100 protein-coding genes and 2 pseudogenes are annotated in these 106041 nt (G+C 67.3%); 48 read left to right on the forward strand and 54 right to left on the reverse strand.

Annotated elements, in window-relative coordinates; translation table 11 throughout:
• Positions 1 to 131: 131 nt before the first annotated feature.
• From msrA to msrB, 3 genes are read right to left on the reverse strand one after another with little or no spacing between them, the layout of a single operon-like run.
• Positions 132 to 881, reverse strand: coding sequence for a peptide-methionine (S)-S-oxide reductase MsrA (gene msrA / locus A9976_RS12580; protein WP_183019288.1), 750 nt, complete (start codon positions 879 to 881; stop codon positions 132 to 134).
• Positions 882 to 915: 34 nt separating this feature from the next.
• Positions 916 to 2745: a cytochrome c biogenesis protein DipZ gene (locus A9976_RS12585; protein WP_183019289.1), complete on the reverse strand. Its 1830-nt coding sequence runs from the start codon at positions 2743 to 2745 to the stop codon at positions 916 to 918.
• Between the two features lie 16 nt (positions 2746 to 2761).
• On the reverse strand, positions 2762 to 3262 hold the full coding sequence (gene msrB / locus A9976_RS12590; protein ID WP_183019290.1) for a peptide-methionine (R)-S-oxide reductase MsrB: 501 nt from the start codon (positions 3260 to 3262) through the stop codon (positions 2762 to 2764).
• 168 nt (positions 3263 to 3430) lie between these two features.
• Here msrB and A9976_RS12595 point away from each other — a divergent pair, with 168 nt between their 5' ends.
• The 6 genes from A9976_RS12595 (at position 3431) to A9976_RS12620 (ending at position 9852) form a co-directional block, all read left to right on the forward strand.
• Positions 3431 to 4147, forward strand: coding sequence for a response regulator transcription factor (locus A9976_RS12595; RefSeq protein WP_012204915.1), 717 nt, complete (start codon positions 3431 to 3433; stop codon positions 4145 to 4147).
• Positions 4148 to 4149: 2 nt separating this feature from the next.
• Positions 4150 to 5655, forward strand: coding sequence for a HAMP domain-containing sensor histidine kinase (locus A9976_RS12600; RefSeq protein WP_183019363.1), 1506 nt, complete (start codon positions 4150 to 4152; stop codon positions 5653 to 5655).
• 87 nt (positions 5656 to 5742) lie between these two features.
• Entirely contained in the window at positions 5743 to 7461 is a 1719-nt protein-coding gene (locus tag A9976_RS12605; RefSeq protein WP_183019291.1) for an FMN-binding glutamate synthase family protein, read from the forward strand.
• 111 nt (positions 7462 to 7572) lie between these two features.
• Positions 7573 to 7851: a hypothetical protein gene (locus tag A9976_RS12610; protein ID WP_016448165.1), complete on the forward strand. Its 279-nt coding sequence runs from the start codon at positions 7573 to 7575 to the stop codon at positions 7849 to 7851.
• A 17-nt stretch (positions 7852 to 7868) separates the two neighbouring features.
• A complete protein-coding gene (locus A9976_RS12615; RefSeq protein WP_183019292.1) occupies positions 7869 to 9542 on the forward strand; it encodes a PepSY domain-containing protein in 1674 nt (557 codons plus the stop codon).
• Positions 9535 to 9852 (forward strand): DUF3325 domain-containing protein, encoded by a 318-nt coding sequence (locus A9976_RS12620; protein WP_183019293.1) that lies wholly within the window; start codon positions 9535 to 9537, stop codon positions 9850 to 9852. The genes A9976_RS12615 and A9976_RS12620 overlap by 8 nt, the downstream gene beginning before the upstream one ends.
• A gap of 34 nt (positions 9853 to 9886) precedes the next feature.
• Here A9976_RS12620 and A9976_RS12625 read toward each other — a convergent pair whose 3' ends face one another.
• The gene (locus tag A9976_RS12625; protein WP_259649197.1) at positions 9887 to 12076 is read right to left on the reverse strand and encodes an Ig-like domain-containing protein; all 2190 of its coding nucleotides are present in this window, start codon (positions 12074 to 12076) and stop codon (positions 9887 to 9889) included.
• 510 nt (positions 12077 to 12586) lie between these two features.
• Between A9976_RS12625 and A9976_RS12630 the strand changes: the two genes are divergently transcribed.
• The 6 genes from A9976_RS12630 to A9976_RS12655 all read left to right on the forward strand — a co-directional run bounded on the left by A9976_RS12630 (position 12587) and on the right by A9976_RS12655 (position 23270).
• Complete coding sequence (locus A9976_RS12630) at positions 12587 to 14932, forward strand: ATP-binding protein (protein ID WP_259649198.1); 2346 nt, start codon at positions 12587 to 12589, stop codon at positions 14930 to 14932.
• A 4-nt stretch (positions 14933 to 14936) separates the two neighbouring features.
• Positions 14937 to 16148, forward strand: a complete 1212-nt coding sequence (locus tag A9976_RS12635; protein ID WP_183019294.1) for an EAL domain-containing protein — start codon at positions 14937 to 14939, stop codon at positions 16146 to 16148.
• A gap of 20 nt (positions 16149 to 16168) precedes the next feature.
• Positions 16169 to 19417, forward strand: a complete 3249-nt coding sequence (locus tag A9976_RS12640) for a hybrid sensor histidine kinase/response regulator (protein ID WP_183019295.1) — start codon at positions 16169 to 16171, stop codon at positions 19415 to 19417.
• An 18-nt stretch (positions 19418 to 19435) separates the two neighbouring features.
• Positions 19436 to 20089: a response regulator transcription factor gene (locus A9976_RS12645; protein WP_183019296.1), complete on the forward strand. Its 654-nt coding sequence runs from the start codon at positions 19436 to 19438 to the stop codon at positions 20087 to 20089.
• Between the two features lie 621 nt (positions 20090 to 20710).
• A complete protein-coding gene (locus A9976_RS12650) occupies positions 20711 to 22870 on the forward strand; it encodes a methyl-accepting chemotaxis protein (protein ID WP_183019297.1) in 2160 nt (719 codons plus the stop codon).
• 115 nt (positions 22871 to 22985) lie between these two features.
• Positions 22986 to 23270 (forward strand): immunity protein Tsi6 family protein, encoded by a 285-nt coding sequence (locus A9976_RS12655; protein WP_063326468.1) that lies wholly within the window; start codon positions 22986 to 22988, stop codon positions 23268 to 23270.
• Between the two features lie 39 nt (positions 23271 to 23309).
• Here A9976_RS12655 and A9976_RS12660 read toward each other — a convergent pair whose 3' ends face one another.
• A complete protein-coding gene (locus A9976_RS12660) occupies positions 23310 to 23969 on the reverse strand; it encodes a hypothetical protein (RefSeq protein WP_183019298.1) in 660 nt (219 codons plus the stop codon).
• A 195-nt stretch (positions 23970 to 24164) separates the two neighbouring features.
• Positions 24165 to 24428, reverse strand: coding sequence for a hypothetical protein (locus tag A9976_RS12665; RefSeq protein ID WP_232245862.1), 264 nt, complete (start codon positions 24426 to 24428; stop codon positions 24165 to 24167).
• A 695-nt stretch (positions 24429 to 25123) separates the two neighbouring features.
• On the opposite strand from A9976_RS12665, the gene A9976_RS12670 reads away from it, so the two are divergent.
• A complete protein-coding gene (locus A9976_RS12670; protein WP_183019299.1) occupies positions 25124 to 25729 on the forward strand; it encodes a hypothetical protein in 606 nt (201 codons plus the stop codon).
• Positions 25730 to 26001: 272 nt separating this feature from the next.
• Here A9976_RS12670 and A9976_RS12675 read toward each other — a convergent pair whose 3' ends face one another.
• Both A9976_RS12675 and A9976_RS31875 read right to left on the reverse strand, forming a co-directional pair.
• Positions 26002 to 26589, reverse strand: a complete 588-nt coding sequence (locus tag A9976_RS12675; RefSeq protein WP_183019300.1) for a midcut-by-XrtH protein — start codon at positions 26587 to 26589, stop codon at positions 26002 to 26004.
• A gap of 108 nt (positions 26590 to 26697) precedes the next feature.
• Positions 26698 to 26937 (reverse strand): hypothetical protein, encoded by a 240-nt coding sequence (locus tag A9976_RS31875; RefSeq protein WP_197956646.1) that lies wholly within the window; start codon positions 26935 to 26937, stop codon positions 26698 to 26700.
• Between the two features lie 75 nt (positions 26938 to 27012).
• Here A9976_RS31875 and A9976_RS31880 point away from each other — a divergent pair, with 75 nt between their 5' ends.
• Positions 27013 to 27204 (forward strand): hypothetical protein, encoded by a 192-nt coding sequence (locus tag A9976_RS31880; RefSeq protein ID WP_220808637.1) that lies wholly within the window; start codon positions 27013 to 27015, stop codon positions 27202 to 27204.
• A gap of 285 nt (positions 27205 to 27489) precedes the next feature.
• Here A9976_RS31880 and A9976_RS12685 read toward each other — a convergent pair whose 3' ends face one another.
• The 7 genes from A9976_RS12685 to A9976_RS12715 all read right to left on the reverse strand — a co-directional run bounded on the left by A9976_RS12685 (position 27490) and on the right by A9976_RS12715 (position 34913).
• Complete coding sequence (locus A9976_RS12685; protein WP_183019302.1) at positions 27490 to 28257, reverse strand: IPTL-CTERM sorting domain-containing protein; 768 nt, start codon at positions 28255 to 28257, stop codon at positions 27490 to 27492.
• Between the two features lie 39 nt (positions 28258 to 28296).
• On the reverse strand, positions 28297 to 30771 hold the full coding sequence (locus A9976_RS12690) for an IPTL-CTERM sorting domain-containing protein (RefSeq protein ID WP_183019303.1): 2475 nt from the start codon (positions 30769 to 30771) through the stop codon (positions 28297 to 28299).
• Positions 30772 to 30816: 45 nt separating this feature from the next.
• Positions 30817 to 32100 carry an InlB B-repeat-containing protein gene (locus tag A9976_RS12695; RefSeq protein WP_183019304.1) on the reverse strand — a complete coding sequence of 428 codons (1284 nt, stop codon included), beginning with the start codon at positions 32098 to 32100 and terminating at the stop codon, positions 30817 to 30819.
• A gap of 191 nt (positions 32101 to 32291) precedes the next feature.
• On the reverse strand, positions 32292 to 32474 hold the full coding sequence (locus tag A9976_RS12700; protein ID WP_183019305.1) for a hypothetical protein: 183 nt from the start codon (positions 32472 to 32474) through the stop codon (positions 32292 to 32294).
• A 247-nt stretch (positions 32475 to 32721) separates the two neighbouring features.
• Positions 32722 to 33159 carry an AraC family transcriptional regulator gene (locus A9976_RS12705; protein WP_310889389.1) on the reverse strand — a complete coding sequence of 146 codons (438 nt, stop codon included), beginning with the start codon at positions 33157 to 33159 and terminating at the stop codon, positions 32722 to 32724.
• A gap of 358 nt (positions 33160 to 33517) precedes the next feature.
• Positions 33518 to 34498: a GyrI-like domain-containing protein gene (locus tag A9976_RS12710; protein ID WP_183019306.1), complete on the reverse strand. Its 981-nt coding sequence runs from the start codon at positions 34496 to 34498 to the stop codon at positions 33518 to 33520.
• 91 nt (positions 34499 to 34589) lie between these two features.
• Positions 34590 to 34913 carry a helix-turn-helix domain-containing protein gene (locus tag A9976_RS12715; RefSeq protein ID WP_013802924.1) on the reverse strand — a complete coding sequence of 108 codons (324 nt, stop codon included), beginning with the start codon at positions 34911 to 34913 and terminating at the stop codon, positions 34590 to 34592.
• A 150-nt stretch (positions 34914 to 35063) separates the two neighbouring features.
• On the opposite strand from A9976_RS12715, the gene gstA reads away from it, so the two are divergent.
• A complete protein-coding gene (gene gstA, locus A9976_RS12720) occupies positions 35064 to 35696 on the forward strand; it encodes a glutathione transferase GstA (RefSeq protein WP_183019307.1) in 633 nt (210 codons plus the stop codon).
• A gap of 73 nt (positions 35697 to 35769) precedes the next feature.
• On the opposite strand, the gene A9976_RS12725 is transcribed toward gstA, so the two are convergent.
• Positions 35770 to 36312 (reverse strand): MarR family winged helix-turn-helix transcriptional regulator, encoded by a 543-nt coding sequence (locus A9976_RS12725; protein ID WP_183019308.1) that lies wholly within the window; start codon positions 36310 to 36312, stop codon positions 35770 to 35772.
• Between the two features lie 109 nt (positions 36313 to 36421).
• Between A9976_RS12725 and A9976_RS12730 the strand changes: the two genes are divergently transcribed.
• From A9976_RS12730 to A9976_RS12740, 3 genes are all read left to right on the forward strand, one after another.
• Positions 36422 to 37273, forward strand: a complete 852-nt coding sequence (locus A9976_RS12730; RefSeq protein WP_183019366.1) for an EamA family transporter — start codon at positions 36422 to 36424, stop codon at positions 37271 to 37273.
• A gap of 74 nt (positions 37274 to 37347) precedes the next feature.
• Positions 37348 to 37956: a dihydrofolate reductase family protein gene (locus A9976_RS12735; RefSeq protein ID WP_183019309.1), complete on the forward strand. Its 609-nt coding sequence runs from the start codon at positions 37348 to 37350 to the stop codon at positions 37954 to 37956.
• The gene (locus tag A9976_RS12740; protein WP_183019310.1) at positions 37949 to 38545 is read left to right on the forward strand and encodes a TetR/AcrR family transcriptional regulator; all 597 of its coding nucleotides are present in this window, start codon (positions 37949 to 37951) and stop codon (positions 38543 to 38545) included. The genes A9976_RS12735 and A9976_RS12740 overlap by 8 nt, the downstream gene beginning before the upstream one ends.
• On the opposite strand, the gene A9976_RS12745 is transcribed toward A9976_RS12740, so the two are convergent.
• Positions 38542 to 39213: a metalloregulator ArsR/SmtB family transcription factor gene (locus A9976_RS12745; protein WP_063326451.1), complete on the reverse strand. Its 672-nt coding sequence runs from the start codon at positions 39211 to 39213 to the stop codon at positions 38542 to 38544. The genes A9976_RS12740 and A9976_RS12745 overlap by 4 nt on opposite strands.
• A 114-nt stretch (positions 39214 to 39327) precedes the next feature.
• Between A9976_RS12745 and A9976_RS12750 the strand changes: the two genes are divergently transcribed.
• Entirely contained in the window at positions 39328 to 39828 is a 501-nt protein-coding gene (locus A9976_RS12750) for a DUF2938 domain-containing protein (protein ID WP_013802911.1), read from the forward strand.
• A gap of 19 nt (positions 39829 to 39847) precedes the next feature.
• On the opposite strand, the gene A9976_RS12755 is transcribed toward A9976_RS12750, so the two are convergent.
• Positions 39848 to 40735: a LysR family transcriptional regulator gene (locus A9976_RS12755; protein ID WP_310889392.1), complete on the reverse strand. Its 888-nt coding sequence runs from the start codon at positions 40733 to 40735 to the stop codon at positions 39848 to 39850.
• Positions 40736 to 40874: 139 nt separating this feature from the next.
• On the opposite strand from A9976_RS12755, the gene A9976_RS12760 reads away from it, so the two are divergent.
• Complete coding sequence (locus A9976_RS12760) at positions 40875 to 42428, forward strand: MFS transporter (protein WP_183019312.1); 1554 nt, start codon at positions 40875 to 40877, stop codon at positions 42426 to 42428.
• On the opposite strand, the gene A9976_RS12765 is transcribed toward A9976_RS12760, so the two are convergent.
• Entirely contained in the window at positions 42421 to 42780 is a 360-nt protein-coding gene (locus tag A9976_RS12765) for a hypothetical protein (RefSeq protein ID WP_183019313.1), read from the reverse strand. The genes A9976_RS12760 and A9976_RS12765 overlap by 8 nt on opposite strands.
• Before the next feature lie 247 nt (positions 42781 to 43027).
• On the opposite strand from A9976_RS12765, the gene nikR reads away from it, so the two are divergent.
• The 3 genes from nikR (at position 43028) to A9976_RS12780 (ending at position 46395) form a co-directional block, all read left to right on the forward strand.
• Positions 43028 to 43516, forward strand: a complete 489-nt coding sequence (gene nikR, locus A9976_RS12770) for a nickel-responsive transcriptional regulator NikR (RefSeq protein WP_183019314.1) — start codon at positions 43028 to 43030, stop codon at positions 43514 to 43516.
• 88 nt (positions 43517 to 43604) lie between these two features.
• Positions 43605 to 45668, forward strand: coding sequence for a TonB-dependent receptor (locus A9976_RS12775; RefSeq protein WP_183019315.1), 2064 nt, complete (start codon positions 43605 to 43607; stop codon positions 45666 to 45668).
• A 10-nt stretch (positions 45669 to 45678) separates the two neighbouring features.
• Complete coding sequence (locus A9976_RS12780; RefSeq protein ID WP_183019316.1) at positions 45679 to 46395, forward strand: DUF4198 domain-containing protein; 717 nt, start codon at positions 45679 to 45681, stop codon at positions 46393 to 46395.
• Positions 46396 to 46453: 58 nt separating this feature from the next.
• Here A9976_RS12780 and A9976_RS12785 read toward each other — a convergent pair whose 3' ends face one another.
• The gene (locus tag A9976_RS12785; protein WP_183019317.1) at positions 46454 to 47476 is read right to left on the reverse strand and encodes a tripartite tricarboxylate transporter substrate binding protein; all 1023 of its coding nucleotides are present in this window, start codon (positions 47474 to 47476) and stop codon (positions 46454 to 46456) included.
• Positions 47473 to 48795 (reverse strand): arylsulfatase, encoded by a 1323-nt coding sequence (locus A9976_RS12790; RefSeq protein ID WP_183019318.1) that lies wholly within the window; start codon positions 48793 to 48795, stop codon positions 47473 to 47475. The genes A9976_RS12785 and A9976_RS12790 overlap by 4 nt, the downstream gene beginning before the upstream one ends.
• 142 nt (positions 48796 to 48937) lie before the next feature.
• Between A9976_RS12790 and A9976_RS12795 the strand changes: the two genes are divergently transcribed.
• The gene (locus A9976_RS12795; protein WP_183019319.1) at positions 48938 to 49834 is read left to right on the forward strand and encodes a LysR family transcriptional regulator; all 897 of its coding nucleotides are present in this window, start codon (positions 48938 to 48940) and stop codon (positions 49832 to 49834) included.
• Between the two features lie 57 nt (positions 49835 to 49891).
• On the opposite strand, the gene A9976_RS12800 is transcribed toward A9976_RS12795, so the two are convergent.
• Positions 49892 to 51190, reverse strand: a complete 1299-nt coding sequence (locus A9976_RS12800) for a D-amino acid dehydrogenase (RefSeq protein WP_183019320.1) — start codon at positions 51188 to 51190, stop codon at positions 49892 to 49894.
• 114 nt (positions 51191 to 51304) lie between these two features.
• Between A9976_RS12800 and A9976_RS12805 the strand changes: the two genes are divergently transcribed.
• Together A9976_RS12805 and A9976_RS12810 are read left to right on the forward strand one after the other, a co-directional pair.
• Positions 51305 to 51790: a winged helix-turn-helix transcriptional regulator gene (locus A9976_RS12805; RefSeq protein WP_183019321.1), complete on the forward strand. Its 486-nt coding sequence runs from the start codon at positions 51305 to 51307 to the stop codon at positions 51788 to 51790.
• Positions 51791 to 51854: 64 nt separating this feature from the next.
• Positions 51855 to 52340: a hypothetical protein gene (locus tag A9976_RS12810; protein WP_183019322.1), complete on the forward strand. Its 486-nt coding sequence runs from the start codon at positions 51855 to 51857 to the stop codon at positions 52338 to 52340.
• Positions 52341 to 52447: 107 nt separating this feature from the next.
• Here the strand turns inward: A9976_RS12810 and A9976_RS12815 are convergent, their stop codons facing one another.
• From A9976_RS12815 to A9976_RS12845, 7 genes are all read right to left on the reverse strand, one after another.
• Positions 52448 to 53047 carry an HD family hydrolase gene (locus tag A9976_RS12815; RefSeq protein ID WP_183019323.1) on the reverse strand — a complete coding sequence of 200 codons (600 nt, stop codon included), beginning with the start codon at positions 53045 to 53047 and terminating at the stop codon, positions 52448 to 52450.
• A gap of 48 nt (positions 53048 to 53095) precedes the next feature.
• Positions 53096 to 53956: a phosphodiesterase gene (locus A9976_RS12820; RefSeq protein ID WP_183019324.1), complete on the reverse strand. Its 861-nt coding sequence runs from the start codon at positions 53954 to 53956 to the stop codon at positions 53096 to 53098.
• Positions 53943 to 55004 (reverse strand): ABC transporter ATP-binding protein, encoded by a 1062-nt coding sequence (locus tag A9976_RS12825; protein WP_183019325.1) that lies wholly within the window; start codon positions 55002 to 55004, stop codon positions 53943 to 53945. Before A9976_RS12825 ends, A9976_RS12820 begins: the two co-directional genes overlap by 14 nt.
• Positions 54994 to 55761 (reverse strand): ABC transporter permease, encoded by a 768-nt coding sequence (locus A9976_RS12830; RefSeq protein WP_183019367.1) that lies wholly within the window; start codon positions 55759 to 55761, stop codon positions 54994 to 54996. Before A9976_RS12830 ends, A9976_RS12825 begins: the two co-directional genes overlap by 11 nt.
• A 119-nt stretch (positions 55762 to 55880) precedes the next feature.
• Positions 55881 to 56738 (reverse strand): ABC transporter permease, encoded by an 858-nt coding sequence (locus A9976_RS12835; RefSeq protein WP_183019326.1) that lies wholly within the window; start codon positions 56736 to 56738, stop codon positions 55881 to 55883.
• Positions 56735 to 57772, reverse strand: coding sequence for an ABC transporter substrate-binding protein (locus A9976_RS12840; RefSeq protein WP_183019327.1), 1038 nt, complete (start codon positions 57770 to 57772; stop codon positions 56735 to 56737). The genes A9976_RS12835 and A9976_RS12840 overlap by 4 nt, the downstream gene beginning before the upstream one ends.
• A 79-nt stretch (positions 57773 to 57851) precedes the next feature.
• On the reverse strand, positions 57852 to 58841 hold the full coding sequence (locus tag A9976_RS12845; RefSeq protein WP_183019328.1) for a LacI family DNA-binding transcriptional regulator: 990 nt from the start codon (positions 58839 to 58841) through the stop codon (positions 57852 to 57854).
• Positions 58842 to 59159: 318 nt separating this feature from the next.
• Here A9976_RS12845 and A9976_RS12850 point away from each other — a divergent pair, with 318 nt between their 5' ends.
• The gene (locus A9976_RS12850; protein ID WP_183019329.1) at positions 59160 to 60548 is read left to right on the forward strand and encodes a GntP family permease; all 1389 of its coding nucleotides are present in this window, start codon (positions 59160 to 59162) and stop codon (positions 60546 to 60548) included.
• A 500-nt stretch (positions 60549 to 61048) separates the two neighbouring features.
• Positions 61049 to 61312, forward strand: coding sequence for a translation initiation factor IF-1 (gene infA, locus A9976_RS12855; protein WP_012204971.1), 264 nt, complete (start codon positions 61049 to 61051; stop codon positions 61310 to 61312).
• A 161-nt stretch (positions 61313 to 61473) separates the two neighbouring features.
• Here the strand turns inward: infA and A9976_RS12860 are convergent, their stop codons facing one another.
• The 3 genes from A9976_RS12860 to A9976_RS12870 form a co-directional block, all read right to left on the reverse strand.
• Complete coding sequence (locus tag A9976_RS12860; RefSeq protein ID WP_183019330.1) at positions 61474 to 61773, reverse strand: pentapeptide MXKDX repeat protein; 300 nt, start codon at positions 61771 to 61773, stop codon at positions 61474 to 61476.
• Positions 61774 to 61878: 105 nt separating this feature from the next.
• Positions 61879 to 62670, reverse strand: a complete 792-nt coding sequence (locus A9976_RS12865; protein ID WP_183019331.1) for a molybdopterin-dependent oxidoreductase — start codon at positions 62668 to 62670, stop codon at positions 61879 to 61881.
• The gene (locus A9976_RS12870) at positions 62667 to 63320 is read right to left on the reverse strand and encodes a cytochrome b/b6 domain-containing protein (protein ID WP_380105228.1); all 654 of its coding nucleotides are present in this window, start codon (positions 63318 to 63320) and stop codon (positions 62667 to 62669) included. The genes A9976_RS12865 and A9976_RS12870 overlap by 4 nt, the downstream gene beginning before the upstream one ends.
• Before the next feature lie 200 nt (positions 63321 to 63520).
• Between A9976_RS12870 and A9976_RS31885 the strand changes: the two genes are divergently transcribed.
• The gene (locus A9976_RS31885; protein ID WP_374618332.1) at positions 63521 to 63733 is read left to right on the forward strand and encodes a hypothetical protein; all 213 of its coding nucleotides are present in this window, start codon (positions 63521 to 63523) and stop codon (positions 63731 to 63733) included.
• Here A9976_RS31885 and A9976_RS12880 read toward each other — a convergent pair.
• Positions 63708 to 64151, reverse strand: coding sequence for a hypothetical protein (locus A9976_RS12880; protein ID WP_183019333.1), 444 nt, complete (start codon positions 64149 to 64151; stop codon positions 63708 to 63710). The two genes, A9976_RS31885 and A9976_RS12880, sit on opposite strands and share 26 nt — an antisense overlap.
• 103 nt (positions 64152 to 64254) lie before the next feature.
• Here A9976_RS12880 and A9976_RS12885 point away from each other — a divergent pair, with 103 nt between their 5' ends.
• From A9976_RS12885 to A9976_RS12895, 3 genes are all read left to right on the forward strand, one after another.
• The gene (locus A9976_RS12885) at positions 64255 to 64554 is read left to right on the forward strand and encodes a hypothetical protein (RefSeq protein ID WP_183019334.1); all 300 of its coding nucleotides are present in this window, start codon (positions 64255 to 64257) and stop codon (positions 64552 to 64554) included.
• A gap of 71 nt (positions 64555 to 64625) precedes the next feature.
• On the forward strand, positions 64626 to 66275 hold the full coding sequence (locus A9976_RS12890) for an ATP-binding protein (RefSeq protein ID WP_183019335.1): 1650 nt from the start codon (positions 64626 to 64628) through the stop codon (positions 66273 to 66275).
• Positions 66272 to 66967: a response regulator gene (locus A9976_RS12895; RefSeq protein WP_183019336.1), complete on the forward strand. Its 696-nt coding sequence runs from the start codon at positions 66272 to 66274 to the stop codon at positions 66965 to 66967. Before A9976_RS12890 ends, A9976_RS12895 begins: the two co-directional genes overlap by 4 nt.
• Positions 66968 to 66994: 27 nt before the next feature.
• On the opposite strand, the gene A9976_RS12900 is transcribed toward A9976_RS12895, so the two are convergent.
• Positions 66995 to 68305 carry an NtaA/DmoA family FMN-dependent monooxygenase gene (locus A9976_RS12900; protein ID WP_183019337.1) on the reverse strand — a complete coding sequence of 437 codons (1311 nt, stop codon included), beginning with the start codon at positions 68303 to 68305 and terminating at the stop codon, positions 66995 to 66997.
• Positions 68306 to 68324: 19 nt separating this feature from the next.
• Positions 68325 to 70274 (reverse strand): TonB-dependent receptor domain-containing protein, encoded by a 1950-nt coding sequence (locus tag A9976_RS12905; RefSeq protein ID WP_310889390.1) that lies wholly within the window; start codon positions 70272 to 70274, stop codon positions 68325 to 68327.
• 357 nt (positions 70275 to 70631) lie between these two features.
• Between A9976_RS12905 and A9976_RS12910 the strand changes: the two genes are divergently transcribed.
• Positions 70632 to 71423 (forward strand): IclR family transcriptional regulator, encoded by a 792-nt coding sequence (locus A9976_RS12910; RefSeq protein WP_183019339.1) that lies wholly within the window; start codon positions 70632 to 70634, stop codon positions 71421 to 71423.
• A gap of 30 nt (positions 71424 to 71453) precedes the next feature.
• Here the strand turns inward: A9976_RS12910 and A9976_RS12915 are convergent, their stop codons facing one another.
• On the reverse strand, positions 71454 to 72269 hold the full coding sequence (locus A9976_RS12915; protein ID WP_183019340.1) for an ABC transporter ATP-binding protein: 816 nt from the start codon (positions 72267 to 72269) through the stop codon (positions 71454 to 71456).
• 119 nt (positions 72270 to 72388) lie between these two features.
• On the opposite strand from A9976_RS12915, the gene fepB reads away from it, so the two are divergent.
• The 3 genes from fepB to A9976_RS12930 are packed head-to-tail and all read left to right on the forward strand — an operon-like array spanning position 72389 to position 75483.
• The gene (gene fepB, locus A9976_RS12920; protein WP_183019341.1) at positions 72389 to 73372 is read left to right on the forward strand and encodes a Fe2+-enterobactin ABC transporter substrate-binding protein; all 984 of its coding nucleotides are present in this window, start codon (positions 72389 to 72391) and stop codon (positions 73370 to 73372) included.
• Positions 73373 to 73375: 3 nt separating this feature from the next.
• A complete protein-coding gene (locus tag A9976_RS12925) occupies positions 73376 to 74446 on the forward strand; it encodes an iron ABC transporter permease (protein ID WP_183019342.1) in 1071 nt (356 codons plus the stop codon).
• Complete coding sequence (locus A9976_RS12930; protein WP_183019343.1) at positions 74443 to 75483, forward strand: iron chelate uptake ABC transporter family permease subunit; 1041 nt, start codon at positions 74443 to 74445, stop codon at positions 75481 to 75483. Before A9976_RS12925 ends, A9976_RS12930 begins: the two co-directional genes overlap by 4 nt.
• A gap of 46 nt (positions 75484 to 75529) precedes the next feature.
• Here A9976_RS12930 and A9976_RS31415 read toward each other — a convergent pair whose 3' ends face one another.
• The gene (locus tag A9976_RS31415; RefSeq protein WP_259649200.1) at positions 75530 to 75652 is read right to left on the reverse strand and encodes a hypothetical protein; all 123 of its coding nucleotides are present in this window, start codon (positions 75650 to 75652) and stop codon (positions 75530 to 75532) included.
• Positions 75653 to 75834: 182 nt separating this feature from the next.
• Between A9976_RS31415 and A9976_RS12940 the strand changes: the two genes are divergently transcribed.
• Complete coding sequence (locus A9976_RS12940) at positions 75835 to 76812, forward strand: AraC family transcriptional regulator (protein ID WP_183019344.1); 978 nt, start codon at positions 75835 to 75837, stop codon at positions 76810 to 76812.
• 117 nt (positions 76813 to 76929) lie between these two features.
• Positions 76930 to 78114, forward strand: coding sequence for an FAD-dependent oxidoreductase (locus tag A9976_RS12945; protein ID WP_183019345.1), 1185 nt, complete (start codon positions 76930 to 76932; stop codon positions 78112 to 78114).
• A 32-nt stretch (positions 78115 to 78146) separates the two neighbouring features.
• Here A9976_RS12945 and A9976_RS12950 read toward each other — a convergent pair whose 3' ends face one another.
• Positions 78147 to 78548 carry a hypothetical protein gene (locus A9976_RS12950; protein ID WP_183019368.1) on the reverse strand — a complete coding sequence of 134 codons (402 nt, stop codon included), beginning with the start codon at positions 78546 to 78548 and terminating at the stop codon, positions 78147 to 78149.
• A 355-nt stretch (positions 78549 to 78903) separates the two neighbouring features.
• Positions 78904 to 79839, reverse strand: a complete 936-nt coding sequence (locus tag A9976_RS12955) for a LysR family transcriptional regulator (protein WP_183019346.1) — start codon at positions 79837 to 79839, stop codon at positions 78904 to 78906.
• A 132-nt stretch (positions 79840 to 79971) separates the two neighbouring features.
• Here A9976_RS12955 and A9976_RS12960 point away from each other — a divergent pair, with 132 nt between their 5' ends.
• The 3 genes from A9976_RS12960 to A9976_RS12970 all read left to right on the forward strand — a co-directional run bounded on the left by A9976_RS12960 (position 79972) and on the right by A9976_RS12970 (position 83059).
• Positions 79972 to 80931, forward strand: a complete 960-nt coding sequence (locus A9976_RS12960; RefSeq protein ID WP_183019347.1) for an alpha/beta fold hydrolase — start codon at positions 79972 to 79974, stop codon at positions 80929 to 80931.
• A gap of 46 nt (positions 80932 to 80977) precedes the next feature.
• Positions 80978 to 81982, forward strand: coding sequence for a tripartite tricarboxylate transporter substrate binding protein BugE (locus A9976_RS12965; protein ID WP_183019348.1), 1005 nt, complete (start codon positions 80978 to 80980; stop codon positions 81980 to 81982).
• A 162-nt stretch (positions 81983 to 82144) separates the two neighbouring features.
• Complete coding sequence (locus A9976_RS12970; protein WP_183019349.1) at positions 82145 to 83059, forward strand: LysR family transcriptional regulator; 915 nt, start codon at positions 82145 to 82147, stop codon at positions 83057 to 83059.
• Positions 83060 to 83090: 31 nt separating this feature from the next.
• On the opposite strand, the gene A9976_RS12975 is transcribed toward A9976_RS12970, so the two are convergent.
• The 6 genes from A9976_RS12975 to A9976_RS13000 all read right to left on the reverse strand — a co-directional run bounded on the left by A9976_RS12975 (position 83091) and on the right by A9976_RS13000 (position 91697).
• Positions 83091 to 84068 carry a tripartite tricarboxylate transporter substrate binding protein gene (locus A9976_RS12975; RefSeq protein WP_183019350.1) on the reverse strand — a complete coding sequence of 326 codons (978 nt, stop codon included), beginning with the start codon at positions 84066 to 84068 and terminating at the stop codon, positions 83091 to 83093.
• A gap of 52 nt (positions 84069 to 84120) precedes the next feature.
• Complete coding sequence (locus A9976_RS12980; protein WP_183019351.1) at positions 84121 to 85626, reverse strand: acyl-CoA synthetase; 1506 nt, start codon at positions 85624 to 85626, stop codon at positions 84121 to 84123.
• Complete coding sequence (locus A9976_RS12985; protein ID WP_183019352.1) at positions 85623 to 86528, reverse strand: SDR family oxidoreductase; 906 nt, start codon at positions 86526 to 86528, stop codon at positions 85623 to 85625. The genes A9976_RS12980 and A9976_RS12985 overlap by 4 nt, the downstream gene beginning before the upstream one ends.
• Positions 86529 to 86749: 221 nt before the next feature.
• On the reverse strand, positions 86750 to 88186 hold the full coding sequence (locus A9976_RS12990) for a cytochrome c (protein WP_183019353.1): 1437 nt from the start codon (positions 88184 to 88186) through the stop codon (positions 86750 to 86752).
• Between the two features lie 5 nt (positions 88187 to 88191).
• Entirely contained in the window at positions 88192 to 88779 is a 588-nt protein-coding gene (locus tag A9976_RS12995) for a (2Fe-2S)-binding protein (protein ID WP_183019354.1), read from the reverse strand.
• Positions 88776 to 91697 (reverse strand): xanthine dehydrogenase family protein molybdopterin-binding subunit, encoded by a 2922-nt coding sequence (locus A9976_RS13000; protein WP_183019355.1) that lies wholly within the window; start codon positions 91695 to 91697, stop codon positions 88776 to 88778. Before A9976_RS13000 ends, A9976_RS12995 begins: the two co-directional genes overlap by 4 nt.
• A 432-nt stretch (positions 91698 to 92129) precedes the next feature.
• Here A9976_RS13000 and A9976_RS13005 point away from each other — a divergent pair, with 432 nt between their 5' ends.
• From A9976_RS13005 to A9976_RS13025, 5 genes are all read left to right on the forward strand, one after another.
• Positions 92130 to 93176: a methionine ABC transporter ATP-binding protein gene (locus A9976_RS13005; protein WP_012205010.1), complete on the forward strand. Its 1047-nt coding sequence runs from the start codon at positions 92130 to 92132 to the stop codon at positions 93174 to 93176.
• Between the two features lie 3 nt (positions 93177 to 93179).
• Positions 93180 to 93845: a methionine ABC transporter permease gene (locus tag A9976_RS13010; RefSeq protein ID WP_012205011.1), complete on the forward strand. Its 666-nt coding sequence runs from the start codon at positions 93180 to 93182 to the stop codon at positions 93843 to 93845.
• A 70-nt stretch (positions 93846 to 93915) separates the two neighbouring features.
• Positions 93916 to 94725, forward strand: a complete 810-nt coding sequence (locus A9976_RS13015; protein ID WP_141833261.1) for a MetQ/NlpA family ABC transporter substrate-binding protein — start codon at positions 93916 to 93918, stop codon at positions 94723 to 94725.
• Between the two features lie 4 nt (positions 94726 to 94729).
• On the forward strand, positions 94730 to 95260 hold the full coding sequence (locus tag A9976_RS13020) for a cupin domain-containing protein (RefSeq protein WP_183019356.1): 531 nt from the start codon (positions 94730 to 94732) through the stop codon (positions 95258 to 95260).
• The gene (locus A9976_RS13025) at positions 95257 to 96357 is read left to right on the forward strand and encodes a DUF6817 domain-containing protein (RefSeq protein ID WP_183019357.1); all 1101 of its coding nucleotides are present in this window, start codon (positions 95257 to 95259) and stop codon (positions 96355 to 96357) included. Before A9976_RS13020 ends, A9976_RS13025 begins: the two co-directional genes overlap by 4 nt.
• A gap of 59 nt (positions 96358 to 96416) precedes the next feature.
• On the opposite strand, the gene A9976_RS13030 is transcribed toward A9976_RS13025, so the two are convergent.
• Positions 96417 to 97460, reverse strand: coding sequence for a bile acid:sodium symporter family protein (locus A9976_RS13030; protein WP_016448085.1), 1044 nt, complete (start codon positions 97458 to 97460; stop codon positions 96417 to 96419).
• Positions 97461 to 97578: 118 nt separating this feature from the next.
• Here A9976_RS13030 and A9976_RS13035 point away from each other — a divergent pair, with 118 nt between their 5' ends.
• Entirely contained in the window at positions 97579 to 98496 is a 918-nt protein-coding gene (locus tag A9976_RS13035) for a LysR family transcriptional regulator (RefSeq protein ID WP_183019358.1), read from the forward strand.
• A gap of 18 nt (positions 98497 to 98514) precedes the next feature.
• On the opposite strand, the gene A9976_RS13040 is transcribed toward A9976_RS13035, so the two are convergent.
• The 4 genes from A9976_RS13040 to A9976_RS13055 all read right to left on the reverse strand — a co-directional run bounded on the left by A9976_RS13040 (position 98515) and on the right by A9976_RS13055 (position 100210).
• Positions 98515 to 98919 carry a type II toxin-antitoxin system VapC family toxin gene (locus A9976_RS13040; protein WP_013802843.1) on the reverse strand — a complete coding sequence of 135 codons (405 nt, stop codon included), beginning with the start codon at positions 98917 to 98919 and terminating at the stop codon, positions 98515 to 98517.
• A gap of 9 nt (positions 98920 to 98928) precedes the next feature.
• Positions 98929 to 99159 carry a CopG family transcriptional regulator gene (locus tag A9976_RS13045; RefSeq protein ID WP_183019359.1) on the reverse strand — a complete coding sequence of 77 codons (231 nt, stop codon included), beginning with the start codon at positions 99157 to 99159 and terminating at the stop codon, positions 98929 to 98931.
• Between the two features lie 96 nt (positions 99160 to 99255).
• A complete protein-coding gene (locus A9976_RS13050) occupies positions 99256 to 99453 on the reverse strand; it encodes a class II D-tagatose-bisphosphate aldolase non-catalytic subunit (RefSeq protein ID WP_232245853.1) in 198 nt (65 codons plus the stop codon).
• A 25-nt stretch (positions 99454 to 99478) separates the two neighbouring features.
• Positions 99479 to 100210 (reverse strand): type 1 glutamine amidotransferase, encoded by a 732-nt coding sequence (locus tag A9976_RS13055; RefSeq protein ID WP_183019360.1) that lies wholly within the window; start codon positions 100208 to 100210, stop codon positions 99479 to 99481.
• 463 nt (positions 100211 to 100673) lie between these two features.
• On the opposite strand from A9976_RS13055, the pseudogene A9976_RS13060 reads away from it, so the two are divergent.
• Positions 100674 to 100925 (forward strand): annotated as a pseudogene (locus A9976_RS13060) (helix-turn-helix domain-containing protein); the annotation flags it as partial.
• Here A9976_RS13060 and A9976_RS13065 read toward each other — a convergent pair.
• The 4 genes and pseudogenes from A9976_RS13065 to A9976_RS13080 form a co-directional block, all read right to left on the reverse strand.
• Positions 100911 to 101538: pseudogene (locus tag A9976_RS13065) on the reverse strand (LysR family transcriptional regulator); the annotation flags it as partial. The pseudogenes A9976_RS13060 and A9976_RS13065 overlap by 15 nt on opposite strands.
• 101 nt (positions 101539 to 101639) lie before the next feature.
• Entirely contained in the window at positions 101640 to 102581 is a 942-nt protein-coding gene (locus A9976_RS13070; RefSeq protein ID WP_183019361.1) for an IPTL-CTERM sorting domain-containing protein, read from the reverse strand.
• On the reverse strand, positions 102578 to 104860 hold the full coding sequence (locus A9976_RS13075) for an Ig-like domain-containing protein (RefSeq protein WP_183019362.1): 2283 nt from the start codon (positions 104858 to 104860) through the stop codon (positions 102578 to 102580). Before A9976_RS13075 ends, A9976_RS13070 begins: the two co-directional genes overlap by 4 nt.
• Before the next feature lie 17 nt (positions 104861 to 104877).
• Positions 104878 to 106041: InlB B-repeat-containing protein (locus tag A9976_RS13080; RefSeq protein WP_409049542.1), on the reverse strand; the 1164-nt coding region annotated here is incomplete at its 5' end.

Consider the following 106041-nt stretch of genomic DNA (forward strand, 5'->3'; position numbering starts at 1 on the left):
GGGGGCAGCGGGTGCATCAAGCGAACTGGGAGGCATGCCGCAAATGTCTCATACGGCAGCCGCCGCCGACGCCTGCAGGCACCTGTACCGCATCCGTACCGCAACTGCACCGCACCCGCGCTGCGCATACGCTACATCTGCCGGGCGGCCTGCTTGACCAGCACCGGCTCGGCGCGGTAGCTGCCCGGGAACAGCTGCTTGAGCTGCTCCACCTTGGGCAGGTCGTTGATGACGATGTAGGGATGGCGCGGGTTCTCGGTCATGAAGTCCTGGTGGTAGTTCTCTGCAGGGAAGAAACTGGGCTTGTCTTCCAGCCGGGTGACGATGGGCTTGCCGAAGACCTTGGCGGCGTCCAGCTGGGCCACGTAGGCCTGGGCGGTCTTGAGCTGGGCCGCGTCGGTGGCGAAGATGGCCGAACGGTACTGCGTGCCCGTGTCCGGCCCCTGGCGGTTGAGCTGGGTCGGGTCATGGGCCACGGAAAAGTAGATCTGCAGCAGCTGGCCGTAGCTGACCTGGGCCGGGTCATAGGTGACCTCGACCGACTCCGCATGCCCGGTGCGGCCGCTGCTCACCGCCGAATACGAGGCCTGGGCCGCCGTGCCGCCGCTGTAGCCCGAGACGGCGCGCTGCACGCCCTTGACATGCTGGAACACGCCCTGCACGCCCCAGAAGCAGCCGCCCGCAAAGATGGCCTTTTGCGGGCCCTGGCCCGTGGCGGGCGCATCCTGCGCGGGTGGCGGAATGCGCACGGCCTGCTCGGCCGCTTGCAGGTGGCTGCCCTGCCACAGCAGGGCGCCGCCCAGCAGCACGGCGCTGCCGGTCAGTAGTTGAAGAAGGCCGCGGCGGCGGGGTGTGGCGGCGAGGGTGGAATCGTTGGTCATGGTGTCTCTCCGGTGAAAGTGAAGTGGCCAGGGATCAGCCAAAGGTGAAGGCATAGGCGGAGATGCCGGGGTCCAGGAATTCGATGCTGAAGGTGCGCTCGGCCGCGCCGCCGTCCTGGCGCACCAGCTGGTACAGGCGCTGCTCGGTCACGCTGCCGCTGCCGTCGGCGGCCACGTCCATGCCGCGCGAGGCGCCGGGCGCCTTGCCGTCGATCAGCACCTTGAAGCGCACGGGCTTGCCATCGCTGCCCGGGCCCAGCACCAGGTGCAGGTCGCGTGCCTGGAAGCGGTAGGTGATGCGGCCGGTGGCGCCGTCCAGCGTGGCGCTTTCCGGGCCCACCGTCCATTGGCCGCTCAGGCCCCAGGCGTTGAGCGGCAGGCGCTCGGGCGTGGCATAGGCGGTGGCCTGGTTGTGCACGGCGGCAGGCGTGGCGGCAAATTGCTCGGCGCGCTCATAGCCCAGGTAGGTCTCGTGCGAGCGCACGGCTGCCATGTCGGCGGCCTGCTGCACTCCCTTGGCCTGCACCTCGATCAGGCCCTGGTCCGCCTGCTTCGATCCGGCTTCCCGCAGCAGTTGCTGGATCACGCGCTCGGACTCGGCATAGCCGCCTTCGCCAAAGTGGTGGTGCCGGATGCGGCCCTGGGCGTCGATGAAGTAGTGGGCCGGCCAGTACTGGTTGTTGAAGGCGCGCCAGATCTTGTAGCCGTTGTCCACGGCCACGGGGTAGCCGATGCCCAGGTCCTTGATGGCCTTTTCCACGTTGGACAGCTTGCGCTCGAAGGCGAACTCCGGCGCATGCACGCCCACCACCACCAGGCCCTGGTCGCGGTACTTCTCGGCCCAGGCCTTCACATAGGGCAGGGTGCGCAGGCAGTTGATGCAGGAATAGGTCCAGAAATCCACCAGCACCACCTTGCCGCGCAGTTGTTCGGCCGTCAGCGGCGTGGAGTTGAGCCAGTCGGTGGCGCCGTCCAGCGCAGGGGCCAGCCCTTCGTCCGGCAGGGCGGCGCGGGACGGGCCGCCGGCCATGCGCATGGCGCCGCCTGCGGCCATCATGGCCGGGCCAGCACCCTCACCCCTGTCCACGGCGGCCATCATTGCGGGACCGGCCTGCATGGCCATGGCGCCACCCTCGGGCCTGCCGCCCAGGCGGTCCACCAGCCTTTGCTCCAGGCCGCCGGTGGAGGCCGTGGACACTTGCGCCAGCACGCCCGTGTCCAGCCCCAGCGCAATCGCGCCCACACCGGCCAGCATGGCAGCGCCCAGCCCGCGCCGCACCCATTCGCCCGCGCCCAGCATGCGCTTGAGCGCCGCAAACACCTTGCCGCCCAGCAGCAGGGCCGCCGCCATCGAGGTGGCCGCACCGGCCGCATAGGCCAGCAGCAGCAGGCTGGAGGTGGTGTTGGCGCCCTGCAGTGCAGCGCCCGTGAGGATCAGGCCCAGGATGGGGCCCGCGCAGGGCGCCCACAGCAGGCCCGTGGCCACGCCCAGCAGCAGCGAGGCGCCGGGGCGGGCGCCGCCGTCCGTGCCCTGGGCACGCTCGGAAAGGCGCGAGCCCGCCGCCACCAGCGGCCGCGTCAGCCGCTCGGACAGGCCGGGCCACAGCAGGGTCAGCGCAAACACGGCGACCAGGCCCAGGGCCAGCCAGCGGCCGTATTCATTGGCGGCCACCACCCAGCCGCCGCCCACGGCGGCCAGCGAGGCCACCAGGGCAAAGGTCAGCGCCATGCCCGCCAGCAGCGGCAGGCCGCTTTTGGCGAAGGGCTGGTCGGCGCGTGCAAAGACGAAGGGCAGCACCGGCAGGATGCAGGGGCTGACGATGGTCAGCACCCCGCCCAGATAGGCCAGGACGATCAGCAGCATGGCGTGGCTCCCGGGGTCAGGCAGGCTGGGGCGTGAACGTCAGGGACAGCCCGTTCATGCAGTAGCGCAGGCCCGTGGGCTTGGGGCCGTCGTCGAAGACATGGCCCAGGTGGCCGCCGCAGCGGCGGCAATGCACCTCGGTGCGCAGCATGCCGTAGGCGCGGTCCTGGCGCGTGGCCACGGCCTTGTCCAGCGGCTGCCAGAAGCTGGGCCAGCCCGTGCCGCTGTCGAACTTGGTCTTGGACGAGAACAGCGGCAGCGCGCAGCCCGCGCAGGCAAAGGTGCCGGCGCGGTGCTCCTTGTTCAGGGGGCTGGTGCCGGCGCGCTCCGTGCCTTCCTTGCGCAGGATCTGGTACTGCTCGGGCGTGAGCCGGGCACGCCACTCGGCGTCGCTGTAGCTCACCTCGAAGATTTCGCTGGAGGCGGCGGCCGGTGCGCTGCGCGGGAACAGGCTGGCCGCCAGCACGGCGGTGGTGCCGGCGCCTGCAGCCCACAGAAGATGGCGTCTGGTGGTCATGGTGTGCTCCTGAAGGTTCTTTGCGTCTGAAAACGATGCGATGCCAGTCAGGTTAGGGCGGCGGCCTCCCGAAGTCTTCACGCAGAGTTCAAAGATTCGTGATAACTCCCGGCCCCGGTATTGCGCACAATGGCAGCCACTCCCGCCACTTCCAGGAAACCGCATCCGATGACCGCCACGCGCCGCGTACTTCTCGTCGAGGACGACGCCCATATCGCCGATCTGCTCACGCTGCACCTGCGCGACGAAGGCCTGGAAGTCATGCACTGCGCGCGTGGCGACGACGGCCTGCGCCAGCTCGAACGCGGCGGCTGGGACGCGCTGGTGCTGGACATCATGCTGCCCGGCGTGGACGGCCTGGAGATCTGCCGCCGCGCCCGCGCCATGGCGCGCTACACGCCCATCATCATCATCAGCGCGCGCTCCAGCGAGGTGCAGCGCATCCTGGGCCTGGAGATCGGCGCCGACGACTACCTGGCCAAGCCGTTTTCCGTGCTGGAGCTGGTGGCGCGCGTCAAGGCGCTGCTGCGCCGCGTGGAGGCGCTGGCCCAGAATGCCCGGCTGGAGTCCGGCAGCCTGACCATCGCCGGCCTGGCCATGGACCCCGTGGCGCGCGATGCCCGGCTTCATGGTGCGCGGCTGGACCTGACCCCGCGCGAGTTCGACCTGCTGTACTTCTTTGCGCGCCAGCCCGGCAAGGTGTTCTCGCGCATGGACCTGCTCAATGCCGTCTGGGGCTACCAGCACGAGGGCTACGAGCACACCGTCAACACCCACATCAATCGCCTGCGCGCCAAGATCGAGGCCGACCCGGCCCAGCCCGCGCGCATCCTCACCGTCTGGGGGCGCGGCTACAAGTTCGCCGAAGCGGGTGAGGGCGCATGACCATGAAGCTGCGCCTGACACTGACCCAGCGCCTGTCCCTGGTCTTTGCCGTGCTGCTGCTGGTGTGCAGCGGCACCTCGGCCTGGATGCAGCTGCGCGCCAGCCGCATGCACGAGCTGGAAGTGGTGCAGGGCCTGTCGCGCGACGTGGCCGAAAGCATTGCGCGCGATGCCCAGCTGACCGACGCCAACGGCCTCATGCCCGGCGCCGTGCGCAGCTTCTTCAACCAGCTCATGCTGGTCAACCCCAGCGTGGAGGTCTACCTGCTGGACGCTGACGGCCGCATTGCCGGCCATGCCGCCCCCGATGGCCGCGTGCGCCGCGAGCGCGTGGACCTGGCGCCCGTGCACCGGCTGCTGGAAGGCGGCACCCTGCCCATCCTGGGCGACGACCCGCGCAGCGTCGAAGGCCGCAAGGTCTTCAGCGCGGCGCCGCTGCGCGTCAACGGAAAGGACGTGGGCTTCATCTATGTGGTGCTGCAGGGCGAGGCGCATGACCAGCTGGTGGCGCAGGGCTCGGCCAACTCGGTGCTCAGCACGGCGCTGTGGTCCATCGGCATGGTGGCGCTGCTGTGCCTGGTGGCGGGCCTGGTGGCCTTTGCGCTGATCACGCGGCCGCTGCGCCGGCTCACCGAAGAGGTGGCCGGTTTCGACATCCATGGCGCGCCCCCGGACCTGCCGGCCCCCCAGCCCGGCGCCGCACAGGACAGCCGTGACGAGATCGCCGTGCTGGACTCGGCCTACCGCCGCATGGTGGCGCGCATCGGCGAGCAGTGGCGGGCGCTCACGCGCCAGGACCAGGAGCGGCGCGAACTCATCGCCAACGTCTCGCACGACCTGCGCACGCCGCTGTCGTCCCTGCACGGCTACCTGGAAACGCTGCTGCTCAAGGACGCCGTGCTCGACGCCACCGAGCGCCGCCGCTACCTGGGCATTGCCCTGGCCCAGAGCCAGAAGGTGGGCGAGCTGGCGCAAAGCCTGTTCGAACTGGCGCGCCTGGAATACGGCTTTGTCCAGCCCGAGCCGGAGCCGTTTTCCATGCCCGACCTGGTGCAGGACGTGTTCCAGAAATTCGAGCTGCGTGCCGAAGCGCGCCAGGTGGCGCTGCGGGCCGACTTCCCGCCCCGCCTGCCCGTCGTCCAGGCCGACCTGGGCATGATCGAGCGCGTGCTGGGCAACCTGCTGGACAACGCGCTGCGCCACACGCCCGGCGGCGGCAGCATCCAGGTGGCGCTGGCGGCAGCGGGCAACGCGGTCGAAGTCACCGTGGCCGACACCGGCCCCGGCATCTCGGCCGATCTGCGCGAAGGCCTGTTCGAGCGCCCCTTCACCGTGGGCGGCGCCCGCCGCGGCGGCGGCCTGGGCCTGCGCATCGTCCACCGCATGCTGGAGCTGCACGGCTGCCGCATCGAACTGGTGGACCAGCCGGGGCAGGGGGCGAGCTTCCGGTTCGCGCTGCCTGCTGCCGTGCAGGCAACGGGCGCTGGCGCGCGGCCGCGCCAGGGCTGAGGCGGATCGTGGGTTACCCTTGTGCACAGCGCGCCCTTGAAGGCGCGGCATGCACAAGATCGTCAACTCGTTCCGAGGACCCACGCCATGTCAACGTCTGCCTCTCCCGTTCATCGCCTGCCTGCATGGGTGCCGCTGCGCTACACCACGTTCTGCCTGAGCCTGGTCAGCAGCGCGGGGCTGCTGTTGGCGGCGCTGGCGTGGGGCGGGCTGTGGTGGTGGCTGGGCTTTGGCGTGTGCGCCGCGCTGGCGCTGCTGGGGGTGAGGGACATGACCCAGGTGCACCATTCGGTGCTGCGCAACTACCCCATCATCGGCCACCTGCGGTTTCTGCTGGAGTTCATCCGGCCCGAGATGCGCCAGTACTTCATCGAGTCCGACCACGAGGCGCTGCCGTTCTCGCGCGCCCAGCGCTCCCTGGTCTACCAGCGCGCCAAGGGCGACCCGGACAGCCGGCCGCTGGGCACGCAGCTCAATGTCACGGCCCAGGGCTATGAATGGGTGAACCATTCCATGCAGCCGACCAAACTGGCCTCGCATGACTTCCGCATCACCATCGGCTGCACCGATGAAGGCACCTCGCCCTGCACCCAGCCCTACAGCGCCAGCATCTTCAACATCTCGGCCATGAGCTTCGGCGCGCTGTCGGCCAACGCCATCCTGGCGCTGAACAAGGGCGCGAAGATGGGCGGCTTTGCGCACGACACGGGCGAGGGCTCCATCAGCCAGCACCACCGCGTGCATGGCGGCGACCTGATCTGGGAAGTGGCCTCGGGCTACTTCGGTTGCCGCAATGACGATGGCACGTTCAACGAAGAGAAATTCATCGCCAACGCCACCGACCCGCAGGTCAAGCTCATCGAGATCAAGCTCAGCCAGGGCGCCAAGCCCGGCCACGGCGGCATGCTGCTGGGCGCCAAGGTCACCCCCGAGATCGCCGCCGCGCGCGGCGTGCCCGTGGGCGTGGACTGCATCAGCCCGTCCAGCCACAGCGCCTTCAGGACACCCGTGGAGATGATGCACTTCATCGCCCGGCTGCGCGAGAAGTCGGGCGGCAAGCCCACGGGCTTCAAGTTCTGCGTGGGCCATCCCTGGGAGTGGTTCGCCATCGTCAAGGCCATGCAGGAGACGGGCATCACGCCGGACTTCATCGTGGTCGATGGCGCCGAGGGCGGCACGGGCGCGGCGCCGGTGGAGTTCACCGACCATGTGGGCGTGCCGCTGCAGGAAGGGCTGCTGCTGGTGCACAACACGCTGATCGGCGTGGGCCTGCGCCACCGCATCAAGATCGGCGCGGCCGGCAAGGTGATCACGGCCTTCGACATCGCGCGCATGATGGCGCTGGGCGCCGACTGGTGCAACGCCGGGCGCGGCTTCATGATGGCCCTGGGCTGCATACAGGCGCAGAACTGCCATACCGGCCACTGCCCCACGGGCGTGGCCACGCAGGACGCGGCACGCCAGAAGGCCCTGGTCGTGCCCGACAAGGCCACGCGCGTGGCCAACTTCCACGACAAGACCCTGCATGCGCTGCTGGAGCTGGTGCAGGCGGCGGGCCTGGAGCACCCTTGCGACATCACGGCCCACCATATTGTTCGGCGCATCTCCGACACCGAGGTGCGCCAGCTCGCCAACCTGGTCCTGCGCGTGGAGCCCGGCGCGCTGCTGGGGCCGCTGGACAAGCAGCACAGCGTGTTCAAGCTCTACTGGCCGGGCGCCAGCGCCGACACCTTCCAGTTCGCGCCGCCCACGCTCAAGCCTTCGGCACCGCAGGCCAAGGCGCAGGCGGCAACCCAGGCTGCATAGAGACGCCGCGCAGAGACAGGCGCCACAGAACACAGCCGACTACAGGTTTTAACAACCCTCGGGGATAATGTGCCCCGAGAACTTGGTGCACAACTGTATTTTTCCGTGTAAATGAAAACTATTTTGGTTCGCATTGCAGCTGCTGTCTTCGGCGGCTATGCCTTCACCTGGGGCTTCATCGCCCTGGGCGTGGCGCTGATGTTTGCCGCCGGAATGGAGTTCCACGATGCCGAGCATCTGGGCTACATCCTCGGCTTCCTGGTGTTTCTGACGGTGTTTCTCTGGGCCTTTGCGGCGCAGAGCCTCCCGCGCGTCTGGGCCGTGCTGGCCGGTGGCGGCATCGTCATGACCGGCTGCGCATCGCTGCTCCAGCAGATGCTGCTGCCCTGATCCGGAGATCGCTTCCCATGTTCCAGAATTTCCGCCTTTCCATGGCCTGGCTGCATACCTGGTTCGGGCTGGTGCTCGGCTTCGTGCTCATGGCCGCCTTCTTCTTTGGCGCGCTGTCGGTGTTCGACCGAGAGATCGACCGCTGGGCCATTCCGGCCTCGCGCTTCGAGCCCACGCCCATGCCCTCGTACGACCAGATCCTCAAGCCGGTCTTCGAATCCATGCAGCCCAACGCCCAGGCGCGCGAGGCCATGCGCGGCGAGGTCAACGGCCCGCTGCCCGAGCGTTTCGACACGCCCCAGCGCTGGGGCGCCTACACCACGCACCGCGACCCGGTGCTGGGCTTGTTCGCCGGCTACGAAGTGGCCAACGCCAAGAAGCCCGAGACCCTGATCTGGGCCTTGCGCACCATCGACCCGCGCAATGGCGAGTCCCTGCCCGATGACCACCTGAAGATCGGCAGCCAGTTCTTCTACCCGCTGCACTACAGCCTGACGCTCGACTGGATGGGCCTTGGCTACTGGATCGTGGGCTTTGCCGCACTCATCATGCTGGTGGCACTGGTCAGCGGCGTGGTCATGCACCGCAAGATCTTCCGCGAGCTTTTCACCTTCCGTCCGAAGAAGGCCACCCAGCGCAGCGTGCTGGACCTGCACAACATGACGGGCGTGGTGGCGCTGCCCTTCCACTTCTTCTTCGCCTTCACGGGGCTGGTGATCTTTGCGGGCATCTACTTCCCCATCACCCACACCCAGCTGGAGCCCCTGCACGAGCTGCACGAAAAAATGGAGGCCGAGGAAACCGGCCTGCCGCACGACCGCTCCGGCGTGGCCGCGCCCGTGGCCTCGGTGGACGCCATGGTGGCCGAGGCCCGGCGCCGCTGGGCCGCCAAGGGCATGGCTGGCGACGTGGGCTTCCTGTCCGTCACCCATGTGGGCGATGCCAATGGCTACGTCAGCGTCTACCGCGCCGGCACCGACCGCATCGCGCTCACGGGCGAGGGCATCCACTTCAAGGCCAGCACCGGCGCCCTGCTGCGCGAAGATCCGCCGCGCACCGCCGTAGACAGCCTCAACACCTTCCTCACCGGCCTGCACCTGCAGCATTTTCGCCACTGGCTGCTGCGCTGGCTGTACGTGCTCGGTGGCCTGGCGGGCTGCGCCTGCATTGCCACCGGCTTTGTCTTCTTCGTGGAAAAGCGCAAGAAGCAGCACGCCAGGCAGGGCGTGCAGGGCGCGCGCGTGGTCGATGCCCTGGCGGTCACCACCGTCACCGGCATGCTGGTGGCGGCCCTGGGCATGCTGATTTCCAACCGCCTGCTGCCCGAGGCCATGCCCCAGGGCTGGCCGGGCCGGGGCGACATGGAGCGCTATTTCTTCTGGGCCGCCTGGCTGCTGGCCATGGCGCATGCCTTTGTGCGCAGCGGACCCGTGGCCCGGGGCCTGCCCAATCCCGCCTGGCGCGAGCAGTGCTGGGCCGTGGCCGCCATGGCCGTCACGGCCGTGCTGCTGAACTGGCTGACCACGGGCGACCACCTGCTCAAGACCCTGGGCGCGGGCTACTGGCCCGTGGCCGGCGTGGACTTGTTCATGCTGGCCAGTGCCGCGCTGGCCGTGGTGGTGGCGCGCAAGCTCAAGACGCGCGCAGCGCCCGCCATGTCCTCGCGCGCTGCGGAGGTGGCCCATGTCTGAGGGACTGATGGACGCACTGCTGCTGGCCGCCGCCTTTGCCGCCTCGCTGCTGGGCATGGGCTGGTTTGCGCTGGCCAAGGACGTGCACTGGGAGCAGGTGCACGGCGACATGCCCCAGCCCGATGGCAGGGGCAGGCTGCTGCGCTGGCTGGGTGCCTCGGGGCTGGCCGCCTCGCTGGGCCTGTGCCTGGCGGTGGACCATGCCTCCATGGCCTCCCTGGTCTGGATCATGACGCTGGCCGCCTCCGCCCTGGCCATTGCCTTCACGCTGACCTGGCGGCCTGGCTGGCTGCGCTGGCTGCCTGTCTGAGGTTCCTGCACAGATCCGTGCCCGTGGGGCAGGTTCAGGCCTGACTTTTTCTCATCCTGCGGCTCGCCAGACAAGCCACGCCACACAGCAATACCAGTACGCCGCCGGTACTCAGGCCGGGAATGGCCTGGACATTTCCGGGGCCGTTGCCCGTGCCTGGACCGGGGCCTGGGCCGGGAGGGGCGGCAGCGAGCACGTCGATGGACACGGACGCAGGTGCGGCAGCGCTTTGGTGCCCGTCGGATACCGTGAAAGCGAAGGCATCGGGCCCGGAGTACCCGGCCGCCGGCGTATAGACCAGCGTGCCCGTCTGGGGGTCGAATCCGCTGATGCCGCCGTGGCTGGGCCCGGCGGTGATCTCGAAGCGCAACGTGTCCGACTCGAAGTCCGTGCCAGCGAGGGTGATGGACAGCGCCGTATCCTGCGGGGTCGTGACGGCCTGCGGCAGCGCCACGGGGGCGGCGTTGGCCGCCATCGCGTTGGAAAAGCGCGAGGTGTCGCCGGTGGAGATCCGGGTGGCGGTCGCCGTGACGGCGGCCTGCTCGCCGGGCGGCATGGCGCCCTTGAACGCCAAAAGTGCACGGCCGGAGGCATCGGTGGTCACGGTCTGCATGCCCAGCAAAACCTTGCCGGCAGCGCGCTCCACCAGCCCGCCGGGCAGCCTGGGCGTCGAGAAGTACTCGATGCGCATGCTCTCGTTGGCGACGCTGTCCAGCGTGCCGGACAGGCCGTCGTGCGTCACCGTGAGCAGCACCGGCTCGGCAGCAGCTCCATTGGCCAGGCTGGTTCGTGCGATGCCTCCCTCGGTATTGCCGTAGATGGAATTGCCGAACATGGAGATGCCCTTGATTTCGTCCCCCCGCAATCCCACGCCGAACAGCCTGTTGTGCGCAATCACGTTGGCATGTGCCGCGTCGTCACCGCCGACCAGGGTGTCATGGGCCTTCTGAAAAAAGGAAACGCCTTCGCCGTTGGGCAGGGCGGTTCCCTGGGGACTGACGCCCACGTAGTTGCCCTGCACGAGGTTGTTCTTGCTGGCGCCCTGGAACTGTATGCCGGACGCCTTGCTGCCACCGACGATGTTTCCGCGCACGGTCACCTCGTCCGAATCCTTGATGACGATGCCCCATTCATTGGGCAGCATGGTGCTGGCATCCAGACTGGTTCCCACGATATTCCCGGCAATCAGGGTATTCGAGTTGCGTGCGCCGTAGTTTCCATTCAATTCAATGGCCGCTTCCTTGCTTCCGGCAACCAGGTTGCCGTCTTCAGGGCCTGTGCCAATGCGATTTCCGCCTTCCACTGAAAAGAATACGGCAATGCCTGGCCCATTGTTGGGAATCATGGCCGTGCCGGCTGCATTGGTCCCGACACGGTTTCGGGTCACCAGCGTGTTGGCGCCGGAAATGGAAATCGCGGAGGAACCACCGGTTTCCTTGACGTTGCCGGAGACGAGGTTGCTGTCGATCAGCGTGCCGGTAAATTCGGATGCCACGCTGATGCCGTTTCCCTGGTTTCCCAGGGCCACAGTGCCGGTGATATCGGTGCCTATGTAATTTCCCTGAATGATGTTTCCTGTACCGACGCCCGGCCAGGAAAGCGTTATTCCGGAATTTTCCGCCGTGGAAATGACATTTCGTCCGCCAACATCCAGATTCCCGAAGCGGTTGCGACTGCCGGAGGTGACAAAGATGTTGCTGCGATTGCCCAGGGCAACCGTTCCCGATGCGTCAACGCCAATATGGCAGCCCAGCACGGTGTTGCCGTCGCCGGTCACCGTCAGGGCCGTGTTGAAGTCGCCTATCGCCAGACCGCGCAACGTGACGCCGCCTTCCAGTTGAAATGCCGTGCCCATGCCGGGAAAGCCGGATCGCAGTGTGACCAGGGGGCGGCGTGGCGAGTGCTCCGCATAGCCGGGTTGGGTGCTGGCGTCCACTGTCAGTGATCTGGCCGGTGCAAGGGGCTGCATGAGCCTGCCATCCCAGCCGGCCTGGGTGGTGATGGTGTGTTCTCCCCCTGTGCCGATGCTGAACTCGATGCGGTTGTCGCCCCCCGTATTGCGGTGGGAATTTGCGTAGGCGATGGCGTCGCGCAGTGTGCACGGCCCAAGGCCGGTGCTGGCGCACGGTCCGACTTCGTCGGCATCACGGTCAACCACGACGGTCCATGCGTGGGCCGTGGCGATGCAGCCTTGCATCAGCATCGCCAGGGCGAGCAGGCGCAAGGGCCTGCTCGCCGCCGTGGGAGTGAATCGTTGCCTGTATATTGTCAGTGCCATTTTATCTTCCCTGGATGTGGCTGCCGGAATGCCTTCTGGACATTGCGCACAGGAAGACCTGCCGGCGCGCTGGCATGCTGAATGCGCGATGCCCTTGTCCCATATCACCGAGATGGATCAGAAAAACGGAGCAGCCGTTGTCGATGAATCAATTCGGCAATGGTCTCCCGTATATCCTGGGAATGGTTTAAGAATTTTCTTAAAGCGCAGCGATCACTTTGAATATCGAGTGGGTTGGACGAGTTTACCCGGTGGCGGATAAATGCTCGCGATATCCATTGCGATATTCATTGCGATATTCATTGCGATATTCATTGCGATATTCATTGCGATATCTATTGCGAAGTGGCATGCGCCGGATTTCAAAATTAAGAAAATTCTTAGACCCATTTTTCTGCCGCTTCCTATGATTCGGCAATGCGCCAGTTTCAAGCTCTCTCGTTTTATCCCAGTGCGATGCAGCACAGGCTGTGCCTGTCCATGGTGCTGCGTGATTGGGTGGTATCGCTGCGTGAATTGATGGTGTTTTCACTGGCCATCCTGGCCATGCTCGCCTGTGCCTTCCTCGACGGTCGAGACGATGCCGTCCCGGGGGGGCCGTCCCGCAGCCGGGTCCATGTGCCCGTGCGAGAAGTGCAGCTGTTTTTCATGGATCGCTATTTCCCGCTGCTGGATGCCGCGCTGGGGGCAGCGCACGCGGCCATCCACCCTCAAGCCGGCTTGGCATGGCCGTGGCGCGCCAGCGCACCGCAGGGCCACCTCGGACCGCTCCACTCACTGATGCAGGCAGGCCGGAATCTTCCCGAGTCCCTGTTGCTGCGCAAATCCGCGAACAATGCCGGATGGCTTGCAGACCGTTGGGAGCCCGTGCGGCAGCTGGCCAGGGCCCATGCCTGGCCGCTGCTGTGGTCCGTGTTGCTGGGACTTGCCTGCATGGCTGTCCTTGCATGGTGCGTGCGCCGGCTGCGCCGCGGCGTGCCGGCTTCGGCCTGGAGCCGGGCAGGCGCCTGCGCCGCCGGTGATGCGCTCTGTCGAAAGCTGCTGGACACGGCTCCCGTGGGGCTGGCGCTGGTGCGGTGCAGTGATCGCAGCCTGCTGCTGTCCAACGAGCTTGCACGGCAGTGGGTGTGCAGTGATCCCTCGTGGTTCGAGCATGCCGTTGCCGGGGGCGCGCAGGAGGTGCCGCGTGAGCTGGGGCTGGAAGACGGAAGGTTGGTGGAGGTCAGCACCACGCCCACGACCCACGCAGGCGAGCCGGTGGTTTTTTGCCTGGTCAGCGATGTGACGGCGCTCAGGCAGGTCCAGACAGCGCTTGTCGATGCCAAGCTGCGCGCCGAATCGGCGAGCCTGGCCAAGACGCAATTTCTGGCGACCATGAGCCATGAAATACGGACACCGCTCTTTGGCATCCTGGGAACGCTGGAGCTGCTGGCGCTGTCCAGGATTCCTGCCGAACAGACACGCTACCTGGGAGCCATGCAGCAGGCATCGGCCTCCTTGCTGCGTATCGTCAACGACAGCCTGGACCTGTCGGCCATCGAGGCTGGCCGGCTGCAACTGGAGGCCCAGGCGTTCTCGGCCACCGAACTGCTCGACAGCGTGGCCGCAGGCCTGCTGTCGCGTGCCGAGCAAAAGGGGCTGCAGCTGTATGCTGTCTCCGATGTGAAAACGCCCCCACTGCTGGTGGGCGATGCCTTGCGGCTGCGGCAGATCCTGGACAACCTGGTGGGCAATGCCATCAAGTTCACGTTCTCCGGCCACGTGGCCATCCGCCTGCAGGTCATGGGCGACAGCGAGGACGGCACCGACCTGCGGTTCCAGGTGCAGGACACCGGCATTGGCATCGATCCGGAGCAGCAGCCCTTCCTGTTCGATCCCTACTTCCGGGCCCATGCGGCCACGCAGCAGCAGGTCCAGGGTGCGGGCCTGGGGCTGTCCATCTGCCTGCGCCTTGGCCAGGAGATGGGCGGGCGGCTGACTGCCGCCAGCCAGCCGGGACTGGGGACCTGTGTGTCATTCGAGCTGCGCCTGCCGCGCGAGCCCGCAGCGGGCCATGGACCGGCGCCCAGGCTGCTGCCGCAGACCGTCTACGTGGATGGTGCCATTCCGGAAGTCGTGCACAACCTGTGTGCCTGGCTGCGGCATTGGGGGGCCATGGCCCAGCCGTACCGGGATCAGGTGCAAAGCCTCAAGGAGCAGGCTGTGCTGGTGCAAGCTTGGCCACGGTCGGTGCGCCGTGTGCAATGGACGGGCAAATGCGTGCTTGCACTGGGGCCGGGCGAGGGCCCCCGCGAGAGCCTGCCCGCCCGCGTATGGGAAGCCGGCACGCATGGCGTGCTGGCCGTGGGCCAGGCGCTGGGCCTGGCGCAGCAGGGCATTGCGCCGGGGGCGCACACCGACCTGTGCGCCGCCGTTCCCCATGGCCAGGAGCCGATGGGACTGCGCGTGCTCATCGTCGAGGACAACCCCATCAACAGGATCATCTTGCAAGAGCAGCTGCAGATGCTGGGCTGCGAGGTCCAGCAGGCCAGCAATGGACAGGACGCGCTGTCCGTGCCCGGCCTGCTCGAATTCGACGCCGTTCTCACCGATCTGCACATGCCTTTGCTGGACGGCCTGGCCCTGGCTCGTGCGCTGAGAAAGCGCGGGTACAGCCGCCCGATCGTCGGGCTGACGGCCAATGCCCAGCCGCAGGGGCAGGGTGACGGATTGCCCGCCGGCCTGGACAGCCTGCTGTGCAAGCCGTTTCCATTGGCGGTGCTGCGCACCACCCTGAACAACCTCAAGCAAAGCAGGAGCTGAACCCATGCTGTCGGCATTCAAAGTACTCATTCTTGACGACCATGCCCTGTGCTGCGAACACGCCCGCAGCCTGCTCATGGAGGCGGGAATCGTGGACACGCACATTGCCTACAACGCACGAGATGCCCTGGAAAAGCTGCGCAATGGCGGATTCCATCTCGTCATCACCGACCTGAAGATGCCCGACATGGATGGCCTGCAGTTCATCAACGAACTGAGCCGGCGCGGCCTGCACCCCATGCTCGTCATATCCACCTCATGCTCGCGCCGGTTGATGAACAGTGTCAGTCTCATGGCCAAGGAATCCGGCTTTGCGGTCATCGGCATGTTTCAGAAGCCGTTCGGTGCGGACCATGTCCGGATCCTGGCCAGCCAGCTCAGGTCTGCCCATGCGCGCAAGAAGAAAACCGCGCCCGGCATCGAGGAGCGGCCGATTTTCGACAAGGCAGACCTGGTCCGGGCGCTGGAGAAGAAAACCATACAGGCCTGGTTCCAGCCCAAGAAATCCCTGCTCACGGGCCACACCGTCGGGGTGGAAGCGCTGGCACGCTGGAGCAATCCGCAATTCGGGTTCATGATGCCGGGCTCGTTCATGTCCGCCATCCAGTTCCATGGCCTGGACCATGCCTTGCTGGTGCGGATGATGGAAGATGCCATGGCAGCGCACCTGGCCTGGCGCAGTTCGGGATATGTGATTCCTGTATCCGTCAACCTGCCGATACCGTTGCTGGACGATATCGGGCTGCCGGATCAATTGCACGGCATGGCTGCCCGGTGCGGCATCGCCGCGGAGAACATCACGTTCGAGCTGCTGGAGGACCAGGCCGTCGGCATACCCGCCAACTACTACATGTGCGCGAGCCGCCTGCGGCTCAAAGGCTTTGGCCTTGCCCAGGATGACTATGGGCGAGGATACAGCTCGATGTACAGCCTCATCTCCACGCCCTTCACCGAATTGAAGATAGACCGGGCCTTCGTGGCCGGCGCCGCGGATGACGAGGTGCGGACTGCGGCCTTGACGTCGTCGGTGCAACTGGGGCGGCAACTGGGCCTGACGGTGACGGCGGAAGGGGTGGAGACCACGCAGGACCTGGAGTTGTTGCGCAGCATCGGTTGCGACTGCGTGCAGGGCTATCTGGTGTCCGCCGCGGTGCCCGCCAGCGAATTTGCCCTTATGCTGGCATCCGAACCCCGACACCAAGGCAACCCCACCTGACCCAAGCACGCAAGGCGTCCATGCCCGACTCCCCGTTCAGCAAGATCACACGCACCACACGCTGGCAGAACCGGGTACTTTTTGGAGTGCTTCCCCTGGCGATCTTCCTCATCGCCGTGCTGCTGTGGGGCTCGGAGAGGATCTTCGAGCAGGAGCAGGGCCGCCTGGCCCTGAACTTCTCCGCCATCGTCGGCTCGCTGGACGAGCAGGAGATCTTTCTTCGGCGGCTGAAGACCGGCAACGAATCCTTGAAAACGCTGCCGGACCAGAGAATAGCGACCTTCTTCGACGCGCCCGCCCCTGCGCAGGCGGGCTACCGCATGTTCCGGGGGCGCGAGTCCATCGGCGGCATTCCCTTTTCACTGCAATGCTCCCTGCGCATTGCCTGCGACACGCTCCCGGACCGGCTTTTCTCGCTGGGCAGCTACCTGGCCGCGGGCTACTCCTCCTTCTGGGCAGGTTCCTACTTCCCGGCAGCCGCTGCATTCTTCACCAAGGAGGATGGGGCGATCAGCATCGGCGTGCCGGCCATCGACGTGCCCCTCGGCAATGAGAGCGTCACGCAGGAAATGTTCGACAGCACGATTGCCGCAGTCAAGGCCTATCTGCGGGCAAGGACGGTCGACGCCCGGCAGGGCACCGGCGCGACGGCGCCGGCGCAGGAGGTCGTCTGGCTTCGGTCGCCACAGTTTCCGGAGAAGATGATCGGCATGGCTGCAGCCGGCTTTTCCAGCCATATCAATGCCGACGACGAAGCCGCCACAAGCCAGGTCTACGCCGCCATACTTTTCAGCCGCCAGCGCATCAGCGCCATAGAAAGAACCATCCATACGTTGCCCAGGCATCGATTCTGGCTGGAGCATCGGGATTTCGGCGTGCTCATGGGCTCCGGCCCGGTGCCGCAGGTGGATGAGGCGGGGATGCGGTACACGCGCAATGGCCTGATCCTCAAGACAGAGGATGCCTCCGGCCGGTGGACCGGCTACTACCAGGTGGACTACGCCACCTTTTTCCAGGGCCGGCTGTTCGCGCCCTCTGCCGGCCTTGTGCTGGCCCTGCTGCTCAGCATCCTGGCCGGTGTCGCCTATACCCGCTGGTTCAACCGCAAGGTGATTGCCCCCGCGCAGGAGGCGCAGCGGGTCATCGTCGAGAGCAATGAATTCAATCGTACGCTGATCGAGACCGCCCCCGTGGCCATCTGCCTTGTCGCCCACGGCAGTGGAAAGATCATCTTCAGGAATTCGCTGGTGCAGGAGTGGCTGCACTCGGCCGATGGCTACCTGCGCCCCGGCTCGCCGGAAAACAGGGCGGCGCTGGACGAAATCGTCCACGCCCGGGCCGCGGGAACCATTGAGCGGCTGGTCACTGCGCAGGGCCGAACGCTTTACGTGGCCTATGCGCCCACCCGCTACCTGGGGCAGGATGTGACGCTGTGCATCTTTGCCGACGTCAGTGCGCGTGCAGAAATCGAGAGCAATCTGGAGCGGGCCAGAATCGCGGCGGACGAGGCGAACGAGGCAAAGTCCACCTTTCTGGCGACCATGAGCCACGAAATCCGCACGCCGCTGTATGGCGCGCTGGGCACGCTGGAGCTGCTGGGCATGACCGAGCTCACCCAGTTGCAGAGCAAATATGTGGACCGCATCGAAGCCTCCTCGTCCATCTTGCTGCAGATCATCAGCGACATCCTGGACACCAGCAAGATCGAGGCGGGCCAGTTGCAGCTGGAAAAGGCACCGTTCAATCCCCGGGAGCTGGTGCAAAACTGCACCAGCTCCTATGCCGCCATGGCGCAGCAAAACGGCCTGCTTGTGTTTTCCTGCGTGGACGCGCAGGTGCCCGTGTCGGTGCTGGGCGATGCGGTGCGCATCCGCCAGATACTGGGCAATCTCATCAGCAATGCCATCAAGTTCACCGAGGCCGGCCATGTGATCGTCCGCCTGCGCAGCGTGCCGGGCACGGCCTCCCAGGCCAGGCTGGTGTTCGAAGTCAGCGACACGGGCGTGGGCATAGAAAAATCCCTGCATGGCGAGCTTTTCACGCCCTTTTATCTCGTCAAGAACAGCAACCGCACTGCCCGTGGGGCGGGCCTGGGCCTGTCCATCTGCTGGAGCCTGGCCCGGATGATGTCCAGCTCCATCGAGGTCTGGAGCGAGCCCGGCCTGGGCAGCCGGTTCTGGTTCGAGCTGGGGCTGGAGACCGTCCCGCAGGCGCAGGAGGACGCACCTGCGCTCAACGGTGTCCGGGTCGCGGTGCGTACCCCCCACCCGGAACTGACGGACAACATCTGTGCCTGGCTGCAGCGCTGGGCTGGCCAGGCCCGCGCGGCGGGCGCCGCCCCGGTTGCCACGGACAAGGATGAACTGCTGCTGGATGTCCTGTTGCCGGCGGACAGCCCCGCGCCCGGATGGACGGGGCGACACCTGAACCTTTCCTCGCCGGACAACCGAGGCATTGACGGGCACGACGTCCGGAGCATCGGTTTGGGCATTGCTGAAGTGCTCGGCGGCGCACAGCGCTCGGCCGGCTCCGGCACCGACCTGCCCCTGTTCGAGCTGCGCGTGCTGGTCGCCGAGGACAATCCCGTCAACCAGGTGACGCTGCGCGGCCAGCTCGAGAGCCTGGGCTGCGAAGTCACGGTCGCCGACGATGGGGAGGAGGCGCTGGCGCTGTGGGACATCAGCCCGCACGATCTGGTGCTGACGGACGTGAACATGCCCTACCTCAACGGCTACGAACTGGCAGAGCGGCTGCGTGCGGAGGGCGTTGCCTGCCCCATCGTCGGAGTGACCGCCAATGCCATGCTGGACGAGGAAAACCGCTGCCTGAATGCCGGCATGAATGCCTGGCTGGTCAAGCCCATCCAGTTGCGCACGCTGGTCCGCACCCTGGAGAAGTTCGCGCCGAAAAAGCGGCTCCGTCCGGCGCCTGCCCAGGCTGGCTTTCCTGTCGCGGACACCCCGCAGCCTGCGGCGCTGTCGGAGCCCAACGTACTGCAAACGCACCGGCCGGTCTTCATGCAGTGCATGAACGATGACATCGCAATGCTGGCCCGTGGCCTGGATGAGCGCCGGACCGACCTGGCCGCACAGGCACTGCATCGCATGCGCGGCGCCTTGCTGCTGGCCAGGATGCTGGAGCTTGCCGCCCGCACCCAGGCACTGGAGGACCAACTCCTGAACGGCACCCGGGAGCCTGTCCTGCAGGCCGCGCTGTCAGTCCTTCTGGCCGACCTTCGCGCCATGATGGTGCAATTGCCCCAGCCCTAACCCTTTGCTTGCGATCCCATGAAACTGAAACTGCGCATTGCTGTCGTGGACGACCACGCCGTGGTCCTGCTTGGCGTCAAGGACTTCCTGGAGCAGGACCCCAATCTCCAGGTCGTGGCCACATTCAGCACGCCATCGTCCTTGATGCAGTACGCCAGATCGAACCCGCTGGACGTGGTTCTGACCGACTACTCCATGCCGGGCGATGATGTCTATGGAGATGGGCTGCGCTACGTGAACTATCTGATACGCCACTTTCCGGACATCAAGGTGCTGGTGCTCACGACCGTCTCCAACCCCATGATCATCTCGGCCCTGTATGACGCCGGCGTCGCCGGTGTGCTGCTCAAGGAAGATCCGCTCACCCAGATCATGGCGGCGCTGCAGTGTGTCCGCCTCGATACCCGCTACTATTCGCCCTCGTTCCAGGCCGACACGCCCAGGCAGGAGCGGTCCGTTTTCCTGAGCGAACGTGCCAACAGCCTCTCGCCGCGCGAGTTCGAAGTCCTCAGGCATTTCGCCAATGGTGAGTCCATCACCGAGATCGCCGCACGCCTGAGGCGCAGCGTCAAGACCGTCAGCCTCCAGAAGAACTCCGCCATGCGCAAGCTGAACGTGGACAGCAACCAGGACCTGGCTGCCTTCTGCGCCGAACACCATCTTTTCGATTGACCGGCCCACCGGGCTGGAGAAGCCGGTGACGCCTTTGCGCTTGTCTTTGCGCCTGCATCTACGCCTGCATTTGCGCCTGCATGCCGTCTTCACCGCTCCCCTCTCCCAGGGGATAGTGCGGTGTGGACGGCATGAGGCGAAACCCCAGGAGTGCCCCGCGCCGGCTTGCCTTCATCGCCAGGGGCGCCTGGCAATGCACGCAGCAATAGTTCACAAAATTGGCGTCCTGCTCCAGTGAGTAAAAGCTGAACCTCAGTCCGGGGTGGGGCTTGGACAGGGATGTATCGCTCACCAATTCGTAGCATGGATCGCACAATTTATGGGATGTTCTCTGCTGCTGCATTTCTGGAAATAAGACGGATCGATGTACCGCTTCCAGTCTTGCCAGAACCTGCGCAATCCAGGCTAAGACGATTCTTATTCCCGCCCCCTGATTTTTTGCCAGTGTTGCAACACTTGGTTACTACTTGACCCATCTCAAATCCCGCATGCGGCAGCGCCGATACGCTTCGGCCCTTGAACCGCCACGGCTTGACCTTGGTCAGCATGGCTCGGCACGCAGCACTCCCTGGCGCGTGCGCATACAACAGCGGCGCACAACGCCGCACAGGAGATGCATCAATGCACATCGGTCAACGTTTCTGGCGCCGCCAAGGATTGGGCGCAAAGCTGTCGCTCACCAATTTTGTCTGGGTCGCCGCCATCCTGGCCCTGCTGGTGCTGGGCATTGCCTGGGATGTGAGCAAGTCCCTGCAGAAAAAAATGCACAACGAGATGCAGCAGGGCGTCCAGATGCTGCACAACTTCGTCGAGTCCACCGACAAGGAACTGCGCCAGCGCACCCAGTTCCTGGCCGACAGCCTGGCGCACAGCCTGCAGGGAACGCTCAGCCTGGACACCAGCAGCGGCGAACCCGTGCTGAGCCTGGACGGCCAGCCGCTCAACGGCAACGATGCGCACCTGCAGGCCTTCACGCGCAGCACCGGCGCCGTGGCCACGGTGTTTGCGGCCCAGGGGCAGGGCGACTTCGTGCGCATCGCCACCACGCTCAAAAACGAGAAAGGCGACCAGAGCGCGGCCGTGCTGGGCAGCCGGCTGGACCGCGCCCACCCCGCCTATGCCGCCATCCAGGCCGGCCGCAGCTACATGGGCCTGGCCCACCTGTTCGGCCGCCAGTACATGACGCAATACCGCCCGCTCAAGGACGCTTCCGGCGCCACCGTGGGCATCGCCTTCGTGGGCCAGGACTTCTCGCAACTGCTGGAGCACTTCAAGGACTCCATCCGCGCGCTCAAGGTGGGCCAGACCGGCTACTACTACGTGCTCAATGCCGAAGACGGCCCCCAGCGCGGCCAACTGATCGTGCATCCCGCCCTGGAAGGCCAGAACATGAGCGATTCCAAGGACGGCGATGGCCGCTTCTTCATCCGCGACATGCTGGACCGCAAGCAGGGCAGCATGGCCTATCCCTGGACCAATCCGGGCGAAACCCAGGCCCGCGACAAGCTGGTCGTCTTCAGCCAATACGCACCCTGGAACTGGGTCATTGCCACCAGCGCCTACGTGGACGAAGCCGTGTCCGAGACCCGCAGCCTGATCCTGCAGTTCGCCCTCATGGGCCTGGGCGCCGTGCTGCTGCTGTCGGCGGCATGGTTCTGGCTCATCCGCCGCATGATCGTGCGCCCCCTCAAGCAGGCCAGCCATATGGCCTACGCCATTGCCGATGGCGACCTGACCGTGCGCATCGCCAGCGACCGCCAGGATGAAATCGGCCACCTTCTGGACGCCATGAACACCACCAGCACGGGCCTGACGCGCGTGGTCGGCAGCGTGAACGAACAGGCCCACAGCGTGGCCCTGGCCAGCGCGGAAATCGCCCAGGGCAACCAGGACCTGGCCGCCCGCACCGAAAGCGAGGCCAGCGCGCTGGAGCAGACCGCCGCCGCCATGGAGGAGCTGGGCTCCACCGTGGCCCACAACGCGGACCACGCGCAATCGGCCGACCGCATCACGCGCGAGGCCCAGCGCGTCGTCACGGAAGGCGGCCAGGCCGTGCGCAAGGTCGTGCAGACCATGCAGGGCATAGACGCCAGCAGCAAGAAGATCGCCGACATCATCGGCGTCATCGACTCCATCGCCTTCCAGACCAACATCCTGGCCCTCAACGCCGCCGTGGAAGCGGCCCGCGCGGGCGAGCATGGCCGCGGCTTTGCCGTGGTGGCCGAGGAAGTGCGCGCCCTGGCAGGCCGCAGCGCCGAGGCTGCCAAGGAAATCAAGCAGCTCATCAGCCACAGCGTGGCCGAAATCCACACCGGCAACCAGGAGGCCGCGTTTGCCGGGGAAACCATGGAACAGGCCATGGAAGAAATCCGCAAGGTCACCCAGCTGATATCGGACATCAGCCACGCCAGCGCCGAGCAGAACAACGGCGTCGCCCAGGTGGCCGAGGCCATCACCCACATCGACCAGACCACGCAGAAGAACGCCGCCCTGGTCGAGGAAATGGCCGGTGCCGCCGCAGGCCTGCGCCACCAGTCCGATCAACTGGTGCGCGTGGTCTCGGTCTTCAGGCTGCCGGGCGGCAGCGGTGCGCCGCTGCAGACTGCGGCCCGCGCAGCGAGCGCCGCGCCAACCACTAGCGACGCAATCCACCGTGCCCCGGCGCTGGCGCCCAGCGCTGCCGCGGCCAAGCCTGCGGCCCCGGTAGCCCCAGCAAAAACGGCCGCCGCCAAGCCCGTCGCCATGGCCTCCACGGCCGATGACGACTGGGACAGTTTCTGAGAGCCACCGGGTGAGGCCAGGGGAGCCTGGAGCCCCTGGCTCCAGCGGCCCGCCCTCTCGGGTCCGCGGCGCTCTGGCATGCTCTGCAGCCACTCCATGAACCGGTCGAATCCCATTGACGCCCCTTGAATACATCGATCGCGCCCTGGCGCTGGTGGCCCAACGTGCCCTGGCCCTGCCAGGGCACGATGTCTTCCAACACCTGGCGCAACAGCTGCAGTACGTGCGTGCGGTGCTGCTGGACCGGGGCCTGGATCGCTCCAGGCTGCACCAGATCACCATCGGCAGCATGGCGGTCAAGGAGTTCGACGAGACCGATCCAGAGCTGGCCCGGGCCCTGAAGGATGCGCACTACGTGGCCGTGCAGACCGGGCGCGGGCTGAAGATCGATTTGCCCTGAGCGCGCTCCAGCAAAGGAGATGGCGGTGGCAGTTGGGCGCTACGCCAGCGGAGTCTCGAAGACCACCCGGCCCAGGCGACTCTTGGCGATGTAGCTGTTGCCGCTGATCTCGGCGGTCTTGAAATAGTCGCGGCGGTCAATGAAGCCGGGCACATCGCTCATCCACAGTTTTTGCGGGGTGCTCTGGCCTGCCCTGGTCACTTCGCAATACCAGGCTTCACCCACTTCGGAATCAAGGCGCCGGAACACTTCCACCCGGGACTTTCTGTCTCTGCTGCGCTTGCCCAGCTTCTTGATGGGCAGCGTCAGCTGGAATTGGCGTTGCACCACCGCATCCGCTGCTGCGTTGATGGCCTGCACGGCTTGCAGGTTCGGTCCCTTGCGATGGGCGATGTCCATCAGGCACTGGCGCAGGAGCCCCAGCAACTGCTGGTTCTGGGCAGCGCGGTCCTGCGCCAGAAAATGCGCAAAGTCGAAATCCTCAACAAAAACCGCAGTCACTCCAAGAACGTTGTCGAACGCCTCCGCTTCGCCCTGGGGGCCAAGAAACACGGCAATCTTGCTGCTGCCATTGATCTCAACCGCAGGCAGCAGGGCCATGAACATCTCGGTGATGGGGTGGGTCAGGCGGCGAATGTACACACCATCAGGCAGCGTGGCCAGGTCACTTTCGTGCAGGGTGAGCAGGTTCAATTTCATGGGAGTCTCGCTATATGCGCCATTGTCCCTGCCCGAGTCACTGCTCGGTTCACTGCCCTGCCAGCCGCTGGCCATTCCTGGGGTAAAGGAGTGGCATTTGACGCCCGCGTCAGTCGTGCCGCGCCATCAGGTCACGGCGGCGGCGCTCGTAGTAATGCCGCTGGCACTCGGCCGCCTCCTGCCAGGCCTGCCTGTCTATGCTGGGTTGTGGCGGGCCAGCTCCATCACCTCGCTGAACCAGATCTCTCCAATCCCGTGGTGCTCATGCCCGCTGTTCACGCGCGGCGGCACAAACCACTGAATACGCTCCCCCTTCGCATTGCGCCGCGTGAAAGACAGGTCATCGCAGGTGCGGATGCGGCGCAAGACCTGGGGCGCAGGCCCAGGGATCAGGCTTTGGGGCGGATGCTTGGCCTTGGCCTTGTGCTTGGGTTTGCGGTCTTTGGCCGATGCATCCATGCTGGCCAGGACCTTGTATGGCCTCCTATGTCAACACGGTCATGGGGTTGCCCGTCTGTCTTCGCCTTGATGGCTTTATGCAGCGGCGGGCAGCCCGGCCATAAACAAGACTTGCCCTGGGTTGCAGGGCAAGACAAAGCGTATGGGCGAAATGCAACTGACTTTCGGGAGTGACTTCCGCCTATGAGGGTGTGTTGAGCACCGGGGGATCGTAGCAGGTGTGGGCGCGCGGGAACTGCCAAAGCGGTTACGTAGGCGTGCTGGATGAAGGGTGCAGGGACGTGTTGAATGAGGGGCTTTGCAGTGAATTGCGAGGGCAACGTCACCTGTTTTGGTTTCTTCGCAGTTCAGTTGTTCAAGGCCTGTGCGTCAGCAGTAGGCCACCGCAGACGTTTGAACGACGGCTTCAGGCTGATTGCAGTCGGTCAACTCAACAAGGTCAATGATTGCTGCCACCTAAAGCAGTCATTGCAGTGAATAATGCTTGTAGGTCAGCTCAACACCTTGAAACTGGCATTGACAATCCCCAGAATATCAAATCCTCCAGAGTTCATAATAACCCCATGATGCTATCCATGGGTCTCCGGCAGTGCCTCCGTTGGGCTGCTATGCGCCTTCTTCGATGATGCCGATTCCCGCTTACCTGCTGGCGGTTGCTGGACCCCAGTGACGAAACGCCAGACCTACTCCACGCATTGTCGAAACGCGAGATTCTGGTCCATATCTTCGATGAGCAAAACCGGGAGCTCCTAGGCTACTGTGCAGAAATCGACGCGCCACTAACCCTCCAAAGTCCGCCTGGAGCATGTTGCCTACCCGAATTAGACCAGAAGAGCTTCCATCTCGCCTATGAACAAGCAGCCGCCTGGATTGGCCTGGGAAGTGCGCAAGATGATGCGGATGCGATTAAAGTCCATTTCACGGAATCGCTCATCCCTGAAGACCTGATGGTCCTGGACCTCCGCTACGATCAGTACACCTTCCATGGCAGCAAGGGATTTGGATTCACCTCCTTGGAAAGGGAGGATGCAGGCCGCTACCAGGAAATGGACATCATTAACCTCATCCACAGAGTGTTCAGATCCGACCAGATTTATCACGCACCGAAACGCTTCTATGACATGGAAGAGATTGCCGACATCGTAGTCATCACCGACTCAACCTGTCAGGAAATTTCAATCGACCTCGGCAAGAGCCACATACTCTCTCTGGCCGTTGTCCTGGAAAGTTTCTCGGTACCTATACCGAGTACAGCCATGAGCTTTTTTCACTGTTCGATGACATCAACTTCCCATGCATAGCTCTCGACTACGCCGAGTTGCACAGTTACACAAGCTACTGTGGTGATGAGCACCGCTTTCTGGGCGCCTACTTCCAAGTCTTCAACTTTGCCCGCTCCAACGGCAACTTCCCACGACTTCGCTTCGGCTTAGAGGACGCGGCGATCTTGATGCGTGAGTCAGGTGCAGGCGGCGCGTGATGCCCCCACTCCAGAGCGTGTGCAGCCAGTCTTTGGCTCTTCGCAAGGGGTTGCGTGCCGGCGAGCCCAGGGCCGCCGCACACATCCCCGTGCTCAGCGCGGCTTGCTCACCATCAGATGGCAGACCGCGCCGGGTGCCAGCATCCCACCCACCGCGCAGGGCGGGTTGCTCATGGTGCTGCGTTGGGCGTGCCCAGACGTGAGGGTGATGCCGGTCACGCGCAGCGCCTGGCCTGTCGTGTTGCGAACTACGTACGGGCTCATGAAGTCGCTGTGCGGCGTATCCAACGCCGCGTCGTAGGGGATGTCGGCAGTGCCGCCAGCGGGGCTGTCGAGCAGCACAGCAACGGCCCCTTGCGCTTCGGCCTTCCCGCTCCAGGATACGGCCACCAGCAAGGCTGCGGCCAGCACCCCAGGGCTCGCTGCCAGCACCAGGCTGGCCAAGCGCCCGCGTGCCGCTCGCCAGGCCAGGGGCGCCATCAGCAGCGACAACACCACCACACCCCACTGCGCCAGCGTGGGCACCGGCTGCGCCGCGCCGGCCAGGGCGGCTGCGTACGTCATGGCGCCCACTGGCGGCTGTACCTGCGCCCAGGCCGTGTGCGGGCAAGTGGCAGCGGCAGCGGCAGCGGCCCATAACCACGGTGTGAAAGTGCGAGGCAAGAGGGAGGGCAAGATCATTATGATTCCTGGACGTTGAGGGAAAACGGTTGCAAGCGCTTGCTGAGCAAGCGCGGTCGGCTATGAAAAATGGAGCAAGCAGGTGCCGGCAGCGAAAGGCGCAGGGCGTCAGCGGAACAGTGAGAAGCAGACGCTGAGGGCCTGGCCCGCCGTGAATTCGTTGTCCACATTGACGGTCAGGGTCAGATGGATGGGGCTGCCACGCTGCACCTTGATGGGTATGCCGCGGCCCGTCGTGCTGTTGCGCGCATCCAGCAGCACGGTGGAGTCGAAGCCGCCTGGAGGCGTGTCGAACATGACGAAGTACACCCTTTTTTGGATGTCGTAGGGGTCGGAGGCCGCGTTCACGAAATAGCCATTTCCGCTGGTCTTAGTGGCGATTGCTAGGGGGTTTCCAAGCGGGTTTGTCACCGAAAAGCAGCCGTGACGGAGGTCAGCCACACCCGCCACGGTGCCCGCAGGCCCGGCGGGCCCAGCGTCACCCTTGGGCCCAACGTCACCCTTGGGTCCGGCGTCACCCTTGGGCCCAGCGTCACCCTTGGGTCCGGCGTCACCCTTGGGTCCGGCGTCACCCTTGGGGCCAGCGTCACCCTTGGGGCCTTGCAACCCCTGTGATCCTGCGGGGCCGACCGGCCCTGCCGCGTCCACTGACAAAACCCCTTGGGCATCCGCACGCACAAAGCCCGCTCCGCCGAGTTGGGGCAGAGAGACCTTGCCGTCATTGCCGAAGTTGGAGATGGTCTGTCCGGTGGTGGGCGACTGGATGAGCACGCCACCAGACCCCGACAGGGTGACTTGCGCGCAGGCGGCGCTGGCCGCCATCAGGGCGGCGGTGAAAAGGAGATGGGATTTCATGGTTGACATGGATGGATCAGCAAAAAAAGCGCGGAGGCCCTGTGGCTATCTAGCGGTCGGTGTAGTGGTGCCGCGTGGCGCCCGCAACCGGCGCCAACCCAGCAGGCCAGCCAATGTGGACAGCAGCAGTACGCTCCATTCGCCGAGCGAAGGCACCGCCACGGCACCCAGGGTGGGCGGGCGCGCGAACCAGCCTGGCGCGCTGCTGCCCCCCGGCCCGTTCTGGCCGGTGGGTGCCAGCCACTGGCCGCGCGAGGCATCGACGCCCGCCACGGTCACGGCGCCGATCTGCTGCGCGCCGCCGGGCAGCAGGGTGAGAAATGCCGTGCCGCCCTGGCCCTGCGGCGCCACATCGCCCAAGGTGAGCGTGCCACCCACCTGTTGCTCGCTGCCCGCTGCGAAGCGCAGCACCTGCCCGGCTTGCGCGGCACTCAGGTGGCTGAAGGTGGTGTTGCCCGTGATGTCGGTGGCCCCGCCGCTGCTGCAGCGCCCCACCACGGCCACAGTGCTGGCTGCGCCGGTGAAGCCACCCGGGCCGGCCGCGTTGTGCCAACCCGCGCCCAGTTCGATGCGCGCGCCCGCAGCGGCGATGGAGCCCGCCGCACCGATGCGCACCATGCCCACGCCGGTGAAAGTGGCGCCCGCCGCACTCAGCGGGCCGTTGACTTCCAAGTCGCCACAGGCGAGATCGATGGTGCCGTGGTACGCCCCGCCGCCCGCGCCCACGGTGAATGCCGCTGCCTGAGCGGCCGCCGCGCCCGCCAGCAGCAGCGCGGCCAGCGCGGCGCGCAAGGATCTGTTGAATTCATGCATGAAATCGTCCTCTGGCGCTTGTTGTGCAAGCACTTTCTGCTATCGAAAAAAATGCTTTCTGCGCGCTGCCAGCAGCGTCAGCGCCGCCACCAGCAGCGCCAGCGCCCAGGCCGACAGCGTGGGAATGGCGTGCGCGCCGTCGGCGGGCGCGGCGGCCAGCAGCACGGGCAGGCCGGGGTCGGTGATCTGGCCGGGCACGGCGTCGCTGTCGCCTGCGCCGCCGTCGGTGAGGCTGAAGGTCACGCCCAGGCCGTCGGGCGCGAACTGTGCGCCGGGCAGCGCATACCAGTGCGGCTGCGCGCAGGCGGCGGTGCCGCTGCAGCCCAGGCCTTCGGGGCTGGGGCCGTATTTGAGGTAGACGGCGCCGGGCGGTACGGGCTGCGTGTAGTTCACCGTCACGCGGGCGCTGGGCGTGCTGCCCGTGAGGGTGAGCGCAAGCGGCGTGAAGTCTGTGCGCGCACCCTCGGGCAGCGGCGCAGGCAGGCCGGGGGTGAATGCGGCGCGGTCGATCCGCCAGCCGGGGACTTGCACGGCGGCCTGGCCTGAACCCGCATCGGCCCAGGGGGCGCTGCACTGGCTGGTGTTGCCGCCATGCGTGCCTGCGCAAGACCAGGCCCAGGCGCCGTTTGCTGCGTCCACGCTGCTCGCCTGGCCCGCGCTGCACAGGCCGGCTGTGGGCGTGGCGATGCGTGGCTGGCCTTGTGCGCTGCCACAGGCGCCGTCGGTGCGTGCCACGTAGGCGAGCAGGTCCGAGCGCGTCACTGTGCCGCCCGCGGTCGTGACGGCCACGGCCACGGGGCCTGCGGCGTGGGCAGGCGCGGTGGCGGTGATGCGCGTGTCGCTCTCCACCGTCAAGGCCGTTGCAGGCACACCGCCGAAGGTGACGGCGGTGGCGCTCGCCAGGCCGGTGCCAGTCAGGCTGACCTGCGTGCCGCCCGTGGCCAGCGCCTGGGCGGGGCTGATTGCGCCCAGAGTCGGAGCGCCCACGTAGCGCAGGGCGTTGTTCAGTGTGGCGTCGCCCGCCTGCGTGGTGACCTGCACGGCCACGCCGCCTGGCGGGAGGGCGGGTGCGACAGCGGTGATTTCGTCATCGCTCGCTGCCTGAAAGGCAATGGCAGGCGCCGTGCCGAACCACACCTGCGTGGCGGTCTTCAGGTGCTGGCCGCTGAGGGTAACGGACCCGCCGCTCAGGGGCATGAAGCCCGGGGCCGCGCGCAGCACCTGCGGCGCGCCCAGGTATTCGAAGGCGTCGGCCATGGTGGTGGTGCCACCGGCCGTCTCGACGGTGATAGGGACGATGCCCTGCTCTCCGACCGCGAAGGGCGAGGGCGGCGCCGTGGCCTGGATGATCGGAGTGCCCGCGAGCGGGTCGGACACCATGGCGAAGCTGGCTGCGGGCTGGCTGCCGAAGTGCACGGCCTTCACGTTGGCAAGATCGCTGCCGCTGATGCGCACCGGTGTGCCGCCCAGCCCGTAGGCAGGTTGAACGCCAGCCACGGTGGGCGCTTCCTGGAAGAGATAGGGTACGGAGTCCGTGCCGTAGGCGGTCTCCACCGTCACCATGGCACTGCCCGCTCGCGTGCCGGGCAGTTGCACTTGCAGGCGGGTGCCATCCTGCGGGTCTGGCGTGAACGCGGCGGGATTGCCGCGCACGCTCACTCCTGCCACACCGTGGAAGTGGTTGCCCGTCAACACCACGGTAGTGCCTCCGTCGGCCGGACCGATGCCCGGGTCGATGCCGCTGAGGGCGAAGGCGGGGTGGTCGGCGTAGGTGTAGCTGCCCGCATCGATGGCGCCGTAGGTGCCCTGTGCCGTGACGGGCACGCTGCCCATGCCCGGTGGGGCTGTGGCGATCAGTTGCGCGTTGTTCCGTCGGGTAAAAGAGGCCGTCACGCCACCGAATTGCACCGCGTCGATGTAATACAGATTGCGCCCGGTGATGACCACCTGCGTGCCCCCGGCCGTGGGCCCGGTGGGAGGTTGCAGTGCGCCGCCCGCGGGAGGGTAGGCCACCTCGACCTCCACGCGCATGCCGATGTTGGTGTGCCCTGTGCTCCAAGTGGCGCCGCCGTCCGAGCTGCGAATGCCGTTGGCGTACTGGCGGTTGTCGGCAATCACGTTGTAGCCCTGGGCGCCGGGCGCCACGCCCACCATCACCCACAGATAGGAATTTGCCTGGGCGTCGAGCCGCCCGGTGAAGATGGGGTAGCCCGCGCCGGGGTAGTCCGGAGTGAAGTTGGCGCAATGCGTGCCGGGCGCGTCCTGCTCGCCCTGGCACACGCGCATCAGCAACTGCGGATAGCCGTGGGACATGGCGACATTGAGCGTTACTTTCTTCACGCGGAAGTTCTCGTTGAGGAAAAAGCGATTGCCCCGCCACTCGTTGTTTTCCAGGGACTGCCCCGCCTCGTAGCGGAGGTCGTCATACAGCATGTACGCATACGCCGGCATCCAGGCCAGCGCGCACGACAGGGCCAGCACCAGTGCGGCCAGCGGGGAGAGGACACAGGTCATGGCAGTCGTGCCTTTCATGTATGCATCGGATCGGGTTGCGATTTGCTATCGCGCCACGCCGCCGTGCGCGCCCGCGCATTCCCAGGCGTATTGGCCGTTGGTGGACTGCACGCCGCTGGCGGTGCCCGTGGCGCAGAGGTTCGCGCTGGGCGCAGTAGCGGCGGGGACGCTGGCCGCCGCGCCGTAGGTGCCATCGACAGGCGCCAGGGTGAACTGCGCGCCGACGCTGCGCAGCCCGGTCACGTTGGCAAGCGCGCAGGCGCCGTTTCCGCTGCAACTGCCGGACCAGCTGGTGAATTGGTAGCCCGTATCCGGTGTGGCGGTGCAGTGGGCATCCTGGCCGTGGGGTACGGGGTTGGGCGTGCAGGTGACCGTGCCGTGCGTGGCGTTGGTGGCGATGGGGTAGGTGATGGGCGTGAAGGTGGCGGTGATAAGGCAGGTGTTGCTAATGGCCGCCGTGGTGAACTCGTCGCCCACCAGCGCGCCGCCACACCCGCTGGCCGACGCCGTGTAGCCCGGCGGGATGCTCAGGCGGAACGCTGCCGTCTGTCCGGCGGCCACCAAATGGCCCGACTCGATGGATCCGCCGCCGCTGGCCTCGGTATAGACGTTGTACCCGCGCGGTGCGCTGCACTGCGGCGAAGTGCCGCCGCCCGCTTGGCCCAGACATTGCCATGTGAAACGGTTCCAAGCAGTCGCCATGCCATCCAGCGCGCCTGGGTTGCACGCATTGGTGCCGCTGGGCGCGTATTGGATGGCGGCGTTGCCGTTGGCGCTGCCGCAGGTGCCTTGCACGACTTGCGGTGTGCCTTCCACGCGCATGCCAAAGGTGATGCTGCGGGAGGCATTCCAAGTGGCACCATCGTTAGTGGTCCAGCTCAGCCCGGTGAAATCGCTGTGGCTTTGCACGAAGACGGTGCTGCTCAGGGGTCTCGCGGAGCGGCTGCGCATCACCACCCATGCGGCGTTGCCCCAGCCCATGGTGCGGCTCCCGGAAAACGTGCGCCTGCCGGAGGTGGCCGCGTCGGGCGTGAAGTCGGCGCAAGCGCCGGTGTACGGCGTCTTGCTGTCGGCGGTGGTTTCGCACACCTGCACTTCAAAGCCGTTGAACGTCTCCACGACCATCTCCACGGTCTCGATACGCAAGGGTTTGGTGCCGATGGTGATGCGGTTGGCGAACCGGCGATCCGTATAGTACGGCGGGTACGCCTCGCCCCATGTCTGACTCAGGCTGGTGGCGTCGATGTTGTCAAACAGAACATCTGCGCAGGCAGGCGCGGCAGAAGCCGCCAGCAGCAGGGCGGCCATCCGAAGTGCAAAGGGCGTCATGGGCATGTGGGTGAAACTGCGGTCCACCCACCGGCACTGGGCATTAAAACCGCTGCCAGCGCTTGCTCTGCAAGCGCTGGCAGCTATCTTTTGGAAGCATCCGGCGCGGGTGGGTGTGTGCTGCGGCTATCTTGTTGCAGCCGCGCCCCGGCGGCTTGACTGTCCGTGTGCCCGGCGCTTGACTGGGCGTGTTAGAGGCCGTTCAGAAAGGCGCCCATCACGCCCATGATTTCAGTGCGGCGATGGGCCAGCGAGTCTGCGGACGTTTTTAGGAACCGCGCGGCAGGCGGTTCCGCCAGATGCGGCGCCGGCACCAGCGGCATGGCCCGCCGGGTGCCATGCTGGTCGGTCAGCGCGCTTTGCACGTCCAGCACGCAGGAAACAAAAAGGCGCGAATCGGGCTGCGAGTTGGCATCGAAACCAAATGGCGCCATTCAGGTCGGCCACCATGCCGTCATACCACGGCCATGCGTTTCATGGCACGCGTTCTGGAACACTATGGCGCCGAGTCAGGCGGTTGCTTTTGCAGATTCAGACGTGCAGGCTCAAGAGCCAATCCGCATATTCCACCGATGCGGCCGTGGACTGCGCCAGCGGCGCCCTGCCGGCGGCGTGCGCCGCCTAGGCCATGGCGCGCACGTCGCTGGGAGTGTGGCCGAAGGCGGTGCGGAAGGCGCGGCTGAAGTGCGCTTCGCTGGCAAAGCCCAGGCGAGCGGCTACTTCGGCTACCCGTAAACGGAGGTATGCGGGGTTGGCCAGACACTGGAAGGCACGGTGCAGCCGGCGCTGCTGCACGTAGCGGGCCACCCCGCCCAGCGGCGCGAAGAGCTGGTAGAGCCGGTGGTGCGAGATGCCGAAGGCGCGGCAGAGCGCGTCGGGCGTGAGCGGCGCGCCCAGTTGGCTGGCGATGTGGCGTTGGATGCGTTCGAGCGTGACGGCCTCGACCTGCGAGCGCGCTTCGGCCAGCGTGCGCTGGCTGGGGCGCAGGCAGGCGGCCAGCATGTGAGTGGTGGCGCACACCACATCGTCGGCCTGGGCCATGCCGATCAGAGCACACACCAGGTCTCTGAATCGATCGCCACGCTCGGTTGTACTGGGCAGCTTTCTTTGATTAGCTTCAGGTAGAGCAGTGCCGACCGCATTTCTAATACAAAAAACATCTCCCGAAGGTATTCCGCAGCAATATTGACGACGCGCGTCCAGTTCCACTTCCAGTTTCAACGCACTGTCTACGCTTTTTGGCAACATCTCTGCCTGTCCGGGGTTCGCATATAGCTGCCGCATGACTGCTCCGGTTGGCCGACGGCAACCGCTGCGAAGCCGACACCTGACGGCAAAGGTCGAACGGCTGCAGCGGGGTAGTGGATTCAACCGGCCAACCCAACACATCGTCAAACCTTCACCGGCTTGAGTCGCTTTACAGCGCCCGAACTGGAATGCAGATGTCGCAGCAGAACTCCCCGGTCTCGGCATCCATTGCGGTGACCGCAGAAAACATCTCAAAGCAAGGCCGGTCGTCACATTGCATTCCGCTGGACGGCATCCATTCGCGCGTCAGCCACATCCAGGCATTGGCCAAGCCCTCGGGTTTTCCTTTGAACCTTGCCACGGCGTAACGGCCGCCCGGCAAGGCTTGGGTATCCACCTTGCCGCTGGCAACAAAATGCGCGGGGACTTCCACGCAGGCGTCATAGCGGCATTTGCTGGCGGGCGTGAGAGAGGGGTCGTCATAGCCTATGCCGTAGCACGTCTGATTGCTGAGGCCATTGGAGTGCATCCACGGTGCAATGGTGCCTCGCCAGAATTCGCCTATGGCTGGCCCATAGGGACCGATCAAGCGTTGATAGGCGACATGTGCTTTGGGTAGATCAATGATGCGTACGTCCATGGTGATTTTTTCCTTCAGGTGACAAGAGCCCTGAGGTTCGCCGAACGCGCGCAGGTCTTCCTGATGGAGATTGCCGAAGACCTGATCAGGATTGCTCTCCTGGCCGCCTGGCTGCTGCCCGATCGCAGCCGCCTGTGCTTTCAGCCGCTCAAGCGTCGTGGAGCGCCAGGCCGATGGCGTGCAGCCAAACTTGAGCTTGAAGGCGCGCGCAAATGCTTCGCCCGATTGGAAGCCGGTGGCCAAGGCGGTTTCAAGCACGGTTTCCTTGCTGCCGCAGGACAGCCGGAAAGCCGCCTTCTCAAGCCGTCGACGCTGCGCATAGCTGCCCAGCGTTTCTCCCATCCAGGCCGCGAAAATTCGGTGAAAGTGAAAGCGCGAGAAATTGGCGATGTCGGCCAGATGTGCGCCGTCCAGAGGCTGATCCAGGTGGGCATCGATGTAGTTGAGCACGCGATTGATCCGTCGCGCGTACTCGGCGCGGGATGCCTGCTCGGAAGGCTTGTTCGTCATGGTCGTTGTTCTGGAAATCACCGTTCATGCGGCGAGGGGGCCTGCCTGTCAGCAGGGGGCGGATGGAGACAACCAGCCGGCGCAGTTCTCGTCAGGCCGGCGCCTTCCCCTTCACCCACAACCCAAACTCCTTCATCACCCCCACCACCGGCTTGAGCCGCTCCCCATCCTGGGTCAATTCGTATTCCACCTTGATCGGCGCGGTGGGGTAGACCGTGCGCTTGACCAGGCCCGCTTCCTCCAGCGCGCGAAGATCCAGGGTGAGGGAGCGTTGGGAGATGCCGGGCATGTCGCGGCGCAGGTCGTTGAAGCGCCGGGGGCCGTCGATGAGGTAGGAGGCGATGAGCAGCCTCCAGCGGCCGCCCAGCAGCCGCATGGCTTCTTCCACGGAGCAGCCTGAGATGTTGGATTTCATAGCACATCCATCATAGGCAGGCGGCAGGTATATTTTTTTAACCTATGGGCAGTTTTATTGCCTTCTTCCAGATTTATCCCTGGTGCATAGCATTTGCGAGGGGCTGTGCCTGAACGCGCAGGCCCCTTGTTCCATCACCAGAGAAATTCCATGAAGCTGTATTACCTGCCGGGCGCCTGTTCGCTGGCGCCGCACATTGTCCTGAACGAGCTGGGGCTTGATTTCCAACTGGTCCGGGTGGACCACAAGACCCACCAGACGGAAGACGGCAGGGACTTTCGTGCGCTCAGCCCGTTCGGCTATGTCCCCCTGGTGGAGTTGGACGATGGCAGCCTGCTGCGGGAAGGGCCCGCCGTCCTGCAGTACCTGGCGGACCTGCGGCCTGCATCGCTTCTGGCGCCGGCCCAGGGCAGCCTGGAGCGCTATCGGCTGCTGGAGTGGCTGGCCTTTCTGAATTCGGAGATCCACAAAGGCTTCATCCCGCTGCTGTATGCGGTGGCGGCGGGAAAGTACGGCGTGGAAACGGCCAGGCCCAAGCTGGAGCAGCGGTATGCCTGGGTGAACGCGCAACTGGCCGGCAAGTGCTACCTGATGGGCGATGGCTTCACCGTGGCCGATGCCTACCTGTACGCGCTCACGCAGTGGGGGCAGGCGCCGTGGCTGGAGTCGGTCTACAAGACGAGCATTCGCTTTGATGGCCTGGAGCATCTTGCAGGATGGTACGCGCGGATGCGGGAGCGGCCTGCCGTGCGCAAGTCGCTGCAGGCGGAAGGGCTGCGATAGGGCTGCGATAGGGCTGCGATAGGGGTGCGATAGGGGGAGGGCACAGGGCAAGGCCCTTGCGCCGGGCGCCAGTTCAAGGGGCAGGGCTGGCACCATCCCCCAGCCCGCCCTCCAGCACCCGCAGCAGCAGGGACAGCTGCTGGTCCAGCGCGGCCAGTTCGGCGACGGGCATGGGCGCCAGCATGGCGCGCTCGTTGTCCAGATGTGCTTCCACAGCGCGGTCTATCAGCTCCAGCCCCTGGGCGGTGAGCTGCACCAGCATGCTGCGCGCGTCCTGCGGGTTGGGCAGGCGCTGCACCAGGCCGCGCGTCTCCAGACTTTTCATGCGGTGGGTCATGGTGCCCGAGGTGACCATGAGCGCGGAAAACAGGGCCGTGGGCGTGAGGCAGAACGGCGCGCCCGAGCGGCGCAGCGTGGCCAGCACGTCGAATTCCCACATGGTCATGCCGAAGCGGGCAAAGCACTCTTCCAACCGCTGCTCCAGCAGGGCGGCGCAGCGCTTGATACGGCCTATGGGGCCCATGGGGCTGGCGTCCAGGTCGGGGCGTTCGCGCGCCCATTGTTCGAGGATGGTGTCTACCCGGTCGGGAAGGCGGGGGAGGGTGGGTTTCGGCATTTGTCTTGATTTTAAGATAAGTCGTGCATAATGGATTTGTCTTGAATTGAAGATAAATGCCATGTCCTCCTCGCCATCCTCTTCCGCCTCCCCCTCGGCCAGCCCCGCCATGTCCTGGCGTGACATCCTGCTGACCGCGCTGGCGCCCGCCATCTGGGGCTCCACCTACATCGTCACTTCCGAACTGCTGCCGCCAGACCGTCCGTTCACGGCTGCGCTGATCCGCGTGCTGCCGGCCGGGCTGCTGCTGGTGCTGTTCACGCGGCGGCTGCCCGTGGGCTCGGGCTGGTGGCGGCTGCTGGTGCTGGGCGGGCTGAACATCGGCGTGTTCCAGGCGCTGTTGTTTGTGGCGGCCTACCGGCTGCCGGGCGGGCTGGCGGCCGTGCTGGGTGCCGTGCAGCCGCTGCTGGTGATGGCGCTGGCCTGGGGCGTGGACGGGCGGGTCCCCGCGCGGCTGACGCTGTGGGCCGCCGTGGCCGGCATCGGGGGCATGGCAGTGCTGCTGCTGTCGCCGCAGACGGTGTTCGAGCCTGTGGGCATGGCGGCGGCGTTGGCGGGTGCGGTGTGCATGGCGGCCGGCACCTGGCTCACGCGGCGCTGGCGCGTGGACTTGCCGGTGCTGGCGCTGACGGGCTGGCAACTGCTGTTTGGCGGGCTGATGCTGCTGCCGCTGGCCTGGTGGGTGGATGCGCCGCTGCCTGCGCTGACCGCAACCGAGCTGGGCGCCTATGCCTACCTGTGTCTTGCCGGCGCGCTGCTGGCCTATGTGCTGTGGTTTCGCGGCATCGGGCGCCTGCCTTCGGTGGCCGTGTCGTCATTGGGCCTGCTGAGCCCGCTCACCGCCGTGGTCCTGGGCTGGGCGCTGCTGTCGCAGTCCATGACGGGCCTGTCCTTCCTGGGCCTGCTGGTGGTGCTGGCCAGCGTGCTGGCGGTGCAGTGGTCTGCTTCGCGCGGCGCCTGAGCGTGGGAATGGTTGGCAAGGGGCTGCGGATTATTTATCATACGGTGTATGTTTAATTGGATGGAGAGATCGCCATGGCACCCGCAAAAGCCCTCAGCAATGCATTCGGCAAGGTCTTCATCGCCACTTCGGTCGATGGCTTCATCGCCCGGCCCGATGGTTCGCTGGACTGGCTGCCTGTTGGCGGCGATGGGGGCGATGGGGGCGAGGACTACGGCTACGCGGCCTTCATGAGGACGGTGGACGGCATCGTCATGGGCCGCTCAACCTATGAAAGCGTGCTCGGCTTCGAGTCCTGGCCGTTCGACAAGCCCGTGGTGGTGATGAGCCGCACGCTGGGCGCGGGCGATGTGCCTGCCCACCTGCGCGGCAAGTTGCGCATCACGTCCGCCCAGCCTGCCCAACTGGTGGCCGAGCTGCGGGCCGAGGGCTGGGGCAGCGCCTATATCGACGGCGGCGCCGTGATCCGCGCCTTCCTGGCGGCGGGTGAGGTGGGCGAGATGACCATCACCCGCGTACCCGTGCTGATTGGCGCGGGGCGGCCGCTGTTTGGCGATATCGGCTGCGATCTGCGCCTGGCCTGCCTGGCCTCCCAGGCCTATCCCAGCGGCATGGTGAGCACGCGCTACCGGGTGGAGGCGGGCGGCCGGGTCATGGCGCGCAACGGTGGCGGCGATGAGTGAGCCGGCTGTATCGGCTGTACCGGCTGTATCGGCTGCACAGGCCGCACGGCGCGGGCGCCCCTCGGCCGGGCGCTCGCTCAGCCGCGATCAGGTGCTGGACGCCGGGCTGGCCTTGCTGGAGGCCGTGGGCGCGCAGGGCTTTGGCCTGCGGCCGCTGGCGCGGCAGCTGGGCATTACGCCCATGTCGGTGATCCACCATGTGGGCGACCAGCAGGAACTGATGCGCAGCCTGGTGGAGCGCGTGCATGGCCAGCCGCTGGCCGAACCTTCGCCCGGGCTTGCACCCGTGCAGCGCGTGCAGGCGCTGCTGGTGGGCTACATGGAGCGCGTTCGCCGCCATCCGGCGCTGACGGTCTGCATTCTGGGCGATCCGGCCCTGTTCACCGCGTCGCTGGCCGCCTTCACGCAGCGGCTGCGCGGCGAGGTGCAGCAGTGCGAGCCCGGCGAAAACGAGGGCGATGCTGCCGTGCTGCTGGACCTGCTGATCGACTACACGCATGGACATGCGCTGGCGCTGGCCTTGTCGGGCGAGGGCGCACAGGCCTTGCATGGCCGGTTCGAGCAGGGGCTGGCGAGGCTGTTGCGCTAGGCGCCGGCCTCCACGCGCAGGCCGGCCTGTTGCCAGCCGGTGAAGCCTGCCTCGAAGCGCCGCGCCTCCCGGCCGCTGGCGCGCAGCGCCGTGACGGCATTGGCCGAGAGCACGCAGTACTGGCCACCGCAATAGGCCACGATGTCCTTGTCGGGCGGCAGCGCGCCCAGCTCGCCTTCCAGCGCTTCCAGGGGAATGTTGACTGCCCCGGGCAGGTGGCCCTGGGCGAATTCCGCTGGCGGGCGCACGTCCAGCACGATGGTGTCGTCCATCTGCATGCGCTGCAGCAGCTCGTCCAGCGCAACGGCTTCCAGACGGTCACGCTGGCGCAGGCTGTCGGAGACCACGGCGCGGATCTCGGCGTGGCGGAATTGCAGATAGTCGTGCAGCGCATCGATGATGCCGGTGATGGGCCCGTCGCCCAGCCGGTACAGCACATGCTTGCCCTCGCGCCGTGTGAGCACCATGCCCGCGCGCTTGAGGTGCTGCAGGTGCTGGGAGGTGTTGGCCACGGACAGCCCGCACAGCTCGGCCAGGCGCTCCACGGGCTGCTCGCCTTCGGCCGCATGGCTCAGCAAGGTGAGGCGGTGGGCATGGCCCAGGGTGCGCGCCAGGTCGGCCAGGTCGGGGAAGGCCTCGATCGGTACAGGGCTGCTTGACGGATTCATGGGGGATAGCCTAGCATTGCGCAAACATTCAATCAATTAATTGAATGTATTGTTCATTGTGCATGCGGTGGCATCCAAGAAGGCCGCTGCAAACCTGCAAGAGAGTGAAAAGACATGCTGGATGTGCCGGAATTCCTGCTGCGCGCCGTGCTGACGGGCGCAGGCGCGACCTTGGTGATGGATGTGTGGGCGCTGCTGCTGCAGCGTCTGTGGGGCGTGCCTTCGCTGGACTACGCCATGGTGGGCCGCTGGCTGGGCCATCTGCCGCGCGGCCGTCTGGTGCATGCCGGTATCGGCCGGTCCGCGCCGGTGGCGGGTGAGAAGGCCCTGGGCTGGGTGGCGCACTATGCGATCGGCGTGGCCTTTGCGGCGGCCCTGCTGGCCCTGGCGGGTGAGGGCTGGGCCCGGGCGCCCACGCTGTGGCCGGCCCTGGCCTGGGGCGTGTTCACCGTGGCCGCACCCTTCCTGGCGCTGCAGCCGTGCATGGGGGCGGGGCTGTTTGCCCGCAAGACACCCAAGCCCGCCGTGGCGCGGCTGCGCAGCCTGATGGCGCACACGGTGTTCGGCCTGGGCCTGTTCATCGCGGCCTGGGCCGTCTCGCAACTGCGGGGCTGAGCGGATGCGCTGACCCGGTTCAGGCAAACAGCCTGTGCGCCATGAATTCGAGAAAGGCCCTGACCTTGGGCGAGAGGTCGCGGCCCGGGGGCCAGACCATCCAGACCGTGCCCTGGGCGTTGGCGGTGAACGGGTCGAGCACGGTCTGCAGCAGGCCCTGCTCCAGCTGGCGGGCCACGGTGAAGTCCGGCAGGCAGGCAATGCCCTGGCCGCGCAGCGCCAGGAAGATGCGCATCTCCACGCTGTTGCAAACCACGCTGGAGGGCAGCGCGGGCGGGGCGGTGTCGTCGTCATTTCCCAAGGGCCAGCGCTCCAGCCGGCCAGTGGCAGGATAGCGGTAGTGCAGGCATTGGTGGCGGGCCAGGTCGGCAGGTTGCGTCGGCCTGCCATGGCGCTGGAAATAGGCGGGCGAGCCCACCAGCACGCGCCGGAAGCCGCCCAGCCGCCGGTGCTTGAGGCCCGAGTCCTGCAGCGGCGCGGCGCGTATGGCCACGTCAAAGCCGTCGCCGATCACATCGACCAGATGGTCCGAGAAGTTCAGGTCCAGTTCGACCTCGGGGTACTCCAGCAGGAAGTCCGAGAGCGCCTGCTCGAACAAACCGCAGTGGCGTGGCAGGCTGACCTTGAGCCGGCCGTGCGGTCGCTCGCCCGCATGGCGCAGTTCCTGCTGGGCGGCCTCGACCTCGCAGAGGATGCGCCGGCAGCGCTCCAGAAAGCGTTCGCCCTCGGCCGTCAGTGCCAGCGTGCGCGTGCTGCGGTTGAACAGGCGCACGCCCAGGCGCTCCTCCAGCCGCGCCACGGCCTTGCCCACGGCCGAGGGCGACAGCCCCAGCTCGCGCGCCACGGCAGAGAAGCCCAGCCGCTCGGCCACGCGCACAAAGAGGCCGATGCTGCCCAGGCTGTCTATTTCCATGCGCTGTGTGAAGAGGTGTGTGAAGAAGATGATTTGAGACTCGGGTGTCTCAAGTGTTCGGAAATGAAGATGGATTGTCTCAGATGAAGGAGGGCCTACGCTGGCGGTCGTTTCATGAAATGGCGCACAAACCATGTCTTCCCTCTCTCGCGGCAACCCCCTCAAATGGCTGCAACTGCTGGCCGTCTGCCTGACGGGGCTGCTGATTCCCCTGAGCTTCACGGGCCCGGCCGTGGCCCTGCCTTCCATCCATGCCGAGCTGGGCGGCACGCCCTCCCAGCTGGGCTGGATCATGAATGCCTACATCCTGAGCTACGGCAGCGCCATGATGGTGGCCGGCAGCCTGACCGACATCCATGGCCGGCGCCGCCTGTGGCTGCTGGGGCTGGCCTGGTTTGGCCTGCTGAGCTTTGGCGTGGGCCTGGCAACCGATCTGCGCTGGGCCGATGGGCTGCGCCTGCTGCAGGGGCTGGGCGGGGCGGTCGCCTTTGCGGCGGCCATGTCCTCGCTGGCGCCGCTGTTCGAGGGCGCGGCGCGCATGCGGGCCTTCAGCCTGCTGGGCACGACCTTTGGCCTGGGCCTGGCCTTCGGCCCCTGGGTGTCGGGCCTGATGGTGGACAGCCTGGGCTGGCGCTGGGTGTTCCATGGGACGGGGCTGGTGGCGCTGCTGGGCCTGCCCATGGTGATGGCCAGCGCGCGGCGCGATGAAGCCGCGTCTGCCGACCGGCCCGACTGGTTGGGCGCAGCCCTGTTCACCCTGGCCCTGGGCGGCTTCACCTACGGCGTGCTGATGGTGCCCGAGCGCGGCTGGCTCCATGCCGAGGTGCTGGGGCCGCTGGCGCTGTCCGCCGTGCTGTTCGTGGTCTTCGTGGCGGTGCAGCGGCGCGTGGCCCGTCCGTTGCTGGATCTGTCGCTGTTCTCGCAGCCGCGCTTTCTGGGCGTGCAGTTGCTGGCGGCGTCACCGGCGTTTCTGTTCATCTCTCTGGTGGTCATGCTGCCCGGGCGCTTCATTGGCGTGGAGGGGCTGAGCCCGCTGGCGGCGGGCCGCATGATGGGCTGGCTGGCGGCGCCCTTGCTGGTGGTGCCGCTGCTGGCGGCCCTGCTGGTGGGCCTGCTGTCGCGCTGGATCAGCCCGGGCCGGCTGTCGGCGGCCGGTCTGCTGCTGGCCGCGGCGGGCCTGTGGTGGCTGGCGGCTGCCTTCGGGCAAGGCGCCGGTCCGGCGTTGGCGCTGCCCTTGCTGCTGATAGGCACCGGCATTGGCCTGCCCTGGGGCCTGATGGACGGGCTGGCCGTGAGCACCGTGGCGCCAGACCGCGTGGGCATGGCCACGGGCATCTTCAACACCGTGCGCATCTCGGCGGACGGCGTGGCCCTGGCCGTGGCGGGCGCCGTGCTGGCGGTGCTGGTGGAGGGGAAGCTTGGCGGGCTGTCGCCCGATGCAGGCCTGCGGCGCGAGATGGCCGGGCAGCTGGCCCAGGCCGATCTGGCGCGCGCCGCCCAGGCGCTGCCGGGGCAGGACGGCTTGCTTGCGCAGGTGTACGGCGCGGCCTTCCACGATCTGTTGCTGCTGCTGGCGGGGCTGGCGGTGGTCACGGCGCTGGCCGTGCTGTGGCTGCTGGAGCACAAGGGCCGGGCCGTGTCTTCCCCGGAGCAACTGGCCCCGCAGGCCGGGCGCAGGCTCAGCTAGCAGGCTGCAACTGCACGCCCAGGCGCGAGAACAGGATCTGCCGGCCATCGCCCTGCAGGCGCTGTATCACCATGCCGCCATCGCGGTGCAGGTAGATGCGCAGGGCGCTGCCGTTGCCGGGGTCGTGGTCCAGGTGGCAGGGGTCCTTGTCCAGATCCCTCCAGCCGTGGAGTTCGACCAGCCGGCGGCCGGCGATGCGGCGCAGTTCGGTCTCGGGGGCCGCGAAATAGCTGTGGGTCTGAAGCCACAGCGTACGCAGCTGCTCGAAGGACTGTTCGCGCGAGGAACAGGCGGGCGCAGCCTCCAGCAGGGACAGCAGCATGTCCAGAAGCTGATCGAATGAATACTGCATGCCGCGCCCCTTTCAGCGATCGACGGTGCGCACTGCGCAACCTTGACCAGGGTAACCGGATATTGCGCGAATGTGAACAAAGCAAGACCGTGGTGGTTTGTCGCTATTGCCAGCCTGTGTCGACAGTGATTGGCGCGGGTGTTGCATGCAGTGCACCCGGCCAGGATGGCCGGACAATGGCCGGGCACATCCTGCGTGATGCCGACCTCTTTTGTTCCCGCCACCTGTTTCCCCACTTCTGCTGCCCATGGAACGCTTCACCATCTCCATCGACGACGACCTGGCCCGTAGTTTCGACGCCTGGATCGCCGCGCGCGGCTACGACAACCGCTCCGAGGCCATCCGCGACGTGCTGCGCGCCCACCTGGCCCAGGTGCGCGAGCGCGAGGACGCCGACGGCCTGTGCGTGGCCAACCTGTCCTATGTCTACAACCACCACGAGCGCGACCTGTCCGAGCGCCTGGCCAGCCTGCAGCATGACCACCACGAGCTGCACATGGCCACCACCCACGTGCACCTGGACCATGAGCAGTGCATCGAAACGGTGATGCTGCGCGGCCCGGCCAGCGCCGTGCGGCGATTTGCCGACACCATCACGGCCGAGCGCGGCGTGCACCATGGCCAGCTCAACGTGGTGATGGCGCGCCGGGTGGAGCCTGGCGGGCATGAGCACGCGCAACCCGATCCGCATTCCCATCCGCATTCACATCCCCATTCACACGCCCACGGCGACTGATTGAAGCCAGGGCGGGCGCCTTGCCCAGCCTCTGTCACGCAGGTCGGTATGAAGTTTGCTTTTTTCTTCATACAACTCCTGGACCCGCATGACACATCCTCTGAAAATTCCTTCTCGGCCCTGCGCCCTGCACCAGATTGCGGCGGCCGGCCTGCTGGGCCTGGCCGCCATTCCCCAGGCTGGTGCACAGCAGGCCACGGATGCCGCGGCCAGCCTGCAGCCCGTCGAGGTCAAGGGCCAGACCGCGCGTGGTGCCTCGGCCGCCTATACCACCACGGTGATCGAGGCCGAGGACATCGCCAACGCCCATGCCAGCCATCCGCAGGAGCTGCTGCGCCAGGTGCCCGGCATGAATGTGCAGAACTACCAGCTGTCGGGCGTGGGTGACGCCATCGTCATGCGCGGCTTCGGCGGTGGGGGCCATGGCGGCGATGTGGGCGTGGTGCTGGACGGCATTCCCCTGAACGAGGCCATGTCGCATGCCGACGGCTATGTGGACCTGGGCGTGATCGTGCCGCTGGAGATGGAGCGCATCAGCATCTACAAGGGGCCGGTGTCGGCGCTGTACGGCAACTTCAACCGCGCGGGGCTGATGGCGATAGAGACGCGCAAGCAGGGCGACTACACCCCCTACCGCGAGGCCGACGTGAGCCTGTCCTCCCACGGCACGCTGGACGCTCAGGTGGCGCTGGGGCTGAAGCCGGGCGAGGGCGAGTTCCTGAACCTGGCGGCCCAGCACTACCGCACGGACGGTTTCCGCGCGCAGTCGCAAATGCAGCGCAGCACGGCATCCCTGCGTTGGAGCAAGCGGCTTACGCCGCAGCTGGAAGTGGCGCTGTCGGCACGGCTGCACCACGGCGAGGGCGATTCGCCGTCGTACCTGACGGCGGGGCAGTTCGCGCGCGATCCGCAAGGCATGGACCCGCGCGCCATGAACGATGGCACGCGCAAGAACTTCGCCACGCTGCGGGCCGATGTGCAGTACGCGCTTTCGCCCCGGCTGACCTGGCTGGGCCATGCCTACACCACGCAGCAAAGCTTCACGCGCTGGTTCAGCCGGCCCATCGACGCACTGCAGTGGCGCCAGCGCGAGGAAAGCTATGACCGCGCCGTCTACGGCGCCGGCACCAGCCTCAATGGCCGCCATGTCACGGCGCTGACCCCGCTCAACTGGGTGGCCGGGCTGGAGGCCGTGCGCGAATCCACCGACTACCAGTTCTACGACGGCCTGCAATGGCGCGAGCGCACGGGCGCGGCCATTGACGACCGCAATTCCAGGCTCGACACCCTCTCGGCCTTTGCCGAGGTGGATGCGCCCATCCACCGCCTGCTGCAGCTGTCCGCCGGCCTGCGCTGGGACCGCTTCACGGGCGGCTGCCGTCCCAATGGCCCCGAGACGGGCAGCGACCCCTGCGGCCCGCTGGCGCGCACGGCGCATGCCAGCCCCAAGCTGGGCCTGCGCTCGCAGGTGGCTCCGGGCGTGCTGCTGCGCGCCAGCTGGTCCGAAGGATTTGCGCTGGCCAGCGATTTCGCCAAGTACGCGCTGGGCGCCGCGCGGCTGGACCCCAATATCTTTCGCCAGACCGAAGTGGGCGCGCAGATCAAGCCCATGCCGGGCCTGGTGCTGGATGTGGCCGCCTATCGGCTGCAGTCCTCGGGCGAGATCCGCAACGTGGCGCCTGGCGTGTACGAGAACTTCGGCGCCACGCGCCGCACGGGCGTGGAGGCCAGCGTGCAGTGGGCGGTGCGCAGGAACCTGGACCTGCAACTGGCCTGGGGCAGCGCTCATTCGCGCGTGACCGAAAACGGCAACCCGGCCCTGGTCGGCAACCAGGTGGCCGGCGTGCCACGGCAGACCGCCACGGTGGGCCTGGCCTGGCGTCCGCTGGCGCAGTGGGAGGGCACGCTGACCTGGCGCCGCGTGGGCCGCTATGCCGTCACGGCCGACAACAGCGTGTTCTACGGCGGCTACGCCACCTGGGACCTGGGCCTGAGCTGGCGCCTGCCTTCGGCGCGCAGCCGCATCTATGCCGTGGTCTCCAACCTGGGGGACAAGGCCTATGCCACGTCGGCCTCGGTCATCCGCGGCGTGCCGCTGTTCGCGCCCGGCGCGCCGCGCACGCTCAAGGTCGGCGTGCAGACACAGTTTTGAGGAGGAAAAAATGGAATCCAACCCCTGTTTCGCATCCGTTGCAACCGCCGCATTCGTGGTTCTGCTGGCCTGCGCGCCGCTGGCCCAGGCCCACAACGTCTGGCTGGAGCCCGATGCCGACGGCGCCTACACCGTGCAATTCGGCGGCCATGAGGGCAAGCTGGAGAACTTTGCGGCCGGCAAGCTCAAGAGCGTTGAGGCCTATGACGCGCGCGGCCGCCGCATCGACGTGGCCGTGCAGCCCGTGCCCGGCGGCGCCCGCGCCACGCCGGCGCGCAAGGCCGCGCTGCTGGCCGCGCATTTCGACAACGGATTTTTCAGCCGCGTGGGCGAGGGGCCGATGGTCGAAAAGCCCATGACCGAGAACCCCGGCGCCACCAGCGGCGTGCATGCGCTCAAGTTCCACAAGACCATCCTCGAATGGGGCCCAGTCACCCGCGAGAAGCTGGGCCAGACCCTGGAGATCATCGCCAAGACCCGCCGCTCGCCCCACGCGGGCGAGCCCCAGCAATTCCAGGTGCTGCTGAACGGCCAGCCCCGGGCCGGCGTGCGCGTGTCGCTGGGAGAAAGCGGTCCGCCACTGGCAACCGATGCCGACGGCCTGGTGACCGTCACACCGCGTGCCGGCATGAACCAGCTGCTGGCCATCGTGCGGCTGCCTGTCTCCGGCGACGCGCGCACCACCAGCCTCAGCTACGAATACCTGCTGGGGTTCTCGGCGCATTGAAAGGGGATGGCGGCGCGGCCCGGCGCGGCCCGGCCCGGCGTGGCCCGGCGCTGCGGGGTCAGTCCAGCGCCAGGCGCCGGTCGGCGGCCAGCTTCTTCCACTTGGCGTTGTCCTGGGACATGAAACGCTGGATCTCGGGCAGGGACATGGGCGTGGCCACGGCCCCGGCGGCCTGCAGCGTGGGGCGCAGCTCGGGCGACTGTATGGCCTGGTTGATCCAATGATTGAGCTGGGCCAGCCGCTCGGGGGGCGTGCCGGATGGCACGGCCACGGCATACCACTGGGTGGCCTCGTAGCCGGGCACGCCGGCCTCGCGCATGGTCGGTACATCAGGCAGGCTGTCTATGCGCGTGGCGCCGGTCACGGCATAGGCCTTCAGCCGGCCCGACTGGATGTGCGGCAGCACGGGCGTCACGCCCAGCATGGCCAGGGGGATCTGCCCGCCCACCACATCGGTCACGGCCTGCCCGCCGCCCTTGTACGGCACATGCACCATGCTGGTGGCAGCCAGGGCGTTGAGCAGTTCGCCCGCCAGATGCTGGGAGGTGCCCGTGCCCGAACTGGCGTAGCTCCATTGGCCCGGTTTGGCTTTCATGGCGGCTACCAGTTCGCCCAGGCTGCCGGCCGCACCCGGGGCCGGGCCCACCAGCACCATGGCGCCCCGGGCCATCACGGCCACGGCGGTCAGCTCGCGGCCCACCTCGGGCTGGCGTGGGCCGGACAGCTGCGGTCCGGGAACGGAGACCAGGGTCAGGCCATCTGCAGGTGCCTTCGCTGCCGCCTGCAGGCTGATCGCGCCCGAGGCGCCCGGCCGGTTTTCCACCACCACGCTGACACCGGCCCTGGCCTCCAGTTGCCGGGCCACATGGCGGGTCAGCACGTCCAGGCTGCCGCCGGGCGCAAAGCCCACGATCCAGGTGATGGGCTTGCCCTGCGGCGCGTGCGCCGCCGGCTCGGCCGCGCGGGCCGTGGGCAGTGCAAGGGCCAGCAGGGCTGCGGCGGCCAGGGGGCGCAGTGCATGGCGGCGGGTGGTCGGCAGGCGGCCGCTGGCCTGCGGGGCGGGTAGGGGTGCGCAGGTCATTGGTCTGGGGCGCCGGGCGCGGTGTTGGGGTGTGCCTTGCAGCTTTCGTTGAAGCGCTGGACCATGGTCAGCATGGGGTTGAGCACCCAGGTGTTGAAGATCAGCACGTCATGCTCCTCCTTGGGATCGCGCACGATGTTGAACAGGTAGGGTGACTCCAGCTTGCCCTTGCTCTCGTTGACCTCGGGCTCCCAGTAGAAATGCAGCTTCCAGTCGCGCCACTTCGCGGCCCGCAGCTGGTCCTTGATGTAGAAGAGAAAGCCCTCGCGCGCGGACCGGGGCTCGCCCAGCAGGAAGGCCGTCTGGTCCAGGCCGTCGATGGGCCGGTCCTGTGGCACGGCAGCGCCCGCCACCGCCGCCAGGGTGGAGAAGATGTCGGTCACGTGCATGATTTCATTGCTGGTGCGCCCGGCCTGGATGCGGCCCGGCCAGCGTGCGATGAAGGGCACGCGCAGGCTGCCCTCCATGGCCGTGTGGTAGGTGCCGCGCCAGGGGCCGGCCGTGCCGCGGTAGGGCTGGCGGAACTCGGGGCCGTTGTCGCTGCAGAAGATGAACAGGGTGTCCTCGCGCAGGCCGAGCCGGTCTATCTCGTCCGAGATCTGGCCCACGCGGTGGTCCATCTCCACCATGGAGTCGGCAAAGTCGCCCTGGCCGGTGCGGCCCGCGAAATCCGCATGAGGCAGCGTGGGAAAGTGCAGGTGCACCAGGGGCAGATACAGGAAGAAGCGGCGGTCCCGGGCGTGGTTGCGGCGCATGAAGTCCAGCGAGCGCTCCACCAGCTCGGCATCGATGTTGCGCCGCGATTCCAGGTCATAGACCTTGACATCGTCCGAGGGGCCGCCCGCGCGGCCTTCCATGATGTGGGGCAGGGGCGCCACCAGGGGGTCGTAGCCCGTGGTCGCGGTGAACTGGCTTTCGTCCGTGGTGCGCGGAATGCCGTACCACTCATCGAAACCCCGGTCCGAGGGATAACGGCCCGGAATGTCCCCCAGATGCCATTTGCCGAAATGCGCCGTGGCATATCCCTGGGTGGACAGCAACTGGGCCAGCGTGGTCTCGCCACGCGTCAGGCCCTGGGGCAGCCCGGCCGGCACCGATTGCAGGGCACCCGTGCGGATGGGATGGCGCCCCGTCATCAGGGCCGAGCGCGTGGGCACGCAGTCGCTTTCCACATTGAAGTTCTGCAGCAGCAGTCCCTCGGAGGCCAACTGGTCGATGCGCGGAGTGGGCGCGCCGCGCAGCGCACCGCCGCCGTAGCAGCCCAGCTCGCCCCAGCCCAGGTTGTCCGCGACGATGAGCACGATGTTTGGTGGGTTCATGATGTGGCTCAAAAAGTTTCCATGCCAAAACTCTAGCCACAAGCCCTGTCTTGGTGATAACCAAACCAGCGAAAATCGATGAACATCTGGAATGGCTTTGCTCGGCAAGCTTTCTCGTTTTTCTTCGTTGACAAGGAATGGCATGACGGGATTTGCCTATAACGAGCTGGCCTGCTTTCTGGCCGTGGCCGAGCATGGCCATTTCGGGCGTGCGGCCGCTGCCCTGCAACTGACCCAACCGGCCGTCTCCAAGATCGTGCGCCGCGTGGAGCAGGGTGTGGGAGCGGCCCTGTTCACGCGCGGAACGCATGGCGTGGCGCTGACCAGCAGCGGCCAGCTGTTCATGGAGCCCGCGCGTCAACTGGTGCTGCGGCATGAGGAGACGATGCGCGCCGCCAGCGACATCCAGGCCCAGCATGTGGGCCTGATCCGCCTGGGCTTCACGCAGGCCACCTCGGAAAGCCGCGCCACCCGGGCCGTGGCCGAGCTGCTGCGCCGCCGCCCCGGCCTGCGCGTGCGGCTGACCGTGGGCAAGTCCGACGACCTGGAGCGCGCGCTGCTTGACGGCAGCCTGGACCTGGCCGTGGTGCCGTCCTACCCGGGCCATGCCACGCGCTGCGCCCAGGTGGTCATCGGCGAGGATGAGCTATGGGCCGCCGCACGGCCGCGCCACCCGCTGTTCCAGCTGGCGCTGGAGCAGGGCCTGAGGTTCGGGCATTTGCAGGGCTACTCCTGGGCCTTGCCGGCACCGGGCGCCGCCGTGCGCAAGGTGGTGGACGAGGCCTTCGCGGCCCAGGGCCTGGGCGCGCCCACCGTGGCCCTGGAGATCCAGCACAACACCGAGGCCACCATCGACATCGTGGGCCAGACCGACCTGCTGTGCTGCGTGCCCAGCCATGTGCTGCGCAGCAATCCCGAGCGCCTGCAGTCCCTGCCCATCCCCGAGCTGCGCACGCGCCGCAGCTGGCTTCTCATCAGCCACCCCAAGGCCCATTGGTCGCCGCTGATGTCCGCGCTGCGGGACCTGACGCTGGGGTAGCGGCCCGTTAAGCAGGGCCAGTGCAGGCTGGCCTCAAGTGTTCAAGGTGACTTGCGCTCAGGCGGAGACGGGGGTGGAGCTGCCCCCCAGGTGCCGGGCCGGCCGGTGCGTGTAGCGGTCCAGGGCCAGGCCGTCCGTGCTGATTTCCGGGCTGCGGCCGGTGATCAGGTCGGCGATCAGGCGGCCCGAGCCGCAGGCCATGGTCCAGCCCAGCGTGCCGTGGCCGGTGTTCAGGAACAGGTTGGCATAGCGCGTGGCGCCGATGATGGGCGTGCCGTCCGGCGTCATGGGCCGCAGCCCGGTCCAGAAGCTGGCGCGCTCCACATCGCCGCCCGGGAACAGGTCGTTGACCACCAGCTCCAGCGTGGCGCGGCGGCGCGGGTCCAGGCGCAGGTCGAAGCCGCCCAGCTCGGCCATGCCGCCCACGCGGATGCGGTCGTCAAAGCGGGTGACGGCAATCTTGTAGGTCTCGTCCAGCACCGTGGACTGCGGCGCCAGCGCCGGGTTGCCCAGCGGCACGGTGAGCGAATAGCCCTTGACGGGGTAGACGGGCAGGTCCAGCCCCAGCGGCTCCAGCGCCTGGCGCGAGTAGCTGCCGAAGGCCATCACGTAGCGGTCGGCGGTCAGCAGTTCGCCATTCACGCGCACGCCGGCAATGCGGCCGCCTTCGACCACCAGGCCATCCACGTTCTGGTTGAAGCGCAACTCCACGCCCAGGCCGGTGGCGATGCGGGCCAATTCATTGGTGAAGCGGTGGCAGTCGCCGGTCTCGTCCTTGGGCAGGCGCAGGCCGCCGGTCAGCCGGTCGCGCGCCTGGGCCAGCGCGGGCTCCTCCTGGGCGAGCTGGTCGCGGTCCAGTAGTTCGTAGGGCACGGCGCATTCGCGCAGCACGGCCACGTCACGCTCCACGGCGTCCAGCTGGGCTTGGGTGCGGAACAGTTGCAAGGTGCCGCCGGTGCGCTGCTCGTAGGCGATGCCGGTGTCGGCGCGCAACTGCTGCAGGCAGCTGCGGCTGTACTCGGCCACGCGCATCATGCGTTCCTTGTTGACGGCGTAGCGCTGGGCAGAGCAGTTGCGCAGCATCTGCGCCATCCAGCGCAGCTGAAACAGGCTGCCGTCCAGGCGCACGGCCAGCGGCGCGTGTTCCTGCAGCATCCACTTCAGGGCCTTGAGCGGAATGCCGGGCGCCGCCCAGGGCGTGGAGTAGCCGGGCGAGACCTGGCCTGCGTTGGCAAAGCTGGTTTCGGACGCGGGCGCATCCTGCCGGTCCAGCACCGTGACCTCGGCACCGGCCCGCGCCAGGTAGTACGCACTGGTCACGCCGATGACACCGCCGCCAAGAACAAGGACTTTCATACGATTCACCGCCAGGTCAACAAGATGAAATCAAAGTCTATTGACGATGAGGCAGTGGAAACCACTGAAATATTGCTACTCTCCAGTGATTGATAAGCCTCGGGAATCGCCGCCATGGCCGCCAAAAGTGAAAACCGCGTGCTCGACCGCACCGACCGCAAGATCCTCGACATCCTGCAGCGCGACGGCCGCATCTCCATGACCGAACTGGCAGAGCAGGTCAGCCTCTCGGCCACGCCCTGCTCGGAGCGCGTGCGCCGCCTGGAGCGCGATGGCGTGATCACCGGCTACCACGCCCACCTCTCGCCCGAGGCGCTGGGCAAGACGCTGCTGGTGTTCGTGGAGATCAAGCTCTCGTCCAAGTCGGGCGAGGTCTTCGACAAGGTGCGCCAGGAACTGCTGCACGTGCCCGACGTGCTGGAGTGCTTCCTGGTCTCGGGCAGCTTCGACTACCTGGTCAAGGCCCGCCTGGGCGGCATGCGCGAGTACCGCCGCCTGCTGGGCGACATCCTCAAGAAGCTCCCCGTGCCCGCCGAGTCACACAGCTATGTGGTGATGGAGGAGGTCAAGGAAACGCTGGCGCTGCCGCTGGATCGGTGAGGGGGCCTGATGCCCCTCAAAGACCGAAATCTGTGCGCAGGCGATTGATCTGGTGCATGCCCTCATGCAAGACGGTCACTATGCCTATGTCTCCATTGGAGAGCCGTCGCCAGTAGATGAAGTGCCTTTCGTGGGGCAGAAAGAAACCGTCTACACCGAACTGCGCCGGTATGGTGCGGGATGGAATGCCGCCTGCTTCGATCCTGGCGAAGGCGTCAAACAATCCATTGATATGGCGGTCTGCCTGCTCGACCCCCAGCGGGCCTGCGTATGGCGGCAGATCTCATCGAGCCGCCGCGCCGCAGCCTCCCGTATGCGGGCAGCCGCCATGTGCTCAGGACCGATTGCGTGCGATGACATCAGCCGCCGTCAAGGTCCGATAGGAAGACTCCGGCGCATTGAATGCCTGCACCAATTCAGCCTTGAGACGCTCCAGCCGCTCCTGATCCACTCGCTCCATATCGCGGCGGATCAGATCCCGGACGTATTCGCTGGCGTTCTCGCAGGCACGGTCTTCTCCAGCGCTGGCGGCCAAGAAGTCGCCCAATAAAAGGTTTCGGATGGCTGCGAACTCTCAATGTAGTCACAAAGCAATTTGCGGACAAAACACCGGCCTGCCAGCGGCCCCGTGCAGCAGTCTTGGTCTCGATATGTTGTCTAGCTACCCCTGTCGCCCCGCGCCGCAATGCCGCCAACGCCCATCCTCTGCCGCGTATCGTCATCCAGCAGGCTGCGTACCTCCGCGAACAGCGGGGCGGCGCCTGTGTACTTCTTGCCATAGCCCAGGTTGAACGCGTAGTCAAAATCCGGCGGATTGATCCCCTGGTTGTGCTGCAGGATGGTCTCCAGCTTGTCCAGGGCCTTGACGGCGCGGGCCTCGGGGGTGGCGGCGTCTTCGTACTCCTGCCACAGGGCCATGATGGTGTCGCGGTGCTCGGGCTGCAGCGAACGGGTCAGGTGCAGCAGGTCGGCCTTTTCCTGTGCGCTCTTGTCGGGGTGCTGGTTCTTTTCCACGGCGGGGATGTCTCCATGGATGGCCTCGCCCAGGTCGTGGATCACGCACAGCTTGAGCAGCTTGAGCATGTCCAGCTGTGCCAGCTGGTCCTCGAAGGCGATGGCCATCAGGCACAGGCGCCAGCTGTGCTCTGCCGTGCTTTCGGTGCGGCCGGTGGAGGTGTGGGCGCTGCGCAGCACGCTCTTGAGCTTTTCCGCCTCGCGCAGGAAGTCCAGGCGGCCCTTGATGTTGTTGATATCCATGGCGGATATTCTCGTCGGCTTTCACCAGGGCCGCGCGCGCGTCCGGGCTCAGTCGATCAGCCGCCCCTGTGCATCCCAGAACGGGTGCGGGCCGTCAAACCGGCCGCTGGCCACGGCATGGCTGACCAGCCGGCCGCGGGGCGGCAGTGCATGCAGCATGAAGCCGGGCGGCTCCAGCGTCCAGGCCGATGCGGCGTCGGGCGCCAGGTCCAGGCAGACCTGGTGGGCGGGTGCGGGCGAGGTCATGGCCACCGTGCCGCCGAAGGCGACCTGGATGCTGCGGTGCAGGTGGCCGCAGATCACGCGCTGCACGTTGGGGTGGCGGCGCACCAGTTCTTCCAGCGCCTGGGCGCCCTGCAGCAGGCCGATCTTGTCCATATGGCCTATCAGGGTCTCGAAGGGCGGGTGGTGCATGGCGATCACCACGGGGCGGCCTTCGCTGGCGGCCATCTGCAGTTCCAGCCACTGAAGGCGCTCCTCGCACAGCGCGCCCTCGCTGTGGCCGGGCACCACGGTGTCGAGCGCGATCAGCCGCAGCGCGCCAATGTCCACCGCATACTGGATGAAGCCTTCGCTGCGCAGCCAGGCGTGCTCGGGAAAGGCGGCGCGCAGCGCGTCGCGGTCATCGTGGTTGCCGGGCAGCAGGTAGACGGGCAGGGTACCCAGAGGCGCCAGCAGGCTGCGCAGGTGGGCGTATTCCGCAGGCCGGCCGAAGTCGGTCAGGTCGCCCGTGATCACGACGGCGTGCGGCCGCTGCGGCAGGGCCAGCACGCTTTGCACGGTGCGCTCCAGGTATTGGGCAGTATCGATGCGGCGGTAGGTCAGGCGACCGGGTTCGCGGATATGCAGGTCGGTGAGCTGGGCCAGGAAGGTGGTCATGGAGGGGCGCAGGGTTTCAGGCGTGGGCATGGTTGGGCATCCATTGATGGGGGGCGATGCGCAAGGCCACGCGGTCGCCCGATTGCGCGGCGTGGTCGCGGGCCACGTCGGCCATCAGCGGCGTGTGGCCCGCCAGCTCCAGCGTGAGCTGCAGGCGGTCGCCCAGGAAGACGCGGCGCGCCACCGATGCCGGCACGGCGCCCGGCGTGCCGGCGGCGCAGACCTCGATGTCTTCAGGGCGCAGCAGCAGCCGGGCCGCGCCCGTGCATTCGGCCGGGCAGGCCAGCTCCATGCCGGCCAGCGCCAGCCGGTTGCTGCGCGCATCGTCTTCGCTGCGTTCGACCTGGTTCACGCGCCCCAGGAAGGTGGCGACGAAGGGATGGGCCGGTCGGCGGTACAGGCTTTCACCATCGCCCACCTGCAGGATGCGGCCTGCCTGCATCACGGCCATGCGGTCGGCAATGGCCATGGCCTCCTGCTGGTCGTGCGTGACGTGGACGGCGGTGATGCGCAGCTGGCGCAGCAGCTGGGCCAGCTCGTCGCGCAGGGTTTCCTTGAGTTTGGCGTCCAGCGCGGTCAGCGGCTCGTCCAGCAGCAGCACGCGCGGGCGCGAGGCCACGGCGCGGGCCAGGGCCACGCGCTGGCGCTGGCCGCCGGACAGCTCGGCCGGGCGCTTGTGCTCCAGGCCGTTCAGGCGCACCAGGTCCACCAGTTCGCCCACCACGCGGCGCTGCTCCTGCTCGGACACGCCGCGTATGCGCAGGCCGTAGGCGATGTTGGCCTGCACGCTCATCTGCGGGAACAGCGCGTAGTGCTGGAACACCATGCCCACCTGGCGCCTTTCTATGGGCACGCGGGTGACGTCGGTGTCGCCGAAGGCGATGCGGCTGCCCGCATCCGGCGTCTCCAGCCCCGCGATGATGCGCAGCAGCGTGGTCTTGCCGCAGCCCGAGGGGCCGAGCAGGGCCAGCACCTCGCCGGGCTCCACGCGCAGGTCGGTGGCCTGCAGGCCGCGCGTTCCGTCGGCATAGGTCTTGGCGCATTGCCGGATGTCGATGGCGACGCTGTTACTTTCCATAATGCTTCTCGATGAAATGCCCCAGCGCCTGCAGCAGCCACATCACGGGCAGGATGACGATGAGGAAGATGAGGGTGTAGGCCGAGCCCACCTCGATGCGCATGGACGCATAGCTGTCGGCCAGGCCCACGGGCAGGGTGCGCGTCAGCGGCGTGTGCAGCATCCAGGTCAGGTTGAACTCGCCCATGGACAGGGTGAACACCATCAGGCAGGCGGCCACGATGGCGGGCAGCACGGCAGGCACCAGCACGCCCAGGAAGCGCTGCGTGAACGAGGCGCCCAGGCTGCGCGCAGCCTCCTCCAGCGCCACCAGCTCCTGGCGGCGCAGCGCCGAGCCCACCATGCGCACCATGAAGGGCAGGGTGAACACCACATGGCCCACCAGGATGAAGGCAAAGCTCTGGCGGAAGGCGGCCACGCTGCCATAGGCCAGCAGCAGGGCCAGGGCGCTGGCCAGGCCCGGAATGGCCACGGGCAGCGTCAGCAGCTCCTCGAAATGCCGGGCCCAGGGCGAGCGGCTGCGCGCCAGCGCATAGGCGCAGGGCACGCCCAGCACCAAGGTCATGGCCACGCAGGCGCAGGCCAGCAGCAGCGACATCAGCACGGTATTGCCGTAGCCGGCCCAGACCTCGGCCAGCCAGCGCGTGGTCAATCCGCTGGACAGGCCCTGGCCGTAGTTCTGCACCAGCCCGGCCAGCACCGACAGCAGCATGGGCGCCAGCATGAACACGGTGACGGTGGCCGTCACCAGCCACATCAGCGGCGGCATTTTTGGCCGCCGGGCAGCCCCAAGGCAAAAAGCGGCCCCTTCGGGGGGCAGCGGACCTTGCGCTGCAAGGGCAGCGTGGGGGCTATTTTTTTGTGTGGTCCGCATGGTCAGACTCCTGTGGCGGCCGGACCCGCCCAGCGCCGCGACAGCCACAGCACCAGCCAGGTGATCAGCCCCAGGCTGATCGACAGGCTGGCGGCCAGGGCGAAGTTGGCGTAGTTGGTGAACTCGTTGTAGATGGTGATGGGCAGCACCTCGAACTTGCTCGACAGCGTGAAGGCCGTGCCGAAGGCGCCGACCGACGTGGCGAACACGATGGCGCCGCAGGCCAGCGTGGTGGGCAGCAGCTGCGGCCACCACACATCGCGCGCCACCCGCCAGCCATTGCCGCCCAGCGAGCGCGCGGCCTCTTCCAGGTGCGGGTCCAGTGCCTCGGCCGCTGCCGTGTAGGAGGCAATGGCGCGCGGCAGCGAGAAGTACAGGTAGCCCAGGAACAGGCCCAGCAGCCCGTAGGCGAAGGTGATCCGCTCGCCGCCCAGGGCCACCGACAGGTCGGCCAGCGCGCCCTGGCGCCCGCCCAGCAGGATGATGAAAAAGCCGATGATCACGCCCGGAAACGACAGCGGCAGCGTCAGCAGCGACAACAGCAGGCCGCGCCCCGTGAAGCGGTGGCGCGCCAGCGCAATGCCCATCACCGCGCCGATCAGCAGCGTGGCCAGGGTCACGGCCAGCGACAGGGCCAGCGTCTGCAGCAGGCTTTGCAGGTAGAGCGCGTCGGTCAGCGTGGCGAAGTAGGTGCGCCAGCCTTCACGCGCCGGCAGCGCCAGCAGCAGGCCGGCCGGCAGCAGCCAGAACGCCGCGAAGAAGGCCACGGCCGGCGCGCTGCAGGCCAGCAGCAGCGCGCGGGCGCGCCAGTCGCCTGGCGCTTGGGAGGTAATGCCCACGATGCAGTCCGCCTGGCTCAACGCACTTCACGCAGGTAGCGCGTGGAGAAGCCCTTTTGCACATCGGCCATCTTCTGGTAGTCCACCGAGGTGGCACGTGCGTACTCGCTGGCGGGCAGGAAATGGCCGGCCACCTCCTTGGGCAGGGCCACGTCGCGCACGGGGCGCAGGTAGGCGTTGGCCCAGATGGACTGGCCCTTGTCGGACAGCACATAGTCCAGCACCTTCTTGCCGTTGTCCATGTGCGGCGCCTTGTTCACCAGGCTCATCACATAGGGCATGACCACGGTGCCTTCCTTGGGGATCACGAAGTCCACGTCGGCCTTGTCCTTGTAGCGGGCTCGGTAGGCGTTGAAGTCATAGTCCAGCAGGATGCCGATCTCGCCCGACAGCAGGCGCGCATACGAGGTCTGCTTGGGCACGATGGGCTCGTTCTTCTGCAGCTTCTTGAAGTAGTCGATGGCGGGCTGGAAGTTGTCCAGCGTGCCGCCCATGGCCTGGTTCACGGCCACGGCGCCCACATAGCCCACGAAGGCCGAGGCCGGGTCCAGGTAGCCGACCAGGCCCTTGTATTCGGGCTTGAGCAGGTCTGCCCAGGACTGCGGCACGGGCTTGCCGCCCAGCGCCGCCTTGTTGACCATGAAGCCCAGCGTGCCCGAGTGGATGGTCACCCACTCGCCCTTGGGGTCCTTGAGGCCGGCGGGAATCTGGTCCCAGTTGGCGGGCTTGTAGGCGGCGACCACGCCGTCTTTCTGCGCCTGGATGGCGAAGGTCACGCCCAGGTAGGTCACATCGGCCACGGGGCTGGCCTTCTCGGCCACCAGCTGGGCCAGCGACTGGCCGGAGTTCTTGTTGTCGGGCGGCACGGTGATGCCGGTATCGGCCTTGATGGCCTTGATCTGCGTGCCCCAGTCGGCCCATTCGGGCGGGCAGTTGTAGCAGATGGCGCTCTGGGCCAGGGCCGTGCCGCAGACGGCGGTGGTGGCGGCCAGCAGGGCAAGGCGCTTGAAGGAGGGCTTGAAGGAGAGCTTGAAGGGGAGGGCAGTCAGTTTCATGGTGCGTACTCGAAGAGGTTGGGGAGCGTGGGGAAGGGAAGGGCGCGGCCTTGGCTTGCGCGGGCCGCTGCTGTTGGTTTCAGAGCCGGCAGGACTCGCCGCTGCGCCAGCCATGCGGCAGGCACAGGCTGTCCTGCGGGGCCAGGGTTTTCTTGTTCGCCAGTGCATCGCACAGCAGGCGCACGCAGGCCGAGCCGATGTCGTGGTTGGGTTGGGAAATCGAGGCCAGCGAAGGCGTGAGATCGCCCGCCATGGCAATCCCGTCAAAGCCGACCACGCTCAGGTCCGCAGGCACGCGGAACCCGGCCAGCGATGCCGCGCGGATGGTGCGTATCGCCAGCAGATCGTTGCTGCAGACAATGGCCGTGGGCGGGGCCTGCTCGCTCAGGTGCTGCTGCAGCATCTGCACGGCGGTGGCGGCAAAGGGCACCTCCCAGACCGGCAGCGGCGCCAGGCCTGCGGCCTGCATGCCCAGCGCATAGCCACGGCAGCGCTGCTGGGCGCGGTCGGACGCGCGCAACTGGCCCGTGACCATGCCGATGCGGCTGTGGCCTGCCGCAGCCAGGCGCAGCACCAGCTCTCTGACGGCGCCCGTGTTGTCCACGCCCACGCAGGCATGCTCATGGGTGTGGTGATAGGCCAGCACATAGGGCTTGCCGGCCTGGCGCACACGCGCCAGCGCTGCCGAATCGCCAGGGTTGGAGACCACCAGCACCAGCGCATCCACCCCGCTGGCCAGCAGCCGCGTGGTGGCCGCGTCTTCACCGGCGTGGTCGTATTCGGTGGTGCAGGGCGAAATCGCATAGCCGCGCAGCGCCGCCTGCGAGGCAATGCCCTGCAGGCACTCGGCAAACACCGGATTGGTGAGCGTGGGCAGCACCACGCCCAGCACCTTGCTGCTGCGCGTGCGCAGCGTGCGTGCGCTGGCATTGGCCACATAGCCCACTTCCTGCGCCACGCGCAGCACCGTGCTGCGCGTTTGCGCATTGACCACCTCCGGCGAATTGAAAACCCGCGAAACAGTGGCGACGGACAGTCCCGCGCGGCGTGCAACCTCGGTGATGCTCATGGATGTAAACGATTTCCTGAAAACGTTTACATTGCACCCGCCGCGCGTGACAGGGAGGTGACGAAGGTTTGAAGCTTTTGTGGCAGCCAGGCGTTTGGCGGCTGAGGCCCTGGCCTTTGCAAGGCGCCGATGCTTTGCTGGTCTGTGGGCTTTGTCTTGGCAGTTGAGTTGCCCCGCTGCGCGTAGCGGCTGCCCGTGCGAACAAGCCCGGAGCCTACAGCTCCCCCTCAGGGCCAGGCATACGATTTGCAGCGATCGGAAACCGCATGCCGCCAGCGTGCGGGCGTCCGTCGCAAGAATCACAACTCCAAGCCTCCCATGTCTTCATTCGATACCCAACTGCTGCTCATCGCGCTGGCCAGCGTGCTGGTCCTCGTCGCGCTGATCGTCTCGCGCATCCGTCTTCATCCCTTGCTGGCCCTGCTGGTGGTTTCCATCGGCGTGGGATTTGCCACGGGCATGGCGCCGGGCGAGATCGTCAAGAACCTCACCAATGGGGCCGGCAAGACGCTGGGCGCGGTGGGCGTGGTGATTGCCCTGGGCGCCATGCTGGGCAAGATCCTGGCGGACTCCGGCACCACCGAGCGGCTGGCCAGTGCCATCCTGCAGCGCACGTCCGAGCGCATGATTCCCTGGGCCATGACCCTGGTGGCATTCGTGATCGGCATCCCCATGTTCTTCGAGGTGGGGCTGGTGGTCATGCTGCCGCTGATCTTCAGCGTGGCGCGCAAGCTGGAAAGCAATGAGCGCTTCAAGGGATCGGCCTATGTCTATGTGGGCGTGCCCGTGATCGCCGCGCTGGCCGCCATGCACGGCATGGTGCCGCCGCACCCCGGCCCGCTCACCGCCATTGCCACGCTGCACACCACAGTCGGCCCGACCATGCTGTACGGCTTTCTGGCCGTGATTCCCGCCATGGTGCTGGGTGGCCCGCTGTACGGCGCCTTCATCACGCCGCGCATGGGCACGCGCCCCGATGCAGCCCTGCTGGAGCAGTTCACATCAGGCAAGAAGGAAGGCGGGGAGGGCAGTGCGCCCAGCATCGGCATGGGCGTGCTGTGCGCCTTGCTGCCCGCGCTGCTGATGCTGGTGCATGCGCTGGCCGAGGTGCTGCTGCCCAAGGATTCGGGCCTGCTGCATGCGGCGGCCTTCCTGGGCAATCCGCTGGTGGCCATGCTGCTGGGCGTGGTGTTTGCCTCCATCACCCTGGGCTATCTGCGCGGCGCCGATGCCGAGAAGCTGCGCGACGCGCTGGGCCAGAGCCTCAAGCCCATCGCCGGCATCATGCTCATCATTGCGGGCGGAGGTGCCTTCCAGCAGATCCTGACCAGCGCCAAGGTGGGCGATGCCATCGTCCACATGACCCAGCAGTTCGCCCTGCCGCCGTTGGTGCTGGGCTGGATGATCGCCATGCTGCTGTCGGTGTCCACCGGCTCGGCTACCGTGGGCATCGTCGGCGCGGCGGGCCTGCTGGCGCCGCTGGCGGCCTCCGATCCTTCGCTGAACGTGCCGCTGCTGGCGCTGGCCATTGGCTGCGGCTCGCTGTTCTTCAACTATGCCAACCACGCGGGCTTCTGGATGGTGAAGGAGTCGTTCGGCATGAGCATGGGCGAGGCCACCAAGACGATTACCGTGGTCCAGTCCATCGTGTCCTTTGTGGGCCTGCTGATGGTGCTGCTGTTCAATCTGCTGCCCAAGCTGGGATAGGTGAAAGGCATGAGGCGGGCTGCCGGCGGCCGCTTCGATGCCGCGGCAACCACCAAGAGAGGGCACTACTTCCGGTTCGACTGCGAATTGCCCCAGTCGCGACAGGGAAAATGCCGCCCCGTACAGGTGCGGTACCCGGCGCCGCTTCAACGCACGGCCGGCAATTCACCTATACTGATGGAGGTGCTGTCCTTGTTGTTCGCCTCCTCAGTGCCCGTCTGACACCTTCTCGGTCTCCGGGCTGCCGTTGGCCGCCCACTGTCACGAAGTCTGTGACGAGGTCCGCAACTGTCACCCTCAACGGCGAGCACCACGCGAATCCAACCCACTTCCCGGGTCCGCACTCTCCCTGCCACCTGCAGGGTCCTCTTTTTCCCTTTTTCGATGCTCCGCTGCCTGCGTGCAGCGGTCATCCTGCGCTGGCCCAAGGCCGCAGCATGGTGCTGCACCAGCAACTTGCGGCGACGCAACCCTTTCAACATGTACTCACAGGAGTCCCATTGGCTAAAGAAGAACTGATCGAAATGCAAGGCCGGGTAGACGAAGTGCTGCCTGATTCCCGCTTCCGCGTAACGCTGGAAAACGGCCACCAGCTCATCGCCTATACCGGCGGAAAAATGCGCAAGCACCGCATCCGCGTGCTGGCCGGCGACAAGGTGACGCTTGAAATGTCGCCCTATGACCTGAACAAGGGTCGCCTCACGTTCCGCCACATCGAGCAACGCTCCGGCGCACCGGGCCCGCGTCCTCCGCAGCGCCGCTGAAGCCCTCCGGCCCGCTTCTGTTGCAGAGCGGGCATTCGGGGCGCAGGCAGGACCGGGCTCTGTGCCTGGTTGCCTGATCGGCAGCCCCAGTCAGCTTTCCAAGCAGCCCCGACGGCCCGACCGCCTGGAGGGCACCAGACGGATCAGGCGAGTCCGTCTGCTTATTTGGACATGGCGTCCTTGCCCATGGAATCCTTCTTCATTCCATCCTTGGACATGCCTTCCTTGTGCATGCCGTCCTTGGACATCGAGTCCTTCTTCATCCCGTCCTTGGACATGGAGTCTTTCTTCATGCCGTCCTTGGCCATGGAGTCCTTCTTCATCCCATCCTTGGACATCGAATCCTTGGACATGGCTCCGTTGGACATGCCGTCCTTCGCCATCTCATCCGCAGCGAATGCCGTGGTGGCACCGGCCAGGGCGAGGCAGGTGGCGAGCAGGGTGGTGGTGAGCTTGGTCATTTGAGTCTTCCTTTGGATTAGCGGTTTGCGGGATTGCAAATCGGCCGGCTTTGGATGGGCCCGGCCTCGCACCTTCGTTGGCGGCCCAGCGGCTTGGAAGGCCGCTCAGCTGCCTCCGAACCAGTTGTAGCCCTGGTCTTCCCAGTAGCCGCCGGAGTAGGTGTTGGTGACGAACATGGCCTGGATGTGCTTCGGGTTCTTGTAGCCCAGCTTGGTGGGCATGCGCAGCTTCATCGGAAAGCCATATTTGGGCGGCAGGGGCTGCCCGTCGTAAGTCAATGCCATCAGCGTCTGCGGATGCAGGGCCGTGGCCATGTCGATGCTGGTGAAGTAGTCGTCCACGCACTTGAAGCCGACGTACTTGGCACTGGTGTCGGCGCCTATGTGGCGCAGGAAATCGGCAAAGCGCACGCCGCCCCAGCGGCCTATGGCGCTCCAGCCTTCCACGCAGATGTGGCGCGTGATCTGTTCGTCCTGCGGCATGGCGCGCAGCTCGGCCAGGGTCCATGCATGGCGGTCGGCGACCATGCCGGTCACTTCCAGGCGCCAGCTGGCCCCGTCCACCTCGCGCACCTCGTCCTCGCCGTAGTAGGCATTGAAGGGGAAGGGGCGCGTGATCTCGGCTGCGGTATAGGTGGGCGCCAGCCGCGTGGGACTGAAGAGCAGGCCCTGCATGCGGTCGTTGAAGCGCGATACCTGGCTGAGCGCGGCCTCGACGTGGCTGTCATCGCTGATGCTGCAGCCCGTGAGCAGGGACAGGCCGCCCAGCGTCAGCGAGCGCTGCAAAAAGGCGCGGCGTGCGGGCTGGTCGAGCTTGCGGGCGATCAGCGAGCGTGCCTCGTGCACCACGGCCGCGCCATCGACGCCGGGCAGGGAAGGGGCTTTGAAGATTTTCATGGGGACTTGGGCGCACGGCCGTGGATCATGGTCAGGAAGGTCCGGGGCACCAGGGCGACCATCGCCAGGTGCACCATCACGAAGGCCACCAGCGCGGACATGCCGAAGAAGTGCACGCGCCGTGCGGATTCATAGCCGCCCAGCAACTCGCGCAGCAGCGGGAACTGCACCGACTTCCACAGCACCAGGCCCGACAGCACGATCACCACCAGGTCCAGCACCACGAACAGGTAGGCCAGCTTTTGCACATGGTTGTAGCGGGCCGGGTCGGCGTGCGACAGCCGGCCCTTGAGGGCGGCCACCAGGTCCTGGCGCACGCCCTGCATGCTGACGGGAAAGAACTTGCGCAGCCACCGGCCGCTGGCGATGTTGAGCAGCAGGTACAGCAATCCGTTGAACACCAGCAGCCACATGGCCGCGAAATGCCATTGCAGCGCCCCGCCCAGCCAGCCGCCCAGCGTGATCGAGCCCGGAAAGCTGAAATCAAAGAACGGCGCCGCGTTGTAGATGCGCCAGCCGCTGGTCACCAGGATGACCACGGCGAGCGCATTGAGCCAATGCGTCAGGCGCAGCCACAGCGGGTGGATGCGCTGGCCATCCTTGGGCTGTGCCGGTTGGGGGGTGATGAGGGCGGTGTTCATGGATCCCATTGTTGGAGGGACCCTGTAGCGGATGTATCACGCAAACTTCAATTAATCGTGACAACTCCCAAGAACTCCCAAGGCCTGCTCAGCCCGCCTGGGCACACCCGGCCAGGCGCGCTATGGCGTGCCGGCCTGCCGCGCAGCGAGGCCGCAGCGGCAACCGCCGCAGCTGCATGAATCCCTTGCCTTCCCGCGAGCACACCTGTATGGCCGCCGAACCCCTGCTGCCGCTGTCCGGCATCCGCGCCATCGAATTCACCCACATGGTTATGTACCCCACTTGCGGCCTGATCCTGGCCGACCCGGGTGCGGCCCGGCTTGCAGCGCAGCTGGAGGCCGAAGGCACTCCCCTGCCGGCCGCGCCGGCCGGCGAGTTGCAGGCGCTGGCGTGGCTCAGCGGGGTGGCGCTGGCGTTGTGAGCGACGGGCCTGCAGCTGGTTGGCCGGACGACATCACCGCCTCCAGCCCGCTTCTCGGGAAGACCGGGCTGTAGTTCACCTGGATCTCGGAGAGCTTGTCATTCACCCGCGTCGTCATGAAATAGCGCGGCATGCCGAATCCCACCTTCATCACCAGGCCGCGAAGCTCGGAGAGGGCGCCGACCTTCACATCGGGATCTACCAGCACGGCAATGCGTGCCGTGCTTTTGGCGTCGGGGGCTGCGGTCAATTTTCTGGAAAGCGCGTTTTTCAACTGGACCAGGCTGAGCTGCTGGCCATCCAGGCTGTACGGGCGATCATTGCCGCTTGCAGCATGCATTTCGATCACGGTCAGATCTGCAGCAAGAGCGGGTGGGCCGAGCAGGGCGGCCAGCAGCAGGAATCTTGTTGGTTTCATGGTTTTGTTGTGCGATGCAGAGCTTGTACCAGCTCGTCCCCACTTCTCCCAATTTCCCCCCATATTGGTCGCAAGAATTCCTTGGCAACTCCAGGAAAAGACCATGATTGATTTCTCGCAAACCAACGCTTCACGCATTCGCCCGGCCCTGGTGCTGGCTGTGGCGGTCTTCGCGGCGGCCTGCAGCCATGCCCAGGGCCACGGGGGACATGGCAATCCGCCGTCGCCGCCGCCCGAGGCCTATACGGCCTGCCAGGGCAAGGCCGAGGGTGACAGCGTGACCCTGACCATGCCCGACGGGAAGACGCTGGCCGGCACCTGCCGCAGCCTGAACGGGCAACTGGTGGCCATGCCGGCCGGCGGGCCCGGCGCAGGCGGGCCGCCGCCCCATCCGCAGCAGTGATCACCGGAGACACCACCAATGGCCACACCGCCACGATTTCCATCGGCATTGCCGTCTGACGCAGCAACTGAATGAGCCTTCGCCTCCCGCGCCTGAAGCTGCAGCACAAGGCCTTCTTCGCCCTGGCCGTGCTGCTGGTGGCCCTGCTGCTGGTGTTTCTCGGGTTCTCGCGCCTGGGGCTGCAGCGGGGCCTGGGGCCGTACATGGCCGAGGTGGAGCTGACCGGCATGGACGGGCTGGCCGAGCGGCTGGTCCAGCACCATGAGCAAAACGGCGGCTGGGATGCGGCGCGCGCCAACCCCGGTTTCTGGCGCGACATGGTGCGCCCGGGCGCAGGCATGGGCCGGGGCTTTCCTGCGGGCGAGCCCGGGCCACGGCCCCCCATGCCCATGCCCATGCCCATGCCGGAGCCGAGGCCTGGTTTTGAGGGAAGCCACGGTCCGGGGCCGGGCCCGGAATTTCCGCCGCCACCTGGGCCGGAAGGCGGAGAGCCTGCCGATCGCTCAGATCACCCAGATCACCCAGATCACTCCGACCGTACAGACCGCCCAGGCCCGCCGCCGGACCGCCCGTTTGGCGGCCCGTGGGCGCGCGTGGGCCTGCTGGATGCCCAGGGCCAGCTCATCTCCGGCATGGCGCCGCAGCCAGGTGCGGCGCACCGCGTTCTGCGCGCCGCCAACGGGCAGGCCATTGGCGAGATCGTGCTGTCCCCCGTGCAGACCGGGCAGGGCATGCAGCGCGATCTGGACCGCGCCTTCCTCGCGCAGCAGATGGGTTTTGTGGCCTGGACCGGGCTGGCTGGCCTGCTGCTGGCGCTGCTGCTGTCGGCCTGGCTCACGCGGCGCTGGCTGGAGCCTCTGACCGCTTTTGTCGACGGCCTGCGCGGCATTGCGGCCGGGCGGCTGGATACGCGCGTGGCCATCAAGGGCGATGCGGAGCTGGCCCGCCTTGCGGAAACCTTCAACGACATGGCCGTGCAACTGGCCACCATGGAGGCCTCGCGGCAGCGCTGGCTGGCCGACGTAGCGCATGAGCTGCGCACGCCCCTGTCCACCATGCGCGCCGAGGTCGAGGCCGTGCAGGACGGCGTGCTGCCCATGGACGACCGCATGGCGCTGCGCCTGCACCGGCAGATCATGCGGCTGATACGGCTGGTCAGCGACCTGCGCGTGAGCCTGGACGACCCGCAGGCCCTGCACGGCTCGGGCCATGTGCCCGTGCATGTGCTGACCCTGCTGGGCGAGGCGCTGGACGGCGCGCGGCCCGGCTTCGAGCAGGTCGGCATCGGCCTGGACCGCTCCACCGTGGACGAGTTGGCTGCGCGCGTTCCGCCGCCGCTGGTGCAGGGCGATCCGCACCGGCTGCACCAGGTGTTTGCCAACCTGCTGGAAAACAGCTTGCGCTACACGGCTGCGGGCGGACGGCTGCAGGTGTCCGCCGAAATTGTCCAGATGAAGGACCGCAGCATGCTGCAGCTGCGCTGGGACGACACGGCTCCCGGCGTGGCCAGCCAGCACCTGCCGCGCCTGTTCGACCGCCTCTATCGCGTGGACGCCTCCCGCGTGCGCGACGGCGATGGCCTGGGCGGCTCCGGCCTGGGGCTGGCCATCTGCCGCACCATCGTCCAGGCCCATGGCGGCAGCATCGAGGCGGCTGCCTCGCCGCTGGGCGGCCTGCGCATCACGCTGTGGCTGCCCTTGCTGGAAAATCCCGCGCCATGAAGCCTGCCCGCATCCTCCTGGTCGAAGACGAGACCGACATGGCCGCCATCGTCATCGACTACCTGCGCCATGCAGGCTACGAAGTCGAGCACATCCGCCACGGGCGCGAGGCGCTGGACCGCATGCTGCGCTCCCCGCCCGACCTCACCGTGCTGGACATCATGCTGCCGGGGCTGGACGGCCTGGACATCCTGCGCCAGTTCCGCCCCCACAGCGCCAGCCCCGTCATCGTGCTCACCGCGCGCGTCGAGGAAATGGACCGCCTGCTGGGCCTGGAGCTGGGCGCGGACGACTACATCTGCAAGCCCTTCGCCCCGCGCGAAGTCGTGGCCCGCGTCAAGGCCGTGCTGCGCCGCAGTGCCGGCCCCGGCCCGGCCCAGCAGCGCCTGACGCTGCTGCCCGATCAGGGCCGCGCCATGCTCAACGGCAGCGCCCTGCCGCTGACCAAGCGCGAGCTGGCCTTGCTGCAGGCCCTGATGCGCCAGCCCGGCCGCCTGTACTCCCGCGCGCAGCTGCTGGAGCTGGCCTGCGCCGACACGCTGGACGTGAACGAGCGCGCCATCGACAGCCACATCAAGAACCTGCGCAAGAAACTCAAGGCGGCGGACGACCGCCATGAGTGGATTCGCTCCGTCTATGGCGTGGGCTTTGCGTTCGAGCCCGATGGCGGGTCCGACACGCGGGCGCAGTGAAGGCCAGGCGAGGGCAGGGCGCAGCCCCTACCTCGACTCGTCGAGGTGCTCCATGAACGTGGTGCCCGTGTAGCGGGAGCGGAACAGGCCGGCCTCCACCAGGCGCGGCACCAGCTGCTCCAGCACGCAATGCAGGGACTCGACGGAGCCGCCGGGCGCGGCCAGAAAGCCGTCGATGGCGCCGGCGGCGCTCCACTCGGTGATCTGCGCCACGGCATCGTCCACCGTGCCCACCACCTGCCAGTGCGCGGCGGACAGGATTTCCGGTCGCAGCAGCAGCTCGTCGATGCGCAGTGATTCGCGCTCCATCAGGCGCCTGAGCAGGCCCGCATGCGTGCGGCTGGACGGGGTCGCCACGGGCGGCGGAAGGTCGGCCGCGGTGATCGGCCGGTCTGCGGGCCAGTCCGTCAGGTCCAGGCCGACCATGGCCTGGATCGATGCCAGCTTGCGGCCCCTGTCCACCCGGCCGTGCGTCTGCTGGAACATCTCCCGGGCCTGCTCGCGGGTGTCGGCCAGGTACAGGCTCAGGCCGGGCAGCAGGCGCACATCCTGCGCCTGGCGGCCATGGCGCTGGGCGCGCCGAGACAGGTCCCGGCGCAGCTCCAGCGCCGCGTCCAGGTCCGGCGTGGGCGCGAAGACGATGTCTGCCACCGATGCGGCAAAGTCGCGCCCGGTGCTGGACGCGCCCGCCTGCACCAGCGGAATGCGCGGACCGCCGAACTCCGGCAGGTTCAGCGGGCCACGTACCTTCAGGTGCGGTCCCTCATGGTCTATGGGGCGCACCAGCGAGGCATCGGCGTAGCGACCGCTGTCCCGGTCGATCTTCAGGGCCTCGTGGGGGAAGCTGGCCCACAGTCGGCGCACCACGTCGGTGAACTCTGCGGCCCGCGCATAGCGTTCATCGGCATCGGGCATGGCCTGCAGCCCGAAGTTCTCGTGGCCCTGCAGGGCCGTGACGATGTTCCACCCGGCGCGGCCGTTGCTGATCCAGTGCAGCGACTGCAGCTGGCGCGCCACCGCATAGGGCGGGAAAAACGTGGTCGATACCGTGGACACCAGGCCGATGCGCGAGGTCTCGCGCGCCAGCGCGGCCATCAGCACCGTGGGGTCCAGGCTGGCGAAGCCCGCGCCCGTCTCCAGCGCCTCCATGGGCAGAAAGCTCACGTCCGGGCGGAAGACGAAGTCCAGGTGCGCGGCTTCGGCGCGCCGGGCCAGGTCCAGGGCGAAGTCGCTGGAGTACAGCCCTTCGATATTGCTGCCGGGCCGCCGCCAGGCGTCGCCGCTCAGCCAGGTGGGGGCCAGCGAAAGGCCGATGTGCAGGGGTTTGCGGATTGTCATGTCTGCTGTCATTCCCATCTCAGAACGTTCCCCGCACGCCCACGCCTATCATGCGCGGCGCGGTCATGCTGGCCTCGATGCCGCCGATGCCGCGGTTTTGCTGCAGGTACGTCGGTGCGCGCCTGTCGAACACGTTCTTGATATAGCCGTACAGCTGCACGCGCGCGCTGTAGGCATAGGTCATGCGCAGGTCGGCGATGGTGTTGGAGCCGACCGCATAGGCGCGGGTGTTGGCGGTATCGGAGTAGTAGCCGTCCAGGTGGCGCACCTGGCCGGAGACATTGAACCGGGGGCTGGCGTCCCAGCTCACGCCCAGGCTCAGGTTGTAGCCGGGCGAGCGGGCGAAGCGGTTGTGCTCGTAGCCAGGGTTGCTGCCCATCTCCTCGATGCGGGTGCGCAGCACGCCCACGCCGGCCTTGATCCGCAGGTTGTCCAGCGCGCGGTAGTCGGCACCCAGCTCGAAGCCGTAGGCATGGGCCTTCTCCGCGTTGATGGTGTAGGACTGGGCCACGCCCGGGGAGATGACCACGGGGATGTTGTACTGCGCGTCCCGCATGTCCATGTAGAACAGGTTGGTGTTGAGCATCAGCCGGTCATCGAGCAGGCTGGCGCGGCTGAACAGCTCGTAGTTCCAGATCGACTCCTTCTTGAAATACGCCCACTGCCGGCTGGTGAGGTTCAGCGACACACCGCCCGGGTTGTAGCCCCGGCTGACCAGCGCGCCCACGGTCCAGCGCGGTGTGGCGGCATAGGCCAGGGACAGCTTGGGCAGCAGTGCCGAGAAGGTTTTCGTGTAGTCGAGGGCGGTGGGTGCCAGCACGGAGGTGCCGGTGCGCACCACCTCGTCGTGCTGGTAGCGCAGGCCGCTGGTCAGGGTCCAGCGGTCGGCCAGGCGCCAGTTCAGCTCGCCGAAGACGCCCAGGTTCTTCTTGGTGTCGTCGAAGGCGGACAGGCCGCGCAGCAGCAGGCTTTCGTCCGTGCCGGTGCGCGCGTAGTAGACGCCGCCGAAGCCGCTCAGGCGGTCCTTGTCGCTGCCCACCAGGGCGCGGAACTCATTGGAGACATTGTTCTGGCGGATATCGGCATCGCCCTCGCCGGGAATGCCGGTATAGCGCTGCACGGACGAGCGCGAATACTGGGACTGGTTGACCAGCCGCACGCCGTTGCCCAGCTCGTAGCTGAGGTCGAGGATGCCGGTGTCGGTCTTCTGCTTCCAGCTGGGCATGGTCGTCGTCCAGTGCTCCAGCGCGCTGAACGGAGCGGAGGCCGCCTCCTGGCTGGGGCGGTTGCTGTCGTTGTGGGAATAGGTGAACTTGGCCTCCAGGCCGGGAATGCGGCTGGGCAGCCACAGGAACTTCATGCGTGCATTCAGCGCGCGGAAATCCTGATCGGCCTGGCCCCGCTGGAACTGCGGATTGGTGTAGTCGATGAAGGTATCGCGCCCCGAGTAGTCCACGGCCAGCCGCGCGGCCAGCTCCTCGCCCACGGGGCCGGAGACGGCGATGGACGCACGCCGCGATTGGTAGTCGCCCGCCTCCAGCTGGTAGGCCCCTTCGCGCTTGAAGCTGGGGTCCTTGGTGTTCACGACGATGGCGCCCGCAATGGCATTGGCACCCTGCGAGGTGGTCTGCGGGCCGCGGAACACCTCGATGCTCTCCACATCCCAGACCGAGGTGGCGCCGAAGAACATCTCGTTGTAGTTGAGGTAGTGCCCGTCCAGGTTGATGGTGGCGCGCGGCACCGTGCCGCCCCAGAAGACGTTCTGGCCGTTGTTGGGGCCCTGCGTGTCCTGCCCGCGGATGATGGGCGCGCCCACCGTGTCGGTGTAGACCACGTTGGGCACGTCGTGCAGCACCTCGTGGACCGAGGCGTTGCCGGACTCCTGCCGGGCCAGGTCCTTGCCGGCCTTGACCGACACGGAGGACGCCGTGTCCTTGAGTTCGCGCCTGACCTTTTCTCCGCTGACCACGACCGCTTCAAGCGCGGTGGATTCCCCCCCGGAACCCGACGCGCCCTGTGCGAAGGCGCCGGCCGGCGCCATCAGGGTAGAGAGTGCGATGGCGCCCGCCCGGGACGGGAGCCTGCGATGGAAACACAGCTTCACAGCATCTTCCTTTGATGAGAATGATTCGTATTTTTCAAAGGTCGCCATCATGCATTGAAATTCCACAGTAGGGAATGCATTCCCACATGCGGAAGGAAGAAACAACGGCGAAATGGTGTGCGCGCACGAGGCAGAGCCTTCGGGTGAGCCGGTATCATCGAAACCGGCGGCGCCCGCGCGCCCACCTGCGATGCGCCTGGTACAGGCAAGAAAGCCCAGCCCTTGAAAAAAACAACACCTCAGACAGCCGACGGCGAGAAGCGCTCCGGCACCATCCAGTCCGTCTCCATCGCCACTCGATTCCTCATGGTCCTGGCCAATGCCGAAAGCGAGCTGGCGCTGGGCGAGGTGGCCCGGCGAACGGGAACGGGGGGCTCCACGGCCCACCGCTACCTGCAAAGCCTCGTCAAGGAAGGCCTGGCCAAGCAGGACCCGGCCAGCGGCCTGTATGACCTGGGCAGCGCGGCGCTGAGCATCGGCATTGGCGCGCTCAAGCGTGTGGATGCGGTGGAGATTGCGGCGCAGCGCATGAAGGCGCTGACGCACAGCCATGCGCTCAGCGGCGGCGTGGCCATCTGGACCGACCGCGGGCCCACCCTGGTGCGCTGGTACCGCAGCGCCTACTTCTCGATCAACCCGTTGGCGCTGGGCGACATCCTGCCCATAGACAACACCGCCTGCGGCCTGGTGTTCCAGGCCTTCCTGCCCAAGGCCACCATCGACGCCGCGCGCCGCCAGCAGCCCGCCCATTTCCGTGGCAAGCCGCCGGCCAAGGCCGTGCTCGACGACGTGCGCGAGCGCTGCTGGTCCGAGATGACCAGCCACCTGCTGTCCAACGTCACGGGCCAGGCGGCGCCGGTGTTCGATGCGCAGCATGAAATCGCCTGCGCGGTCACCACCGTCTCGGACCTGGGCCAGCTCAAGTCGCCGCAAGACCGGGTCGCGCTGTTCCGCGAGGCCAGCCTGATCAACCAGTCCACGGGCGGGCGGGCCTTCAGCGCAGATTCGCCTTGAAAGCCGCGCCGGGAAGAATGGCCGGGCGCCTCAGTTCCCTGCGGCACGCTCCCTGGCATTCACGGCCCTGCGCCCCCTGGGCACCACCAGGGGTGTCCCCGACACGGGGTCTGCAATGATCACGGCCGGCAGGCCGAACACCTCCTGCACCAACTGCTCCGTGAAGATCGCCCCGGGCGCGCCCTGCGCGGCAATGCGCCCGTCGCGCATGGCGATCAGGTGCGAGGCATAGCGGCAGGCCTGGTTGAGATCGTGCAGCACCGCAACCACCGTGCGGCCGGCGTCGTTGAGATCCGCCAGCAGCTCCATCAGCTCGATCTGGTGGGCGATGTCCAGGAACGTCGTGGGCTCGTCCAGCAGCAGGATCGGCGTCTGCTGCGCCAGCACCATCGCAATCCATACCCGCTGGCGCTGGCCGCCTGACAGCTCGTCCAGCAGGCGGTCGGACAGCGTTGCCACATCGGTGGCCTGCATGGCCTCGGCCACGGCCTGCTCATCCGCGTCCGTCCACTGCCTCATGAAGGATTGATGGGGGTAGCGCCCCCGCGCCACCAGGTCCGCCACCGTGATGCCATCGGGCGCCATCGCGCTTTGCGGCAGCAGGCCCAGGCGCCGCGCCACCTCCTTGGCGGGAAATTGCGAAATGTGCCGGCCATCCAGGATGACCTGCCCGGCAGCCGGCACCAGCAGCCGCGACAGCGCGCGCAGCAGAGTGGACTTGCCGCAGGCGTTCGGCCCCACGATGACGGTGAAGGAGCCATCGGGAATGGCAAGGGACAGGCCCTGCGAAATCGTGCGCTCGCCGTAGCGCAGCGTCACCGCATCAGCACTCAGGCGCTGCGTCATGGCCGGTCATTTCCCACAATCGATAGGTCCTTCGGTGTTTGCAATGTGGAATGAATTCTACAATACGGAATACGCTGAAGACGCCGCCCTGGCGCCCGGCCCCGTCGCTTCGGATCGAGATGAACAGACTCCAACTTGCCGCCCTGGGCGCGGCCGCCGCACTGGCCGTGCTGGCCTGTTTCGCATGGTTTCCACGCGCCGCCGTTCCCGTGGCGGGCGCCGCACCGCATACGTCGGATACATCGGATACGCCGGCTGCCGCACACGCAGACCATGCACCGCTGCCCCGGCGCATCGTCTCCACCTCGCCCAGCGTGACCGGCATCCTGCTGGCCATCGATGCGCCGGTCGTCGCGACCGCCGCGACCACGCCCAGCCGCATGACCGACGACAAGGGCTTTTTCTCGCAATGGGCCGCGGTTGCCGACAAGCGCGGCGTGCAGGTGCTCTACCGCAACCTGCAATTCGACATCGAGGCCGCCATCGGCGCCAGCCCCGACCTGCTGGTGGCCTCCGCCACCGGGGCCGACAGCGTGGCCCAGCACCGCACCGAACTGCAGGCGCAGGGCGTGCCCATGGTCGTGGTCGACTACTCCAGCCAGTCCTGGCAGGACATCGCCACCGAGCTGGGCCGCATCACGGGCCATGCGAAGCAGGCCGCCGCAGCCATTGCCCGCTTCGATGCCCATGTGGCGCAGACCGCCGCCTCCATCACGCCACCGGCCCAGCCCGTCAGCATCGTCGCCTACAACCTGGCCGGCAGCTACTCCATAGGCCGCGCCGCCAGCCCCCATGCGCGGCTGCTGGCCGCACTGGGCTTCAAGGTGGAGGGCCTGCCGCCCGCGCTGGCCGCCCAGGTCACACGCGCCTCGGACTTCGAATTCATCTCCCGCGAGAATCTCTCGGCCGCCATCACCGGCGACTCCGTCTTCCTGCTCGGCGCCTCGCAGGGCGATGTGCAGGCCTTCCTGGACGATCCGCTGCTGGCCAACCTGCCCGCCGTTGCCGGCCGGCGCGTCTATCCGCTGGGCCCGACCTCGTTTCGCATCGACTACTACTCGGGGCAGCAGATGGTCGACGCCGTGGCAAGCCATTTCCGCTGAGCCATGCATGCACGGCTCCAAGGCGCGGTGGCGCGGCCTGCCTCGCGTGCTCCGCGCGCTCCCCTGCGCCGCAGGCGTTGGCTGGGCCTTGCAGGCGGGCTGCTTGCGCTGGCCATCATCGCCGTGCTCGGCATCACCGTCGGCTCGCGCGACATTGCGCTGGCCGACATCCTCGGCGCGCTGCGGGCTCCGGACCTGCGTGATGACCAGCACCTGATCGTCAGCCTGCTGCGCATGCCCCGCACCGTGGTGGCCATCCTCGCCGGCATGGCGCTGGGCGTGGCCGGCGCGCTCATGCAGGCCGTCACCCGCAATCCCCTGGCGGAGCCGGGCCTGCTGGGCGTCAACGCGGGCGCGGCGCTGGCCGTGCTCATCGGCATGACGGCCTTCGGCCTGACGTCCGTGCTCCAGTACGTCTGGTGCGCCTTTGCGGGCGCGGGGCTCGCGGGCGCCGCCGTCTTCGCGTTCGGCCAGTCCCGGGGCGCGGGTGGCGCGGGCGCGCACCCGGTGCGCCTGGTCCTGGCCGGGGCCGGCCTGTCGGTCATGCTCACCTCCAGCGCCGGCATCATTTTGCTCAACGCGCCCCCGGAAGTCTTCGACGGCTTCCGGCACTGGGCGGCCGGCTCCCTGGAGGGCAGCGGCTATGCCAGCGCTGCCGTGCTGGCGGCCGCCGTGGCGGCGGGGCTGGCGGCGGCCTGGGCCATCGTCGGCCAGCTCAACGCCATGGCGCTGGGGCATGACGTGGGCCTGGCGCTGGGCGTCAATGTGCGCGCCACCGCGCAACTGGCCTGCCTGGCGGTCATGCTGCTGGCCGGGGCGGCCACGGCGGCCGTGGGCCCCATCGCCTTCGTCGGCCTGGTGGCGCCGCATCTTGCGCGTCTCTCGTCCGGGCCGGACTATCGCTGGATATTGCCGCTGTCCGCGCTCTACGCGGCGGTGCTGCTGCTGGGGGCCGATGTGCTGGGCCGCGTCGTCGCGGCACCTGCCGAAGTGGCTGCGGGCATCGTCGCCTGCCTGATCGGCGGGCCGTTCTTTGTCTGGGTGGCGTGCAGATACCGATTGAGCAGGCTATGAAGACCTCCGTGAACACATCGGTTGTGCGCTGGGGAGCCTGTTCGTTTCTCTGGCGGCCCAGGCCGCTGGCCGTGGGCATGGCGCTGGTCTTGCTGGCCCTGGTGCTGGGTGTGCTGCTGCTGGGCACGGGAACCCTGTCCCTCGGCCCCGCCGAAGTGCTCGACAGCCTGCTGGGCACGGGCTCCAACCCCGTAGCAGAGCGCATCGTGCAGCGGGTGCGGCTGCCGCGTGTCCTCACGGCCGTCTTCGTGGGCGCGTCGCTTGGCATGGCGGGTGCCATCTTCCAGTCCATCTCCCGCAACGCGCTGGGCTCGCCGGACGTGATCGGCTTCACCACGGGCGCGGCCAGCGGGGCGATTGCGCTCATCGTGCTGGGTGACGCCGGGCCGCTGTGGACATCGCTGGCCGCCGTGCTGTCGGGCATGGCCACGGCGGCGGTCGTGCTTGCGCTGTCCGGAGGCCGGCGTGCTGGCGGTGGCTACCGGCTGGTGCTGGTGGGCATAGGCGTGGGGGCCACGCTCTCGGGCCTGAACACCATCTTGCTGGTCATGGGGGATCTGGACCGGGCCGTCGCCGCGCAGCGCTGGCTGGCCGGCTCGCTCAGCGCGCGGACCTGGGCGCATGTCGTGCCCGCCGCGCTGGGCTTTGTCGCCATCGTGCCCGTCGTGATGTGGTGCGCCCGGCGCATCAACCTGCTGGAGCTGGGCGACGATGCCGCCACCCAGCTCGGCGTCAACGTGCCGCGCACGCGGCTCACCATGGTGATGGCTGCCGTGGCCCTGACCGCCATCGCCACGGCAGCGGCGGGGCCCATCGCCTTCATCGCGCTGGCCGCGCCCCAGGTGGCCAGGCGCCTGGGCCTGTCGCCCGACGTGCCCCTGTTCACGGCGGCAGCCATGGGCGCCGTTCTGCTGCTGGCGGCCGACATGCTCAGCCAGTGGGCACCCGTGCGCCTGCATCTGCCCATCGGATTGGTGACGGGGCTGCTGGGCGGGGTGTATCTGCTGTGGCTGCTGTTTCGCACGCGCAAGGGATAGACGGCCGTGCAGGGTGCAACGGGGCGCAGACCCATGGCCTCCGGGACTACCTGACGCCCCGCGCCGCCCCAGGCCCCACCACGGTGTACACATGCCCGGCCTCTTCGGCAGCCACCTTGGCCGCCTCGCTGCGGCGCACCTCTGCCTGGTCCTCGTACTCGCAGCTCATCACCCGGGCTTCAACTGCCTGTGAACTCCGCCAGCGATTCAGCGCTGTTTCGTATGGTCACCAGCCGTCTGCTCTCGGCCAGGAGTTCTCGTTTGAACTGGACTGCACCGGCGACTGGAACAAGTCATGAGAGACGCTGAACTAAAATTCAACATCTCCGTTGTATCCCACTCATCCAGACGATGACACAAGGACCACGTGACGTCCTGAGCCGCATTCTTTCCGCATGCAAAGCCGAACGTGCCGTGACGGCCAGTTTCCGGCTGCACGCGCCTTGGGCGATGCACTCGTCTGGAGCCGAGGGGGCGTTGATTCGCATGTGTACCGGATCTGGGTACTGGATCTGCACCGATCGAGGTACGCCCATCGAAATTGGTCCGCGCGATATTGTGATGCTGCCGCGCGGAACTCCACACACGGTGTCATCGATGCGGGACCCCGGTGATCGTGTCGAGCCCTTCGCCAAGCTGCTGAATGCGCACATGATCGGCACCCATGGCGACCATCCGATAGAGCTGGAATATGGCGCTGATGATAGGGACACCCAGCCAACACATCTGTTCTCCCTGCACCTGTGGATGCCAGCGCTCGACTTAGGGACTATCCCTGCGGAATTGCCCCCTCTGATCGTGTTGCGTGTCGATCAGCAGCGACTGGCACATACGTTGGCAAGCACGATGGAGCTGCTGGTACAGGACTCGCTTGCCCAACGTCCAGGCTGGCAGTTATCAGCGGCACGTATGGGTGACCTACTGCTTGTGCACATCCTGGGCGAGTATCTGCGTATGCCCGCTGCCGCACGCCAGGATGCGCCCAGCATCCTAGACGATTCAGGCATTGCCCGTGCCGTTGCGGCAATGCACGAGGCTCCGCAACAGCAATGGGACATCGCCCAGCTCGCAGCCTTGGCTTACTTGTCGCGCACCGTATTCACGGAGCGCTTTTGTTCGCTGCTAGGTGTTCCTCCGATGCAGTATCTGCGCGCATTTCGCATGAACCTCGCCGCTGAACGACTCCGCCAGCCGCGCGCACGGATCGCCGAAGTTGCCGAGGCAACAGGCTACGCGTCCGAGAAGGCTTTCTCCCGCACTTTCCAACGTTGGATAGGTGTGTCGCCCTCTCGGTACCAGCGTGACGCATCTCGACCTGATGCTTTGTAGCACGGCCGATCCGGACGATCAGTACCCAAATCCGGTGTTCTGGAGGTTGAGCCTCCACCGACCTCAATCCAATAATCCTGCTCAAACGCCAGCAGCGGCGAGTAAGGAGACTCAGGTATGAAGTATGTGAAAAACGCCCTGATCGTGGGCGGGGGCATTGCAGGCTGTGCATCGGCCATTGCATTGGCACAAGCTGGAGCGAAGGTGACGATGCTGGAAAAGCAGCAGGAATGGAGATTCCAGAGTTCCGGCATCTTTATCTATCACAATGGACTGGCGGCACTAGGCAGCCTCGGGGTATTGCCGGAGATCATGGCGAGTGGCTTTGCTATCACCGATGGCCGAAATATATACATGGACCAGCACGGCGAGCCTATCGTCGATACTTTCTACCCGTCCTGTCATCCGGGCGTTGCGCCGATTGTTGGTATCCGCCGAGCTGAATTGCATCGCATCCTTGCTGGTCGACTTAGAGCACTGAGCGTTGATATACGCCTGGGCACCACTGCCTTGCATATCGATCAGGATGGAGTGGATCATGTGTCCATTGATTTCTCTGACGGCAGTTCGGGCCAGTACGACCTCGTTGTTGGAGCGGACGGAATTCGTTCGGAGATTCGCCGAATGGTTGCAGGCACGCTGGAGCCGGTCTACACCGGGCTCGGCGTCTGGCGTAGCGTGCACCGGCGGCCAAAAGACCTCACAGCCAAGATCATGATGATGGGCACCGGCAAGCGCCTGGGCATCATGCCAATCAGTGATGAGCAACTGTATCTGTTCGGCACGGTAGCCGAGCCTGCCGGACAATGGTATGGGCGGGAGGACTGGCCAAGGCTGATGAAAGCCCGCTTTGCAAAATTCGGTGGGCCAGCGCGTCAATTCTTGGATACCCTCTGCGCCGAATCGGAGGTCTTGTACACGGCAGTAGAGGAGGTGGCAGCTCCACTGCCTTGGCATCGTGGCCGGATCATCATGATCGGTGACGCCGCACACGCATCCACGCCCTTCATGGGGCAAGGTGGAGCAATGGCTCTCGAAGATGCGGTGCTGCTGGCAAAGATGCTATTGCAAGACGACCGCGTGGAGGAGACTCTGCGCAACTTTGGTGAAGTGCGCTACCCCCTGTGCAAGTTCGTGCAGGACACCTCGCGCAAAGTCGGCGAAGCTGGAGCGCAGGAAGATGAGACTGTTTTGAACCTGCGCAATGAGACAATGCGACGCACCGCGCAGCGGCAAGTGGATGACTTCTACGCGCGGATGGATGCTTTACGCGGCCAATTGCCGTTGGTGGAGTGCTCCTGACAGAGGGTTCACGCCACCAACCGCCAGAACCCTCACCCAAACAACCCGCCCTCATCCAACAACTCGAACGCCACCTCCGGCGTCTTCTCCATCCCCCGCCGGATCGCCGCAGGAATCGCCTGCCGCGTCTTGCTGCACAGCCCGCGCATGGGCAGGACCTCGATCTGTATGCCGCGCACCGTGCGCACTTCGCTGGCGCCGGGCTCGATGCGCACGCGGATGCCGAGCTGCTCATACATGCGCTGCTCCACATGGCGCAGGTCTCTCAGGCTGGTGATCTGTTCGAGCCGCTGCAGCAGGCGTTTTTCCTCTTCCCTGGTGAGCCGCAGGATGCGCTGGTCGGCCATGGAGTCGGCGAGCAGCGCATCGTGCTCGCAGATGCAGGCGCCCGGAGGGCAGGGGACTCGGATCGGAATCTGAACGGGAAAGCTCATCAATGCCCAAAGGAGAGCCGCCCCGGCCGGGGCGGTGCAGGCCATGCTAGTTCAAGGCTGCGGCGGGGCCAAGGGGAAAGTCCTGGGCGCGCCCGCTGCCTGCGCCTGCTGCCTCTTCCCCCTCCCGTTTGTCCGCGCAGGTTGCCCCGCAGCGCAGCGAAGGGGTCGCGGACATCCGGGGTCGCCTTCTTTGATCTGACCTTTCTTGGCGAATCAAGAAAGGGCAGTCGGCTGCCGGGCCGAGACCCGGCCTCTAAAAGAAACCGCCCGGCAGGGTGAACAAGTGCGCGCGGCGTTCAAATTTACAGACGTTCAGAGCCGCAACAGCGAAGTCGCATGGGTTGGGCCACCCGCCTCACGACTTCTGACTCCTCCCATAAAGATTCTCCAACCCCGTCCACACCCTGCGCGTGAGCGGCTTGCTCTGCGCCGCAGGCCGCCGGTAGAGCCGCACGTTGATGGGCACGTCCTTGTCGGGCCCGGCCGCGCGGGCCAGGCGGCCCTCGGTCAGGTCGGTTTTGACCAGGGTGAGCGGCAGCCAGGCCAGGCCCAGGCCCTGGTGGACCATGGCGTGCAGGGAGTCGGCCAGGTCGGCCTCGTAGACGGTGCGCAGGCGCGTGGTGTCGCACAGTTCGTGCAGGTGGCTGCGCAGGATCTTGCCCAGGGACATGCTTTGCGCGTAGTCCAGGTAGGGCACCAGCGGGCCGCCGCCGTGGGCGGGCAGGGCGTACTTGGGCAGTTGCGGGACCAGGGGGATGCTGACGGGGATCAGCGTGTCCTGGCCCACGGGCAGCCAGGCCAGGTGGTGGCCCTGCAGGCTGCCTTCGATGGCGGGCTGGGCGTGGCACATGAGCAGGTCCACCTTGCCTTGCAGCAGCATTTCCACGCCGTAGTCCAGGCTGGTGGTGACCACTTTCCAGCACAGCTGGGGCATGGCCTGGTTGAGGGCGGTGATGATGCCCGGCAGGACGGTGTGCGAGAGCGTGCGGCCCGCCGCGATGGTGATGGTCTCGTCGCGCGTGCGGTGCGGGCGCTGCAGCAGGCCATGGGTCTGCTCCAGGATGCCCAGCACTTCATGGGCCGAGGCCAGCAGCGTCTTGCCGGCGGCCGTGAGCGTGGTGGATTGGTGGCCGCGCTCGACCAGGGGCGTGCCCGCCCATTCCTCCAGCGCGCGGATGCGGCGGCCAAAGGCAGGGTGGGTGATGTGGCGGCGCTCGGCGGCCTTGTAGAGGCTGCCGGTGTCGGCCAGGGCCTGCAGGTCCTGCAGCAGTTTGAGGTTGAGTTCGTGCATGGGTAGGGTGGGTGCAGGGCTGTGCTGATCCGGCACAGCCCCGCCGCAATCGGCACAGCACCAAGGCGGGGCATGCCTAGCATGGCGGCATGCGAGAGAAGCCCTGTTATGCCTGAAGTTTGCCTCAGGAAGATGCAAAGCCATTTCATTGGCGGTGCGCAGCGCACGGTGCGGGATCTGCCGATCCAGCACAGGGAAGTGGTGCGCAATGGCGGCGAGCGGCCGCTGGACATGAATGGCAGCTACGCCGTGGGCCAGATGTACGCCATGGAGTACCGGCTTGCGCACCCGCGCAGCCCTCTGCCCGTGCTGCTGTGGCACGGCGGCGGCATGACGGGTGCGCAGTGGGAGTCCACGCCCGATGGGCGCCAGGGCTGGCTGTGGCGCCTGCTGGAGGCCGGCCATGACGTGGTGGTCTGCGATGCCGTGGAGCGTGGCCGCGCGGGCTGGGCGATGTTTCCCGAGATCTATGCCGAGGCGCCCGTGTTCCGCAGTGCCGAGGAGGCATGGACGCTGTTTCGCATAGGCCATGGCGCGCCCTCGGGCGACGGTGTGGGCGAGCCCTTCGTCGGCCAGCGGTTTCCACATGAGAATTTTGACGCCCTGGTGCGGCAGATGGTGCCGCGCTGGCTGGGGCACGAGGCCATGGCCATGGCGGCCTATGACGCCTTGCTGGAGCAATTCGGCCCCTGCGTGGTGATGGGCCACAGCCAGGGCGGCGGCTTTGCCGCGCATGCGGCCAGCCGCAAGCCGCACCTGGTGCGCGCCGTGGTGGGCGTGGAGCCTACGGGCATGCCGGCGGTGCAAGAAGGGCAGCAGGGTCAGCAGGGGGCGGATGCCTTCGCGCCTGCCTCGGCCATCCCGCACCTGGCGGTGTGGGGCGACCATTTCGCGCACAGCCCGCAGTGGCAGAAGTACCGCGCGCAGACCGATGTGTATTGGCAGCTGCTGCGCCGCCTGGGCGGCCGTGCCGAGGTGCTGGACCTGCCGGCCGCAGGCATCACCGGCAATTCGCATTTCTGCATGCTGGACACCAATGGCGACGAGGTGCTGGGCCGGGTGCTGGCCTGGCTGGAGCGCCTGGGCCGGTGACTGGAGAGTGCTGGTCCCGAAGAATTTCAACGAGGAGAAAAATCCGATGCAACGCCGCAATTTCATGATCCGCAGCCTGTCTGCAACCACGGCGGCCCTGGCCCTGGGCGCCCTGGCGCCCGCGCAGTCGGCCCTGGCAGCCGATGCAGGCTGGCCCACGGCCGAGCCCATCCGCCTGATCGTGCCGTTTCCGCCCGGCGGCACGGCCGATGTGGTGAACCGCCTGTTCGCGCAGCAGTTGGGCAAGATGCTGGGCGCGTCGGTGATCGTGGAGAACAAGGCCGGTGCCGGTGGCTCGCTGGGCACGCGCTTCGTGGCCGATGCCAAGCCGGACGGCTATACGCTGCTGGGCGCCACGTCCAGCACGCACGGCACGAATCCGGCCGTCTACACCAAGCTGCCCTATGACGCGGTGAAGGATTTCACGCCCATCACCCAGGTGATCACGGTGCCGGGCGTGCTCAGCGTGCACCCCTCGGTCAAGGCGGCCAATCTGAAGGAGCTGATCGCGCTGGCCAAGGCGCAGCCGGGCCATCTGTCGTATGCGTCCTCGGGCGCGGGCGGTCTGGGCCACCTGGCCATGGAGCTGTTCAAGTCCAAGGCGGGCGTGCAGATCATGCATGTGCCCTACCGTGGCGCGGGCCCGGCCTTCACCGATCTGATCGGCGGCCAGGTGTCCATGCTGTGGGAGCCGCTGCCGGCCTCGCTGCCGCACATCAAGTCAGGCAAGATCCGCCCGCTGGCCGTGGCCACGGCCGAGCGCAGCAGCGAGCTGCCCGATGTGCCGACCTTTTCCGAGTCCGGCGTACCCGGCTACGCCGTGCAGGCCTGGAACGGCCTGCTGGCGCCCAAGGGCCTGCCCAGGGACATCCGCGACAGGCTGCACAAGGCCAGCGTGCAGGCCCTGGCCGATCCGCAACTGCGCCAGCGCCTGGCGGAGCTGGGCGGCACGGTGGTGGCCAATACGCCGGAGCAGTTCGGCGCGGTGATCGCCAAGGACGTGTCGACCTGGAAGCAGGTGGCCTCTTCGTCGCAGATCAGCCTGGACTGATGCGGCGGGCACCGGGGAAAGCCCTGGGTCCCAACGCACGCCCGTGACCGGGCCGGGCATTGCGGCGGTGCCATAGTCCGGGGTTGGTGGCCCGGGCGCGTTGCCCGAGGCCGCGCACAAGGCCACGCACGCTGCGGGCCGCCTGACCTGCCCCCTCAAGCCATGGACATCAACCTCATCCAGAACTTCGTAGAGATCGTGGACGCGCGCAGCCTCAGCGCTGCGGCGCGCAAGCGCGACATCACGCGCTCCAAGGTGAGCAAGGAGCTCAAGGCGTTGGAGACGGCGCTGGGCGTGACCCTGCTGCACCGCACGACGCGCAGCTTCCTGCTGACGGCGGCCGGCGAGGTGCTGTACGAGCACGGGCGCAGCATCATCCAGGAGGTGGAGGCGGCGCAGGGCGCCATCGATGCGCTGCAGCAGGTGGTGACGGGCTCGGTGCGGCTGAGCATTCCCACGGGCCTGGGCGAGCTGTACCTGGCCGACATGCTGCTGGCCTTCCAGAAACGGCACCCGCAGGTGCGCATCCGCGTGTTGTTTTCCAACCGTGTGACCGATCCCATGAGCGCCCAGGTCGATGTGGCCGTGCGCGTGGCGCGCGACGTGCAGGAGCATCTGGTGGCGCGCGACCTGGGCCCGGTGGGCTTTGGCCTGTATGCCAGCAGCGCCTATGCCAAGGCACGGCCGTTCCACGACCCTGCCGAGATTCCCCACGGCGTGCTGCTGACGCCGCCCGGCGACGGCAAGACCTATGCCGTCTCGGTGAAGAAAGGGCTGCAGGAGATTGCGCTGAAGTGCGAGCCCTGCATCACCAGCGAGCATTTCCCCTTTCTCAAGCAGTCCATGCTCAGGGGCAGCGGCGTGGCGACCCTGCCCAACTACATGGTGGCGGACGAGCTGCGCTCGGGCGCGGTGCACCGCGTGTGCCCGGACTGGACGGTGTCCGGCCTGGGCGACCGGCTGTACATCATCACGGCCGAGGACCGCCGGCCCTCGCATGCGGTCAAGGTGATGACGGAGTTCCTCAGGGCCAGCCTGCTGCGCTTCGTGGAGCAGGCTGGCGTGTCAGGCCCTTAGTTCTTCAGGTCTTCCGTACTTCAGCCGTACTTCAGTGCTCCAGCGCAATCGCGTTGTCCGCGATCACCTTGCGCCACATCTGGCCGTCTGCGGCAAGGAAGTCGTCGAGCTGGGCCTGGGTCTGGGGCTTTCTGGCGGCCAGGGTCTGGTTGCCCAGGGCACTGGCGAACGCGGGGTTGAGCATGACCTTGTTGACGGCGGCCTGCAGGGTGTTGCGTGCGTCGGCTGGCGTGCCTGCGGGCACGGCAATGCCGAACCAGGTGGAGGCCCTGAAGCCCGGCACGCCCGATTCGGCAATGGTGGGCGTCTGCGGCAGGAACTGCGAGCGCTCGGGCCCGGTGGTGGCAATGGCCACCAGCTTGCCGGCCTTGATGTGGGGCAGGGAGGTGCCGGCCACGTCCACCATGAGCTGGGTGTCGTTGGCCATGAGGGCGGTCAGGGCCGGCGCGCTGCCGTTGAAGGGAATGTGGGTGGCGGCCACGTCCAGGCGGGACTTGATCAGCTCGGTGGTCAGCTGCAGCGGGTTGCCCAGGCCGACCGAGCTGTAGTTGAGCTTGCCCGCGTGGGCCTTGGAGTAGGCCTTGAGGTCGGCCACGTTTTTGATGCCGGTCTGGCTGTTGGTGACCAGCACCAGCGGGGCCTCGGCCAGGATGTTGGTGAGCTTCAGCTCCCGGTCGGGGTTGTAGCTGAGCTTTTTGTAGAGCAGCGGGTTGAGCACCATGCTGGCATTGCTGGCCAGCAGCAGGGTGTAGCCATCGGCGGGCGAGCGCGCCACGGCCGAGGCGGCAATCATGGTGTTGGCGCCTGGCCGGTTCTCCACGACCACGGACTGCTTGAGCTCGGTGGACAGGTGCGTGGCCAGGGTGCGGGCCAGCACGTCGACCGAGCCGCCCGGCGCATACGGGGCGATGAGCTTGATGGGCTTGCTGGGATAGTCGGACTGGGCGAACCCGGGGGCGGCGGCTGCGGTGGCCGCAGCGGCGAGCAGCAGTGCGATGGCCTTGTTCATGCGTTGTCTCCTTCTCTGTCGTTTCTGCCGTTATCTGCCGGTGGTGGCAGGTTCAGATCTTGCGCTGCGTCGCGCCCCAGTGGGCGTCGCGCAGCTTTCTTTTGGCGATCTTGCCGTTGTCATCGCGGGGCAGGCGCTGGAAGACAAAGCTGCGCGGCAGCTTGTAGGCCGCCAGCCGGCCGCGCAGCCATTCTTTCAGCTCGGCCTCTGATAGTTTGCCTGACTGGCCGGGCTCGACCAGGGCCAGCAGCCGCTCGCCGTACTCGGCATCGGGCACGCCGATGACGGCGCAGTCTGCTATGCCGGGGTGCTTGAGCAGCTCGTTCTCTATCTCGGCCGGGTAGATGTTCACGCCGCCGGAGATCACCATGTCCGAGTCGCGGTCGCAGACGTAGAGAAAGCCTTCTCCGTCCAGGTAGCCCATGTCGCCCAGGGTGATGAGGCCGCCCTGGTCCATCTTGCGGCGGGCCTCTTCATTGCCCTTGTAGGTGAAGTCGGCATAGGCGGGCTGGCGCACGTAGATCAGGCCCACCTCGCCCGTGGGCAGGCCCTGGCCCTGCCTGTCGAGGATGCGGACTTCGGCGTCCTGCAGCGGCAGGCCCGCGCTGCCGGGGTGGGTGAGGGCGTCGGCGGAGCCGATGAAGGTGACCAGGCCCGACTCGCTGGAGGCATAGGTCTCGTTGATGATGGGCCCCATCCACTCGATCATGGCCTTCTTGACCTCGGGCGCGCAGGGCGAGCCGGTGGAGGCGATGAAGCGCAGCGAGGAGATGTCGTAGCGCTCGCGCACCTCGCGCGGCAGCCGGAGCAGGCGCACGTACATGATGGGCACCATGTAGGCGGTGTCGATGCGGTGCTCCTGCACCAGCTGCAGGAAGCGCTCGGGGTCGAAGCGCTGCTCCAGCACCACCAGCTCGCTGAGCATGAGCGCGTTCTGGAAGTACAGGCTGGGCGCGCTGTGGTAGATGGGCGCCGTCAGCAGGGTGCGCGCGCCGGGCTGCAGGCCGTAGGCGGTGGCGATCAGCGCCTGGTTCACGGCCAGGCGCCGGGGCAGTTCTTCCACGGGAAACGCCTTGCGCAGCACGCCCTTGGGGCGGCCCGTGGTGCCGGATGTATAGGCCATGTGGCCGCGCGGCGCCACGGGCGGGCCCTCGTAAGGAGCCTGGGCGGCCAGCCAGGCTTCGTAGTCCTGCTCCGGCTCGCGTGCGTGGGCGACGCGCCGGGGCAGGTCCGCATAGAGTTCGCCCTTGAGGCCGTCGAGCAGGTCCTGGCTGGTGATGAGGGCGCGGGCGCCGCTGTCGGCCAGGATGTAGTCGATCTCCGTGGCCGTGAAATGCCAGTTGATGGGGCAGTAGTAGATGCCCGCGATGCGGCAGGCATGGACCACGTCGGCGTATTCGATGCCGTTGCGCAGGAAGACGGCGAGCACGTCGCCCTCGGCCAGGCCCAGGCTGCGCAGGCCCTGGGCCAACTGGCGGCCGCGTTGCAGCTGGTCGGCGGGCGTCAGCGTGCGCTGTTCGAAGACCAGGATGGATTGGGGCGTGGCGGCAGTGCTCATGTGGGCGATGCCTCCTGCTCCGCATCCTTGACGTGGGGCTGGTTGGCCGCCTTGGCCATTTGCCGGGCATGCGCCCAGTCGGCATCGTCCCAGGCCTGGTATTCGGTGAAGTAGGCGCCGTTGGCCAGGGCATCGCCGCCGTCCAGCGTGATGGTCTGGCCATTGAGCCAGGTGTTGGCAGGGGCCAGGATGAAGGCGGCCATGTTGCCGATGTCCTCGTCCGTGCCCAGGCGGCGCGTGGGGTTGTCCAGGCGGCGCCGGTCGGCCGAGTCCTCGTTGCCGTCGATCCTGGGGCGCAGGCGCTGGCTGGCGCCTGGGGTGGGGATCACACCTGGCGCAATCGCGTTGAGCCGTATGCGCTTGGGACCCCATTCCACGGCCAGCGATTTGGTCATGGCGTCCAGCCCGGCCTTGGACATGGCCGAAGGCACGACAAAGGGCGAGCCCGTGTCCACCCAGGTGACCACGATGGACAGCACCGAGCCCGGCAGCCCTTCGGCGATCCAGCGGCGGCCCACGGCCTGGGTGACGTAGAAGGTGCCCCGGAAGACGATGTCCGAGATGGCATGGAAGCCGTTGATGCTCAGGTCTTCGGTGCGGCTGACGAAGTTGCCGGCCGCGTTGTTGACCAGGCCGGTCAGCGGGCCGTGTTCGGCCCAGATGCGGTCGATGACGGTGTGCACGGCCTCGGGCTGGCGAATGTCGAGTTCATGCGCAAAGGCCTGTGCGCCCGTGTCGTTGCTCAGCATCTCGCAGGCCTGCTGCACCACGGAGCGCCGCCGGCCGCACAGGTGCAGCTCGGCGCCCAGCTCCGCCAGCTTGGCCGCCATGGCCAGGCCCAGCCCCGTGCCGCCCCCCGTGATCAGGACGCGCTGGCCCTGGAATAGATTGGCTTCGAACATGCTTGTCTCCTTTTGCTTTCACTCTAGGGAGACAGGGGCGGCTGGCAAAGGACGGTGGTGGAACGCGGTTGGTTCCGTGGTGGAAACAATGGGCGGGGTTTCGGGCTGTGATCACAGCCAGTTGACGAAGCAGTCCTGCCCTTCGGCAGGACTGTAACCCCGCAACCGCCACGACGCAGGCGCGGGCATGCGGGCTAGGGCCTGCAGAGCAGGCCGGGGTTTCAGGGCGCTGGCCTGTGTCCCGCCTTGCCCGCTGCGCTGCGCAGGTCGGCCACCTGGGCGGCGTTCACGTCGGCGGGCTGGCCGCCCATGGTGGCACGGGTGTAGTTGGCCAGGGCGGCGACTTCGCCATCGGTCAACTCCTGCATGAAGCCGGGCATGCCGGGCAGGGGCGTGGGGCCCAGCCGGGTGGCCGGGTGCTTGGGCAGGCCGACGAGGATGGCCAGCACCAGGTTGCGGGCGTCGGCCTGGCGCACGGTGCTGTTGCCCTTGAGCGGGGGCATGGTGAGGCTGCGGCCCAGGCCTTCGCTGCCGTGGCAGCTGGCGCACAGCGCCATGTAGTGGCCCCGGCCCGCGTCCAGCGTGCCCGCGCCGGAGCTGTTGCCGGTGCCGGAATCCGGGGGCGCGGCGGCCGGCAGCGGCTGGGGCGCGGGCGGGTTGTCGCCCAGCAGGAAGGTGGACAGCGCCGTCATGTCCTCGGCTGTGAGGTATCGGGTGCTGTTGGCGATGACCTCGTGCATTTCATCGAAGGCGCTGCCGTGGGCCGAGAAGCCCGTCTGCAGGAACTGGGCCATGCCCTCGCGCGTCCAGCCGCGTGCGGCCAGGGCTTCGGCGGTGATGCCGGGGGCCGTGAACAGCGACAGCGTGCCGCCCTGCAGCCAGCGGTCCTTCTGCATCTGGCCGAACATGCCGCGCGGCGTGTGGCATTCGGCGCAGTGGCCCATGACATTGCCCAGATACTGGCCGCGCAGCCAGGCCGGGCTCTGGCCCTGAGAGCCCACGGGCAGCGGCGCGCTGGACAGGAACAGCGTCTTCCAGCCGAACATCAGCACGCGCAGGTTGAACGGGAAGGGCAGGGCGGGCTTGGTGTTGGGCTGGGCCACGGGCCGGATGTTCATCAGGTAGCCGTAGATCAGGTCGGAGTCTTCGCGGCTCATCAGGTGGTAGGAGGCATAGGGCATGGCCGGGTAGAGCTGGCGCCCGCCCGGCGCCGTGCCGCGGGTGACGGCGGCGTGGAATTCCTCGGCCGTCCAGCGGCCTATGCCGTGGTCGGGGTCGGGGGTGATGTTGGTGCCGTAGAGGGTGCCGAAGGGCGTGGGCAGGGGCTTGCCGCCCGCAAAGGGCCGGCCTTCCCGGGCGCCACCCACGCCGCCCACCCCGTCATGGCAGGCCATGCAGTCGGCGGCGCGCGCCAGGTACAGGCCCTGGGCCAGCTGCTGGGGGCTGCGGTGCACGGCCTGCGGCTCGCGCTGCGGCACATGGGGCCGGTTGCCCCAGACGGCGGCAATGGCAAACAGCACGGCCAGCAGCAGGAGGATGAGCAGCAGCCCGCGCCAGCGGCGCCTGGGCCTGCGCGGTGGCGGGGGACGGGCACCGCTGTAGTCGGCAGGTGGCGCGGTGGCGGCGGGGGTGGCTGCGCTGGGGTCGGCGGCGGACATGGCGCTCATCCTTTCAAGGTCAGCCCGGGCGTGTTCAGGACCAGGTCCTTCACGGCCGCGTAGTAGCGCACATAGCCGGTGCAGCGGCACAGGTGGGGCTGCAGCGCCTCGCCCACGACCTGTTCCACATCGGCCGCGCGGATGGGCGCCTTGACCAGGCGCTCGACCAGCACCGTGGCCGCGATGACGAAGCCTGGCGTGCAGTAGCCGCACTGGAAGCTGAAATGCTCCAGGTACTTCTGCTGCACGGGGCTGATGGCGATGACCTTGCGCGGCTGGCCCGGGGCGCCGGGCGAGGGCGGGGGCGCGGTGTCCGCGCCGGCCGGGTCGGCAATGCCTTCGATGGTGCGGACCTTGCGGCCCTGGAAGTAGTGGGCGCCGGTGATGCAGGTGCGCATCTCGCGACTGCCTTCGGGCCCGTCCACGATGATGGTGCAGGCCCGGCATTCGCCGATGCCGCAGCCCAGGCGCGAGCCGGTGAGGTTCAGGTATTCGTGCAGGAAGTCGATCATGGGCATGCCTTCGGGCACGTCCATGGGGCCGACGCTCTGGCCGTTGACGGTCAGCGACAAGGGGCGCGGGACAAGGCTCATGGTGCGAGTGCCTCCCTGATCTTTTGCGGGGTCACGGGCAGGTCGTGGAAGCGCTTGCCTATGGCGTGGTGCAGTCCGTTGACGATGGCGGCGACGATGGGAATCATCACCACCTCGGCAATGCCCTTGGGTGGGTCGGTGTCCGACAACGGTGCCAGCAGCTCGGCCGTCTGCTTCCAGACCGCCACCTCGCTGCCGCGCGGCAGGTGGTAGCGGTGGAAGTTCCAGTTGCCGTCGCCGGGGCCGCCCTCGTACAGCGGCATGGTTTCGTACAGCGCATGGCCTATGCCCATGGCAATGCCGCCTTCGAGCTGGCCGTGCACCAGCTCGGGCACGATGGGCCGCCCGCACTCCATGATGGAGTGGTGGGCCAGCAGCTCGACCGCGCCCGTGCCCGTGTCCACCGCCAGCTCGACCAGGGCCGCATTGGCGCTGTAGTAGGTGACGCCCGCGTTGTTGCGCTGCATGGGCGGATAGAACAGGTTGCGCCGCGCAATCATGCGGTAGCCGGCGGCGCTGCGCCGCGCGGTGACAGAGGCCTCGACGGGCGTGGCCGCCTGCGGCGTGTCGGTGGTGTCAGGGGCCGGCGTGACGGCGCCAGCATCGGGCGCGCTGCCCAGGCGCACGGCCAGCGCGTCCAGCGGCCGGCGCGCGCTGGTGCCCAGGATGTCGAAGTCGGCCTCGGCCCATTGCCAGCGGTTGAAGGTATGGCCCACGGCGCCTGTGACCAGCTGCATGGCATGGGCCTTCTGGGCCAGGGCCTGCAGGGACAGCGGCTGCATGCCGTTGGCCGTGAGCATGCCGTTGACCCAGCGAGCGTCCTCGCGGCGCACCACATAGGGCGCCTTCTGGCCGCCGCCCGTGCCCTGGCTCCAGATGGCGACGGCGGCCGGCCACAGGCCGTGCTCGAAGACCACGCGCGCCGTCTCGCTGGTGGCGTGGCTGTAGTAGTAGGCCGAGTTGCTGGCGCTGGCCGGCGAGGCGTAGACCGGTGTCCACAGCGGCCGGGTGGCGAAGCGGTCCTGGTCGGCCTGGGGCATGGTGTAGTTGTCGCCCTCGGCCTTGAGCGGCAGCTCCGGCCAGTCCAGGCAGGCGGTCTGCAGCTCGTCGGCGGGCTTGCCGAACCATTGCACGCACAGCTGGGCCTGCGAGGTGCCCATGCCCGTGCCGATCTCGGTGCCCGAGTGGTGCAGCAGCACGCGGCCCTGGGGCGATATCTCGATGCGGGCGAAGGCCGCCTCGCCGCCCGTGCCGAAGTCCTTTTGCACGCAGGCAAAGCCCACGCCGTAGCGCTGGCCCGGGTGGCTGGCCTCGTAGGCGGTCTTGCGCTTGGCGCGCTCGGTCCACAGCGGATGGCGGCGGGCGCGCTCCAGCACCTCGTCGGCGCGCAGGGCACCGGCGGCAATGGCGCCCTGGGTGTTCTTGGCACCCGAGGTCAGCACGTTGCGCAGGCGCAGCTCGATGGGGTCGATCTGCAGCAGCCCGGCGATTTCGTCCACCATCATCTCGGTGGCCGCCATGCTCTGCAGCGTGCCGTAGCCGCGTGCCGAGCCCGCGTCCAGCGCGCGGCTGGCCAGGGCCACGGCGGTGATGTCGTTCTTGGGAAAGTAGTAGATGGACTGCGCCGCCGTGCCGCCGACCATGGCGACCGAGGGCGAGAAGTTGGCCCGGCCGCCGCCATTGGCCGTCATGCTGGCCACCAGGCTCTGGAAGAGGCCGGTCTTCCTGTCGATGGCCATGGTGTAGTCGATCTCGAAGGCATGGCGCTTGAGCGAGGACTGGAACTGCTCGAACCGGTCATTGGCCAGGCGCACGGGCTTGCCGTCCGCATACAGCGCGCAGACCAGGCCGTAGTAGGGCATGGGTGCGTGGTCCTTGGAGCCGTAGCCCACCGTGTAGCAGGGGTGGATGAAGAGGTTCTTGAGCGGGAACCTGCTGGCCTGCACCATCTGCGCAGCCCATTCGGCCACCTCGTGCGGCGACTGCGTGGCCAGCACCATGTGCAGGCTTTGCGTGGCCGCGTCATACCAGCAGTTGGCGTTGTCGGGCTCCAGCGCGGCCGTGTCCACCGATTGCGTGGCGTAGTGGCGCTGCAGCACCAGCCAGTCGGCGGGCGGCGTGGCCAGCTCCTGGGCGATCTGCTCGGCCGCACGCAGGCCGCGTGCCGTGACCGCGTCGGCCTTGGAGATCTGCGGCCAGACCAGCGGCTTGCGTTCGGCGGGGAACAGCGGGGCATCGCGCAGACTGGAGAACACGTCGTCGTCAAAGGCCGTGGCGCCGCCCTGGCGCACGTAGCGGAACACGCCCCAGGGCGGACGGTCCAGCGCGCCCGTGATGCGGCCGTAGCGGATGACGCCGGCCGTGGCCTGCAGCCTTTCCTTGGCAAAGCGAAAGCGCGCGAAGTCGTGGTAGATCAGGATGGCCACGGCCTGGCCCAGGTAGGCGGGGGTCTTGCCTGCGGGCAGCAGCATGTCTTCGCCATAGAACTCGGGAAAGGCCAGGCCGTCGCGCGCCAGGTCTTCGGCCGTGACCACGCGGTCGGGCGCCAGCTCGCCGTCCAGGGACGACAGGTCCATGCCGTCGAACAGCCGGTCGGCCAGCGTGGTGCGCACGATGAAGGCATGGGACTGCTGCGGGGGCCAGTGCGGCATGTCGCGTGCGCGGATGTCGCGTGCGAAGACCTTGGCGCCCATGACCTTGGAGCGGCCATCGAGCCGAAAGCGCGGCATTTGGGTGGCGGGCTCGCGCGGGACGCTGCCGAGTACGCGCTCCTCGAACAGGGCTGCATAGGCCTGGCTGGCCAGCGGCGCCACCCAGACGCTGACGCCCGCGATGCTGGCGGCCTGCAGAAAGCCGCGCCGCGACAAGGGAGCCGCGCCGGCCTGGCTGCCGGCGCCGGAGTGTTGTTCTGGGCGCATGGCGCTCTTCTCCTGTGGGGTTGAGCCCACTGTAGGAGGGCGCATGCCGCGCGGCCTGTCAGCAAAGGCTGCTTCTGGCGTCAGCGCGGCGGCAGCGGCGGCTTCCCGCCAGCGTCAAAAGCAGGAGCATTCCAGGTCCGCCGGGCCGCAAAAGCAGCGGGGCGGAGGCCCTGTCAATCAGACGCCAACGCGAGATGGCCTGCACAGGAGTGCCCCGGGGCACCGCGCATAGCCCGGCAAGGCGATGGCGTGTCCACATTCAGGCATAGTTGAGGGTTATGCAGAAAGTGGCGAGAACCCGGACATTACCGGGGCTTCTTATTACTTTCGTTTTTATAGTTTGCGTTTTTATACGCGCAACCTATATTTGCTCCCACTTCCCAACAATGCGCAGCGGCGTCCCCAGGCCGTCCTGCGCCGTGGCGTTTTTTCATGATCGAGATTCGGGATCTTTCCCTGACCTACAAGGGCCCCACCGGGCCCGTCCATGCCTTGCGGGGCATCAACCTGCAGATCGAGTCGGGCGAGGTGTTCGGCATCATCGGCCGCAGCGGCGCGGGCAAGAGCTCGCTGGTGCGCTGCCTGAACCTGCTCAACCGCCCGACCTCCGGCCAGGTGCTGGTGGGCGGCCGTGACCTGATGCAGCTCAGCGATGCCGAGCTGCGCACGGCGCGCCGCGACATCGGCATGGTGTTCCAGCATTTCAACCTGCTGTCCTCGCGCACGGTGTTCGACAACGCCGCGCTGCCGCTGGAGATGGCGGGCATGTCGGCCGACGACATCAAGAAGCGCGTGGACCCGCTGCTGGACCTGGTGGGCCTGAGCGCGCTGCGCGACCGCTATCCGGCGCAGATCTCGGGCGGGCAAAAGCAGCGCGTGGGCATTGCGCGCGCGCTGGCCAGCCACCCCAAGGTGCTGCTGTCGGACGAGGCCACATCGGCACTGGACCCGGAGACCACGCGCTCCATCCTGGACCTGCTGCGCAAGGTCAACCGCGAGCTGGGCCTGACCGTGGTGCTGATCACGCACCAGATGCAGGTGATCAAGCAGATCGCCGACCGCGTGGCCGTGATCGACGGCGGCGAGATTGCCGAGCTGGGCCCCGTGATCGACGTGTTCACGCGCCCGCAGCAGGCCATCACGCGCAGCCTGATCGACGAGATCGTTCCCCAGCAACTGCCCGAGTCGGTGGCCGTGCGCGTGAATGCGCTGGCCGCCCAGCTGGCGCCGGGCCAGCAAGGCCGGCTGCTGCGCCTGTCGTATGCGGGCGAGAGCGCCTACCAGCCCATCCTGTCGCACCTGATCCGCGAGCTGGGGCTGGACCTGTCCATCCTGCATGGCCAGATCGACGAGATCCAGGAGCAGACCTTCGGCTCGCTGGCCGTCTTCGCCAGCGGCGACGCGGCCAAGATCGATGCCGCCGTGGATCATCTGCGCGCCACGGGCGTGCAGGTGCAGATCGTTTCCACCAGGGATTGAGCGATGTTTGAGAATTTTTCGGAAATGATGCTGGAGCTGTTCGTCAGCTCGCTGTGGGAGACCATCATCATGGTCGGCGTCTCTGGCTTGGTGGGCGGCCTGATCGGCATTCCCCTGGGTGTGTTCCTGCGCCTGACCGACCACGGCGGCGTGCTGCAGAACGGCCCGGCCAACAAGATCGTGGGCTGGATCGTCAATGCGCTGCGCTCCACCCCCTTCATCATCCTGCTGGTGGCCATCATCCCGCTGACGCGGCTGATCACGGGCTCGTCCATCGGCACCTGGGCGGCCGTGGTGCCGCTGACCATTGCGGCAGCGCCCTTCGTGGCGCGGCTGGTGGAGACCGCGCTGCGCGAGGTGGACAACGGCCTGGTGGAAGCGGCCCAGTCCATGGGTGCCACCACGGGCCAGATCGTCTGGAAGATCCTGCTGCCCGAGGCGCTGCCCGGCATCGTGGCGGGCCTGACCATCAGCTTCGTAAGCCTGACCGGCTACTCGGCCATGGCCGGCGCCATCGGCGGCGGCGGCCTGGGCGACCTGGGCATCCGCTACGGCTACCAGCGCTTCCTGCCCGACGTGATGCTGGCCGTGGTCATCATCCTGATCTTCTTCGTGCAGGCCATCCAGAGCCTGGGCGACTGGGCGGTGCGCAGGTTGAGCCACCGCTGATCCACACACCCCGGTGGCCGGCGCGGCCGGGGCGGCAAGCTGCCGCGAGATTGTCTGAAAGAGGGATTCCATGAAAAAGCGCGCATTGCTTCAATCGCTGGCCCTGGCCGCCGTCCTGCCCCTTGCCGGGCTGGCCGCGCTGCCGGCCCACGCGGCCGACGGCTCGGTCACCATCGGCGTGACCTCGGGCCCGCATGCCCAGATCGCTGAGGTGGCCAGGAAGGTGGCCGAGAAGAACGGCCTGAAGGTGAAGCTGGTCGAGTTCGGCGACTTCATCCAGCCCAATGCGGCGCTGTCGCAGGGTGAGCTGGATGCCAACATCTACCAGCACCAGCCCTTCATGGACGCCCAGAACAAGGACCGCGGCTACAAGCTCGTGCCCGTGGCCCGTGCGGTCAACCAGCAGATGGGCGTGTACTCCAAGAAGATCAAAAGCCTGGCCGACCTCAAGAGCGGTGCGCGCGTGGGCATCCCCAACGACCCCACCAACGGCTCGCGCGCGCTGATGGTGCTGGCCGCGCAGAAGCTGATCGAACTGAAGACCGGCGCGGGCGCGCGTGCCTCGGTGCTGGACATCACGGCCAATCCGAAGAAGCTGCGCTTCGTGGAGCTGGAGGCCGCCCAGCTGGCGCGCTCGCTGGACGACCTGGACGCCGCCGCCGTCAACAGCAGCTATGCCGTGGCCGCAGGCCTGTCGCCGCAAAAGGATTCGCTGGCGCTGGAAGCCACGGACACGCCCTATGTCACCGTGCTGATCGCCACGCGCGCCGGCCATGAGAAGGACGCCGGCCTGCAGGCCTTCGTCAAGGCCTACCAGTCGCCCGAGGTGCGCCAGTTCATCGACACGCAGTTCAAGGGCGCCTACACGGCGGCCTGGTAAGACCATGGGTGCCCTCGAATCCCCCCGGGTTTCCGACGCGGACTTCGTGGCCGCCATCGGCGTGCAATGGCAGCACCGCCCGCTGGCGCCCGAGCCCGGCCTGGCCGCGCTGCTGGCGCAGGCCCAGCTGGACGACGGCGGCAAGGCCACCGTCGTCCAGGCCGTGGGCATGCTGGTGGTCGACGAATGCGTGGCCCATGGCTACCACAGCATGGACCTGGTCGTGCTGCACCCGGACACGCCGGGCCTGGACCAGGCGCTGGACCGCTTCGACAAGCCCCACACCCATGCCGATGACGAGGTGCGCTACATCCTCGAAGGCGAAGGCCTGTTCGGCTTTTTCGATGCCCACGGCCAAGAGCGCGTGCTGCGCGTGCAGCCCGGCGACTACCTGCGCATACCGGCCGGCGTGGAGCACCGCTTCACGCTGACCGCCACGCGGCGCATCAAGGCGCTGCGCTTGTTCGCGGACACGGCTGGCTGGGTGGCGCAATATACCCAGCGGCCCGCCGCTGCCATGGAGGTGCCCGCATGAGCCTGCCGGTCCCGACACTGTTCCAGACACTTGACGAAGCGCTGTTCACGCGCGCCCAGGGCCTGCTCGACGAGGAATGGCTGGCCAAGGATGCCGACCTCGCCCCCGTGCTGCCCGTGGTGCTGGCGCGCGGCGTGGGCCAGGACTGGCACAAGGCCGGCACCTTCCGCCACCACCTGGCGGGCGTGGCGCGTTCGCTGGCGCTGTGGCGCCAGCCGCGCGACGTGCGCCTGCTGGGCCTGCTGCACAGCGTCTACGGCAACGCCTTCGTGGACCTGGTCAAGTTCGACGCGGGCAGCGAGCGCGGCCGCCTGCGCGAACTGGTGGGCGAGGGCGCCGAGCACCTGGTCTACCTGTTCTGCACCATGAGCCGCACGCAGTTCATGCAGAAGATCCTGGCCGGCGACCTGGCCGAAGACGGCTCCATGGCGCTGGAATCCGCAGGCCGCAGCCAGCGCCTGAGCGCCTATGAGGTGGCGGCCTTCACCATCGTGAGCATGGCCGATGCCATGGAGCAGTGGTTCAGCTGGCAGGAAGACATCTACTCGCAGTTTCCGCAGGTGCAGAACCAGCGGCAGCAGGGCGTGCACTGGGCGGCCTCGCTGTGGCCCGGTCCCATGCGGCCTGCCAGCCGCATGCTCAGCCAGATCAGCGACCTGGGCCGTGCGCTGCAGCACCCGGCGCTGCGCGCCCAGCTGCCGCTGCCGCCGGTGTTCGACCATTGCAGCCGGCAGCTGTCGCCCGGCGACGAGGCCGCTGCCGTGTCGCTGTACTGGTCGGTGATCCAGCTGGACCAGCCGCTGGTGGACCTGGACGCCGCCACGGCCGTGCTGGAAAGCGCCGTGCGCCTGAACCCCTGGGTGGGCGAGCCGCAGATGGTGCTGGCCCAGCTCTACCTGTCTGCCGGCCGCGCAGACGACGCCGCGCGCGCAGCCGCCAGCGCGCTGCAGTGCTTCTGCGGCTGGGGCAATGCCTGGGACAAGCGCGTGCAGTGGGACGCCTGGATCGCCTGGACGCGCATCCTGCTGCAGTCGGCGCAGCAGGGAAGCTGGCCCGAGCGCCTGGACAAGCTCAACAACCTGGCCCTGAAGGGCTGAGATGCAAAAAAGCCTGGCGCGAGAGCCAGGCTTTTTTGTGATGGGCGCGTGCCCGCGCCTTATTTGGCCGGCGCCGTCTCGGCCTTGGCGGCCGGCGCAGCGCTGGCGGGCGCGGCGCCGTCCTCGATTGCCTCGGGGTGCATGGGCCGGCGCGCATAGCGCTGGGCCAGCACGGCGCAGACCATGAGCTGCAGTTGGTGGAAGATCATCAGCGGCAGCACGATGGCGCCCACGGCGCTGGACTCGAACAGCACCTTGGCCATGGGCACGCCGCTGACCAGGCTCTTCTTGGAGCCGCAGAACACCAGGGTGATCTCGTCCTCCTTGGAAAAGCCCAGGCGGCGCGCCGTCCACGAGGTGATGACCAGCACCAGGGCCAGCAGGATGGACGACAGCAGCAGCAGGCCCAGCAGCGCGGGCAGGGGCGTCTGCTGCCACAGGCCACTGATGACGGCGGCGCTGAAGGCCGTGTACACCACCAGCAGGATGGAGCCCTGGTCCACGAACTTCACGCGCTTGGCATGGCGCGAGATGAAGCCGCCGATCACGGGCCGCAGCAGATGGCCCAGCACAAAGGGCAGCAGCAGTTGCAGCGCGATCTTGCCGATGGCCTGCAGCGCATCGCCGCCCTCGGCGCTCTTGTGCAGCAGCATGCTGACCAGGATGGGCGTGATCACGATGCCCATCAGCGTGGAGGCCGATGCGCTGCACACGGCAGCGGGCATGTTGCCGCGCGCCATGGCCGTGAAGGCGATGGCCGATTGCACCGTGGCCGGCAGCGTGCACAGGAAGAGCACGCCCATGTACATCTCGGGCGTGACCAGCGGCTCCAGCACGGGGCGCAGCGCCCAGCCCAGCAGGGGAAAGAGCACGAAGGTGGCCGCGAAGATGGTCAGGTGCAGGCGCCAGTGGCCTATGCCGGCAAAGATGGCCTCGCGCGAGAGCTTGGCGCCGTGCAGGAAGAACAGCAGGCTGACCATGAGCGTGGTCGCCACCTCCAGCCATTGCGAGACGGTGCCCGAGGCGGGCAGGAAGCTGGCCAGTGCCACGGTGGACAGCAGCATCAGCGTGAAATTGTCAGGGGCGAAGCGGGGGCGTGCCATGGGGAAACTCTCTCCAACTAACTATCGGTTCGTGCAGCCAGGCTGCAAGGCCCCGATTGGACGCCACGGCCATTGAAAAGAGAAATGGATTTATCTGATGGTTTTATAATTTTTCCGTATGAACATCAGCCTGCGCCAGCTGCGCGCCTTCCTGGCCGTGGCGGAAAGCCGCAACTTCAGCCGCGCGGGCGAGCTGATGGCGCTGACCCAGCCCGCCGTCAGCCGCAACGTCACCGAGCTGGAGCAGGCCCTGGGCGTGCAGCTTTTGCACCGCACCACGCGCGAGGTGGAACTGACCGACGCCGGCCGCCTGCTGCAGGGCCATGCCACGCGCGTGCTGGACGCGCTGGATGAATGCCTGCTCGAAGTCAGCGGCCTGGCCACCCAGCGACTGGGCAAGGTGCGCGTGGCCAGCAGCCCCACGCTGTCGGCGCACCTGATGCCGCGCTGCATTGCGCGCTGCCGCGAGCAGGCGCCGGGCATCGAGCTGCTGCTGCTGGACCGCATCCAGAGCGATGTGCTGCAAAGCGTGCGCAGCGGCGAGGTGGACTTCGGCGTGGTCATCGACCCGCAGGGCCGCGACGACCTGCACTGCGAAACCATACTCAGCGAGCCCTTTTGCCTGGTCTGCCCGGCCACGCACCGGCTGGCCCGCAAGCGCCAGGTAGCCTGGAGCGACCTGGCCGGCCAGCCGCTGGTGCTGCTGGACCACGCCTCCGGCAGCCGCCGCCTGATCGACGCCGCGCTGCAGGCCCACGACGCCGAGGCCGCCGTGGTCCAGGAAGTCGGCCACACCACCACCATCTTCTGCATGCTCCAGGCCGGCCTGGGCCTGAGCGTGGTGCCGGAACTGGCCGTGCCGCAGGAATGGCGAACTCCCGCGAGTGGCGCCACCACCCCCGACGCCCTCGCAAGCCGTCCCCTGCTGCCGCGCGTGCAGCGCGACATCATGCTGGTGCGCCGCCGCCAGCGCGAGCTGTCGCCCGTGGCGCAGAGCGTTTGGGATTTGATCAGGGGGGAGGCGGGGCTGCTGTGAGGCTGTGGTGGGCGAGGATCAATCCATGTGCCAGTTCAAGCACTGCAAGTCGGGCACACGAGAAAACTCCCGGATATTGCGGGTGACCAGCGCTGCCTGATGGCGCAATGCAGTTGCTGCGATCAAGGTGTCATGCGGTCCTATCGGCGTGCCCTTGGCCTCCAGCGCTGCGCGTATGCGGGCGGCATGAGTCGCGCATTCGCTGTCGAATGCCAGCAACTGCATGGGGCGCAGGAGTTGCACCAATGCCTCAAGACGAGGCGCGGAGGCGGCTGGCGGCAAGCGTTGCAGTCCATAACGCAGCTCGTACTCCACGATGGCCGGTACGCCGATGTCGGTGGGGCGCAAAGCCTGCAGGCGAGGCACTACCTGCGGGTCTCCGCGAAAGTAATAGCTGATGGTGTTGCTGTCGAGGATCAGCATGGCCGCATGTCAATAGCCGTCTCGAGGCACATCGGCGGCAACTGGAGCGTTATGTTCGTTCGCAAGAGGGAAATCGGCGAAGCGACCTGCCAGCTCAATGCAATCCTGAGGCCATTCATGCGCTGCGTACTTGCGAATGATCTCGGCGACCCAGCGGCTCTTGGACATGCCATTGGCTCTGGCCGCCTCTTCCACCAGAGCTTGGGTGGTGTCGTCCAAATAGAGTGTGATTTGCGACATGGCAGCTACTCCTTGAGCTGGGGAACGGGTTCAAAAAGTATATGTGCAAACATAATTGCCCAGTTCAAGACCCAGTTCCCCTACGAGGCTGGCGCATCACACAACACCCCCACAGGCCGCCGCATACGGCCTGATCGCCTCGCGCACGCGGTCCAGCACCAGCGCGTGGGGCGAGGGCGCAAGCCGCCCGGCGCGCACGGCCTGGTATTGGGCTGGCAGGAACTGGCTGAGCATGTTCTCGGGCAGGGTGCAGGCGGACAGGTCGTCCGGCAGCCGCGCCACGGCGGCGTTCACCGTGGGGTCGGCTGGTTCGGAGAGGCTACCGGCTGGCCGCGCCCAGGGCCACGACCACGGGCCGCTGAAGCTGCGCCGTCCAGGCCCGGTAGGTCCGGTGGGCCAGGGCGTTCAGCACGGGAATGCGCAGGTCCAGGTGACGCAGGATCTCGCTCTCGGTCTGCGCCGCGGGGCCGCGTGCGCGCAGCAGCTCGTCATGGCCTTCGGTGCACCAGGCAGCCACGCTGGCGGCGGTCACCTCCATATGGCCCTGGAAGGCCCAGTGCCGGCCATGTCGAAAACCCTTGTTCAGGCAATGGCTGCCGTACATGGTGCGCACGGCGCCGCGCGGGATCTCGAAGGTGTCGTAGTGCCAATGAAAAATCGTGGCCTCGCGCGGCAGGTCCATGATCTGCTGCGCGGCGGCCGTCACCCAGATGCGGCTCCAGCCAATGTTGGGGCAGGGGTTGCGCCAGACCCTGGCGCCCATGGCACGCGCCAGCATCTGTGCGCCAAAGCAGTGGCCGAGCACGGGGATGTCGCTGCGCAGCGCATCGACCAGCAGGGCTTGTTCATCCTCCATCCACGGCAGGCCCTCGTTCACGCAATGGTTGCTGCCCAGCACCACGATGCCGCTGTAGTCGCGCGCCTGCAGGGGCGTGCGGCCTTCCAGGATTGGATGCAGCAGGCGGTAGGGAACGCATTGCTGCTCCAGGTGTTCGCGCAGGACACCGGGGCCCTGGGCGGATTCGTGCTGGAGGATGGCGACAGGTCTCATGGCGGAATGGCTTCACGCGGGAAGCCTTTTTGTTGCGAGGCCTTCACTGTAGGGACGGGCGTCTCAAGAGCGGGTTGAGTTTGCGGCCCATGCCATCAAGAAGGCATTTAGCCCGGCAGGGACCGGACTTGCGCGGGTATGTCAACGCGCACGGTGCGCATCGAGGCTGTAACCCCTAAACCCCACGGCCCCCTTGCTGTGCAACGTCCGCTGTCCCCCGAAGGGGCGTTTTTTGCCTTGGGGCGGCCCAGCGACAAAAAATTGCTCTCGTCAAGTCCTTTGTGCAAATTACAAAAGGCTTGAAACGCTATATGGGGCGCCAGGTTAGCTCTATTTTGGGCCGCCTGAAGTGACTGCGGCGTCGTGGACTAGGGGTACGACTCACACTCATAGGTGACCAAGGACATGGGTAACAGATCCAAGCTTGGCAGCTGTAGCCAACAGCAGCCAAGGAGCGACCACCATGCCCTGGAAGGAGTGCGCACCCATGGACGAGAAACTGCTCTTCATAGCCGACCACCTGCGCGGTGGCGTGCCGCTGAGCGAACTGTGCAGGCGCTGCGGCATCAGCCGCAAGACGGCCTGCAAGTGGGTTGAGCGTTACCGCCAACTGGGCATGGATGGATTGCAAGAGCGCAGTCGCAGGCCTCACGGTAACAATCAGGCGATCAGCCACGCACAGCGCCGGGCCATCATTGAGCTGCGCGATCAGCGGTTCCTGGGCCTGTTGGCGCAAGATGCGGTCTACCTGGCTGGCATGTCCCTCGCAAAAAGCCGGGTCGCCCTAGGCCAGCGGGTAGCGCAGCACCTCTTGCAATGGAATGCGCTTGTGGCTGAGCACGGGATGGCGTGCCGGCACCGCCACCATCGGTTCGTCTTCCCATGCGGGCTCGACCAAAATGCCGTCGCCTGCGTCCTCGGCCATGGAGAAACCGGCGTCGTACAAGTCGTCATGCAGGCCCTTGATCTGCTGGGCCAGGGGCACATCGAACAGGCGGATCTCGATTTCGGGGTCTTCTTCGCGGCAACGGGCCAGCAAGGCCGGCAAGCGCGAGGGGTAGTGCCGTCGGACAGCGCAATGCGAACTGCCCGTGAAAGCCGTTGGCCGCCTTCACACTCTCACGCGCCTGCTCCAGGAACAGCCTACCCGCCAGCGTCAGCCGCGTGCTGCGGCTGGTGCGCACGAACAACTGCATGCCCAGGTCTTCCTCCAACTCGCGGATGGTGCGCGACAGCGGCGACTGCTCCATGTTCAGCCGCGCGGCGGCACGGGCGAAATGCAGTTCCTCTGCCACTGCCAGAAAACATCGCAGATGCCTGATATCCATGACAGTCTTCCTTTCTGTACCCCCCAAAGCCAGTCAACTTCACCGTGCAAAATTTTTGTGAAACCAACGAACGATGCGTCGGCCCTGGTGGCTTTCAAACCCTAAATTTTTCGGCGCAGCCGTAGCCCCGGCACAACCATGAGTCCAGATAACAGCAACATGCCCCACTGACTTAGCGTTGGAATGGCTGCTGGCCCACCCGCCATGGCCGGAGCCCCAGCGTCCACGATGCGGCCATTGGTGGCGTCCAGATCGTCGTCGCCCAGCGCGCCGTCGGTCAGCGTGAGCACCACGGTGTTGCCGCCCGCCGTGGCGCGGCTGTAGGCATACCAGCCCGCCGCCTGACCGGGGCGTGGGCCATGCTTCCAATACTGCGCGCCAGCGGGCAACGGCTGCGGGTAGGTGATGGTGATCTGCACCGTGCTGCCGGGTGTGCAGCCGTCAAGCACGAACTCGAACGGGTCGGCCGCCAGTTGCACCTGTGCAGGCGGCGCGGGCAGCGTGGCGGCGCTGATGAAGCGCGCGCTGCTGAAACTACAGGTGCCACCGCCGCCCGACACCGTGGCCTGCGCCGTGGGCTGCGGTTGGCCGGGTTGGCCCGGCTGGCTGGGTAATGGCAGCGCGGGCGTGGTGAAAGGGCCTGGCAGTTGGTACGCATCGCCGCCGCGCACCAGGCGCAGGGCCAGCAGCGCGGTCTTGTTGGCGGGGCTGGAGGCACCGTCGCCAAAATCCACCGTCCAGGCGCGTGTGGGCGCGGGGTGGTAGCTGGTGGACGACCAGTAGGCGCCCGCGCCCGGCGCGGCCAGATCGACGGTGGACTCCAGCTCGGTGCGGTTGGGCACGCGCCAGTCGGCTTGGCCTTGGTGGAGCGCGGCGTTGGCTTGGCTGGCCGCTTGCAGCGCCTGCTGCCAGGTGAGCAGCGCGGGGGCGCCGGTGCAGGCGCCCGATGCGGTCTGGCCCCAGGGGCAGGCGTCCCATTGCAGCGGGGCAGCCTGGGCGGTGCAGGCCAGCAGGGCTATGGCCATGGAGGTGAGGTGCTTCATATGGGTGGTACCTTGACCTCGAAGATTTCGATCGTCACCGAGGCAGGCGCGCTCTCGTTGCCATCGACATCGATGGCGGTGTAGGTGAACGTGTCGAAGCCGGTGAAGGTGCTGCTGATGGGCACGTAGCAGACGGTGGTGCCGAAGAAGCCCCAGGGGCTGACGGGGCCGGGCACCGGCGCGAGTCTGCCCGTGACGCCCATGTGCTGCACGGAATCGACGGTGTCGCCCAGCGGCACGCTGATGCTTTTGCGGGTGCCCGCGCTGGGGCCCTGCGCCGCCAGCGATTGCGAGCTGCCGACGTAATCGGTCAGGTACCCCTCTTCGGGATGTACCTTGATCTGGAACAGCGGCCAGTAGCGCAGCGGAAAGAGGACGTCGGTCTTCGGATCGGTGTCGATGTCGTGCGCGCTCAAGGTGACGGGGATGCAGGCGGCCTTCCAGGGGTGCTTGATGTTGACCTCGTCGGCGGTGGGCACGTGCTGAACGGCGATCTCGAAGCTCTTGACGGTGGTGTCTGCCCCGCCGCCCGCGGTGCCGCCGTCGTCTTGCAGCGTGACCTCGACGCGCACGCGCCCGGCGGACGAGGTCCAGTAGTAAACGTCCTGGCCCGCCAGCACGCCTTCGGAATAGATGCGGTGCAGCACGGTAAAGCGCAGCTCGCCCGTGGTGGGGTCGAGGGTGGGCGCCTCGTCAAACTCCAGCATCTTCACGCCCGGCACGGGCAGCAGGCGCACGGTGGCGATCAGTTGCTGCCCGGCCTCGCGCGCGGGGCCGGGCGTGATGCCGGTGGCCCAGCCGGGGTAGCTGCGCGGGCCGGGCATTTCGTTGTTGGACCGCACGATTTCCGCCGCGCCCAGCGTGAGGGTGGGCGGCTGGTTGGCGGGCAGCGCCACCAGGCGGGCGGCGTGGGCCTCGGTTTGCGCGATGCGGCGCGTGCCGCCGTCGGCAAAATCCACGGCCCAGGCTTGGCCAGCTTGCGCGTCGCTGCTCCAGTACGGCGCGCTTTGCGTGCCAGGGAATGCACTGGCCGGGTTGCTGGCGCCGTGGTGCACCAGGGTCAGCAGCTCGCGCCGCGTGGGCAGGCGCCAGCCGGTGGCGATGCCGCAGCGGTTGTCCGTGGCGCTGGCCGCCTGGGCCCAGGTGCGGGCGGGCAGCGTGTCGGCCGACCAGGTGAGGCCCGTGACGCGGTCAACGACGCAGCCGCCATCGGCCACGTAGTCGAAGGCCGCCGCGCCTGCCTGCGCGTCGCGGCCAAAGCGCCCGTCCTGGCCAGGGTGGGCGGTGAGCGCGGCGCAGGCGATGGCGGTGCCCGCCGTGTCGGTGCAGGCGGTCTGGCCGGTGTCGTTGCGCCCGCCGGGCAGGCCCAGCGTGACCGGCTGGCCCACCAGCACGCGCACGGCGGCGGGTGCGGATGTGCCGTTGGCCGAGGTGGCGGTGAAGCTGAAGCTGTCCGGCCCCCAGGTGCCGCTGGCGGGCGTGTAGGTGGCGGTGCTGCCTGCGATGGCCACGCTGCCGTGCGCGGGAGGCGTGGCCACGGCATAGGCCAGCGCGAAGGGGCCACCGGTGTTGGTGTCTTGCGCCGTCAGCGCCATGGGCATGGCCGTGCCGTGCGGTACGTAGTGGGTGCCGGGGTAGGCCAGCGGCAGCGCGGCAGGGGCCACGGTGATGCTGGCGGTGGCCACGTTGGAAGTGCCCCACACGGGGTGGCGGACGCGGAAGGTGAAGGCGTCCGGCCCCGCATAGCCTGCATGGGGCGTGTACGCCACGTAGTTGTACGGGCCAAACACCACGTCGCCGTGCGCGGGCGGGGCGACCGGCTCGAAGTACACCCGAGCATGAGAGCCCGCGTTGGGGTTGCGCCCGATCAGGCCCAGGTCTGCCAGGGTGTTGAAGCGCACGTGGAAGTGGCCGTCATACGCCACGGGGGCCACGGGCGGCTGCATGGTGATGCGCACCGTGGCGGGGGCCGACGTGCCGTTGGCCGTGCGGGCGGTGTAAGTGAAGCTGTCTTCGCCCACGTAGTCCGCATTCGGGTGGTAATTCGCCGCGCCATCGACGATGGCGTCCAAGCTGCCATGCGTGGGCGGCGACGCGATGGCGTAGGTAGCGGCATATGGCCCGCCGGGCGTGGCGTCGGTGGCCGAGAACGTGACGGGGCCCCAGATGTTGTAGGCCCGCTCGATGGTCAGAGGTGTGGCGGTGACCTGGGCCTGCGCGCTGCCCCACAGCAGGCACATGGCCAGCGCACATAAGCGGATCAGGTGGCGCATGGGCATGGGGTTGACTCCTGTTTCTATAGCTGCTTGTGCTTGATGTACGGGCGCTGGAGGCCAAAAAATCCCCAAATTATCAGCCCGGACAGCAGCACCCCCCACTGCGACAGCGTGGGGATGGCGGCAGGCATGGGCGGCGCCGCGAACACGGCAACCACGGCCCTGGGGGCTTGCACGTTGGTGAGCTGGCAGGTGGTGCCGCTGGCGCCGTCGCAACCGATGAAGTGGTCCAGGTGAAAGCCCTGCTCGGGCGTGGCCGTGCAGGTGGCGCTGCCGCCATGCTGCACCGTCGCCGGGCAGGCGATGGAGCCGCCGGCCGAGGCACTGGCGGTGATGGCGTGGTCGATCAGCACGAACTGCGCCGTGACCGTGCAGGCGGCGGTGATGGCGGCGGTGCTGTAGCCATCCACCCCCGGCGCCGTGGGCGTGCCGCCGCAGCCGCTGATGGACTGTGTGGCATGGCCGGCGGCCGGATGCGCAGTGCACGCCGCGACGCTGCCGTGCTGCGCCGTCGTGGGGCAGTCCAGCGTGCCGCCGTCCGTGGGATCGGCCAGGGCGGTGATGGCATAGGTGCTGGCCGCCAGCACGGCCTTGCACAGGCGGGATGCGTCCATCGTGGCGATGGCGCGCAAGGGATTGCTGCTGTCCGCAACGCAGCCTTCGCTCCACACGATCTGCTGGCCCGCGGGGGGCGCATTGGCGGTCAGCGCGACCACATCGCCTGCCGCATGGATGGCGCTGCAATTGGCACCGCCTGCGCTGGTGCAGGCGGCGATGCCGCCCGTGAGCGGAATGGGCGCGGCGCTGGCGTTCACCGTGACGCCCGCACCGGCCTGCACCGTGAGGGGCCAGGCACCATCGGCCGCGGCGGGGGCGAAGCCCCCACCCTGTCCATCGCGCCCCGCGCCGGCCGCGTTGCCGCCGATGGCTGCGGCGCATTCGGGTGCCAGGATGAGTGTGCCGTCGTTCCAGACGCCGCCCACGGCCCGGCCGCCGCCGCGGTACCCGGCACCGCCGCCGCCCGCCGCCAGGTTCGCGGTGACGGAGCAGCCCGCGCCCTGCAGGGTGAGCGAAGCGCCCGGAGCGTTGTAGATGCCGCCCGCCGCTGCGCCGCCGTTGCTGCCTGAGCCACCGCCTGCGCCGCCTCCGCCGCCGACCCAGGTGGTGCCCAGCACGGCGTAGCC

This window comes from Delftia sp. UME58 (assembly GCF_014170385.1).
GTDB lineage: Bacteria > Pseudomonadota > Gammaproteobacteria > Burkholderiales > Burkholderiaceae_C > Comamonas > Comamonas acidovorans.

Coding starts and splice junctions, on each gene's coding strand:
- A9976_RS12690 (WP_183019303.1), bottom strand. CDS start 30,771: ATGACCTGTGTCCTCTCCCCGCTGGCCGCACTGGTGCTGGCCCTGTCG.
- A9976_RS12675 (WP_183019300.1), bottom strand. CDS start 26,589: ATGATCTTGCCCTCCCTCTTGCCTCGCACTTTCACACCGTGGTTATGG.
- A9976_RS12845 (WP_183019328.1), bottom strand. CDS start 58,841: ATGAGCATCACCGAGGTTGCACGCCGCGCGGGACTGTCCGTCGCCACT.
- A9976_RS12730 (WP_183019366.1), top strand. CDS start 36,422: ATGTCCTGGCGTGACATCCTGCTGACCGCGCTGGCGCCCGCCATCTGG.
- A9976_RS12825 (WP_183019325.1), bottom strand. CDS start 55,004: ATGGAAAGTAACAGCGTCGCCATCGACATCCGGCAATGCGCCAAGACC.
- A9976_RS12600 (WP_183019363.1), top strand. CDS start 4,150: ATGAAGCTGCGCCTGACACTGACCCAGCGCCTGTCCCTGGTCTTTGCC.
- A9976_RS12840 (WP_183019327.1), bottom strand. CDS start 57,772: ATGAAACTGACTGCCCTCCCCTTCAAGCTCTCCTTCAAGCCCTCCTTC.
- A9976_RS12780 (WP_183019316.1), top strand. CDS start 45,679: ATGGAATCCAACCCCTGTTTCGCATCCGTTGCAACCGCCGCATTCGTG.
- gstA (WP_183019307.1), top strand. CDS start 35,064: ATGAAGCTGTATTACCTGCCGGGCGCCTGTTCGCTGGCGCCGCACATT.
- A9976_RS12870 (WP_380105228.1), bottom strand. CDS start 63,320: ATGGGATCCATGAACACCGCCCTCATCACCCCCCAACCGGCACAGCCC.
- A9976_RS13010 (WP_012205011.1), top strand. CDS start 93,180: ATGTTTGAGAATTTTTCGGAAATGATGCTGGAGCTGTTCGTCAGCTCG.
- A9976_RS12765 (WP_183019313.1), bottom strand. CDS start 42,780: ATGCAGTATTCATTCGATCAGCTTCTGGACATGCTGCTGTCCCTGCTG.
- A9976_RS13055 (WP_183019360.1), bottom strand. CDS start 100,210: ATGAGACCTGTCGCCATCCTCCAGCACGAATCCGCCCAGGGCCCCGGT.
- A9976_RS12945 (WP_183019345.1), top strand. CDS start 76,930: ATGAAGTATGTGAAAAACGCCCTGATCGTGGGCGGGGGCATTGCAGGC.
- A9976_RS12685 (WP_183019302.1), bottom strand. CDS start 28,257: ATGCATGAATTCAACAGATCCTTGCGCGCCGCGCTGGCCGCGCTGCTG.
- A9976_RS12980 (WP_183019351.1), bottom strand. CDS start 85,626: ATGAGCACTGCCGCCACGCCCCAATCCATCCTGGTCTTCGAACAGCGC.
- A9976_RS12735 (WP_183019309.1), top strand. CDS start 37,348: ATGGCACCCGCAAAAGCCCTCAGCAATGCATTCGGCAAGGTCTTCATC.
- A9976_RS12640 (WP_183019295.1), top strand. CDS start 16,169: ATGCCCGACTCCCCGTTCAGCAAGATCACACGCACCACACGCTGGCAG.
- A9976_RS12715 (WP_013802924.1), bottom strand. CDS start 34,913: ATGAAATCCAACATCTCAGGCTGCTCCGTGGAAGAAGCCATGCGGCTG.
- A9976_RS13015 (WP_141833261.1), top strand. CDS start 93,916: ATGAAAAAGCGCGCATTGCTTCAATCGCTGGCCCTGGCCGCCGTCCTG.
- A9976_RS12890 (WP_183019335.1), top strand. CDS start 64,626: ATGAGCCTTCGCCTCCCGCGCCTGAAGCTGCAGCACAAGGCCTTCTTC.
- A9976_RS12940 (WP_183019344.1), top strand. CDS start 75,835: ATGACACAAGGACCACGTGACGTCCTGAGCCGCATTCTTTCCGCATGC.
- A9976_RS12895 (WP_183019336.1), top strand. CDS start 66,272: ATGAAGCCTGCCCGCATCCTCCTGGTCGAAGACGAGACCGACATGGCC.
- msrB (WP_183019290.1), bottom strand. CDS start 3,262: ATGACCACCAGACGCCATCTTCTGTGGGCTGCAGGCGCCGGCACCACC.
- A9976_RS12665 (WP_232245862.1), bottom strand. CDS start 24,428: ATGGATGCATCGGCCAAAGACCGCAAACCCAAGCACAAGGCCAAGGCC.
- A9976_RS12830 (WP_183019367.1), bottom strand. CDS start 55,761: ATGTGGCTGGTGACGGCCACCGTCACCGTGTTCATGCTGGCGCCCATG.
- A9976_RS12595 (WP_012204915.1), top strand. CDS start 3,431: ATGACCGCCACGCGCCGCGTACTTCTCGTCGAGGACGACGCCCATATC.
- fepB (WP_183019341.1), top strand. CDS start 72,389: ATGAACAGACTCCAACTTGCCGCCCTGGGCGCGGCCGCCGCACTGGCC.
- A9976_RS12850 (WP_183019329.1), top strand. CDS start 59,160: ATGTCTTCATTCGATACCCAACTGCTGCTCATCGCGCTGGCCAGCGTG.
- A9976_RS12880 (WP_183019333.1), bottom strand. CDS start 64,151: ATGAAACCAACAAGATTCCTGCTGCTGGCCGCCCTGCTCGGCCCACCC.
- A9976_RS13020 (WP_183019356.1), top strand. CDS start 94,730: ATGGGTGCCCTCGAATCCCCCCGGGTTTCCGACGCGGACTTCGTGGCC.
- A9976_RS12740 (WP_183019310.1), top strand. CDS start 37,949: ATGAGTGAGCCGGCTGTATCGGCTGTACCGGCTGTATCGGCTGCACAG.
- A9976_RS12605 (WP_183019291.1), top strand. CDS start 5,743: ATGTCAACGTCTGCCTCTCCCGTTCATCGCCTGCCTGCATGGGTGCCG.
- A9976_RS12995 (WP_183019354.1), bottom strand. CDS start 88,779: ATGAGCCTTGTCCCGCGCCCCTTGTCGCTGACCGTCAACGGCCAGAGC.
- A9976_RS12970 (WP_183019349.1), top strand. CDS start 82,145: ATGGACATCAACCTCATCCAGAACTTCGTAGAGATCGTGGACGCGCGC.
- nikR (WP_183019314.1), top strand. CDS start 43,028: ATGGAACGCTTCACCATCTCCATCGACGACGACCTGGCCCGTAGTTTC.
- A9976_RS12900 (WP_183019337.1), bottom strand. CDS start 68,305: ATGACAATCCGCAAACCCCTGCACATCGGCCTTTCGCTGGCCCCCACC.
- A9976_RS13035 (WP_183019358.1), top strand. CDS start 97,579: ATGAACATCAGCCTGCGCCAGCTGCGCGCCTTCCTGGCCGTGGCGGAA.
- A9976_RS13070 (WP_183019361.1), bottom strand. CDS start 102,581: ATGAAGCACCTCACCTCCATGGCCATAGCCCTGCTGGCCTGCACCGCC.
- A9976_RS12650 (WP_183019297.1), top strand. CDS start 20,711: ATGCACATCGGTCAACGTTTCTGGCGCCGCCAAGGATTGGGCGCAAAG.
- A9976_RS13005 (WP_012205010.1), top strand. CDS start 92,130: ATGATCGAGATTCGGGATCTTTCCCTGACCTACAAGGGCCCCACCGGG.
- A9976_RS12760 (WP_183019312.1), top strand. CDS start 40,875: ATGTCTTCCCTCTCTCGCGGCAACCCCCTCAAATGGCTGCAACTGCTG.
- A9976_RS31885 (WP_374618332.1), top strand. CDS start 63,521: ATGGCCGCCGAACCCCTGCTGCCGCTGTCCGGCATCCGCGCCATCGAA.
- A9976_RS12985 (WP_183019352.1), bottom strand. CDS start 86,528: ATGTTCGAAGCCAATCTATTCCAGGGCCAGCGCGTCCTGATCACGGGG.
- A9976_RS12885 (WP_183019334.1), top strand. CDS start 64,255: ATGATTGATTTCTCGCAAACCAACGCTTCACGCATTCGCCCGGCCCTG.
- A9976_RS12925 (WP_183019342.1), top strand. CDS start 73,376: ATGCATGCACGGCTCCAAGGCGCGGTGGCGCGGCCTGCCTCGCGTGCT.
- A9976_RS12975 (WP_183019350.1), bottom strand. CDS start 84,068: ATGAACAAGGCCATCGCACTGCTGCTCGCCGCTGCGGCCACCGCAGCC.
- A9976_RS12990 (WP_183019353.1), bottom strand. CDS start 88,186: ATGTCCGCCGCCGACCCCAGCGCAGCCACCCCCGCCGCCACCGCGCCA.
- A9976_RS13075 (WP_183019362.1), bottom strand. CDS start 104,860: ATGCCCATGCGCCACCTGATCCGCTTATGTGCGCTGGCCATGTGCCTG.
- A9976_RS12695 (WP_183019304.1), bottom strand. CDS start 32,100: ATGACGCCCTTTGCACTTCGGATGGCCGCCCTGCTGCTGGCGGCTTCT.
- A9976_RS12800 (WP_183019320.1), bottom strand. CDS start 51,190: ATGAAAGTCCTTGTTCTTGGCGGCGGTGTCATCGGCGTGACCAGTGCG.
- A9976_RS13045 (WP_183019359.1), bottom strand. CDS start 99,159: ATGTCGCAAATCACACTCTATTTGGACGACACCACCCAAGCTCTGGTG.
- A9976_RS13000 (WP_183019355.1), bottom strand. CDS start 91,697: ATGCGCCCAGAACAACACTCCGGCGCCGGCAGCCAGGCCGGCGCGGCT.
- A9976_RS12785 (WP_183019317.1), bottom strand. CDS start 47,476: ATGACCTGCGCACCCCTACCCGCCCCGCAGGCCAGCGGCCGCCTGCCG.
- A9976_RS13040 (WP_013802843.1), bottom strand. CDS start 98,919: ATGCTGATCCTCGACAGCAACACCATCAGCTATTACTTTCGCGGAGAC.
- A9976_RS12965 (WP_183019348.1), top strand. CDS start 80,978: ATGCAACGCCGCAATTTCATGATCCGCAGCCTGTCTGCAACCACGGCG.
- A9976_RS13025 (WP_183019357.1), top strand. CDS start 95,257: ATGAGCCTGCCGGTCCCGACACTGTTCCAGACACTTGACGAAGCGCTG.
- A9976_RS12930 (WP_183019343.1), top strand. CDS start 74,443: ATGAAGACCTCCGTGAACACATCGGTTGTGCGCTGGGGAGCCTGTTCG.
- A9976_RS12610 (WP_016448165.1), top strand. CDS start 7,573: ATGAAAACTATTTTGGTTCGCATTGCAGCTGCTGTCTTCGGCGGCTAT.
- A9976_RS12750 (WP_013802911.1), top strand. CDS start 39,328: ATGCTGGATGTGCCGGAATTCCTGCTGCGCGCCGTGCTGACGGGCGCA.
- A9976_RS12820 (WP_183019324.1), bottom strand. CDS start 53,956: ATGCCCACGCCTGAAACCCTGCGCCCCTCCATGACCACCTTCCTGGCC.
- A9976_RS12585 (WP_183019289.1), bottom strand. CDS start 2,745: ATGCTGCTGATCGTCCTGGCCTATCTGGGCGGGGTGCTGACCATCGTC.
- A9976_RS12620 (WP_183019293.1), top strand. CDS start 9,535: ATGTCTGAGGGACTGATGGACGCACTGCTGCTGGCCGCCGCCTTTGCC.
- A9976_RS12645 (WP_183019296.1), top strand. CDS start 19,436: ATGAAACTGAAACTGCGCATTGCTGTCGTGGACGACCACGCCGTGGTC.
- msrA (WP_183019288.1), bottom strand. CDS start 881: ATGACCAACGATTCCACCCTCGCCGCCACACCCCGCCGCCGCGGCCTT.
- A9976_RS12815 (WP_183019323.1), bottom strand. CDS start 53,047: ATGGATATCAACAACATCAAGGGCCGCCTGGACTTCCTGCGCGAGGCG.
- A9976_RS12775 (WP_183019315.1), top strand. CDS start 43,605: ATGACACATCCTCTGAAAATTCCTTCTCGGCCCTGCGCCCTGCACCAG.
- A9976_RS12745 (WP_063326451.1), bottom strand. CDS start 39,213: ATGAATCCGTCAAGCAGCCCTGTACCGATCGAGGCCTTCCCCGACCTG.
- A9976_RS12615 (WP_183019292.1), top strand. CDS start 7,869: ATGTTCCAGAATTTCCGCCTTTCCATGGCCTGGCTGCATACCTGGTTC.
- A9976_RS12805 (WP_183019321.1), top strand. CDS start 51,305: ATGGCCGCCAAAAGTGAAAACCGCGTGCTCGACCGCACCGACCGCAAG.
- A9976_RS12955 (WP_183019346.1), bottom strand. CDS start 79,839: ATGCACGAACTCAACCTCAAACTGCTGCAGGACCTGCAGGCCCTGGCC.
- A9976_RS12950 (WP_183019368.1), bottom strand. CDS start 78,548: ATGAGCTTTCCCGTTCAGATTCCGATCCGAGTCCCCTGCCCTCCGGGC.
- A9976_RS12860 (WP_183019330.1), bottom strand. CDS start 61,773: ATGACCAAGCTCACCACCACCCTGCTCGCCACCTGCCTCGCCCTGGCC.
- A9976_RS13030 (WP_016448085.1), bottom strand. CDS start 97,460: ATGGCACGCCCCCGCTTCGCCCCTGACAATTTCACGCTGATGCTGCTG.
- A9976_RS12795 (WP_183019319.1), top strand. CDS start 48,938: ATGACGGGATTTGCCTATAACGAGCTGGCCTGCTTTCTGGCCGTGGCC.
- A9976_RS12660 (WP_183019298.1), bottom strand. CDS start 23,969: ATGAAATTGAACCTGCTCACCCTGCACGAAAGTGACCTGGCCACGCTG.
- A9976_RS12915 (WP_183019340.1), bottom strand. CDS start 72,269: ATGACGCAGCGCCTGAGTGCTGATGCGGTGACGCTGCGCTACGGCGAG.
- A9976_RS31415 (WP_259649200.1), bottom strand. CDS start 75,652: ATGAGCTGCGAGTACGAGGACCAGGCAGAGGTGCGCCGCAGCGAGGCG.
- A9976_RS12635 (WP_183019294.1), top strand. CDS start 14,937: ATGCTGTCGGCATTCAAAGTACTCATTCTTGACGACCATGCCCTGTGC.
- A9976_RS12630 (WP_259649198.1), top strand. CDS start 12,587: ATGCAGCACAGGCTGTGCCTGTCCATGGTGCTGCGTGATTGGGTGGTA.
- A9976_RS12960 (WP_183019347.1), top strand. CDS start 79,972: ATGCAAAGCCATTTCATTGGCGGTGCGCAGCGCACGGTGCGGGATCTG.
- A9976_RS12810 (WP_183019322.1), top strand. CDS start 51,855: ATGCAAGACGGTCACTATGCCTATGTCTCCATTGGAGAGCCGTCGCCA.
- A9976_RS12710 (WP_183019306.1), bottom strand. CDS start 34,498: ATGACGAACAAGCCTTCCGAGCAGGCATCCCGCGCCGAGTACGCGCGA.
- A9976_RS12865 (WP_183019331.1), bottom strand. CDS start 62,670: ATGAAAATCTTCAAAGCCCCTTCCCTGCCCGGCGTCGATGGCGCGGCC.
- A9976_RS12725 (WP_183019308.1), bottom strand. CDS start 36,312: ATGCCGAAACCCACCCTCCCCCGCCTTCCCGACCGGGTAGACACCATC.
- A9976_RS12790 (WP_183019318.1), bottom strand. CDS start 48,795: ATGAACCCACCAAACATCGTGCTCATCGTCGCGGACAACCTGGGCTGG.